Origin of the sequence: Metabacillus litoralis, from assembly GCF_007994985.1 — a bacterium.
Lineage (GTDB): Bacteria > Bacillota > Bacilli > Bacillales > Bacillaceae > Metabacillus > Metabacillus litoralis.
On record NZ_VOQF01000001.1, the window covers coordinates 461,372 to 576,714 of the forward strand.

Annotated in this window: 108 protein-coding genes (1 of these 108 cut by a window edge); 29 read left to right on the top strand and 79 right to left on the bottom strand. The window is 32.6% G+C overall.

Going from position 1 to position 115,343, the window contains the following annotated elements; all coding sequences use genetic code 11:
• Positions 1-149: 149 nt before the first annotated feature.
• The 3 genes from dacB to FS935_RS02450 all read right to left on the bottom strand — a co-directional run bounded on the left by dacB (position 150) and on the right by FS935_RS02450 (position 3,032).
• The gene (gene dacB, locus FS935_RS02440; protein ID WP_146945930.1) at positions 150-1,619 is read right to left on the bottom strand and encodes a D-alanyl-D-alanine carboxypeptidase/D-alanyl-D-alanine endopeptidase; all 1,470 of its coding nucleotides are present in this window, start codon (positions 1,617-1,619) and stop codon (positions 150-152) included.
• Positions 1,620-1,811: 192 nt separating this feature from the next.
• On the bottom strand, positions 1,812-2,648 hold the full coding sequence (locus tag FS935_RS02445) for an aldo/keto reductase (RefSeq protein ID WP_146946321.1): 837 nt from the start codon (positions 2,646-2,648) through the stop codon (positions 1,812-1,814).
• Between the two features lie 276 nt (positions 2,649-2,924).
• Positions 2,925-3,032: a YjcZ family sporulation protein gene (locus FS935_RS02450; protein WP_146945931.1), complete on the bottom strand. Its 108-nt coding sequence runs from the start codon at positions 3,030-3,032 to the stop codon at positions 2,925-2,927.
• Positions 3,033-3,178: 146 nt separating this feature from the next.
• Here FS935_RS02450 and FS935_RS02455 point away from each other — a divergent pair, with 146 nt between their 5' ends.
• On the top strand, positions 3,179-3,847 hold the full coding sequence (locus FS935_RS02455) for an SOS response-associated peptidase (protein WP_146945932.1): 669 nt from the start codon (positions 3,179-3,181) through the stop codon (positions 3,845-3,847).
• An 88-nt stretch (positions 3,848-3,935) separates the two neighbouring features.
• Here FS935_RS02455 and FS935_RS02460 read toward each other — a convergent pair whose 3' ends face one another.
• The 7 genes from FS935_RS02460 to trhO form a co-directional block, all read right to left on the bottom strand.
• Positions 3,936-4,541: an alpha/beta hydrolase gene (locus FS935_RS02460; RefSeq protein WP_146945933.1), complete on the bottom strand. Its 606-nt coding sequence runs from the start codon at positions 4,539-4,541 to the stop codon at positions 3,936-3,938.
• 11 nt (positions 4,542-4,552) lie between these two features.
• Positions 4,553-5,530 carry a ring-cleaving dioxygenase gene (locus FS935_RS02465; RefSeq protein WP_146945934.1) on the bottom strand — a complete coding sequence of 326 codons (978 nt, stop codon included), beginning with the start codon at positions 5,528-5,530 and terminating at the stop codon, positions 4,553-4,555.
• Positions 5,531-5,753: 223 nt separating this feature from the next.
• Positions 5,754-6,149, bottom strand: coding sequence for a hypothetical protein (locus FS935_RS02470; protein ID WP_338036892.1), 396 nt, complete (start codon positions 6,147-6,149; stop codon positions 5,754-5,756).
• 145 nt (positions 6,150-6,294) lie between these two features.
• Entirely contained in the window at positions 6,295-6,846 is a 552-nt protein-coding gene (locus FS935_RS02475) for a spore coat protein (RefSeq protein WP_146945935.1), read from the bottom strand.
• A 621-nt stretch (positions 6,847-7,467) separates the two neighbouring features.
• Positions 7,468-7,755, bottom strand: a complete 288-nt coding sequence (locus tag FS935_RS02480; protein WP_146945936.1) for a hypothetical protein — start codon at positions 7,753-7,755, stop codon at positions 7,468-7,470.
• 205 nt (positions 7,756-7,960) lie between these two features.
• A complete protein-coding gene (locus tag FS935_RS02485) occupies positions 7,961-8,584 on the bottom strand; it encodes a YitT family protein (protein WP_146945937.1) in 624 nt (207 codons plus the stop codon).
• 212 nt (positions 8,585-8,796) lie between these two features.
• Complete coding sequence (gene trhO, locus FS935_RS02490) at positions 8,797-9,741, bottom strand: oxygen-dependent tRNA uridine(34) hydroxylase TrhO (RefSeq protein ID WP_146945938.1); 945 nt, start codon at positions 9,739-9,741, stop codon at positions 8,797-8,799.
• A 264-nt stretch (positions 9,742-10,005) separates the two neighbouring features.
• On the opposite strand from trhO, the gene FS935_RS02495 reads away from it, so the two are divergent.
• The gene (locus tag FS935_RS02495; protein WP_146945939.1) at positions 10,006-11,067 is read left to right on the top strand and encodes a PQQ-dependent sugar dehydrogenase; all 1,062 of its coding nucleotides are present in this window, start codon (positions 10,006-10,008) and stop codon (positions 11,065-11,067) included.
• 153 nt (positions 11,068-11,220) lie between these two features.
• Here the strand turns inward: FS935_RS02495 and FS935_RS02500 are convergent, their stop codons facing one another.
• The 4 genes from FS935_RS02500 to FS935_RS02515 form a co-directional block, all read right to left on the bottom strand.
• Entirely contained in the window at positions 11,221-11,541 is a 321-nt protein-coding gene (locus FS935_RS02500; RefSeq protein ID WP_146945940.1) for an 8-amino-7-oxononanoate synthase, read from the bottom strand.
• Positions 11,542-11,551: 10 nt separating this feature from the next.
• Positions 11,552-12,454, bottom strand: coding sequence for an HD domain-containing phosphohydrolase (locus FS935_RS02505; protein WP_240050793.1), 903 nt, complete (start codon positions 12,452-12,454; stop codon positions 11,552-11,554).
• A gap of 268 nt (positions 12,455-12,722) precedes the next feature.
• Positions 12,723-13,364 (bottom strand): DsbA family oxidoreductase, encoded by a 642-nt coding sequence (locus FS935_RS02510; protein ID WP_146946323.1) that lies wholly within the window; start codon positions 13,362-13,364, stop codon positions 12,723-12,725.
• A gap of 166 nt (positions 13,365-13,530) precedes the next feature.
• Positions 13,531-14,175: a peptidylprolyl isomerase gene (locus FS935_RS02515; RefSeq protein WP_146945941.1), complete on the bottom strand. Its 645-nt coding sequence runs from the start codon at positions 14,173-14,175 to the stop codon at positions 13,531-13,533.
• A gap of 159 nt (positions 14,176-14,334) precedes the next feature.
• Here FS935_RS02515 and FS935_RS02520 point away from each other — a divergent pair, with 159 nt between their 5' ends.
• Together FS935_RS02520 and FS935_RS02525 are read left to right on the top strand one after the other, a co-directional pair.
• The gene (locus FS935_RS02520; protein ID WP_146945942.1) at positions 14,335-16,251 is read left to right on the top strand and encodes a DUF294 nucleotidyltransferase-like domain-containing protein; all 1,917 of its coding nucleotides are present in this window, start codon (positions 14,335-14,337) and stop codon (positions 16,249-16,251) included.
• Between the two features lie 6 nt (positions 16,252-16,257).
• Positions 16,258-16,989 carry a 3'-5' exonuclease gene (locus FS935_RS02525; RefSeq protein WP_146945943.1) on the top strand — a complete coding sequence of 244 codons (732 nt, stop codon included), beginning with the start codon at positions 16,258-16,260 and terminating at the stop codon, positions 16,987-16,989.
• A gap of 146 nt (positions 16,990-17,135) precedes the next feature.
• On the opposite strand, the gene FS935_RS02530 is transcribed toward FS935_RS02525, so the two are convergent.
• Entirely contained in the window at positions 17,136-17,390 is a 255-nt protein-coding gene (locus FS935_RS02530; protein WP_146945944.1) for a hypothetical protein, read from the bottom strand.
• A gap of 250 nt (positions 17,391-17,640) precedes the next feature.
• On the opposite strand from FS935_RS02530, the gene FS935_RS02535 reads away from it, so the two are divergent.
• On the top strand, positions 17,641-18,648 hold the full coding sequence (locus tag FS935_RS02535; RefSeq protein WP_146945945.1) for a hypothetical protein: 1,008 nt from the start codon (positions 17,641-17,643) through the stop codon (positions 18,646-18,648).
• Positions 18,649-19,083: 435 nt separating this feature from the next.
• Here the strand turns inward: FS935_RS02535 and FS935_RS02540 are convergent, their stop codons facing one another.
• The 12 genes from FS935_RS02540 to FS935_RS02595 all read right to left on the bottom strand — a co-directional run bounded on the left by FS935_RS02540 (position 19,084) and on the right by FS935_RS02595 (position 35,766).
• Complete coding sequence (locus FS935_RS02540) at positions 19,084-21,147, bottom strand: heavy metal translocating P-type ATPase (protein ID WP_146945946.1); 2,064 nt, start codon at positions 21,145-21,147, stop codon at positions 19,084-19,086.
• Positions 21,148-21,260: 113 nt separating this feature from the next.
• A complete protein-coding gene (locus FS935_RS02545; RefSeq protein ID WP_146945947.1) occupies positions 21,261-21,584 on the bottom strand; it encodes an ArsR/SmtB family transcription factor in 324 nt (107 codons plus the stop codon).
• A gap of 232 nt (positions 21,585-21,816) precedes the next feature.
• Positions 21,817-22,515, bottom strand: coding sequence for a ZIP family metal transporter (locus FS935_RS02550; RefSeq protein ID WP_146945948.1), 699 nt, complete (start codon positions 22,513-22,515; stop codon positions 21,817-21,819).
• Between the two features lie 99 nt (positions 22,516-22,614).
• Positions 22,615-24,846: an AAA domain-containing protein gene (locus tag FS935_RS02555; protein WP_146945949.1), complete on the bottom strand. Its 2,232-nt coding sequence runs from the start codon at positions 24,844-24,846 to the stop codon at positions 22,615-22,617.
• 260 nt (positions 24,847-25,106) lie between these two features.
• Positions 25,107-25,475 carry a hypothetical protein gene (locus FS935_RS02560; RefSeq protein WP_146945950.1) on the bottom strand — a complete coding sequence of 123 codons (369 nt, stop codon included), beginning with the start codon at positions 25,473-25,475 and terminating at the stop codon, positions 25,107-25,109.
• Positions 25,476-25,904: 429 nt separating this feature from the next.
• The gene (locus FS935_RS02565) at positions 25,905-26,696 is read right to left on the bottom strand and encodes an HAD family hydrolase (protein WP_146945951.1); all 792 of its coding nucleotides are present in this window, start codon (positions 26,694-26,696) and stop codon (positions 25,905-25,907) included.
• A 300-nt stretch (positions 26,697-26,996) separates the two neighbouring features.
• Entirely contained in the window at positions 26,997-28,037 is a 1,041-nt protein-coding gene (locus FS935_RS02570; protein ID WP_146945952.1) for a LacI family DNA-binding transcriptional regulator, read from the bottom strand.
• Positions 28,038-28,113: 76 nt separating this feature from the next.
• On the bottom strand, positions 28,114-28,932 hold the full coding sequence (locus FS935_RS02575) for a Cof-type HAD-IIB family hydrolase (RefSeq protein ID WP_146945953.1): 819 nt from the start codon (positions 28,930-28,932) through the stop codon (positions 28,114-28,116).
• A gap of 348 nt (positions 28,933-29,280) precedes the next feature.
• Positions 29,281-30,222 carry a VanW family protein gene (locus FS935_RS02580; RefSeq protein ID WP_158638511.1) on the bottom strand — a complete coding sequence of 314 codons (942 nt, stop codon included), beginning with the start codon at positions 30,220-30,222 and terminating at the stop codon, positions 29,281-29,283.
• Positions 30,223-30,713: 491 nt separating this feature from the next.
• Positions 30,714-31,784 carry a branched-chain amino acid aminotransferase gene (locus FS935_RS02585; RefSeq protein WP_146945955.1) on the bottom strand — a complete coding sequence of 357 codons (1,071 nt, stop codon included), beginning with the start codon at positions 31,782-31,784 and terminating at the stop codon, positions 30,714-30,716.
• 435 nt (positions 31,785-32,219) lie between these two features.
• Positions 32,220-34,250, bottom strand: coding sequence for a choice-of-anchor I family protein (locus tag FS935_RS02590; protein WP_146945956.1), 2,031 nt, complete (start codon positions 34,248-34,250; stop codon positions 32,220-32,222).
• Between the two features lie 349 nt (positions 34,251-34,599).
• Complete coding sequence (locus FS935_RS02595; RefSeq protein WP_146945957.1) at positions 34,600-35,766, bottom strand: LL-diaminopimelate aminotransferase; 1,167 nt, start codon at positions 35,764-35,766, stop codon at positions 34,600-34,602.
• Between the two features lie 389 nt (positions 35,767-36,155).
• Here FS935_RS02595 and FS935_RS02600 point away from each other — a divergent pair, with 389 nt between their 5' ends.
• Positions 36,156-37,640: an RQC-minor-2 family DNA-binding protein gene (locus tag FS935_RS02600; RefSeq protein WP_158638512.1), complete on the top strand. Its 1,485-nt coding sequence runs from the start codon at positions 36,156-36,158 to the stop codon at positions 37,638-37,640.
• Positions 37,641-38,082: 442 nt separating this feature from the next.
• On the opposite strand, the gene FS935_RS02605 is transcribed toward FS935_RS02600, so the two are convergent.
• The 5 genes from FS935_RS02605 to FS935_RS02625 form a co-directional block, all read right to left on the bottom strand.
• Positions 38,083-38,730: a DsbA family oxidoreductase gene (locus FS935_RS02605; RefSeq protein ID WP_146945959.1), complete on the bottom strand. Its 648-nt coding sequence runs from the start codon at positions 38,728-38,730 to the stop codon at positions 38,083-38,085.
• A 112-nt stretch (positions 38,731-38,842) separates the two neighbouring features.
• Complete coding sequence (locus FS935_RS02610) at positions 38,843-39,979, bottom strand: alcohol dehydrogenase catalytic domain-containing protein (RefSeq protein WP_146945960.1); 1,137 nt, start codon at positions 39,977-39,979, stop codon at positions 38,843-38,845.
• An 18-nt stretch (positions 39,980-39,997) separates the two neighbouring features.
• Positions 39,998-41,869, bottom strand: a complete 1,872-nt coding sequence (locus FS935_RS02615; RefSeq protein ID WP_240050794.1) for an electron transport protein — start codon at positions 41,867-41,869, stop codon at positions 39,998-40,000.
• Positions 41,870-42,290: 421 nt separating this feature from the next.
• Entirely contained in the window at positions 42,291-42,743 is a 453-nt protein-coding gene (locus FS935_RS02620; RefSeq protein ID WP_146945961.1) for an SRPBCC family protein, read from the bottom strand.
• 105 nt (positions 42,744-42,848) lie between these two features.
• Positions 42,849-47,945: an AAA family ATPase gene (locus FS935_RS02625; RefSeq protein ID WP_146945962.1), complete on the bottom strand. Its 5,097-nt coding sequence runs from the start codon at positions 47,943-47,945 to the stop codon at positions 42,849-42,851.
• A 125-nt stretch (positions 47,946-48,070) separates the two neighbouring features.
• Between FS935_RS02625 and FS935_RS02630 the strand changes: the two genes are divergently transcribed.
• A complete protein-coding gene (locus tag FS935_RS02630; protein ID WP_146945963.1) occupies positions 48,071-48,217 on the top strand; it encodes an anti-repressor SinI family protein in 147 nt (48 codons plus the stop codon).
• Here the strand turns inward: FS935_RS02630 and FS935_RS02635 are convergent.
• The 6 genes from FS935_RS02635 to gltB all read right to left on the bottom strand — a co-directional run bounded on the left by FS935_RS02635 (position 48,198) and on the right by gltB (position 57,850).
• The gene (locus FS935_RS02635; protein WP_146945964.1) at positions 48,198-48,917 is read right to left on the bottom strand and encodes a response regulator transcription factor; all 720 of its coding nucleotides are present in this window, start codon (positions 48,915-48,917) and stop codon (positions 48,198-48,200) included. The two genes, FS935_RS02630 and FS935_RS02635, sit on opposite strands and share 20 nt — an antisense overlap.
• A 325-nt stretch (positions 48,918-49,242) precedes the next feature.
• Positions 49,243-49,656, bottom strand: coding sequence for a YuzC family spore coat inner layer protein (locus tag FS935_RS02640; RefSeq protein WP_158638513.1), 414 nt, complete (start codon positions 49,654-49,656; stop codon positions 49,243-49,245).
• 728 nt (positions 49,657-50,384) lie between these two features.
• Positions 50,385-51,002, bottom strand: coding sequence for an ATP-binding protein (locus tag FS935_RS23830; protein ID WP_240050795.1), 618 nt, complete (start codon positions 51,000-51,002; stop codon positions 50,385-50,387).
• Positions 51,003-51,046: 44 nt separating this feature from the next.
• Positions 51,047-51,562 carry a sensor histidine kinase family protein gene (locus tag FS935_RS23835; protein ID WP_240050796.1) on the bottom strand — a complete coding sequence of 172 codons (516 nt, stop codon included), beginning with the start codon at positions 51,560-51,562 and terminating at the stop codon, positions 51,047-51,049.
• A 219-nt stretch (positions 51,563-51,781) separates the two neighbouring features.
• Positions 51,782-53,266 (bottom strand): glutamate synthase small subunit, encoded by a 1,485-nt coding sequence (gene gltD / locus FS935_RS02650; protein WP_146945966.1) that lies wholly within the window; start codon positions 53,264-53,266, stop codon positions 51,782-51,784.
• 15 nt (positions 53,267-53,281) lie between these two features.
• On the bottom strand, positions 53,282-57,850 hold the full coding sequence (gene gltB, locus FS935_RS02655) for a glutamate synthase large subunit (RefSeq protein ID WP_146945967.1): 4,569 nt from the start codon (positions 57,848-57,850) through the stop codon (positions 53,282-53,284).
• 141 nt (positions 57,851-57,991) lie between these two features.
• Between gltB and gltC the strand changes: the two genes are divergently transcribed.
• Positions 57,992-58,894, top strand: a complete 903-nt coding sequence (gltC, locus tag FS935_RS02660; RefSeq protein WP_146945968.1) for a glutamate biosynthesis transcriptional regulator GltC — start codon at positions 57,992-57,994, stop codon at positions 58,892-58,894.
• A gap of 132 nt (positions 58,895-59,026) precedes the next feature.
• On the opposite strand, the gene FS935_RS02665 is transcribed toward gltC, so the two are convergent.
• The gene (locus FS935_RS02665) at positions 59,027-59,908 is read right to left on the bottom strand and encodes a LysR family transcriptional regulator (protein WP_146945969.1); all 882 of its coding nucleotides are present in this window, start codon (positions 59,906-59,908) and stop codon (positions 59,027-59,029) included.
• Positions 59,909-60,139: 231 nt separating this feature from the next.
• Here FS935_RS02665 and FS935_RS02670 point away from each other — a divergent pair, with 231 nt between their 5' ends.
• Both FS935_RS02670 and FS935_RS02675 read left to right on the top strand, forming a co-directional pair.
• Positions 60,140-60,448: a putative sulfate exporter family transporter gene (locus FS935_RS02670; protein WP_146945970.1), complete on the top strand. Its 309-nt coding sequence runs from the start codon at positions 60,140-60,142 to the stop codon at positions 60,446-60,448.
• 326 nt (positions 60,449-60,774) lie between these two features.
• The gene (locus tag FS935_RS02675; RefSeq protein WP_146945971.1) at positions 60,775-60,957 is read left to right on the top strand and encodes a hypothetical protein; all 183 of its coding nucleotides are present in this window, start codon (positions 60,775-60,777) and stop codon (positions 60,955-60,957) included.
• 32 nt (positions 60,958-60,989) lie between these two features.
• Here the strand turns inward: FS935_RS02675 and FS935_RS02680 are convergent, their stop codons facing one another.
• Positions 60,990-61,790 carry a glycerophosphodiester phosphodiesterase gene (locus tag FS935_RS02680; RefSeq protein WP_240050797.1) on the bottom strand — a complete coding sequence of 267 codons (801 nt, stop codon included), beginning with the start codon at positions 61,788-61,790 and terminating at the stop codon, positions 60,990-60,992.
• Between the two features lie 233 nt (positions 61,791-62,023).
• Between FS935_RS02680 and FS935_RS02685 the strand changes: the two genes are divergently transcribed.
• A complete protein-coding gene (locus tag FS935_RS02685) occupies positions 62,024-62,785 on the top strand; it encodes an NADPH-dependent oxidoreductase (RefSeq protein ID WP_146945972.1) in 762 nt (253 codons plus the stop codon).
• 184 nt (positions 62,786-62,969) lie between these two features.
• Positions 62,970-63,113: a hypothetical protein gene (locus FS935_RS23320; RefSeq protein ID WP_158638515.1), complete on the top strand. Its 144-nt coding sequence runs from the start codon at positions 62,970-62,972 to the stop codon at positions 63,111-63,113.
• 258 nt (positions 63,114-63,371) lie between these two features.
• Here FS935_RS23320 and FS935_RS02690 read toward each other — a convergent pair whose 3' ends face one another.
• The 3 genes from FS935_RS02690 to FS935_RS02700 all read right to left on the bottom strand — a co-directional run bounded on the left by FS935_RS02690 (position 63,372) and on the right by FS935_RS02700 (position 67,069).
• Complete coding sequence (locus tag FS935_RS02690; protein WP_146945973.1) at positions 63,372-63,653, bottom strand: hypothetical protein; 282 nt, start codon at positions 63,651-63,653, stop codon at positions 63,372-63,374.
• Between the two features lie 23 nt (positions 63,654-63,676).
• A complete protein-coding gene (gene helD, locus FS935_RS02695; RefSeq protein WP_146945974.1) occupies positions 63,677-66,001 on the bottom strand; it encodes an RNA polymerase recycling motor HelD in 2,325 nt (774 codons plus the stop codon).
• Between the two features lie 411 nt (positions 66,002-66,412).
• Positions 66,413-67,069, bottom strand: coding sequence for a hypothetical protein (locus tag FS935_RS02700; protein ID WP_146945975.1), 657 nt, complete (start codon positions 67,067-67,069; stop codon positions 66,413-66,415).
• Positions 67,070-67,430: 361 nt separating this feature from the next.
• Between FS935_RS02700 and FS935_RS02705 the strand changes: the two genes are divergently transcribed.
• Positions 67,431-68,201, top strand: a complete 771-nt coding sequence (locus FS935_RS02705; protein ID WP_146945976.1) for a hypothetical protein — start codon at positions 67,431-67,433, stop codon at positions 68,199-68,201.
• 145 nt (positions 68,202-68,346) lie between these two features.
• On the opposite strand, the gene FS935_RS02710 is transcribed toward FS935_RS02705, so the two are convergent.
• Positions 68,347-68,631, bottom strand: coding sequence for a hypothetical protein (locus FS935_RS02710; protein WP_146945977.1), 285 nt, complete (start codon positions 68,629-68,631; stop codon positions 68,347-68,349).
• Positions 68,632-68,736: 105 nt separating this feature from the next.
• On the opposite strand from FS935_RS02710, the gene FS935_RS02715 reads away from it, so the two are divergent.
• Positions 68,737-68,928 (top strand): hypothetical protein, encoded by a 192-nt coding sequence (locus FS935_RS02715; protein ID WP_146945978.1) that lies wholly within the window; start codon positions 68,737-68,739, stop codon positions 68,926-68,928.
• 44 nt (positions 68,929-68,972) lie between these two features.
• On the opposite strand, the gene FS935_RS02720 is transcribed toward FS935_RS02715, so the two are convergent.
• Entirely contained in the window at positions 68,973-70,019 is a 1,047-nt protein-coding gene (locus FS935_RS02720) for an aldose epimerase family protein (RefSeq protein WP_146945979.1), read from the bottom strand.
• A 137-nt stretch (positions 70,020-70,156) separates the two neighbouring features.
• On the bottom strand, positions 70,157-70,942 hold the full coding sequence (locus tag FS935_RS02725) for an alpha/beta fold hydrolase (RefSeq protein ID WP_146945980.1): 786 nt from the start codon (positions 70,940-70,942) through the stop codon (positions 70,157-70,159).
• Positions 70,943-71,394: 452 nt separating this feature from the next.
• Between FS935_RS02725 and FS935_RS02730 the strand changes: the two genes are divergently transcribed.
• Positions 71,395-71,601 carry an alpha/beta-type small acid-soluble spore protein gene (locus FS935_RS02730; RefSeq protein ID WP_146945981.1) on the top strand — a complete coding sequence of 69 codons (207 nt, stop codon included), beginning with the start codon at positions 71,395-71,397 and terminating at the stop codon, positions 71,599-71,601.
• 230 nt (positions 71,602-71,831) lie between these two features.
• Positions 71,832-72,008 carry a hypothetical protein gene (locus tag FS935_RS23325; protein WP_158638516.1) on the top strand — a complete coding sequence of 59 codons (177 nt, stop codon included), beginning with the start codon at positions 71,832-71,834 and terminating at the stop codon, positions 72,006-72,008.
• A gap of 124 nt (positions 72,009-72,132) precedes the next feature.
• Here the strand turns inward: FS935_RS23325 and FS935_RS02735 are convergent, their stop codons facing one another.
• The 9 genes from FS935_RS02735 to FS935_RS02770 form a co-directional block, all read right to left on the bottom strand.
• Positions 72,133-72,756: a CAP domain-containing protein gene (locus FS935_RS02735; RefSeq protein WP_146945982.1), complete on the bottom strand. Its 624-nt coding sequence runs from the start codon at positions 72,754-72,756 to the stop codon at positions 72,133-72,135.
• 231 nt (positions 72,757-72,987) lie between these two features.
• Positions 72,988-73,128, bottom strand: coding sequence for a hypothetical protein (locus FS935_RS23330; protein WP_158638517.1), 141 nt, complete (start codon positions 73,126-73,128; stop codon positions 72,988-72,990).
• The gene (locus tag FS935_RS02740; RefSeq protein WP_146945983.1) at positions 73,115-73,309 is read right to left on the bottom strand and encodes a hypothetical protein; all 195 of its coding nucleotides are present in this window, start codon (positions 73,307-73,309) and stop codon (positions 73,115-73,117) included. Before FS935_RS02740 ends, FS935_RS23330 begins: the two co-directional genes overlap by 14 nt.
• A 12-nt stretch (positions 73,310-73,321) precedes the next feature.
• Positions 73,322-74,083: a 2-amino-3,7-dideoxy-D-threo-hept-6-ulosonate synthase gene (locus FS935_RS02745; protein ID WP_146945984.1), complete on the bottom strand. Its 762-nt coding sequence runs from the start codon at positions 74,081-74,083 to the stop codon at positions 73,322-73,324.
• Between the two features lie 20 nt (positions 74,084-74,103).
• Positions 74,104-75,210, bottom strand: a complete 1,107-nt coding sequence (locus tag FS935_RS02750; protein WP_146945985.1) for a 3-dehydroquinate synthase II domain-containing protein — start codon at positions 75,208-75,210, stop codon at positions 74,104-74,106.
• Positions 75,211-75,255: 45 nt separating this feature from the next.
• On the bottom strand, positions 75,256-76,008 hold the full coding sequence (locus FS935_RS02755; RefSeq protein WP_146945986.1) for an amidohydrolase family protein: 753 nt from the start codon (positions 76,006-76,008) through the stop codon (positions 75,256-75,258).
• A 60-nt stretch (positions 76,009-76,068) separates the two neighbouring features.
• A complete protein-coding gene (locus tag FS935_RS02760; protein WP_146945987.1) occupies positions 76,069-78,015 on the bottom strand; it encodes a tetratricopeptide repeat protein in 1,947 nt (648 codons plus the stop codon).
• Positions 78,012-78,581 (bottom strand): tetratricopeptide repeat protein, encoded by a 570-nt coding sequence (locus tag FS935_RS02765; protein WP_146945988.1) that lies wholly within the window; start codon positions 78,579-78,581, stop codon positions 78,012-78,014. The genes FS935_RS02760 and FS935_RS02765 overlap by 4 nt, the downstream gene beginning before the upstream one ends.
• Positions 78,582-78,915: 334 nt before the next feature.
• A complete protein-coding gene (locus FS935_RS02770) occupies positions 78,916-79,536 on the bottom strand; it encodes a DUF421 domain-containing protein (protein WP_146946326.1) in 621 nt (206 codons plus the stop codon).
• 166 nt (positions 79,537-79,702) lie between these two features.
• Here FS935_RS02770 and FS935_RS02775 point away from each other — a divergent pair, with 166 nt between their 5' ends.
• Together FS935_RS02775 and FS935_RS02780 are read left to right on the top strand one after the other, a co-directional pair.
• Positions 79,703-79,882, top strand: coding sequence for an H-type small acid-soluble spore protein (locus tag FS935_RS02775; protein WP_146945989.1), 180 nt, complete (start codon positions 79,703-79,705; stop codon positions 79,880-79,882).
• A 194-nt stretch (positions 79,883-80,076) separates the two neighbouring features.
• Positions 80,077-80,286 (top strand): cold-inducible protein YdjO-related protein, encoded by a 210-nt coding sequence (locus tag FS935_RS02780; protein WP_146945990.1) that lies wholly within the window; start codon positions 80,077-80,079, stop codon positions 80,284-80,286.
• 240 nt (positions 80,287-80,526) lie between these two features.
• On the opposite strand, the gene proC is transcribed toward FS935_RS02780, so the two are convergent.
• The gene (gene proC, locus FS935_RS02785; protein WP_146945991.1) at positions 80,527-81,321 is read right to left on the bottom strand and encodes a pyrroline-5-carboxylate reductase; all 795 of its coding nucleotides are present in this window, start codon (positions 81,319-81,321) and stop codon (positions 80,527-80,529) included.
• Between the two features lie 506 nt (positions 81,322-81,827).
• On the opposite strand from proC, the gene FS935_RS02790 reads away from it, so the two are divergent.
• From FS935_RS02790 to FS935_RS23335, 3 genes are all read left to right on the top strand, one after another.
• Positions 81,828-82,172 carry a YflT domain-containing protein gene (locus FS935_RS02790; protein WP_146945992.1) on the top strand — a complete coding sequence of 115 codons (345 nt, stop codon included), beginning with the start codon at positions 81,828-81,830 and terminating at the stop codon, positions 82,170-82,172.
• 345 nt (positions 82,173-82,517) lie between these two features.
• On the top strand, positions 82,518-82,961 hold the full coding sequence (locus FS935_RS02795; protein ID WP_146945993.1) for a cupredoxin domain-containing protein: 444 nt from the start codon (positions 82,518-82,520) through the stop codon (positions 82,959-82,961).
• A gap of 95 nt (positions 82,962-83,056) precedes the next feature.
• The gene (locus FS935_RS23335; protein ID WP_158638518.1) at positions 83,057-83,209 is read left to right on the top strand and encodes a hypothetical protein; all 153 of its coding nucleotides are present in this window, start codon (positions 83,057-83,059) and stop codon (positions 83,207-83,209) included.
• A 381-nt stretch (positions 83,210-83,590) separates the two neighbouring features.
• Here FS935_RS23335 and FS935_RS02800 read toward each other — a convergent pair whose 3' ends face one another.
• From FS935_RS02800 to FS935_RS02820, 5 genes are all read right to left on the bottom strand, one after another.
• Positions 83,591-84,787 carry a DHH family phosphoesterase gene (locus FS935_RS02800; protein WP_146945994.1) on the bottom strand — a complete coding sequence of 399 codons (1,197 nt, stop codon included), beginning with the start codon at positions 84,785-84,787 and terminating at the stop codon, positions 83,591-83,593.
• Positions 84,788-85,042: 255 nt separating this feature from the next.
• Positions 85,043-85,552 carry a GNAT family N-acetyltransferase gene (locus FS935_RS02805; RefSeq protein ID WP_146945995.1) on the bottom strand — a complete coding sequence of 170 codons (510 nt, stop codon included), beginning with the start codon at positions 85,550-85,552 and terminating at the stop codon, positions 85,043-85,045.
• 98 nt (positions 85,553-85,650) lie between these two features.
• Positions 85,651-86,187, bottom strand: a complete 537-nt coding sequence (locus FS935_RS02810; protein WP_146945996.1) for a helix-turn-helix domain-containing protein — start codon at positions 86,185-86,187, stop codon at positions 85,651-85,653.
• Between the two features lie 221 nt (positions 86,188-86,408).
• On the bottom strand, positions 86,409-86,615 hold the full coding sequence (locus FS935_RS02815) for a DUF6501 family protein (protein WP_146945997.1): 207 nt from the start codon (positions 86,613-86,615) through the stop codon (positions 86,409-86,411).
• Between the two features lie 73 nt (positions 86,616-86,688).
• The gene (locus tag FS935_RS02820; RefSeq protein ID WP_146945998.1) at positions 86,689-87,915 is read right to left on the bottom strand and encodes an MDR family MFS transporter; all 1,227 of its coding nucleotides are present in this window, start codon (positions 87,913-87,915) and stop codon (positions 86,689-86,691) included.
• A gap of 332 nt (positions 87,916-88,247) precedes the next feature.
• On the opposite strand from FS935_RS02820, the gene FS935_RS02825 reads away from it, so the two are divergent.
• Entirely contained in the window at positions 88,248-90,176 is a 1,929-nt protein-coding gene (locus tag FS935_RS02825; RefSeq protein ID WP_146945999.1) for a terpene cyclase/mutase family protein, read from the top strand.
• A gap of 64 nt (positions 90,177-90,240) precedes the next feature.
• Positions 90,241-91,152, top strand: a complete 912-nt coding sequence (locus FS935_RS02830; RefSeq protein ID WP_240050798.1) for a superoxide dismutase — start codon at positions 90,241-90,243, stop codon at positions 91,150-91,152.
• A 102-nt stretch (positions 91,153-91,254) separates the two neighbouring features.
• Here the strand turns inward: FS935_RS02830 and FS935_RS02835 are convergent, their stop codons facing one another.
• From FS935_RS02835 to cdaS, 8 genes are all read right to left on the bottom strand, one after another.
• The gene (locus FS935_RS02835) at positions 91,255-92,601 is read right to left on the bottom strand and encodes a sodium-dependent transporter (protein WP_146946000.1); all 1,347 of its coding nucleotides are present in this window, start codon (positions 92,599-92,601) and stop codon (positions 91,255-91,257) included.
• 222 nt (positions 92,602-92,823) lie between these two features.
• The gene (gene odhB / locus FS935_RS02840; protein WP_146946001.1) at positions 92,824-94,068 is read right to left on the bottom strand and encodes a 2-oxoglutarate dehydrogenase complex dihydrolipoyllysine-residue succinyltransferase; all 1,245 of its coding nucleotides are present in this window, start codon (positions 94,066-94,068) and stop codon (positions 92,824-92,826) included.
• Between the two features lie 127 nt (positions 94,069-94,195).
• Positions 94,196-97,030 carry a 2-oxoglutarate dehydrogenase E1 component gene (sucA, locus tag FS935_RS02845; RefSeq protein WP_146946002.1) on the bottom strand — a complete coding sequence of 945 codons (2,835 nt, stop codon included), beginning with the start codon at positions 97,028-97,030 and terminating at the stop codon, positions 94,196-94,198.
• 508 nt (positions 97,031-97,538) lie between these two features.
• A complete protein-coding gene (locus tag FS935_RS02850; RefSeq protein ID WP_146946003.1) occupies positions 97,539-99,455 on the bottom strand; it encodes a vWA domain-containing protein in 1,917 nt (638 codons plus the stop codon).
• Between the two features lie 10 nt (positions 99,456-99,465).
• Positions 99,466-100,371, bottom strand: coding sequence for an AAA family ATPase (locus FS935_RS02855; RefSeq protein WP_146946004.1), 906 nt, complete (start codon positions 100,369-100,371; stop codon positions 99,466-99,468).
• 361 nt (positions 100,372-100,732) lie between these two features.
• Entirely contained in the window at positions 100,733-101,788 is a 1,056-nt protein-coding gene (locus FS935_RS02860; RefSeq protein ID WP_146946005.1) for a C40 family peptidase, read from the bottom strand.
• 472 nt (positions 101,789-102,260) lie between these two features.
• Positions 102,261-103,469: an MFS transporter gene (locus FS935_RS02865; protein WP_146946006.1), complete on the bottom strand. Its 1,209-nt coding sequence runs from the start codon at positions 103,467-103,469 to the stop codon at positions 102,261-102,263.
• Between the two features lie 87 nt (positions 103,470-103,556).
• Entirely contained in the window at positions 103,557-104,180 is a 624-nt protein-coding gene (gene cdaS / locus FS935_RS02870) for a sporulation-specific diadenylate cyclase CdaS (RefSeq protein WP_240050799.1), read from the bottom strand.
• Positions 104,181-104,454: 274 nt separating this feature from the next.
• Here cdaS and FS935_RS02875 point away from each other — a divergent pair, with 274 nt between their 5' ends.
• Entirely contained in the window at positions 104,455-105,816 is a 1,362-nt protein-coding gene (locus FS935_RS02875; RefSeq protein WP_146946007.1) for an MATE family efflux transporter, read from the top strand.
• A 69-nt stretch (positions 105,817-105,885) separates the two neighbouring features.
• On the opposite strand, the gene bshB2 is transcribed toward FS935_RS02875, so the two are convergent.
• The 4 genes from bshB2 to rarD form a co-directional block, all read right to left on the bottom strand.
• Complete coding sequence (gene bshB2 / locus FS935_RS02880; RefSeq protein ID WP_146946008.1) at positions 105,886-106,557, bottom strand: bacillithiol biosynthesis deacetylase BshB2; 672 nt, start codon at positions 106,555-106,557, stop codon at positions 105,886-105,888.
• Entirely contained in the window at positions 106,554-106,931 is a 378-nt protein-coding gene (locus FS935_RS02885) for a YojF family protein (RefSeq protein ID WP_146946009.1), read from the bottom strand. Before FS935_RS02885 ends, bshB2 begins: the two co-directional genes overlap by 4 nt.
• A gap of 14 nt (positions 106,932-106,945) precedes the next feature.
• Complete coding sequence (yoyC, locus tag FS935_RS02890) at positions 106,946-107,218, bottom strand: protein YoyC (protein WP_146946010.1); 273 nt, start codon at positions 107,216-107,218, stop codon at positions 106,946-106,948.
• A 149-nt stretch (positions 107,219-107,367) separates the two neighbouring features.
• Complete coding sequence (rarD, locus tag FS935_RS02895; protein WP_146946011.1) at positions 107,368-108,309, bottom strand: EamA family transporter RarD; 942 nt, start codon at positions 108,307-108,309, stop codon at positions 107,368-107,370.
• Between the two features lie 206 nt (positions 108,310-108,515).
• Between rarD and FS935_RS02900 the strand changes: the two genes are divergently transcribed.
• Entirely contained in the window at positions 108,516-108,971 is a 456-nt protein-coding gene (locus FS935_RS02900) for an Hsp20/alpha crystallin family protein (protein ID WP_146946012.1), read from the top strand.
• 94 nt (positions 108,972-109,065) lie between these two features.
• Here the strand turns inward: FS935_RS02900 and FS935_RS02905 are convergent, their stop codons facing one another.
• The 3 genes from FS935_RS02905 to FS935_RS02915 form a co-directional block, all read right to left on the bottom strand.
• Positions 109,066-109,290, bottom strand: coding sequence for a hypothetical protein (locus FS935_RS02905; protein WP_146946013.1), 225 nt, complete (start codon positions 109,288-109,290; stop codon positions 109,066-109,068).
• A 121-nt stretch (positions 109,291-109,411) separates the two neighbouring features.
• Positions 109,412-110,152: an SDR family oxidoreductase gene (locus tag FS935_RS02910; RefSeq protein WP_146946014.1), complete on the bottom strand. Its 741-nt coding sequence runs from the start codon at positions 110,150-110,152 to the stop codon at positions 109,412-109,414.
• A gap of 1 nt (position 110,153) precedes the next feature.
• Positions 110,154-110,477, bottom strand: a complete 324-nt coding sequence (locus FS935_RS02915) for a winged helix-turn-helix transcriptional regulator (protein ID WP_146946015.1) — start codon at positions 110,475-110,477, stop codon at positions 110,154-110,156.
• A gap of 147 nt (positions 110,478-110,624) precedes the next feature.
• On the opposite strand from FS935_RS02915, the gene FS935_RS02920 reads away from it, so the two are divergent.
• Positions 110,625-111,248 carry a nitroreductase family protein gene (locus FS935_RS02920; RefSeq protein ID WP_146946016.1) on the top strand — a complete coding sequence of 208 codons (624 nt, stop codon included), beginning with the start codon at positions 110,625-110,627 and terminating at the stop codon, positions 111,246-111,248.
• Positions 111,249-111,367: 119 nt separating this feature from the next.
• Here FS935_RS02920 and FS935_RS02925 read toward each other — a convergent pair whose 3' ends face one another.
• Entirely contained in the window at positions 111,368-112,756 is a 1,389-nt protein-coding gene (locus tag FS935_RS02925; protein WP_146946017.1) for a S41 family peptidase, read from the bottom strand.
• Positions 112,757-113,029: 273 nt separating this feature from the next.
• Between FS935_RS02925 and FS935_RS02930 the strand changes: the two genes are divergently transcribed.
• The 3 genes from FS935_RS02930 (at position 113,030) to FS935_RS02940 (ending at position 114,581) form a co-directional block, all read left to right on the top strand.
• Positions 113,030-113,302, top strand: coding sequence for a hypothetical protein (locus FS935_RS02930; protein ID WP_146946018.1), 273 nt, complete (start codon positions 113,030-113,032; stop codon positions 113,300-113,302).
• Positions 113,303-113,361: 59 nt separating this feature from the next.
• Positions 113,362-114,063 (top strand): class I SAM-dependent methyltransferase, encoded by a 702-nt coding sequence (locus FS935_RS02935; protein WP_146946019.1) that lies wholly within the window; start codon positions 113,362-113,364, stop codon positions 114,061-114,063.
• Positions 114,064-114,326: 263 nt separating this feature from the next.
• The gene (locus FS935_RS02940; RefSeq protein WP_439116615.1) at positions 114,327-114,581 is read left to right on the top strand and encodes a hypothetical protein; all 255 of its coding nucleotides are present in this window, start codon (positions 114,327-114,329) and stop codon (positions 114,579-114,581) included.
• Positions 114,582-114,618: 37 nt separating this feature from the next.
• Here the strand turns inward: FS935_RS02940 and FS935_RS02945 are convergent, their stop codons facing one another.
• Positions 114,619-115,119, bottom strand: a complete 501-nt coding sequence (locus FS935_RS02945) for a mismatch-specific DNA-glycosylase (RefSeq protein WP_146946021.1) — start codon at positions 115,117-115,119, stop codon at positions 114,619-114,621.
• 15 nt (positions 115,120-115,134) lie between these two features.
• Positions 115,135-115,343 carry the end of a M15 family metallopeptidase gene (locus FS935_RS02950; RefSeq protein WP_146946022.1) on the bottom strand. 655 nt of this gene lie beyond the right edge of the window, so the window shows 209 of its 864 coding nt (coding positions 656-864); its start codon lies off the right edge, out of view; the stop codon is at positions 115,135-115,137.

Genomic DNA, 115,343 nt, shown 5'->3' on the forward strand with positions numbered 1-115,343 from the left:
TCTGAAGGATTGTTGTTAATTAACCTTTTTTCCTGTTAATAAAATGTGTGTATCCTAACAAAGGGACTTCCTAAGAAGAAAAGGTTCTACTAAGACTTAATACAGTGTTATTTCCTTAATATCTTAAGCAATAAGTTCGAAAACAGACTTTATAATTCATCGTCAGTTATTAATTTAAGAATATCTACTTCAATTTGTTTTCCATTTTGATTTTCTTTCAAATGATTAAGTAAAATTGAAAAAATAATGTTATCTCCATATTTATCCTTAGTATATCCTGACAAAGAACTCACATTTGTTAACGAACCTGTTTTAGCGTTTATGTTCCCTTTTAAACCCCCGTTTGTAAACCGTTTTGCAAGTGTGCCACCTACCAATTTATCATTTACTCCTGAAACAGGTAAAGAATGATAAAAATCACCAAACCATTTAGCAGCTTGTATATTATATAAAAGTTTAGTGATGATATCTGCTTCAACTAAATTCATATGAGAAACTCCTGAGCCATCTCTTATAACCATTTTCTGAACAGGAACTCCAAGCTTTTCTAGCACTTCAATATCAGCTTGTATTCCTGCACTCCAACTACCCTCATTTCCTTTTACTTTCCCCATTTCCTTTATTAGCACTTCAGCATGTGTGTTGTTACTTAACTTCATAAAAGGAACCATAAGTTCTGAAAGTTTAATTGACGAATGCTTTGTTAACAATTCAGACTTTATTGGAACACTTCCTATCCCAGTTTTTCCGATAAGTTTTATTCCATTATCTTTTAAGGATTTCTCAAACAAGGAAAGAGCATAATTTGAGGTATCCCAAACTGACACCCACTCTTTTAAAGTTTCTGTTTCAATTGGAATTTCTCCCTCTACTATTAACTCATTTGTCCCATGTTCACGAGAAATCTTTAATGAGTTTTTTTCTGAATTTGAAACAGTCGTAGCTAAATTATGTACCTTAAATAAGTCTAATTTAGGAAACACCTTAATGATAGGGTGTTCATTTTCTTTCTTAGCAGGTGTAATGTCAATTCTTATTGTTCCAGCATCATAATCTTCATCTGGCGCTGCTGTTAAAGCTGAAATTTGTGCCCCATAATATTCTGCTTCATCACTCCATGGTAAATCAATTGAGTAACGAACATCATCATACCAAGTATCATCACCAACTAAATCACCGCAAACATAATGAATACCTTTACTTTTTAATCTCTTAGCTAGCTGATCAAAATCCTTAGATAAAAGAGTTGGATCACCCTTTCCCTTTAAGTAAAGATTTCCTACTAATCCATTCCATTTTATAGCTCCATCTGTCCATATTTCCGTATCAAAACGATACTGAGGTCCTAAAAGCTCTAATGCTGCTGCTGCTGTAAATAGCTTCATATTAGATGCTGGCGTTAACCTTGTTTCTCCATTGTAAGAATATAATAATTGACCTGTGGATGCTGATCGAATACTTACTGCAGAAATCGATCCTTTTAATTTAGAATTTGTTCTTAAGTATTCAGTTAATTTATTATTATAATTTTGCTGGGGAACTGCTGCTTCAGTGGTGTTATCGAATTGAGGAGTTAAAAACAAGATGAATAATGTTAAGAAAAAAACATATTTTTGCATTAAAGAAGAGCTCCTTTCATTTATGGATCTCTTATAATCTTTTCGAACAGCTTCTTTACTATACAGCTAAAACTTAATTAGTTATGAACTAAGAAGACGAAAAAAATAGCTGATCTCTAGGATCAGCTGTCTGTTTATTATTAGTTACTTCATACAACTATTATTTTAATGCTAAGTTTTTAAACGCCTAGATTAAACGCGGTTAAATTCATCTGGATCTGGTCCAATACGTTTATCTTGATTAAGGGAACTGATTTTCTCCATATCTTCTTGAGTTAATTCAAAATCAAATATGTTTGCGTTTTCTTTAATACGGTGTGCTTTTACAGATTTCGGAATGGTTACCACTCCGTTTTGTAAATCCCATCTTAGAATAACCTGTGCAGTTGACTTGTTGTATTTATTTGCAAGATCTACTAGTAAAGGTTCATCAAGTAAACCACCTTGCATTAATGGTGACCACGCTTCAAGCTGTATACCATTTTGTTTACAGAACTCATGAAGAGCTGTTTGAGTTAAACGAGGATGATACTCAACTTGATTAACCATTGGTTTAATTTCACATGAATCAAAAAGATCTTGAAGGTGATGTTCCTTGAAATTACTTACACCAATCGCACGAACTCGGCCATCTTTGTAAAGCTTTTCTAATGCTTTCCACGTCTCAATATATTTCCCATGCTCTGGTACTGGCCAATGTACAAGGTAAAGATCAAGATAGTCCAATCCGAGTTTCTCCATACTTTCATCAAATGCTGCAAGGGTCTCTTCAAAGCCTTGGTTACCATTCCAAACCTTAGTTGTTATAAACAGCTCTTCTCTTGGAACACTGCTTTTTGCAATAGCACTTCCAACACCCTCTTCATTTCCGTAAATTGCTGCAGTATCGATACTTCTATATCCTGCTTCAATAGCAGCAGTAATAGAGTTTACAACTACTTCACCATCCTCAACCTGAAAAACTCCTAAACCAAACCATGGCATTTTCACACCGTTATGTAATGTTGTTGTACTTTGTAAACCATTCATCAATTTAGCACTCTCCTTCCATTCTTCTTTATTATCTTGCATCATTTCATTATTTATGAAAAGTATTTTGCTCATAAGAAGATGATGCTAAGAAATGCTAATAACATTCTTATCTCATCAAGCACCTGTTAGAATAGGAGATGCTTTTAGCTGACTAATTGGCTTGACCTAAAGAGATAAGGTCTGGAGCAATCCACTTTAGAGTCATAAAAGCTTACCTACTAAAAAGCCTATTATCAAATTTGATAATAGGCTTAGCGTTATATTGGATGTTAGTTAGTATCCAACATATGAAGCACCAATGATGATTAACAAGATGAATAATACAACGATTAAAGCAAAACCTGCTCCATAACCGTATCCGCCACCTGCAACTGCACCCATGATATCACCTCCATATTTTTATGTATTACTATATGTACGGAGGTCTCAGTTCGTTATGGTTAAATCTAAAATTTATAAAAATTCTATTTATCATTTATTTTTTGTAAAATAATATCTATGTATAGCATAAAATGGAGGTCGTTAAAATGTGTGGCCGATTTTCACTAGCAACAGATCAAGAAATTTTACAAGATCAATTTAATTTTATTTTAAATGATGAAATTCTTAACAGGTATAACATTGCTCCTTCGCAAAATGTGCTTGTTATTGGATCAAATGGCAAGGAGCGGGTCGGAACCAAGATGAAATGGGGACTTGTACCACCTTGGTCTAAAGACACAAAAATCTCCCATAAAATGATAAATGCTAGATCTGAGACGATCGATGAAAAAGTTAGTTTTAAAAACCCATTTCTAAGAAAACGCTGTTTAATATTAAGTGATGGTTTTTACGAATGGAAGAAAAATGGAACAGAAAAGCAACCATACCGCTTTAAAATGAAAAACAATCTTCCGTTTGCTTTTGCTGGATTGTGGGAGAGATGGGATAAGGGTGATACCCCTTTATTCACATGTACAATTATAACAACGAAAGCTAATGCACTAACTGAGGATGTTCATGATCGAATGCCCGTAATTTTACCAGCAGATTCTCACAACAAATGGTTAGATAGAAACTTTCAAGATATGAAACAGTTAAAATCACTTCTTATTCCTTATAATGAGGAAGAAATGGAAAAGTATCCTGTATCAAATTTAGTTAATTCTCCACACAACGATTCTGCAGAGTGTCTAGAAAGGTTAAATAGTTTGTAATATTCTCAGAGAAAATTACCCGCAAGTCTTCCTTATAGAACCTGAACCTAAAAAAGGTCGCTCATAAAAGAGCGACCTTTAATTAGTTTTAAAAGTTACCATCGTACCATTGTTTTGCCTGTTCAATTTCTTCTCGAGTTAATTGATGCCCAGCTTCTCCCCAATATTCTGTAACAGTTCCGTTCGCTGCACGTAATGTTTCTATTAATTCTTTTGTTTCTACTTTTGGAATAATTGGATCATTCAATCCTGCTCCAATAAAAACAGGTGTATTAGCTAAATTAGGAAGCTCAACTTCTCTAATTGGAACCATTGGATGTAATAAAATAGCACCTGCTAAAGCATTTTGATAGTGGTACATCATGCTAGCAGCAATATTAGCTCCATTTGAATATCCAATAGCTAAAACATTATTTCTGTCAAATTGATATTGGTTAGAGCATTCTTCTATAAAATCATGCAATTCCTTCGTTCTAAAAATCAGATCTTCTTCATCAAAAACACCTTCAGCTAGTCGACGAAAAAAACGTGGCATCCCATTTTCTAATATGTTTCCTCTTACACTAAGTACAGATGAATTAGGCGAAATCATTTCTGCGATGGGTAACAAATCACGTTCATTTCCACCTGTGCCATGCAATAATAACAAAGTTGGTGATTGCTTATCATTGCCTTCCTTAAATATATGTTCCATAAAACTACCTCCTAATTTTTCGTTTCTAATGGCTTTAGCTTTGCTTCAATTTCTTCTCTTCTACTCTCAAAATATGGTGGTAAAGCTAACTTTTCACCAAGGTGTTCAAAATCCTCATCACCTTCAAAACCAGGTCCATCTGTAGCTAGCTCAAATAATATACCATTTGGTTCCCTAAAATATAGGGAGCGGAAATAATAACGCTCTACAAAACCTGAGTTTGGTAAATGATGTTCATTTAGTTTCTCTACCCACTTATTTAGTTCATCCACATTTTCAACTCGAAATGCTACATGATGAACACTACCTCTACCAGGTCTTTCACGTTCCAACTCACTTTCTTCAATAAGGTGTATTTCTGCACCCGTTCCACCTTCACCTGTTTCAAAAACTCTTACAATCCTTTGATCTTCTACTCTTTTATAGCTTTCTATTTCCCGAAAACCCATTACATTTGTTAAAACATGAATCGTTCGTTCAGGACGAGAAACTGTTAATTGAACAGGTCCAAGTCCTACAATTCCATATTCTTTGGGAACAGGGCTCTTAACCCATGGTGTTCCTCCTGAGCCCCCAACATTTTTCTCATCTGACACAATAACCATACGTTGTCCTTCATGATCTCTAAAGAAAAGGGTTGCACGACCACTATCACTTTTAATTTCTTCATGTTCGATGTTCAATTCCTCAAATCTTTCTTTCCAATATTGAAGTGCACGATCAGTTTTCACCCTTAGAGAAGTTGATGTAATACTATTTGTACCAACATAGGTTCTGCCAGCACGAGGGATTTCAAAAAATGTCAAATCTGTTCCAGGATTACCCCTTTCATCTGCATAAAACAAATGATAAACTGATGTATCATCTTGATTAACTGTTTTCTTAACTAACCTTAACCCTAACACCTTCGTGTAAAAATCATAATTATCTTTTGCATTTGCTGTAATAGCAGATACATGGTGTATACCTTTTAATGATTTTAAATTCATAAAAAAACACTCCTTTATAAGGACCTAAATATCTCAGTTGTAATAATCTTGAATTCAAGATAAATTATAAAGAATAGGATGATTTCTGTCAACCAATGTTCTTTTTATGGTTTTGTTCTAAAAGAAGATCTAGCTGTTTTATATGATCGGACTTATATATAGCTACCGAAAGAGGAGTCTTGAAAAAGGGTTAACGAATTTTTTCATTCGTTAACCCTTTTTATTATGACTGAGTATATTGAGTGTTTTGTTGATAGTTTCTATAGCTTGGAATTTGATGAGATTGAGCTTGATTATTTATAAAATGTGATTGATCTTGTTGTTGAAAGTTTGAAAAATTAGTAGCTCCTTGTGATAGCTCCTGTTGCATTTGATTACATACATTTATAATATCCTGACATTGTTGAATTGCCTGGTTATGACCTTGTAAGCTTTGTTGAATCATTTGTACAGCTTGTTGTTCTCTTTGTAATAATTGCTGTAGCATTTGAGCATTTTGTTGCTCTTGCTGAAGCATTTCTTTATATTGTTGACTTCCTTGCTGCGTTTGTTGGATAAGTTGTTGAGCTGTTTGGCGACATTCATTAATTTGTTGCATTGCATGTTGTGGTGTATGCATAATATATTCCCTCCATGATTAAAAGTTATTATTATTGGTTATGATATATACTACTTTAATTGAGACTCCTTGTTAGCAAAGTGTTACTTGACCTATCATTAATAATGGAAGCAACAATACTACAAAAGATGTCTTATTGATTATGTTATAAACTACTTTGTTGAAAACCATTAATCATGCTTTTAGATATTGCTTGGTCAAAAACTGGTACTTGATAATAGCCTTTTTTATTCATATAAGTCCATGTTTCATAAGCTTGATCAGCACAATTTTTTGAACTTTGAATCATCATTTCCCGAATTTGAGAATCTGTACACTCAAGTGCAGCTTGCATCTTTAGAACAGATAATGCTTTGTGACTACCATTCATAGTTGATGAGATATCACGATCATTTAACTGGTTTATTGATGCATTTGGTGCCTCTGGTACTCTGTTTTTATTAACTCCGTAAATCGGTGTAACATCCATTCTCTGCTCTACATTAGGTAACTGATTTTTCGATGTTTTCTGTTGTAACGTAATGATAATTGAATTATACTCATTCGTCATAAATGACAATTGATTTTCCAAAATGTTTTTTAGCTCTTGATCTTGACAGTAAGGCTTATAAATTTGAAATTGATTAATCGAATTGATCATACAACTTAAGACTTCATTGATTTCAATTAATTCATGAGCACCCAGTTGAACCTGCATTGACTTCCCTCCTTTTTTGCACTTTTTGTAAAGCCAAATTTAAATTCCCACCAACTTATCAGAAATATTCATTTTATATAAACAATAAAAAACGAATATATTTACTCATTGTAAATAAACACTTTCACGTTTTGAGAAAAGATAACTATTCAAAGAGTAACCTTTAAATTCATTATGTAAAATGGAGGTGCTTAAACACGGTTCTTAAAGAAGTTAAAAAAGTGACTTGGGTATATTGCAAGAATTATTTTATAAACTTGTTAAGACAATCAGAGGTTCATTTATGTTGAATTGAGAATTATTGAAGTGTTTAAGAAATGATTGACATTGATAAAGAATTAGGAGTGATGACTACTTGATCTATTGTTGCTTCAATGTGGATTTCTTAACGAGGTAGAAATAGTAATAGGATCATTAATGTAGAGAAAATGAGAAGGAAAAAAATTCACATTCACAATTCTATAAATTATATTCAAACTTCATTATGAGAAACATGTACTGTTAAAGTTGATTTTCGCTACAGGATGCTCTTTCCGAAGGGCAAATTAGTGAATTGACCAACTGCAGAAGTCCGCACCTTTCGCTCCAATCAACCTTATATGACTTAAGTAGAGCCTTGACTCAACTAAATAGATATTCAACATGACCATTCGATTTAATAGAAACATGCAATACACTGTGATTTTCGATAATAGTAGATAAATAGAATTGGCTTCCATTCCAATTTAAATTCCAATTAACAGGTGCACTTGCACGTAAATGCATTAACTGTTGTTTATATACTTTATAATTTGTAGATAAAGAAAAATATTCCTCTTCAATTGCATACCATAATTCCTTTAAGAAGCTTTTTGCTAATAAAACATCTTTACTAGCTAAAATTTCATGAACAGGTCTGTATTTCTTCATTTTATTCCTCTCCCTTACTTTATACTTTAGAGAAGAAACGAAAAAAAAACTACCCTAAAATTGTTTCCAATCTTGAGTAGTAAACCATTAAGTGGTCTGTTTTTCGAAACATTATTGCTTGAAAACTTGGACGAAACAAGTGAGTATACAGCGTATCGTTACGTCTTGAATAGTAGTTCAAAAAACAACAATCTTAACAAAGGACTTAATGTACATTTTGTCTAAGATAGTGTTCCTCTTGGTCTCGTTCCATTTCTTTAATAGGTGATTTCTTATATCGACCTATAATAGTACTTGCAATAAAGATACAAAAAATCGATAATAATCCTTTATACCAACCGACTATTGCAACTGCAAACAGTATAATAAGAGAATCACAAACAAAAAGAACAATACCTCTATTTAGTCCAAATTTCTTATCTATATATAAACCTAAAATATGAATACCGCCTAATGATGAACCATTGTTTAGCACAAATGTAACACCAAATCCAATGAGTAGTCCAGCAATTACTGTTGCCAATATAATATTAATATCAAATGCAGGAATCCACAAATCAAGTCCTTCTCGAATAAATGAGATACCTGTAATAGATAACAGACTCGAAATTGTAAACCATTTACCAAGCTCTTGAATGGAAATAAAGAAAAAAGGCAGGTTTACAATAAAGAATAAAACACCCCAAGAAATGTTCGTGACATATGTTAGGATGGTTGCAATTCCAGCTGTTCCTCCAAAAGTTAATAAACTGTTTGAGAGAATTTTGATGCCTAAAGATGTAATAACCAATCCGAGTAATACAAAAAGTAATTTTTTTATGGTAGACATATCTTCCCCCCAGTTTACAATGTCTCCTATTAACTTATAACACCTAGCTTATAAAGGTCAATAAGCTGAGAATTATTCGGAATCTTACGTTTATTTGAAATAGAATGATAGTTTAGGGAATTTATGGATCTTCGAGAATGAGGGCTTAAAACTACAAAAAATAAACAAACCATCTAACTCAATTTGTTAGATGGTTTGTTTTTTCGGTCTTCTTATACTAAAGCTGCTAATTTCTCTTTTACTTGCTCTTCTGATAGTTCATGTTCTGTAACATAACGATTTCTTTCATGAACTCGACATTCATGACTGCAAGCTCTTAAGAATTTATGCTCATTTTCTTCTGAACAAAGAATTTTTTTATTACATGCAGGATTACCACAATTTACAAAACGTTCGCAAGGTTCTCCAGTATAATAATCTTTTCCTACTACGGTTGGTTCTACTCGGTTGACAGGTACAGTTAGCCGCTCATCAAATACATAGCATTGACCTTCCCAATCTTTTCCTTGAACTTCAGGATCCTTACCATAAGTAACAATTCCACCGTGTAACTGAGCAACATCATCAAACCCTTCTTTACGTAACCAACCAGAAAACTTTTCGCATCGGATTCCACCAGTACAATACGTTAAGATCTTTTTGCCTTCAAACTGCTCTTTATTTTCACGTATCCAATTTGGTAAATCTTTAAATGTATTAATATCAGGTAGGATCGCATTGCGGAAATGACCAACTGAATACTCATAGTCATTTCTTGCATCAATCACAACTGTATCTTCATCCTTCATTGCTTCAAGAAATTGCTTTGGGCTATAATATTTGCCTGTCAACTCCAAAGGATTAACATCTTCTTCTAAACGAAGAGTAACAAGCTCGGGACGATAACGAACCTTCATTTTTTTGAAGGCATGTCCTTCTTCTTCATCAATTTTGTAGATCATGTCTGCAAAGCGATCATCTTGTTTCATAGCAGCTATATACTGATCAGTTTGTTCAACAGTTCCAGAGATTGTCCCATTTATCCCTTCATCGGCAATCAAAATTCTCCCCTTTAACCCTAGGCTTTTACAAAATTCTAGATGCTCTTGGGTGAACTCTTCAGGTTGATCAATCGTAACATAATGATAATATAATAAAACTCGATATTCTTTTGACATATATTTCACCTTCTATATTATATTTGCAAGATATACATACAGAGATGGTTCCTTGCGTTTTTATCTTACATACTTATTAAAATGCAACATCTAATTAAAGCAGATTTTCTGAAAAATTTCAAATGAAACATACAATTGTAACAAAATCATCATATTTCTACCTTTCTCTTATAGTGATTATCTTTGTGATTAGTACTTTTGATTACTTCCTTAAATCTTGTTATGATGAATTAGACAAACATTTTGGTAGATGGAGTGATTTAATTGAAAATCATTAAATATATCGTCTTATTAGGTCTTTTATCGGGCTGTTCTTTAGGAGATTCTACTGAAAGCCAAAAAAATGTCACAGCTTCTGGCTCAGAAATAGAAATCTTAGCAAAGAACCTGGATATTCCATGGACAATTGCTAAACAAGATGAAAGCTTCTATCTAACACAACGCAGTGGGAAAATAATAGAAATCGATTCAGATAATAAGATTACACAAGAAGTAGCTGTTACGAAAAAGGTTCAACACGAGGGTGAAGGAGGTTTACTTGGATTTATCCTAGCCCCTGACTTCAAGACAACAAAGCAAGCATATGCATACCATACCTATAAGGAAAATAATCTACTTAAAAATCGAGTTGTCCTTTTAGAGAAACAAAATCAGACATGGGTTGAAAAGAAAGTCATATTAGAAGATATACCAGGTGGAGTCATTCATAATGGTGGAAGACTCAAAATAGGTCCTGATAACATGTTATATGCTACTACAGGTGACTCAGGTAATACTAGTTTATCTCAAGACAAAAACAGTTTAGCTGGGAAAATATTACGCATGACATTAGATGGTGGTATCCCAGAGGATAATCCATTTTCTAGCTCTTACGTTTATTCTTATGGACATCGCAATCCCCAAGGCTTAGTATGGGATGAAAAAGGTACTTTATATAGCACAGAACATGGACAGAGCGCTCATGACGAAATTAACTTAATAAAACCTGGATCAAACTATGGTTGGCCTGTCATTCAAGGTGATGAAAAAGCTCAAAATATGGAGTCACCTCTTTATCACACGGGTGAAGACACATGGGCACCTTCAGGTATTGATTTTTCTAACGGTAAACTGTACATAGCAACATTAAGAGGTGAAAAAATACAAAGCTTTGATTTAACAACAAAAGATGTTGATGTTTTGCATTCAAACAGTGGCAGAATGCGTGATATATTAATTAAAGATGATATTTTATATTCGATAACAAGTAACCGAGACGGTCGTGGAAGTCCTTCAAGTGATGATGATCTATTAATTAAATTAACAGAATTGAATCAAGAAATGTAGTTATAATGAATCCTCATCAATAATTTATTTCCATTCAAACTAGTTGAATGTGACAACTAAAACTACAGATGTAAAAAGAAAATTATTATGTACAGTCTAAATAGAAAAAAATCTCTCTTTATCAACAATAAATCTTGATAAAGAGAAATTTTTTTAAAACATTGGTACTGGAGGGTCTATACCTAATACAGGTTGACCGTCTATTGTTAACCAAATATAGTAGTGGTCAATTTCCGTGTTTAATCTTTTTTCAATTTTCCCAATAAGTGTTTCTTGAAATTCAAAACTCAATCTTGCTGTTTCTTCACCTAGAGGAATACCTTTTAAGCCTACTAAGTCTGCTATATATCTAGCATCTTCATAACTTACCTCAACATACTTATCATATTCTGGTAGATAAGCAGCTTTTGCTGGTGTTACAGTTATTAAAATAACAAAAAATAAAGCAGCAACTAATAATCCTAATTTTTTCATAAAATCACTCCTAATTCATCTGGGTTTGTATAGAAATAAACGCATCAACTACCTCTGGTGCATACATAGTACCTCGACAACGAATAATTTCTGATATAGCCTCTTCTCTTGATTTTGCTTTATGATATGGCCTGTCTGTTGTCATCGCATCGAATGAATCAACTACAGAAATAATCGAAGCTTCAATTTTAATATCATCACTTGTTAAACCATAAGGATAACCTTTTCCATCGTAACGTTCATGATGCTGCTCAACAATTTCACCAACATTTTTCAGCAAAGGAAGTTTCGTTTCTTCTAGTAACTGTCTACCATAGATTGAGTGACTTTTCATGATCATCCACTCTTCTTCTGTTAGTTCCCCAGGCTTTAGTAAAATATTTAATGGAATTTTCACTTTGCCAATATCATGAAAAAAGGAAGCCATATTTAATCGAAGTAATTGTTGTGAGTCTAACGCTAACTGCTCCCCTACTAGCATTGATAGTTTACTAATTCTACCACAATGATCACTTGTATAGCCATCCTTTTGTTCAATAGAGATAGCTAGTTTTACCAGATCCTTTGAAACTTGACTATAGCGATGAAACACTGGTTGTGATGTAACATACAAAAACTCTGCTGTACCAATTGATTGAAACAGATAATGTTCTGTCACAGGACCTCTATAAAAAGAATCTCCTGCTTTATATATCGTAAAGCCATCATTTGTTAATAGCTTTAGTTCACCAGATAAAATAAATATATATTCAAGTGCAATCCAACCTTCTTCAGGTTCTAGTCCCCATCTAGTATTTGGTTCAAGCTTATGATGGATAATTTCCGTAGAATCAGCTGAAGCAAGGAGAGATATGGTTAAACCTTTCATTTGGACGGTTTCGATAAAATCCTTTTTATTAGCTAATTCTTTCATATTACCTCACTTACTTTCTATTTTTCTTTTCACCATATTATATAAAATCAGTGATCTTTCGTATAGAGAAATTATGAAAAATGAATATTATACCATATCTATGATAAGAAAAATAGAAAATAATGCTAGTTTTTAACATTTTAATAGTCTAAAGTACCCTTTAGTCATTCACTCAATAAGACTCATATTATTTAAAAACACAAAACGCCAAAAAACCCCTTTAGAATTTCAAGGGAGCTATTTGGCGATTTTACTTAACTAATTCTTTTTATTCACTATCTTCTTGTTTAACCTTTTCTAATACTTCTAAAAACACTTCAGTAGGTTGAGCACCGGAAATAGCATACTTGCGGTTTATCACAAAGAATGGTACACCATTAACACCGATCTGCTTTGCATCTTGTTCTTCTTTGCGAACATCATCACCATAATTAGTACTATCTAACATCTCATTTACTTCTTGTTTATTTAAACCAACCTCAACGGCAAGCTCAATAAGAGTAGAGTGATCAGCCACTTGCTTAACCTCTGTAAAATAAGCGTCAAATAGACGAACAACCATATCATTTTCTTTTCCATGATTTTTTGCGAAATGAATCAATCGGTGTGCATCGAATGTATTTGTAGGCTTCACCTGATCAAGATGATAAATTAAACCGACTTCTTTAGCTTGTTCTGTTAATTGATTATTCATAGTCATGATTTGCTCTTTTGTTGTATTGTACTTTTTCGCTAGTAGCTCTACATAATCTCCTTCTGCATGAATTGGTGCTTGAGGATTAAGCTCAAAGCTACGAAATTCAACTTTCACATCTTCTTTATAAGAAAACTGTTCTAGTGCTTCTTCCAATCGCTTTTTCCCTATATAACAAAACGGACACACAATATCCGACCATACTTCTATATGCATACTAATCATTATCCCCTTTCACTATTCAGTTTAATCTTGTCCATCTTATCAACACTATTAATTTTCAGTAAAGAAATATGCCTTAAAAAGTTGCATTATTACGCTGAGAGATTATTTAAAATAAAAAAAACAGTAATTTTTCTAAAAACTACTGTTTTTTACTCTATCACTCAGCTTTTTTAGGTTCTGGATAATCTATACCAAAAGTTTCTACTGTTACTTTTTTTATTTTTTGATCTTCTTTAGGCTTGTCCTGTTCATCTGTTTTCACATTAACGATATAATCAACAGCATCCATTCCTTCAATTACTTTACCAAAGGCAGCATAGCTTCCATCTAAGTTATTACTTTCAGCAACCATAATAAAAAACTGTGAGCCTGCAGAATCTGGTGCTTGTGATCTTGCCATTGAAACAATACCTCTTTCGTGCTTTATACTATTTTCAAAGCCATTATCTTCGAATTCACCTTTTATAGTGTATCCTGGACCACCAGTTCCAACGCCTTCAGGGTCACCGCCTTGAATCATAAAGTCAGGAATAACTCTATGAAAAATAAGTCCATCATAAAATCCGGATTCTACTAAAGAAATAAAATTGTTTACTGTATTCGGTGCAACATTTGGATATAATTCCATTTTGATTAAATCATTATTTTCCATCTCAATCGTTACAATAGGATTATCTTCAATTTTTTGTGCAGGTTTTGTAGATCCATTATTGCTTTGGTTATTATCTGTCGTCCCACATCCAGTTAATATGAACAGGAATGTTAAAAGTAAAATGCTGTAATACTTACTAAATTTTTTCATATGTACTCCTTTTCCGCTTTAGCTTATATTTCTCTCCAAATTTTATATCCTAAAAACAATATACAGCCATTTTATTATATATGAATCATCAGGCTTTAATTTTCATATTAATCTATGTTACCGTTAAAGTAAACATGATTACGTAAGGTGGTGTCTAACATGGCTAATACTGAATTAATTCATCTTTTGAAAGATTACTACCCATTTACTTTGTTAACAGAGTACCAGCTTCAAGATATGACAGATAAAGCGAATCAAACAACATTTTCTAAAAATGAATTTTTATTACATGAAGATGAAACGGCTGAAAATTTAGATTTGTATTTTCTTGTATCTGGTTTAGCTAAAAATATATTGCATCAACGAAATGGTAAACAAATTTCCCTCAGGTACTATTATCCCGGGGACATTATTGGATTAATGGTCATGTTTACTAGTGGTGAATTGAATTTTTCTGTTCAAGCACTTGAGGATTGTACGGTTTTCAAACTTAATAAAAGTCACTTTTTTGAAATTATGACACGAAACAATGAGTTTTCAAAGGTAATCTGGGAAAGCATTGGTGAACGAACAAAATCTTTATATGATGAAATGAAAAATAAAACGCTTGACGAAGATGACGAAAATCTTGAGCTTTTAAGAACACGAGTTAACACAATGATGACACCACCGATCTTTATCTCTTCATTAACAACGATGAGTGAAGCAGCTTCGATTTTACAACAAAATGATGTAAGTGGATTAGTTGTAAGTGATGATTCAGCTAAGGTAAATGGTGTTATTACAAACGATGAAATATTAAACTATGTTAAACAGCCTTCTTCCTATCTAAACAAAGTGAAGGATTGGATGAACTCAACCCCTTTTACAGTACATGCAAATTCTTTTTCATTTGAAGCACTTTCTTTTATTAAAAATAAAGCTTTAGACTTTATCCCTGTCGTTCATAACCAGACTGTAATAGGAGTATTATCAAGTCGATCTTTCTTAAATCTTGAAGACTCAAATTATTTAGATATTACCTTTAATGTACAAAATTCTCACAATATATCTTCACTCATCAAACAAGGACCATTAGAAAACGTGACATTACAATCGTTTGTTCAAGATTTAGTTGATAAAGATAGTTATGCCTATGAGGTTGCAGAAGCCATTACAAACCATAATGATAATTTACACAGACAAATCATTAAGCTTACTGTTAATGAAATGAAGAATGAAGGATATGGTACTCCGCCAATTAATTATTGTTTTATCATAATGGGAAGTCAGGCAAGACATGAGCAAGGATTTCATACAGATCAAGATAACGGTTTAATCTTAAATGATTTTGAACATCTTCCAAATAAATCTGCAATAGAAAACTATTTTCAAATTTTCACTCGGAAAATTAATCACCATTTAAGTTTATCTGGTTTTCCTAAATGTACTGGAGGCATTATGGCACAAGAGGTTAAATGGAGAAAATCTTTGACTCAATGGAAAGAGGAAATCCAAACCTGGAAAACAGAGCTTGATGCCCAAGAAATTCAAAACTTTACTATGTTTTATGATTTTAGACCGATTTATGGAGATTTTTCTTTAGCAGAAGAAATTAGAATGTATTTAACAGATAAAGCAAAACGTTCGAAAACATTGCAGCAACTTTTAATGAAGGATGCACTTCGCTTCAAAATCCCGACTCATCCTTTTGGAATTTTAAGCTTAAAACAAAAAACAAAAAAAATAAATATAAAGAAAACTGGGTTAACCCAAATTATTTATTCTATCAGAATCAATGCCATTAAATACGGAGTACATGAAGTAAGTACAATCAAACGATTAGATGTATTAAAAAAAATTCATGCGATGCATCCTCGAGATGTTGAAAACGCAAAAACAGCTCTTCATTATTTGCATTATTATCGATTACAACAAAACTTAAATCAATTAGAAAATAATCAAGAGGTTTCTAATGAAATAAACATTATGGAGCTATCAAAAGAGGATCGAATAAAGCTAAAGGAAGCATTACAGATTGCACATCGAATGCAGCAAGTGACGAAAATTAGCTTTAACCGAAACCGGGTGGTGTAGAACAGCTTGCCAAATGATATAAAAATTTTAAAGTATTATCTTTGGGACCAGTATTTTTTAAAATATCATATTAATAAACGAATTCATTTGCCTGAGCATTATCAGGCTGAAAAAACGATTGATGAATTTTTAAAAAGCCAAAGCAATCTTAACAAGCAGGATCTTTCATCAACTACTTTTACTATCTTTGATTTAGAAACAACTGGATTTTTCCCTAATATGGGTGATGAAATTATTTCAATTGGAGCTATTAAAGTTAAAAATTTTCAAATTTTATATGATGAAGCCTTTTATACAATTATTAAGCCTGTTAATAAAGTACCTAAGACAATCCAAGAATTAACAGGCTTAGAACCAGAGATCCTAGATAAAGCTCATTCATTTCCTATAGGAATGAAGAAATTCATTGATTATTGCAAAGGAACAATATTAGTTGCCCATCCAGCAACATTTGATATTGATTTTTTAACAACGACAATTAACAAATGGCAGCTCCCCCACTTTAATCCAAATTTTCTTGATTCCCATTTGTTAGCAAACGATATTTATTCAGGGGAACGAAATTACTTAGATGATTTAATAATTAGATTACAGATAACAGAACGCGATCGTCATCATGCCTTAAACGATGCAGTTATGACGGCACATGTTTTCATCCGTTTGTTAAAGCATTATCAAAAAAAGCATGTAACAAATGTAAAGGAGCTACAACAAAAATTTTCGAATTATCATGATTAAGTTTTTTTCGATTTATCGGTTTATTAAATCAAGAGGAAGAAAACCGTAATATATGATGTTTTTGAAAGCACAATTCATGGATGTTAATATGGTTATTCCATTATAAACAAAGAGGCTGATAGTAGATCAGCCTCTTTTCTATGTTTCTATATTTTTTTAAAAACAGCGGCCTTTGAAGACATTTCCCCTGCCTCAGAGTTAATTATATGGGAAAATCCATAAACACAACCTAATCCATCTAGGTCAAATAAAGTCATTTCCATGAAATCCTGTGGAAGCTCGTGTAAATGCTTCAAAATAATTTCATTTTCAGATTTAATCACTAAATCTCCGTCCTGTAGATAATGAACAAAAGGATTAGTTTCGATACGACTTTCTAAAGGAATGTTATAAAATTTCATTTAAAGCACCTCACATTTTTTAATTTCAGTATTTTCTGATTATTTATATAATACACGAAAGTGATTAATTTGAAAACTATTTTTTAAAAATTTTTTATCATTCATGTTAATCACAAAAAGAATAATTTCTCACCATCATTACCTTCTGTTATTTATTAATTAATTCTATACACCTCCCTTTCTATCAGTAATATATTCCAATTACGATTTATGATTTCCATGTTACTATGTAAACAAGGAAGTGACATGATTGAGAAGAATTCATCTGTATTTTATTATATTAGTAATATCTTTTCCCTTTCTTGCTAGCTTTGAAACCAACCCTTATAACCCGAAATTACACGCAATCTATCAATCACCAGAAGGCATTTTATTTAAAAGCTTTTCTACTGAATGGAATCAAGAAAAATTGATAGACTTATATCATGAATTAGTGAAAAATAAACATGGAAACGAGCTAAAGCAATTAAGAGCTGTCGAAGTAATCGGCACAACCTTAGACGATTCTTTTTCAAAGGGAAGCTATGATTACTTAAATAAAACAATAAAACTATATCAAGGCGATCAATATCAAGAGCCATCTCAATATCAAGAAACGCTCTCTCACGAATATGGGCATCATTTTGCTTATCACTATTTCCCATCTCATCATTTACCACTTTCAAAATGGCAAAAAATTCGCAATCTAAATTTACTTGATCTTAGATGGGATGCATTTTGGAATTATCAAGATAAATACCACGCTATATACCCGCAAGAAGTTTTTGCTGATGATTATGTATTGTTATACGGAGCAACAAAAGAAGTTGACCCAAAAGATGTTGAAACAAACGAGGCCTTTTATTTGAGAACAGAGCACGAAAATCAACAGATTTCAAATGTATTAGAAAATAGCTCTCTACACTCTCTATTAGAAGAGGAAACTGGGATTGAAATTGATCAAAGCCGTCTTTTGCACATGCCAACATTCAGCAATTATAAAGATGCAGAATTATCCTTTACCATTAAACCAAAAATAAATATTGCTTATAGACTAAATCTTACGTTAAATGACTCTAAAGGAAACACTTTTAATTATGAATCCTATCAGATTCATAGAGACGAATCAGAAGATGAATTAATATTTCATTTAGAAGATTTATTGAAAGAAAACCTCTCAAATTATGAATGGCTTTCAGCTAGTATAGATGTAATAGATTTAGATACTTCCATAGGGTTTGAAACTGAGGAATGGAAAATGGATATTGAGGATATTTGAACAATTATATACTTTAAAAAATGAGGCTGGGACATAATAAGAGAAGTCCCACAAAAAGACGAATAAATCTAAATTCAGTTAAGCTGAAAAAACAAGTTCGTTCCATTGCGCTGCAGACACTCGCTTTCCACGGGGAGGAAGCTAAGCCTCCTCAGCGCAAGCGCCTGCGGGGTCTCAGCCTTTCCTCTATTCCCGTAGGTGCCCTAGTGTCTTCCGCTCCATTCCACTAGTTCTTAAAAATAGTATATGCAAAATCAAAAAAATCTATTGAAGACAACAAATAAAAACCCGAACTATTAGGCGAATGATTAATTGAAATATCACCTAATAATTCGGGTTTATAATTGGATAAATACTTATGTCCCAGCCTCAGTTTTTATGACATTTAAACTTATCTAGGTACTCTATATTTATTTACTTTAATATTCTTAAATGCTATTCCTTATCATATAGAACCGTTAAGCTGATTAATGTCACAAGAATTGTAGCACCCATATCTGAAAGAATGGCTATCCATAATGTTAATAAACCAGGAATTGTTAATAATAAGGCTATTAGCTTTAAGCTAAGTGCCAATGTGATGTTTAGTTTGATAATGAAGTTGACTTTTTTAGCGGACTTAATCGCTGCTGGGAGCTTTGAAAGGTGATTTTGCATTAACACAATATCAGCTGTTTCAATTGCACTATCTGTTCCCTTGCCCATTGCAATTCCAAGATCAGCCGTCACTAGTGCAGGTGCATCGTTTATGCCATCACCAATCATTGCCACTTTTTGTGTTTGAGCTATTTCTTTTATTTTCTCTACTTTTTCGTCTGGTAGTAAGCCAGCAAAATAAGATGTTACACCAATTTTCTTTGCCACTTTTTGCGCAGTGCTTTCGTGATCTCCTGTTAACATAATCGTATGATTAATGCCTACTGAACTAAGCTTTTGTATAACTTCTTTACTTTCTTCACGAATTTCATCAGATACACCCATGATGCCAAAGATTTTTTCTTTATTTGCTAAAATGACAAGTGTCATCCCTCTATCTTTGTATTTCTTAAGATCTTCTTTTACGGTATCATCAAATGTTGTATTACTTACATGTGCTTCATTACCAAGGTAATAAGTATCTCCATTAATTTTAGCTACAATGCCACTTCCTGAGATGGTGGTCATTTCATCTGGTTCAATTAATGTCAAACCCTCAGCTTTTCTTAACACAGCCTTTGCAATTGGATGTGATGAAGATTTTTCAATTGATGCTGCTAGTTGAAGAAATCTAGAATCATATGCGATATATTCTTCCACATAAGGCTCACCTTTTGTTAATGTACCTGTTTTATCAAAAGCAATCGTTGATATTTTCCCAAGTTGTTCTAGAAAAACACCACCCTTAATTAGAATTCCATTTCGGGCATTTTTAGTGATTCCAGAAACAATAGCAATCGGAGAAGCTAATACTAGTGCACATGGACAGCCCACGATTAAAACTGCTAATCCTTGATAAAACCAATCTCCCCAACTACCGTTGAATAATAGTGGAGGAGCAACCATAACAAATGCAGCTATAATCATAATTAGCGGTGTGTAATATTTTGCAAACTTATTAATAAATAATTCTGTTGGTGTTTTTGTTTCTTGAGCTTCTTCCACAAGATGGAGAATTTTTGCCAATGATGAATCTTCATAGGCTTTCGTAATCGTAACTTTTAAAACACCCTCATTATTTATACTCCCCCCATAAACTGGTTCATTTATGAACTTTTCTACTGGCATCGATTCTCCTGTGATTGCTGCTTCATTTACAGAACTTTTGCCTTCTCGGACTATTCCGTCAGAAGGAATTTTCTCACCGGAACGAACTAAAACAATGTCATTTTCTTTTAATAATGAAATTTTCACAATTCGCTCTTCACCATTTTCAAGAACTGTTGCTTCTTTAGGTGCGATTTCAAGTAGCTTTTCCATCGACTTTCGTGCCTTTTGCATTCCTAATCCTTCTAAATATTCATTTAGACCAAAAAGGATAGCAACAAGAGCACCTTCCTTCCATTCTCCTATACTAAGTGCACCAATTAAAGCAATTGTCATAAGCGTTTCGATATTGAATTTGAACTTGATTAAATTTTTTAAGCCTTTAATAAAAGTCTGGTACCCACTTAATACTGTTGCTGCAAGAAATAAACCTATTGAAATGTATTCATTTATCCATTGCTCCAAAATGAACGCAGCAATGAAGAAAACTGTTGAGATAGATAAGATCAAAATCCAATTGATCGAACCATGATGATGAGTATGATTATCTCCTTCTTCATGATCTTCCTCTATAAAAGCTCCATCTGAAGATAAAATCTTTTTCACTTTATTAATATCAACATTACTCTCGAGTCGAAGTTTTCCTGTATTATAGCTTAAGGAAGCTGAATTTCCTTGAGGCAACTTCTGAATCTCTTCTTGAAGCTCTCTCGTGCAATTTGCACAAGTTAAGCCTTTCACTTTAAATTCATTCATATTGCTCAACTCCATATCTTAATAGCTTATGGCTGTTTTCATAAACTTTGTTGCTAATTAACTATTACAGTGAAATTAACGACAATTTTCAACAGAATACAACCTTACCTAATTTAATGATGCTGTGCATGGTTTATTATTTGTTGTAATACATCCATCACATGATTATCATCTGGAGAATAATATAATGTTGTCCCTTCTCTTCTATATTTAACCAACCGCAAATTCTTCAAAAATCTTAACTGATGTGATACGGTTGATTGTAAAAGAGATAGCTTCTCTGCTATATCATTAACTGAATGCTCATTTTGTGATAATAAATATAAAATTCTAATTCTTGTTGGATCTCCCAATGCTTTAAATGTTTGTGAAACTATAAATAGCGTTTCCTCATCAAGCTGTTCAAACTGAAAACCTTCATTTGTGCCTTTAGTCAATGAGATACACCCCAATCCTTATCCTTAATAGTATATATTCAAATATGTATATATGTTCATATTATACTATTTATTTTATAAAAAAAATTAGCGAATGTCAAAGCTAATTGTTGAATTTTAACGATTATGAGAAATGTAATTTTGTTTATAATAGGGAGGGAATAATCTAGGAAAGCTCTCAAGGACTACTGCTATTGAGCTTTCACGAAAAAATTCTTGTCATAATTTAACCTCAACCTATAAACAGTACTACTTGTATAATAAAAATACCAAATAAAACACTAATAAAATGAAGTGATTTAGAACCTACTTTTAAAGCAGGAAGTAATAATTCAATAAAAATCACGTATCCAAAAGTACTTATTGAGAAGCCTAATAAAACTTCTACTAAATGATTGTTTGTGATCGGAAATTGCAAACCAAAACTAACAACTCCAAATAAACTCACACTTAGAAAAGCAAACGAGGCTATAACCTTTCTTGTTTTTATGAAAGCTGTATAAGCAATCAACATTAATGACATACCTTCAGGAATATGATGGAGAATGATAATATGTGATAAATGACCGCTAATATCAGCATGGTTTCCTAAAGCTACACCAGAAGGAACATTATGAAGTGTAATGGCTAAAAGGAGAAAATAGAAAGCAAGCTTACTATCTTTTATTTTCTTATTTAAAAAACAATGTACTGAAAAATCAAAACTATAAATTAGCGGAAATCCGATTAAAATACCTAAGAGCACTGTTACATAATTATATTCTCCAAAGCTATGTGGTATTAATTCTAAAAAAAGAACTCCAGCCAGAGCTCCTGCACAAAGGGAAGATATGTAATGAACGCTGCTATTAAGCCATTTGGATATAAATACCGCAATCAGTGCACCTAGTAATAATGATATAAATACTGCTAGACAAAAAGAAAAACCCATGCTTCTCCCCCTAAACAAACTTCTAACATAATATCTATAATAGATTTATGAATGATTCTGTTTGTTTAGTACAAGTTGAAAAGATACGTTTTTCTATTGTCACTTCAGTTGAGTTAAGAAATACTCACAAACATTGTTAGACCCTAAACGAACTCCTACATATGGAGGTTTTATATAATCAGCTACTTCAAAGAGTATACCTAACCACAAATACTTTTCATCAATTATCACGAAAGGAAAATCAATTTCTTTATTGATGAACTTACTATCTTTTAACCTTGATTCCTCTTCGCTAGCCATAATCGTTAACAAAGTATAGTTATTTTTACTTGAAACCAGATTAATTATTTCATCAGGTAATTTCTTATTAGCAGGAACACCGATTATAATCGACTTTCTAGCTTTTTGTATATCCTTTTTCAATGTATCCAGCTTTTTTGCATGCATCCATGTCAAATTAGCATGTTGATGCTTAATCCATGTACCTATTTCATTTGGTAATACTTCTTGATTATTCATTAATTGATGATCAACAAGCTGTCGAAGTGTTTTATTTTTAAACACCTTTGCTTTAATGAAATGTTGATCACTAAGATGAATAAACTTTCCTCGTGTTCTTGTGATAGCAACATTTATTAATCGCTCACTATCTTTCCCTATTAAAAGCATTCCTGGTCGGTCTTGCGGAAAACTGTCAACAGTATCAAATATCATCACATCGCGTTCACTTCCTTGAAAACGGTGTACTGTTGCTGAGATGATATCGGCATCAACTAACTCCACTGAATAAATTTCTTGTAAAAGTAATTCCATTAACATAGCTTGAGTTTTATAGGGTGTAATATAACCAATAGATCTTGCGCCAGATAGATATGATTCATGAATTAATTGAAATGATAAGAGAAGTTGCCATAGGTTATATCTAGAATTTGTATCTTTATCACGGAGACAATGTTTACCTGTATAACTGCTATCCAATAGAACTGAGGCTCTATTAGGGAAAGGTGTTTTCTCAACGATTTCATTTCTTGCGGTCTTCACACTAGAATGATCGCCAACAAGGGAATGATAAATATGTTTGTTTGTGAAGGCTGAAATTTCGGGATGCATTCTTCTTTGTTCTTTTAAGAGAAAGAGATTTGGATGCAGTTTTTCACCACTTAACAAGTCAACAACACCTGTTTTATGAAAAATATCCTCCCTCAACCACTCATCAACAAGTGCGTTTCTTGCAGATGCAATAGGGGGAAGTTGTTTAAAATCACCACAAATAATCAATCTTTGTCCAAGTGAGGCAGCAAAAGCAATTTGTGGTATATAAGCCATACTTGCTTCATCTACAATAACAACGTCATAATTTTTCTCATAAATGGTTGGATCATTTGCTGCTTTTGATAAGGTTGTTCCAATAATTTTAGCTTCATGAACAAATTCTATTTCCTTATGACGTATTTTTTCTAATATTGTAGCCAGTTTTCCTTCAATTGAAAGTAATTGTTCTGTATCTCTTTGACTATAGAATTTCCCTAAATCGTTTTTCAGATCATTTTTTTCTTCTTGTAGTTTTTGCTTTTGCTGAGCTAATTCCGGATGCCTTTTTACTAAAAGCTCAGTTGTAGTTAAAGACACCTGTGATACGATACTAGTTTGTGAGCCATACCTTAACAGATCACCTTCATGGAATCTCCCTTTTTTATCAACAAAACGTGATACTTCATTCATTAAAACATCCACAGCTTGATTACTTTGTGAAAGCATTAAAACAGATTGACCTTTAAAATATTTATTAGCAGCTACTCTTCCTAATGTATAAGTTTTTCCTGTCCCAGGTGGTCCCCACACAAATGTAACTGAATTATACTTACTTCGTAACACAAGTTCATGCACATTTGATTTTATATTTTCTGTAGGATGGTTCGTTTCATTAGAAGGATTCATAAGTCTTTTTATTCGAGAGCGTTTTTTCTTACTATCTTTTATTTCCTCCAATCTTTCATGTAATTGATCTAGAAGTTCCCAAGGATCATGAGATAAAAATAATCCTGACTCTATAAACCCAAGGTATTGTTCAACAGCAATAACAACACTACTACCTTCTGAAGATAAGATTCTTCCATTCACACTTAGTTTTTTAGCTTCCACTTTAATACTCGATCCAATCGGAATTCGTATTGGCTGAGTTGTTTCAAAAAAATAAGTATAGGTTACATCTTGGTTCACTAACTGACCATTTTTCAATGAATATTTAACACTTCCATATTTCTTTAAATGTATGATTTCAGCTCTTAAAGCTTTTTGCCATATTTGAATATAAAATTTAGTAGAATGCATAAATTAAGATTCCTTCTTTCACATGACAAAAATAAATTTCTTACATTTTTTGTACAGTCTCATACTATAGCATGTTTAAGAATGATAATCTAGAACGATATTAGTTAAAACCTTCACTAAGATTGTTCCTACCTAAAAAGTAAAACATAACAAAAAAGTCGAAGCAAACAGCCCCAACTTTTTTGTTATGCTTTTTACTAACTAACTTTAACCACAATTTATTTAATGTGATTTAGATTTCTCAACTTCTCTGCTCTTTCTTAGATAACCAAATCAGATGTTTTAGTTGTACATGTGCACTCTGTTAAGCTATAGCTCGTTACATGAAATCCGTTTTTTTGTAAAAAGCGAATACCTATATTTTTTTCTAATTTAGTTGAAGCAACAACATGGACATCCTTACTTGGTATTTCATGATAATACCTTTTTAAATAAGCTATGGGAATAACAATTGTATCTGATGGTAATTGATTCGGGATATTATTGTAATCTCTAAAATCAATTACCTGCGAATGAACCTTGTTCTGATGAACATCTATACAAGGTACACTCTTTAGTGAAGAATTCCGTTTTATCAAAATCACGACAATAGCTAGTAAGAATATACCTACCAATGGATATACCAACATTGCTATCCCCTCCTAACATCTATTCAAATGAGATCCTTACACACTATACCACCACAGGCATGAATAACAATGAAGTTTTCTTTTCTAAATTCACTATATAGTGGAAGCTGGTGTTATTCAAGTAATTGAACCAGACCTTCGTAATCGTCAAAAATTCTATTGTTAATTTCCCATTAAAAGCAAATGCTTTCTAAAGAAACTCCTAGGAACTACTTACACAAGAAAAAACCAGACCATTAATTCTCAAAGAAGAAATAAGTCTGGTTTTTTCTCTTTGGTGCTGTTAAACATTGTTGTTGATTTCCGTTACAGGCAGGTCTCCCCTAGGCACGCTCCTCCCGCAGGAATCTCATACCTTTCACTTCAAAGCAACAAGGTCCTAAAATTCAACATTAAGCTTTAACATAGCCTTTTTTAAACTCCAATTACTTATTGATCATTAAGTTTACTTAATAAAGGAAATAGTTCTTCAAGATGAGTAATTTCAAAATCAGGTTGTACTTCATTTCTTTCCTTGTTATGGCGATTAATCCAAACAGATTTCATCCCTAACCTAGATGCCCCTAGTATATCCGTCATTAAATTGTCACCGACCATAATTACTTCATCTTTCGTGACATTCATTTTATCTAATGCATGCTCAAAAATACTTATGTCAGGCTTACCTCTACCAAAAGCACCAGATATGATAATTTCTTCAAAATACGGAACAAGTTCTGGTGTGATTTCTAATTTAATATTTTGCAATTCAGGTGAACCATTTGTTAATAAAAGAAGTCGGTATGAATTCTTTAAACGGTCTAGAACACTGAATGATTCTTCATAAACAAATGGAGAATTACGTCTTTGTCTTGGGAATTCTTCAGCCAGAAAAGCTCCATATTCTTGGTCGTCAATTCCACAAGCTCTTAGACCTTTCGTCCAAGCTTCTTTACGATAGGTAGGAACGATCTTTTTCATTTTTTGAAAATCCTCAGTGTTATCGTTAAAATTTCCCCAAAGTCCTTCAAAGGGATTAATTCCAATCATTTTTGTAAATTCAAACGTTTCATAGGAAGAATATAATTCTCTTGCTTCATTTCGAACAGCTTCCTCTAGCTTTTCAGCTTCTATCTGATATTTCTGTTCAGCTAACTTACATGTACTAACAAATGCTTCTTTTACACTTTTTTGGTCCCATAATAACGTATCATCTAAATCAAAGAAAATTGCTTTAATCAACAGTAATCCCCCTATAAAAGATATTTATTAAACATACAAAAAGTTACAAGTAGTAAAGTGCTGCCTTATACACCGGTTTATATCATGGTAGATATCATTAAAGCATTATGTATAACCACATTCTTCATCTACATTCTCATTAATATCGTATACCTATTTAAACAATAGCTTACAGAGATTTTATCTATAAGTAAATAGAATTATCATAATTTACTGATTTCCATTTTCACAGAAAAACCTGCTCAATCGTTACCCAAGCTTTATCTATCAACATATATAGGAACTAGACAAAGTATAACTTTATCTAGCTCTACCCGTTGATTCTCGTAAAATTAGTTCACAGGAAAGTAAAATCTTTTCAGCGTTTTCTTTTTCCCTGCCCATTTGGTCAATTAGGGACCGAACAGATCTTTTTCCCATTTGCTCCTTCGGCACATGAATTGTTGTTAATGTTGGAGACTGTAAATAAGAGTTTTCTATATTATCATAACCAGTAACAGATATCTGTTCAGGTATCTTCACTTCAAGCTCCTTTAATACGTCTAGTACAAATAAAGCAATTGAATCATTAGCACATACAAGAGCAGTAGGTAGCTTATCTATCGTTTGTCCTTCTGTTATCAACCACTTTTTTATATTCTCACACATAGTATTCAAATCTTCTCCCTCATTTAGGAGTTTTGAATTTTGATTAACTGATAGTCCATGATATTCCAATGCAGACCGATATCCGAGCCAGCGATCATAAAAACTACGTGAAAAGTAAGAATTCCCTACAAATTCAATATGTTGATGACCTAAACCAATTAGGTAACTTGTTAGTTTGTAACTACTATCATAATTATTTGCAAAGATAGTATCTGCATTAAACAACGGTTCCTCATAATCTATTAAAACAACAGGAACTTTCCAAGCATTAAATTCCAATAATACTGATGTTGATAATTTACCAACACAGATTATCCCTAAAAACACTTCAGAATTAAAAACAGAAGAAAAGCGATCAGATTCAGTTACAATAACCATTCCTAAGCTAAACTCAGAAAGTTCACTAGAAATACCATCAATTATTTTTCCCCAGTACATAGAATCTTGATATTGACTTCTTGGTAAGACAACAAGTACATTTTGTTGAGATGTTTTTAATTGATGTTCTGTGATTGTTTGATTTGAAGAAAATATTTGACCATTGTTATTGTAGCCAAGTTGCTTTGCTGTTTCTAATACCTTTTTTCTTGTTTCTTCTTTAACACCACTTTTACCAGCTAAAGCTCTTGAAACAACATATTTCGAAACTCCAAGATAATCTGCAATATGTTGGATTGTAATTTTCTTCCCCATCTAACCACCTCATGCTAGCGTACACAACAAGAAAATGTATAATATGACAAAGATCTCACTCACTCTCTTGTCCAATCTATACCGTTAATTTTTTTGACAAAATGAAATTTTCTACAACTTTTGCCACACCATCATTCATATTTGTATCCGTAACAAAATTAGCAACCTCTTTTATATCATCTGGTGCATTTCCCATAGCAACGCCTAATCCTGCAAATTCAATCATTGAAAGATCGTTATAACTATCTCCGATAGCAATAACCTCTTCTCTTTTAATCTGACAGATTTTAATTAATTGATCTAAGCTAGTCCCTTTTGTTACACCTTTTTCAGTAAACTCTAAGAAAAATGGTTTTGAACGCATAATGCTAAAATCGTCCAATTCTTTTTGAAGCTTCTCTTCTACTATTTTTAACTTATCTGGATGATCTACCATTAACGCTTTCACAACAGGCTCATTTATTTCTTTTACAAATGAGTTTACAAGCTTGATAGGTAATCCTGTTAATTCTGATTCAATTGTTGTATAAGGGTTTGCATCCTCGGTAATAATCTCTTCACCAACATAGGTATGAATAAATACCCCTTCACGGCGACTAATACTAAACAATTGATGAATGGATTCAGGTGTTAATGTACTACTAAACATTTCTTCATTTGTACGGCAATTGATGATTTTCCCACCATTAAAAGAAAGAATAAAACTCCCGAATTCATCCAATGCAAGCTCTTTAGCAATATGCTTCATTCCAAAAGTTGGGCGACCTGAAGCAAGCACAACCTTTACACCATTCTTTTGAGCATTCATTAATGCTTCTTTTGTTCGAATAGAAATTGTATGATCATCACGAAGCAATGTATCATCTAAATCTAACACAATCATTTTATAATCCATATGAATACGTCCCCTTTAAACAATCAATATCTTTCTATCCTACTATAAATCTTAAGATGATGGGAGAGTAATCAATGATTTTGAAAAAATCTTTTAAAAGTAGGCTCTGTTAAACTTTGTCGTTGATTTCCGTTACAGGCATTCGCTTTCCGCGGGCGGTCCGGAAGCCTCCTCGGCGCAAGCGCCTGTGGGGTCTCCCTTTGACACGCTTCTCCCGCAGGAGTCTCATGCCTTTCACTCCAATCAACCAAGTGCTAAAAATCAACCTTAAGCTTTAACATAGCCTAAAAGTAAAAAAAGTTTATTGTCTCATACCAAGGACAATAAACTTAAGAAAAGGAAATAAGTTCATATTCTTTTTACAGAGTTCTTTGCAGCAGTTACTTGAACTTCAATTGTTCCTGATGCTTTATTAACAAAAGTTTTAATCATAACAGGATAATCTTTACTATTTATAAACTTAAAATCAGGACCATTCCAAGAAACTGTCGCATCTCTACCTGCTGGAACATAACCAATTGATCTTGAATGTGAGTGATGTTCAATGATTTCAAGTCCTGCATGATCTACTGCATTAAATAAAGTAGATGAAGTTTGGCAAATTCCACCACCTATTCCTTCAACAAACTCTTTATCTACTATTTCCATTGCCTTTTGATATCCTCTTGCAGTCGTTCTTTCACCTACAACTAAATTAAAATAAAATCGATCTCCTGGTCCTAGTACTATTTGGTTAATGGCATTTGCAGACAAAGAAATATTTTCTGTTCTGCCTGTCACGCCTGGATTAAAGGATGTTTTATAGCTACCAATAACCACCTCATCAATCAATTTAACAGCTTCATCTGTTACGTTTGGATTTGTAATTTCTAATGGTATATCAAGCTCTTTATCCAGTGCCTTCACATTTGTTAACATTGTCACTAATTTCTCTTCATCAAGAATAATTCGGCTTATACCAGCTGTTAACTTACCGTTACTATCTACTTTACTTGGTACCATTGGTCGATCTAGTTTCAAAGCTAAATCAGATGCAATATTTTTCAGATGTTCATTGTATTCTTCATCATTAACAGGTTTTAAAGTTGGAACAAAAGAATAAAGTGCTTCTTTCGATTCTGGATGAACTAAATTAATAGTAAATTCGAGCTCTTTGTTTGTAACCTGTGATGTGTGCGTAGGTACACTCCTTACTTTTAATGGTTCGCTTTGATTACCACTTACAGCACTAACTCCACTACAACCTGTAGCAAACATTAATAATAAAATTGTAGAAACATATTTTCTCACCATATTCTCTCCCACATTTCTCACTATGATAGTAAACCTTAAGGATTGACTATAAATACTTTTAGCAAGTTTATATATATTCAAAATTAATCAAAATATCCTATAATGTAATTTATTTCCACTAATTTTCATAAAATTTTTTTAGATTCTAGTCAATCGTTAAGTCTTTAACAGTAAGACGAAGAGAATTGGAGAAAGTTTCAAATTTTTTTAAACAATGAAGAAATAAAAAAGAGGCTAGGACATAATTAAAGAAGTCATACAAAAAGACGAATAAATCTAAATTCAGTTAACTAAAAGAAATAAATTCGTTCCATTGCGCTGCAGACACTCGCTTTCCACTAGTCCTTAAAATAGTATGGAAAATCAAAAAATCTATTGAAGACAGCAAATAAAAACCCGAACTATTAGGAGAATGATAATTGAAATATCACCTAATAATTCGGGTTTATGATTAGCTTAATTACTTATGTCCCAGCCTATAAAAAGAGTTATTTTACTTCTGTTACCCAATTAAATATGTCTTCATGTGTACCTTTTTGAATACCTGTTAACGTGTCATATAATTTCTTAGAAATTTCTCCCGTTTCACCATCATTGATAGTAATTTTTTCATCATTATAATAAAATTCACCAATTGGAGAAATAACCGCTGCGGTTCCTGTACCAAATGCTTCCTCCAATAATCCTTGTTTATATGCTTGATATACCTCTTCCATTGATAGCTTTCTTTCAGAAACCACCATTCCCCAATGTGAAAGCATTTTTAAAATAGAGTTCCTTGTCACACCTTCTAGAATACTTCCATTAAGCTCTGGAGTGACTACTTCACCATTAATTTTAAAGAAGATATTCATGCTTCCAACTTCTTCAATATATTTCTTTTCCACTCCATCTAGCCATAATACTTGAGAATAGCCCTTTTTAGAAGCTTCTTCTTGAGCTTTTAAACTTGAGGCATAGTTACCGCCTGTCTTTGCTTTACCTGTTCCACCAGCAACTGCACGAACATATTGATTTTCAACAAAAATCTTAACTGGGTGAATACCTTCTTTATAATAAGAGCCTACCGGTGATAGAATGATCATAAAACGATAAAATTTAGAAGGAGCTACACCTAAATAATATTCAGTTGGGATGATAAATGGTCGAATATATAGTGATGTTCCTTCAGCTGTAGGAATCCAATCTTTATCAATAGCTACAAGTTGCTTTAATGCTTCAATAACAAAATCACCATCAATTTGCGGTATACAAAGACGTTCATTTGATAAATTCAACCTTTGCATATTTTTCTCTGGTCTAAATAATAAAACTTTATCATCTTCTGTTCGATAAGCCTTTAAGCCTTCAAATACAGTTTGCCCATAATGGAAAACCATTGATGATGGATTTAATGATATAGGCTCATATGGGGTAATACGAGCATCATGCCAACCTTTAGTTGGACTGTAATCCATAACGAACATATGGTCAGTAAATACTCGGCCGAATTCCAATTGGCCAGATTCAGGTTTCTCTTTTTTTGTTTCACTCAATGTGATATCAATTTTAGTTGTCATCTCTAACTCTCCCACCTATAAATTTAAAGAAGTTACATCTAGGAGTAACCTCTGAAACATAAAAACAATATAATTTTTGTAATTGAACTATATTTACCTATTTTATAACTATAAGGAAGTAGTTAACAACTGTTTTTCGACAAAAGATTCAAAATAATCTATAAAAATATTATTTTCATATAGAAATCTTATGATTCCAGTTGATTTTACAAGGTTTTTTCAATAAACATGGGTTAAATTAACAAATATATTTTGTTGATTTAATAATAGCTTTACCATTTTCTATCTTGAAGGGAATACATGTTTATCTTAATGATTTTTATTAAAGTTTTTGGAATTAATGACTAAATATATGACTATTCAGATTGAATTTACATTTTTTGTACGTTTAGGTATAAAAAAGCACCGATCATTTGATCGATGCTTTCATTAGTATTATTGTTCTTCTACTTTTCGAAATGCTAAAAATCCAATCAAAGTAAACATTACACCTAGTAAAATTAAGTTATTGTTCACTGAAGCTGTATTAGGTAATTTATGATGACCTTGCGACGCATTTTTTAGAGATTCCTTCTTTTCTTGTTCATTATCATTTTCAACTGTTTTCTTCTCTTGCTCCTTCATTTCTTCTGTTGACTCCTTACCATTGTTTATTTTTTCAGGAATCAAAACCTCAGATTCTTCTTTCGGTTGCTCCACACCCTCATCACCTGGAACAGGATCTTTTACTTCCACAGGATCTTCTTTATCATCAGGTTTACCAGGTGTATCACTATCTCCTGGTTTTTCTACTTCAATTCCAATCTGATATGCTGCAATTGTTCCAGAAATTTCATGTGCTGCAAGTAAAAGATTTTGTCCAGTTGGACTATCTTCGGCAGAAATAAACGTTAAACCCTCAGGGGCAACATCTCCACTAGAAGATGTAACTTCTTCTTCCTCATTAAACACTCGACTAGAGAAATATTTTGTAAATGTAGGGGCACTAGGATTATCAACATTGTAAATCATAATCCCACCAACGCGCTCTAATCCGATAAAAGCATAATTTTGTCCTTGTACCTTTCCGACAATAACTGATTCTGGTTCTGGACCTTTATCATCACTCCGAGAATCAAAGCTATTTTCATCGTTATTAGAGTTAAAGTAGTTTTTCCCATAGACTTTTTGTGTTATATCTTCAAAATCTGATCCACTATCATACGTTTGTTCTAAGCTATCTCCATTCCAAATAGAAAAAGAGCGTGCTCCATATGCATATATTGCTTCATATTTACCATTTTCATTTTTCGGAGCTGAAGTTGTTGAATTTAATCTTCCTAATTGGTTATCTTCAAACAAACCCTCTTCTACTAGTTTATTTAATTCCTCTTGTGTGTAACCTTCATATAAACTAGCATTTAATTCATATGAATCTTTTAGGTCCTTAACTCTTTGTTCTTCAGAAAAACCATCATAATCTTGAGCATCACCTTCATTAGCAGATAAAATATATGTTTGTCCATCTACTTTATAAGAAGAAAGTCCATCTGGTTGATACATGGATAAAATAGGCCAATTTTCAATGGATATACTGTCATCTTTATTTGATGCATCCATTTTGTTTTTTTCTATAGAATAATCTTTAAATCCAAGACTTTTCACAGAAATAATTTGCTGTTTTTGTAAATCTAGTTTAGCAATTGCATTATTTTCTTGCAATGCTACATATGCATACTTATTTTCTTCATCAACTACAATATACTCAGGCTCTAGTTCTTCAGAATATGTATGATCATTATTCACTTTTCTAACATTACTATCTATAACATCATCTGTGAATTTTATTGTTGTTACTTGATCATTTGTTATAGAGTTTATTTCTCCAGTTATATCAATCATACTAATCGTACCATCAGGGTTTATCGAGTAATCATCATTAGGTTCACCTTCATTAGCTACTAATATTTTTGTACCATCAGAAGTAAATGTAAGCATATCCGGGAGAGCCCCAACTTCTACATGGGAAAGATAATCTCCATTCTTTGTTAGGAAAACTACATGACCTTGACCTACTTTATTTTCTGCAGGCGCAGTAACTGCTATATATTGACCCTCAGGATGAATGGCAACACTCGTTACATCAGATGCTGAGACACCAAGATCTGATAAAGTGATTTGTTTGACTAAAGGTATATCCTGTTTTCCGTCCTTTAATCCTTTCAAATCTAGAATATCTACAGCTTTAGCTGCACCATTTACAGAAAATGCATACTTATTAATAGAGTCATAGGCAACAATTTCTGTTCCACCTTCACCGATTTTTGCTCCACTTTTATATTGTCCGACGAATTCTACATGAAGTTGTTCTCCTGTTTTGCTATCATACTTTGTTAATACACCTGTAGCTTGAGTTGAATTAGCTGAAAGCAACACAACACATGAGGCAGCTGTAACAATTACCTTTGAAACAATACTTTTTAACATGATGATTAAATCCTCCTACTAAATTTTTATACACATGATAATTTTAATAGAGTCCTATAAAGATTAAATGTCATTTTTGTAACTTTTTTGTTAATTTCACCAATATTCGTCAAAATGATGGTTAGGTAGAGGAATTTTGTACATTGAGTGATTTATTTTAAGGTTTCATACGGAAAAATATACTTATACTCTATTTTAGGGGTAAACCCTACTAATAAATTATAAGAGAGTCTGGACATAAGTATAAAAGCGAATAAAAACCCGAATTAGCCTAATAATTCGGGTCTTTATTCGCTATTCAATAGATTTTTTGGGTACTATTTTTAAGAACTTAATTTTACAAAATCTATCAAAAAATAGTAGATTTCTGAATATTATCAATCGCCTTAGTTAATATCTCATTATTTTGCACAAGAGCGATTCTTACAAAACCTTCACCATGTGGCCCAAAAGCATGACCTGGTGTGACAACAACACCCGCTTTATCAATAAGAGCATAAGTAAAATCTAATGAGTTCCAGCCTCTTGGAATTTCTGCCCAAAGAAACATACCTGCTTCTGGTTTAACAATAACCCAACCTAGTTCTTTTAATCCATCAACAAGTGTATTTCTTCTAGATTCATAAATATCACGACTTTTTTGACAAAATTCCTCCCCATCTCTTAAGGCATGTATGGCAGCTTTTTGCACAGGTAAGAAAACTCCATAATCTAAATTACTTTTTAGTTGGCTCATCGCTTTTACAATTTCAGCGTTTCCAGCCAAATAACCAATTCTAGTACCAGCTAAATTGTAATTTTTTGAAAACGATGACATTTCTACTCCAATATCCATCGCACCTTCTATTGATAAGAAACTAATTGGCTTTTTACCTTCGAAATAAAGCTCACTGTAAGCAAAATCATGGAGTACAAGAATATTGTATTTTTTAGCAAACTCTACTACTTCTTTAAAATAGTCACTGCTAGCTACTGCTGGAACTGGATTACCAGGAAAATTCAAAATCATCAGCTTTGCTTCTTTTGCAATTTCTACTGGAATACTAGAAAGGTTTGGCAAAAATTGATGTTCTTTTTTTAGCGGCATAAAATAAGGTTTTGCACCTGCCATTGCTATGCCGGCTGCATAAGCGGTATACCCTGGATCAGGTACTAAAATTAAATCACCAGGATTAGCAAACACTAAAGGAAAATGGACAAGACCATCTTGAGATCCCATCATTAATAATACTTCTGATTTTTCTTGAAGTTGAACATTATAGTTTCTTTTATAGAACGCTGCAACTTCTTGATTGAATTCGGCAGTGCCAGTTAAGGAGTATCCATACTGATCCTCTCTTTTTACCTCTTTTGATAATATTGATGTTATAAAATCAGGAGGTGGTAAATCGGGACTACCAATACTTAAATCAATGATATCTACACCTTTTGCAATTTTTTTATTTTTATAGTGAGAGAGCTCTGTAAATATCGATGGTTTAAAGAAATTCATCCGCTCTGATAATGTTATTTTCATCTATATCCCCCATTTATTTCCCAAGTAAAATATATTTATATAATTTAATTTTTTCTGAAAATAAGTGTATCATATTTTATTCTCATTTTTGAAGATACCCTTATATATTATTGTCGAATAAAAGAAGTTTAGGTATTCTTTATAAAGAACGCGTATGAACGGATGTAAATGTAAATTGTCGACAAGTGAAATATGATATGTTTTTTGTTGTTTTTTGTCTCATTAGATTAATTATTTGATAATTATAAAATGAAGTCTATATAAACACTTAACCTTATTTGCTTTTAATTACATTTCCGTAAAAGCCTTAACTAAAAACACCTTTAAATTTTCATTAACGTATAAATCTAACTATAATGAAAAATATCATAAAAAAGGTAGGAATGAATGTGAGTCTTAAAAATCATTATTATTATTTTCAAGAATATCCAAAAATCGTATTAATTCCACTTGGAAAAAAAAATAAAAAAATTAGGTCGATTGGACATAAAACAGATAAATCCATACTCAACAGGTTAAATGATGCTCTTTCGAGGATGACTTTGTCCATTGATGAACGAAAAAATCTACAGTACTTTTTACAAATCAAACATGAAGCCTTTTTACCAGTAATGATGAATAAAGATGAAAAAGTAGAAACAAGAATCATCAAACCAAATTTCCTTCTTTGGAAATCTTTTTCTCCTAATCATGGTATACCCTATCAAAAGGAATCATTCTATGAAGAGGATATCTCCAAACTATCAAATGAAGAATTAATAATTTTTTTAAAAAAGGTAATAGCAGAATTTTTGTTTTGTGCAGAGCTTAGCAAGAAACCAGACAACCAATGGATACAAATAATAAAAAAAGCTTATAATCAGCATCCTTTTGTTCAGCTTTTTCTTGAAAAGCAAGAAATTGTTGATTCTGTAGAAATAGCCAATCGCTCTCCTCTTCTGTCTGTTCTTTCTCCACCAGAAGATGTTTCATATTGGAGACAGCGTGTCGAAATTGTTCTTTGGCCTTATCGTAAACTTCCTTTATGGTGTGAACACGATAAATCATTAATTGTTTTATCCTCAAAAAAGTTACTAATATGCGATTGTTCATTTTGTCAGAAAGAGTATCATTATTGTCTTAAAGAAGATAAGTATTTATTAGAGGAAAACCCCAATATGAACCAAGCAATCAAGCGGATTGCAACAATAGAAAATCAGTTTAATGAAATTATTGAGAAAAACACTAAACTAGTAAATAATTTAGAATTTCTCGTATATATAAAAAAGAATATAGATATATCAAAGATAGTAAAGTTAGTCAATCAAATTGATTCTCTACCATTTAATATAACAATAGAAAATCAGTTTGCTATGAATTTAATAAAAGAGCTTTCTCAAATTAGTGTTCCTTTCAGCCGTTCAAACTCTAGCTTACTTTGGATAAGCCTATTTCATATACCTACTATTACTTTACTAAAAACATTAAACAACTATTCCTTTGATGAGATTAACGAAAGCATCGAATCTTTACAAAAAGAACTTGTGAATGTACTTCGTCACTTTGCGATCAAACCTGATGAAACTCTTATTAAAATAAAGGAAAATCATCTTAGCTATTTTACAGTCGCAAGAATTTTAAAGGGAATTATTTCGTTGGAGGATCTTTCTTTCCATGTAATTGCACAAATCCTGAAAGGGAGAACTTCATATTCTCTTCGTGAACAAAAACTAGATCAACAATTCTTATTTGGTTTTCTAGAAAAGTGGGAAGAAAAAGATATCCATAAATTATTAAAAACACTAGAGAAAGAATTGTGGATTACAAAACATAGTACAGGTTTTATTGTCTCTGATAAAGGAGCTTCTTTAATAAATAATCTTGATGATAGTTAATATTTGAACTTAAGATCATCATGCAAAAAGACAAATAAATCTAAATCAGTTAAGTTGAAAGAAACAAGTTCGTTTCATTGCGCTGCAGACACTCCATTCGCCGGGGAGGGAGCTAAGCCTCCTCGGCTACTACGCCTATGGATCTTACTTTCCTCTATTCCCGTAGGTGCCCTAGTGTCTTCCTCTCCATTTCACTATTTCTTAAAAATATTATCCAATATCATAAAATCTATTGAAAACGGCAAATAAAAACCGAATTATTAGGCGAAATAAATGATTGTAATATCACCTAATAACTGGGTTTTACCATAAGTTTAACTAGTTATGTCTCAACCTTTTTTTTATTTTGTAGAGATTATATTAGTCCTATCCCCTCTTTTTGATTTTTTTGTCAATTTTTGCGCTTTCCCGAGAAATAATAGTTGATTTCAAAAAGTAATTTTTAACAACCGTCAATTCCACACGACATACCTTCTCCAAAAAATTGTAAGCTAGTAGGCTTTAGCTCTTGATTAATAATTTCTTCGAACGCCTCTTTGGACCTTACACCTGCTATCATTTGATTTCCTATTATAAATGTAGGTACAGCTTGAATATTCACTTCATTAATAGCTTTCTTTAATTCTTGTTGGTGCTTTTCTTTATACTTTCTTGCCTTCAATGCTTGATTAAACTCTTCTCCATTTAAGCCTAATTCTATTGCTAATTTTGTTAGTACTTCAATTTCACCGATATTTTGTTCTTCTTGGAAAAATGCACTTAGTATTCGCTCATTATATTCATTTGCTTTTCCATTTTCTTTCGCATATTGATATCCTTCAAAAGCTAAATGAGTATATGGTTGTGGAGATATTTTAGGCAATACCATCGACATTCCCATTTCTTTGGCCATAGGATAAACAGATTGTTTCCAAATTGATTGTAAATAAGTTTCTTCTGGTTTTAACGTTTCATTAGGATAAGGTCTTAGCTCATATGGCATCCACTCAACTTCTACATCTCTACCTTTGATTGCCTCATCAAAAGGCTTTTTAGCTATTAAACAAAAAGGACAAACATAATCACTATATACTTTTATTTTTATCGTCACTTCTATCAACCCCTTGACTTACCTTATAGTTATAGATTATAAATTATATTATATAAGGTACGAGTTGATCATACCTAACGTTTTGCTCTGGTTTTACATTAGGTTTAAACTACTATGGCTTTAAAATAATCTTTAAGCAATTTTCTTTACGACGATTAAAAATCCGATAAGCATGTTCAGCTTCTGTAAGAGGAAATGAATGTGTGATAATATCCTTTGTATTCAATTGCTGTTTTTCCAATAAGTTATATAATAACGGCATATTATGAACAGCAGGTGCAAGTCCCATTTTGATGGTAATATTTCTGGCAAAAAAATCTCCTAATGGGAATTGATTATATCTCAAGCCATAAATACCAACTAGTTGTATAGTTCCTCCTATTTTAACAACTTGACTAGCGAACTCTATTGTCCCAAGAGCACCCCCTTGAAGTTGTAGCGCTGTTTCTACCATTTCTATCGCTGTCATTTTTCCACTCATACCAACACAATCAATTACAATATCCGCTCCGCCATTTGTTATATCTCTTATAACATCAGAAAGTAATTCTTCTTGATCTATGTTATATCCTTCCGTTTTATTCCATCTCATTGAATGTTCAATTCGAAATGGAATACGATCAACCGCAATGACTCTTTTTGCCCCGTATAACCATGCAAGTTTTTGTGTTAGTAAACCAATAGGTCCACAGCCAATTACGATAACTGTATCTCCTTTTTTCATTCCCGATTGTGTAATTCCCCAATAAGCTGTGGGAATAGCGTCAGTTAATAGCAGTAATTCTTCATCAGTTGTTGAATTATTTGCTGGTACAACATAAGGGGTAAAATTAGCAAAGGGCACTCTTACATATTCTGCTTGACTACCACTATAGTCACCATATAATCTTGAACACCCATAGCAAGCACCTATTTCTCCTTCTACATTTGCAACCATACACTGACTTTCTAAATGATTTTTACAATTATCACAAACACCACAAGCTATATTGTAAGGAATTACTACTTTATCACCTTTACTTACTTTTGAAACACCTTCTCCAATTTCTTCGACAATTCCTATTGCTTCATGTCCAATAATCGATCCTTTTTGTAAGCTTGGGATCATTCCATGGTAAAAGTGAAGATCTGACCCACATATTGAAGAATGAGTTATTTTTACAATAATATCATCCGAATTCTTTATTGTAGGTTCTAAAACATCCTTTACTTTGATATCCATAAACCCTTGGTATGTGACAGCCTTCATTCCCTTACCCCTTTTAGCTTAATCAGTGACCTTTAGTAAATAATCTATTAAAGCTTGCTGTTCTTCTTTAGAAAAACCTGTAGAAGTATCAACCCAATATTCATGTCCCTTACCACTGACATGTGCTGTTCTTAATTTTTCATTTTTATTATTTTCAATGATAACTTTTTTTCGTAAATTAGAATCAATCATTGCAAGTAGACTATTTCTTGCTGACGGCTTTATTCCTTTGAAAATAGTTCCTGGGACTCCGATATCTTTTTCAATATTTGGTCCAACAGCCACACCACCATCATGAAGATATGGTGCACTCCAATATAAACCATATAAACTTATTGTTTTATATCCACCTTCTGACCCACCAAAGGCCCAGCCAAGCCTTAGTTGCAGTTCTTGTTCTTTTGTCATTTGAACTTCTTTAACAATAGGGTTTTCTGGCAATGGTACTGGTGTTTCAGGGTCGTATATGGAAGGAGATGCAAAAAAATTCTCTAATTTCTTAAAGCCCATCGCTCTAGAATTATCTGTTCCAATTTCTTCAGAAGGTATAACCTTGTTATTGGTTAAATATGTGCCACCATGACAGGAAATGCACCCTGCATTTTCAAAAACAATTCTCCCCTCTGCTCTACTTGTTTTAGATGTTGCTTTTAGCCCTGTTTTTGGTGGCTCTAATGTATTCATGAATGCCGACATCGCATTTTGTTGCTCCCATGTCCTAAGTCCATCTGAGCTTGAAAATAATCCAACACTTGTCATGTAAGATGCTCTGGGATAAGTCGAGGATGGAATTAGTGTGTTAACTCCGTCAGCACCAGGAGTTGGATCAACTTTTGAAAAGAATTCACTAGGTTTTACACCCGTCTTAGGATCATATCGGTATTTTTCATTTGCTGCATTTTGAAGAAGAATTGCCAGATATAATTCCTTATCAATATTTAATACTTCATTACTTATTGCTGTTTGTGATACTGAGTCCATATTTTGTGAATGCGCATTGTTAATTGCTGCACTTAACCCTTTAAATGGTCCAATTTGACCTTGTCCACTCCACCCATAAGGTTGATCACCTTTCGTAAATACATCAATAGTTTGAACAGGATTATTCTTAAAATCAATTGTTGTATCGTTACTTCCCTTTGGCCACTTCATCACTTCACGATCAACAAATTCTTCAAGTTGTTCTATATTAGGAAGAGCCTCAATATTTCCTTCTGAATTTTCAATCACACGGTTTTCATCTTTAATAAATTGTTTAATACTTTCCATTTCAGTATGTGTAAAATAAGAGGCTGAATTTGTCGCTAACGCTAACATTAAGCCAATATCAAGATCATTATTTGAAATTCCTTGAACAACCTCACCATTTTGATTAACACTAGCATGACATAATGCACAGCTAATACCTGCCTTAAGATTTCCTTCATCATATTTAAACTTTACACCTAAAGGAACATAAGCACCCTTTGGAACATCTAATCCAGTCTCAATTAATTCACCCTTTTCAATTGTCCGATCTCCAATCTTAACTTTCTGTGCAGATTCGACCATTAAATTATCTGTACCTTTTCCATTTAATTTAATAATTGCTTTTGTTATAGTAGGAAAAGAAAAGGCTCCGTCAAACAATCCCATAATGTCTGTAAAGAAAACCTCGTTTCCAAATGTTTCTTTATAAAAGAAATCCTTTCCTTGTTCTATTAACTTTTCTTGATCTTCATTTTGAATAAATGAAACTTGGTGAAACTTATTTAGATCCTTGTCTTCACTATTTACAACCTTCTCATTTGGTGGAACATAGGCATATTCTGGTTCTACAATTGTTAAAAAAGTAATAATTCCTGTTAGCATAACGAATATAATCAGCAAAGTAATTATGCCCTTGCGCAAAGTCAAGTCCCCCTAAATCTTGTGAATTTTCAATTGAATTTTTTGATCAATTGTCAGGCTACTTTGCTTATTATTCTGCTAAAAATGTAATAAATACGTCTTATTCAAAAAAACTAACTATCTTGAAGCAAAGCACAAGTGCCTCGAACAGCATCGAGAAGCATTAAAAATATATAGAAAAGAAGATGTCTATTTCTTCGGATTTCTATTATGACTTAGGAAAAATCTCGCTTTAGGATAACTGGCTCTTGAGCTTTCCTTATTATTCATGGGGAAAATTGTATTCTCTTTTTCATTGTGAATCTAATGAAAAGACTGGCATTGGCTGTCAAAGCACTAATCTACAGTGCGTTAATTGTCATCTCCTAAACAACAAAAAAAAACACCCTCAAAAAAGGATGCTCAAAATGTAGCTTTCATTTTATTTTACTTCCTCGAGTTCTTGAATCCTAGTTGCTATTGCTGTTGTTAAGTCTTGTGTCATTTCTTTTATATTTTTCTTCAATTTAGCATTAATCATTTTAGACATAGCAGCTTCTGATGATAAATCTAAAAATCCATTCATCATTGTTTCCTCTGAATTTATTTCTTCAGCCAGAAAATAACCATGTCCAGAAATTTTTTCGTTAATCCCTAAAAGATTAAATGTCACTTTATTAGGCTCTTCCCAACTAGTTATTTCAACTCGAAGCTCCACCTTCTTTTTAATTAACCCAAAGTCACTTTTAAATTTCCAAATCGAATCTGTTGAATTTAGCGTTTCATGGTCTATATAACCTGGAACAAGAGGTGCCCAATGGTCCATAACACTTACAAAATTCCATATAGAATGAATAGGTAGCTTAACACGTATTTGATGTAATTCACTTGGCATATCATCATCCCTTTCTTCACATCATTTTCATGAGTATTAATTTGACTTTATTCATGAAAACTAAATGTTATGCAAAAAAATAAGGTGATTTATGACTTAACCAATTCAAATTTCTTTCACATCAACAATTGGTAATTTTATAAAAATTGTTGTTCCTGTTCCAATTTTACTTTCAGCCCAAATATGTCCTTTGTGCTTCTTAATGATTTCTTTACTTATTGACAAGCCTAATCCATTACCTTTTAGCGATCGGTGATCTGACACTGTGAAATTCCTGTCAAAAATATACGGTAAATCGTCTTGCTCAATCCCTGAACCAGTATCAGAACATGAAATAAGAACATGCTGCTTCTCAATAATTAAACATAATTCAATTCCGCCCTCTTCTGTATGTTTGACAGCATTTGTTATTAAATTGGTAAACACTTGCTTCATTCGTTCATAATCTACTTCAATAAGTGGATAGTCACCTTCAGTAACTTCCTCTATTTGTAGCTGCAGCTTCAATCCCTTTTTAGACACTTCATATTCATACGATTTTTTGATCTTTTTTAACAATAGGTCTATTCTGACATAATCAAAGCTAAACGATAATTGACCATTTTCTAGTTGTGTTAAATCAAATAAATCATGTATAAGTATATTTAGACTTTTAATTCTGGTTATACTATTTCGTATATATTCATTTCTTTTTTCTTCCGTTTTAGCAAACCCATCTAAAATTGCTTCCATATACCCCTGTACACTTGCAATTGGAGCTTTTAGGTCATGAGAGATATTTGACAACAAGTCTCTCCTTCTTTCTTCTGCAAATGCGACTTGCTCATTAGCTTCTAGTAGTTCATTTTTAGCATGTTCAAGTTCAATGGTTCGTTCTTTCACTTTGTCTTCTAAATCGTGATATAAATTAGCATTTTCAATTGAAATGGCAGCCTGAGTTGATAAAAGCTTAAGAAATTTCACTTGTTCCTCAGTAAATACATGTGAAACCTGTTCATTTTCTAAATAAAGAATACCTTTCATTTCCTGATTGTAAGTTATTGGCAAACAAATAACTGATTTTGCATTTGTTTCTTTTATATATTGATCTTCTTGAAAAATAGAGTGTTGACTAGCATTGTCTAACTGTACTATTTGTCCCGTTCTAAAAACAAATTGAACGATACTTTTTGAAAAATGTTGTTCTTTTAGCTGATTTATCTGTTTTGATTGAACTTCAACAGCTAATTCATCATCTTTTTTTAATAAAATTGTTCCTTTTGTTGCACCAGTATTAGTTATTGTTATTGTCATAAGCTTTTCTAATAACGAATTAATTTGAACTTCACCTGATAAAATTTGAGCAGCATGATAAACAGCATTTATTTCCTGGGTTTTCAACGATTGATTTCCAACTTGATGAGCTAAAGGAGAACTTTTTATATAGTGATTATATTCAGATAACATTTCGTTGGCTTTGTTTAGCGCTCCCCATTTTAAGAAATAATGATAGGCTTCAGTTAAATAAAAGCTAGCTTGCTTTTGTTTAGATTGGTCGATATAAAATCTTCCAGCTAATTCATAACAAATAGCTGTAACGTGAACAAACGAACTAGTTTCGCATGATAAAATTGCTTCATCATAAACCTGCATTGCCGATTTTTTCTTACCTGTAATAACTAACATCTCTGCTTTAATTAATAATTGTTTTCCTTTGTAATTGTCAGGCGATTGTTTAGCGTATTTCACTAGCATTTTGTAGCTTTTTAGGATTTTAATAAAAAGCCCAATTCTAACCTTTAAATGCTCTTCATTTCTATACCTTCTTAATAGAACTAGTGCTTCATAAAAGTAAAATTCAGGGGCAATGACCAATGTTAATCTTTTAGTAACTAAGGATGAAAGCTCCTGTAAAACCAATGATGAAAAGCTTTCATTATCAAAAATAAAGGCCATCTTTAATCGAATTGTATAATGCATTATCTTGGCTGAATCATCATCAATTATCTTTTTAAATTCCCAATTATGTTTTTTTGTTCCTGTTAAGTGATTAATCCATTCTAGAACTTCTGCAAGGTAGCCTTCAGATATTTTATATTTAATATCTGAAATAAAAGATTTTTGTTTATTTGTAATATTTTCTAGCTCATTCAAATGAGTCCCATTTATCAAATGACTAATGACGATAAAAGAGCTATTAGCTCCAGCTAGATGAATATTTCCAGCCTGTAAACAAAATTTTTGAGACTTTTCTAGATACGTAATATTATTCTTTATATGCTTCTTCCAATGATTGACGAAACTCCCAAACACAAAATGCACTCTACCTTGAACATCTATTATTTTGTTCTTTTTTGAATATAAAAGTGCTTGTTCCCCAAATTCAAAGGATTGATTAAAATTACTAAATCCAGCACTTAATATTAAGGCATAATTATTTAAAACTAGTGGACTAAATTCGGTTAAGCCATACTTCATTGTCATTCTCATAGCTCTTAACATAAATATTGATGATAAATTTTGGTCAACATGATAAGTTGGTCCATTCAAGTTTATAAGTGTTTTAAGAATTAAAATTTTCTCCTCTGAAGTAATAAGAGGTAAAGTCAGTATATCTCTTGGCTTTTTTCCTAGTAGTGCAAATTTCACTAGTACTAACTCTGTTAAAACATCGAGTTTATTCGGCTTGCTCGGAAATTTTTCATCAAATAATCTTAATGCAGCTATTCCTGTGGTAACAGCTTCTTTAACGCGATGTACATGAGTGTATAACGTAATCTTAAGGTGATAAATTTTTAGTTTCTCGACCTTAGTTTTTGCATTATTTAAAATAACATCAAATATATACTCAGATTGTTCAAATTGACTATTTAAATAGTAGGCCTCACCTAGCTGAATAAATAGATCAAAGGTCAACTCATAATGTAATTCCCATTGTTCTCCCATCAGTTCGTACGCATTAAGAAAATATGATAAAGCTGACTGAAATGCTGCTGATTTTCTGGAAAACTCCCCTGCCTGAATGTTCATTTTAACAAGGTTACTTTTTTCTTCATCGGAAATATTTTCTTTAGAATAATTAAGGTGGTACAAAATAGATAATAACTTTGAGTTATCATTCTTGTTATGTGCCAACAAATATCTACCGATTTTAAGATGAATAGCTTTTTTCTCTTCTTCATTGATAGAAGAATAGATTGTATCTTGTATCTGATCATGAACAAATTTATATTTTTCTTTCCCATGGTCATGTTGATTTTGATTATTGCTAGAAACTTGTTGTATAACTAATCCTGATTCAATAGCTCTATGAAGAATTGCTTTTGTTAAACCATAATCTCTATCCATTGATAATGTTTGCAAATCAAAGATGTTTCCAATACAAGCAGCGATTTTCAGTATGTTTTGCGTTTTCTTCGGCAATATATTAATTCGATTTTCTATATAAGTGATAATATCTTCTGGCATATTTGTAGAAATCAATCTGTTTTTATCAATTGTCCACATCTTATTACTGTCATCATAATCAATTACTTTTCCAGTTATAAAAACATGAAATAATTGTCTAATATAAAAAGGGTTACCTTGTGTAATTCTCAATGTATAGCTTGATATATATGATAGATCTTCTTCACTACTAAAGTTTATCGTTCTCAACCATTTTACAACATCTTTTTCTGTTAAGGATTTTAATATCAGTTTATTAATAGACCTTATTTCACTTAGATTATTTTGAAGATGATAAATCTGATGTCCTAATTTCACTTCGTTTTGTCTAAATGCACATATAACATAAAAGTATTCAGTCTCTTTATTTGATAACAAATATTCAATTAACTCCAGAGAAGCTGAATCAGCCCATTGTATATCATCTAAAAATAGAATTAATGGATGCTCTTTTTTTGCAAATATTCGTATGAGTTTTTGAAACATATAATAGAAATGTGATTGAGTATCAGAAGAAGCTACATGCCCAGGAACAGGATCATAGTTGATGTCTATTATCCACATTAATTCAGGTAACACATTGATTAACATAGGAAGATAAGAGGATAGCTCCTCCTGAATTAGTTTAGACCATCTCTTCTTCACATTATTTTCGATTAATATCTTTTTCAGTAAAATTTTTATTGCATCTAAAATACCACTGTACGGATAATTTTTAACAAGTAAATCAAATTTACCATCAATAAAATAACTTGGCTTACCTTTAAGCTCATGTTTAAATTCTTCTACCAATGCAGTTTTACCAGTACCTGATTCCCCTGCAATTAATAAAATTTGAGATTTTCCCTTTTCCACAATATTATTTATTGACCTTATTTGCTCTAGCTCCTCTTGTCTTCCAATTAATTGATTTAAAAACATGGGGGAAGTGGTATTGCTGTTGCTAATAAAAAACAAATCTGACATACCTTTTTCCCGTAATTGTTTAAAGCTTAATAAATCTTCCTTTAAGGAGTTAACACTTTGGTATCGTTCATCTGGTGACTTATTAAGAAGCTTTAAAATGATTTCTGCCAAAGAATTAGGGATCTGTTGATTAATTTCACTAAGATGCAGAGGTTGTTTTGTTAAATGACTTTGATACCATTCAATTGAGGTATTTGCATAAAATGGTGTCCGTTTCGTAAGTAATTCATAAAATATGACTCCTAATGAATATAGATCTGATCGATAGTCAAGAGGTCTATTCATTCTTCCTGTTTGTTCAGGGGAGATATATGGAAGCTCTAAATTAACATCATTAATGTAAGGAGGGATTTCTTTTGTCCCTAAGTTTCTACTATACTGAAAGCCGGTAAGTTTTATATGCTTAGATATTGGGTCAAAAAAAATGGTTGAGGGTGAAAGGTTACAATGGATATAATTCTGTTTATGTAATTTCCCAACTGTAGAGGTTAATTTAATTGAGAATTCCAGAAATTCATCAATTGATTGACTTTTTTCAATAATATTCCGTAAAGGTCGTGCAGGTGTATATCTATAGAATGTTATTATCCCTCCTTCCTCAACACTCAATGGTTGCAGTACGTCTGTTATTTTTATCTCTCTTAAAATTTCATTCTCTTTGTTAGCTTGCTCTAAATAGGAATGTGAATGTGAATTAATAAATTTTATAAGCACTTTTTGATTGTAAATAGTCGAATATCCGTAATAAAAAGTTGATAATTGAAGATTTGCTACAATTTCTAATGATTTAACATTCTGTATTGTTACCATCTAAATGTAACCACCTTTACCTACTATATAACCTAAAAACTTTAACTAATCTTTAGCAATCTTTAAGATAGATTTATAGAACTTCAAGTATTCTAATCACATATCTAATTTTTAGGAGGGGTTAAATGAATCCTGTACTTCCACCATATAAGTTTGCGGAACTTGATTGTGAATGGACAGCTCTTATACAAGAAGCTTTAGAAATGGGAATCACTAAAGAGGAGATTATCTTCTTTTTGATATCATATCCTTCTATTGATCAGAAGCTTTAAATTTATAGCCCATACCCCTAAGCGTCAAGATATAAATAGGTTCAGATGGATTTGGTTCAATCTTTTTTCTAAGATTACTGATGTGGACCATAACGGTTCTATAATCACCCAAGCTATCTTCTCCCCAAATCATATCAAAGATTTGCTCTACATTAAAAACACGATTTGGATTCTCAGCTAGTAAGCAAAGCAGTTGAAATTCCTTCGCTGACAGTGTGATATGTCTATTTTTCACCTTAACTGTACAGCTTATTTTATCAATGTATAGATCTTGAAAGATGAGAATTGATTTTTCCACTTTTGAAGTTTGCACATATTCATGCTGAAATCCTGCAGTGCTTCTTCGTAAATGTGCTTGTACCTTTGCAACTAATACTGCAGGGCTAAATGGCTTTGTTATATAATCGTCTCCCCCAATTTTATGTGCTAATATCTTATCAAAATCTTCTTCTTTAGAGCTTACAAATAAGATTGGTGCATTCGTTTTTTGACGAAGTAGTCGACAAACTTCATATCCATCAATATCAGGAAGTAAGATATCTAAGATAATTAATCTAGGTTTATGTAAATCTACTAATTTAACAGCGTCAATCCCAACAGTTGAAGTTATTACCCTATATCCTTCTTTTATAAGATACATTCGTAAAATAGATTTCAAATCTAAATCATCATCTATAATAAATATTGTTTCTCCTGCCATAAGTTAATAATCCTCCGTCTTAAAATAAGCAATATACAACAATACTAGTAAACCCTCTGGCTTTTAAAACTTCAATAAAGTTACAATAAAAATAGATTACTTCTTAAAATATAATTAACATATTCTATTATATCCCGATTTTAACAGACTTCAATCTATAATATGCAAATTAAGGAAATATATTGAATTTAGCCAAACAAGTGAGCAGTAGCTATATAACTTAAAAGTGTCATTCATCTCATTTATTAGATCTTTGTCATTCATCTGAAGGTATAAATTTCACTTCTGCTCATACTTGTTAAGTTATTATTTTTCGATTGATTGTTTACAACCACCTTAGTGATATTGTTAAATGACAGCACTCTACATTTTCAATACTTGACGACAACTTCAACATAATTCCATCTGGATTAAAGGTTGTTTTCACCTTAGATGTAATGCCTGTTGATTGAATAAGGCGTTCTACCTCTGTCATATCTGAATGTTGGGCTGCATACATCACTTTATTTGCAAAAGATTTGGAATCAGCCAATTTGTTTAATACAATACTTGCTTCCTTCATTATATTCCTCATTGATTTAGCAGATTGTTCTAAAAGTGTAGAGTCTACATCAGGATATTGTCGACTTGGATTAGACTTATAATGATTTGTAGCAACATATGCTGGGGAATGGTTGATGAAACTTAGGTTTCCATAGTATACAGGCTGATACATAGGCTGACAGTAATAGTTAATCACATATAGCAGCTCCTTATTATTTTTTCACACACATTAATATACTGTAAAAAGAAATTTTAGTGACTGTTTTAATAAGGCTGTTTTCCGAAAACTTTTTTGCTTATATATACCCGAGCATTGTATTAAGTCTAGTGGCATCTTTTACACTGTTTCTACTGCGTATTTTGGTTATAGTAAAAATCTTTCAGATAAGAGCCTTAAATAATGTGGTTTTCGTATAATTTTTTGCATAATAAATTAAATATTTCACAATAAATAAATTTATTTTACCTGGTCAATTTCTTAATCAAAAACCTTTTTCATGTGTATTGCTGAATTAAGACCAATATTGAGAATGCGATGAATATCGGGATAACAGTTTGAAAGAACCTGATGAGGCGCTTTTTAACAACCCTCTTGTCAAATTTCTTTAATTCACTTGACCTCTCCAATTCAATCCCTCCTTCTCATTTGCATAGACATAAAATCTTTAAGTAAGTTCAAGAATTTTTCCTAAACGCAACTTTCTTATATTTTATCAGATTCTTCAGAAAATGTGCGTGTTTTTCTAAAATGAATGATAATTTAAATAAAATAAAAAAGAACCACACAATCCTTGAATTGAATACTAACTTCATTAGTCAATTCTATAGGAGAGCCTGATTCTTTATATAAGGTACAAAAGCTTTGATTTCGATTTTCCCCAGTTCGAAATTGTTGGTAAGTGCGTGAGTGAGGAAAATCAACTTTTATCTTTTTATCGGAAGTATAACCTTAACAATTGTTCCGTGATTGATTTTACTGGAAAACTTTATTTCTCCGTTATGAAATTCAGCGATTCTATAGCTAACTGTTAACCCCAGACCAGTTCCTTTCTCCTTCATTGAATAAAAAGGTTCACCCAAATGTTTTACTCGCTCTTCCTCAATGCCACAGCCATCATCTGTAAAAATTAAACAAATTGATTGGACATCAAATATGGAAACAGAAATAGTGATATTTTTAGCAGAAGCTTCAATTGAGTTTTTAATTAAGTTGATAAAAAGCTGTTTTAACTGATTAGGTTCACACTCAATTTTAGGTAAATGAACATCTGTTTCCACTTTTAAAGTAACACCATGTAAATTTGCTTCTGATTCTAATAAAGACTTAACATCTGTAAGAATCATATTTATATCTTTTTCTTGAAATTGGATTTGTTGAGGCTTAGCCAATACTAGTAGTTCACTTGCTATGATATTAATTCGTTCAAGCTCATCTAACATTATTTTGTAATATAATTCATTTTCATTTTTCATCTCAGCAGATTGGATCATTTGAATAAAACCTTTTATTGATGTTAACGGATTTCTTATCTCATGTGCCACACTTGCAGCAAGCTCTCCAACTACTGATAATTTCTCTGTTTTTCTTAGTAATTCTTAATCGTATCAAAAGTCTTTACTGTACCGTCTGGCATAGGAATTTCTTCAATACATCGACTTGGTTTTCCATGATTCCATGCTTGTTCATCAGATATTTCACAATACCTTAATGCATCTCCATAAAAATCTGTAAATTGAGCTAGCTCAGAGTCTGTTTTTCCATGAAAATCTATTCCTTCTAATTGAAAGAGCTTTAATGCAAAATCATTTGCTTCGATCCATTTTCCATCTCCATCTTTAAAATTCACAAAATCCACCATCGAATTAATTAAGATAGTTAATTTATTATTTTCTTCTTTTTCACTTTCATATGCTTCTTTTTTTAATACCAAATAATAAATAAAACAACTAGTAATTAGTACAAAAATAAACCCTTTAATATTTTGAAATACTATTAGGATTTCTTTTGGTAAATTTAAATAAACAATTATATTATCAGTAACCACTATCCATATTGAACTGAATACTATATAGATAAAAAGAAGTCTAAATTTATTTGTCATGCTGCTCTCCTTTATTGCAAAACATTAACGTGATTAATTATGTCTCACTTATTCCAAGTAAACTTTTAATGATCTTCATTATTATAGTATTTTTCATTTAAGTTATATAGTCATTTATGCTACTTCTATTATATCTTTACTAGTATTTATTATAATTAAATACAAAAAAGACCCATAGTTCACTATAGGTCTTTTTTGTATTTACATTATTTTATACAATTATACTAAAACTGTACTTCCCATTAAAGCACGATCTACTTCACGTGCAACTTCACGACCTTCGTTAATAGCCCAAACAATTAAGCTTTGACCACGTCGTGCATCACCAGCAGCATATACGCCTTCAATGTTTGTACGGAAGTCACCATATTTTGCAGCTACAACATTACGAGCTGTTGTATCAACATTAAACTGTTTTAATACAGGTTGATCTGCACCTTCAAAACCAATTGCAATGAAAACTAGTTGTGCAGGCCATACTTTTTCAGATCCAGGAATTTCTTTGAAATAGTATAAACCATTTTCATCTTTTAATTTCTCCATATTGATCGTATGAAGCTCTTTTAAGTTTCCATTTTCATCAGAAACTAGTTTTGTTGTTTGAATGCAATATTGACGAGGATCATCACCAAATTTTGCTTCAGCTTCCTCATATGCATATTCCATTGTAAAAACATGTGGAGATTCTGGCCACATATTTTCTTTTTTACGAGACATTGGTAATTTAGGATGTTTACCAAACTGAACGACACTATTACATTCTTGACGAAGTGCTGTTGCCACACAGTCTGCACCAGTGTCTCCTCCACCAATAACAATAACATCCTTACCTTTAGCATTGATGAAATTACCATCTTCAAAATTTGTATTTAAATAGCTCTTTGTCACATCAGTAAGATAGTCCATTGCAAAATGAACACCCTTTGCCTCGCGTCCTTCAATAACTAGATCACGTTGCTTTTGAGCACCTACACAAAGAATAATTGAGTCATACTGATCACGAAGTTGTTCAGATGTAATATCCTTACCTACTTCAGTGTTCGTAACAAAAGTAATACCTTCTTGTGTCATTAAGTTTATACGACGCTCTACAATACCTTTATCAAGCTTCATATTTGGAATACCATATGTTAACAAGCCACCTGGTCGGTCTGCACGTTCGTATACAGTTACAGAATGACCTACTTGATTCAATTGATCCGCAGCTGCTAAACCAGCAGGACCAGAACCAACAATTGCAACCTTCTTTCCTGTACGCTTTTCAGGAATTCTAGGTGTTATCCAACCATTTTCAAAGCCTTTATCAATGATTGCTTTTTCAATATTTTTTATTGTGACAGCAGGGTCATTAATTGCTACGTTACAAGAACCCTCACATGGTGCAGGGCATACTCTACCCGTGAATTCAGGAAAATTATTCGTTTTCATTAAACGATCTAGTGCTTCTCTCCATCTTCCACGATAAACTAAATCATTCCACTCAGGAATTAAGTTATGAATTGGACACCCAGAGGTAAAACCATTAATTTCAGTTCCAATGTGACAGAAAGGAGTGCCGCAATCCATGCAGCGTGCTCCTTGTCTGCTTAACTTTTCCTCAGAGAAAGGAGCTGAATACTCTTTCCAGTCATTTAAACGCTTGAGAGGGTCGCGTTCGGCTGCCTCTTCACGCTTAAACTCTAAAAATCCTGTTGCTTTCCCCATCTTCCTCTCCCCTTTCTACTGTACTACTGCTTTTGAACGAGCTGATTTCGCTGCTGGTTCTTTTTTTTCAGATTTTGCATTTGCTTCAAACGCACTCATAATTGCTTCATCATTTGTTAAGCCCGCTTCCATTTGCTCAGCAATACGATTCATCATACGTTTGTAATCTTTCGGAATTACTTTTACAAATCTAGTAATTGATTCTTCCCAATTTGCAAGTATCGAACTTGCTTTAGTGCTATCTGTATAAGCTAAATGATTTTGAATCATACCTTGTAAAAAGTTAATTTCCTGGTCATCTACTAAACTCTCAAATTCAATCATTTCATCATTACATAATGCTTTAAATTCTTCTTTATTGTCAGCTAGGATATAAGCAATTCCTCCAGACATCCCTGCACCAAAGTTTTTACCAACTTCTCCAAGGATTACAACACGACCACCAGTCATGTATTCACAACCATGATCTCCTACACCTTCAACAACAACATTCACACCACTGTTACGAACGCCAAAGCGTTCACCTGCATGGCCATTGATATAAGCTTCCCCACTTGTTGCACCATAGAATGGTACATTACCAATGATGACATTATCAGAAGGAACAATTGTTGAGTCAGCTGATGGCTTAACAATAATCTTTCCACCAGATAAACCTTTTCCAAGATAATCATTTGAATCTCCAGTTAAGTGCATTGTTATACCTTTTGGTACAAATGCTCCAAAACTTTGACCAGCAGAACCAGTGAATCTTAGTGTGATTGTATCTTCTGGTAGACCTTCTTCACCATAACGTTTCGAAATTTCACTACCAACAATCGTACCTGCAACACGATTTATATTTTTTATATTAAATGACGCATCTATAGGAGTACCTGTTTCGATTGCATCTGCAACCTTAGGTAATATTTCAACCATATCAAGAGATTGATCAATTTTATGATTTTGCTTAATTTTAGCTGTACGTGCTCCTTCAGGTTGGTATAAAAGGGTTGTTAAATCTAAGTGCTTCGCTTTCCAATGTTGCTTTGCTCGTTCACTCACTTCGAGTACATCTGTACTTCCAACCATTTCTTCCATCGTTTTGAAGCCAAGTTCAGCCATTATTTCACGTACTTCTTGTGCTACAAATCTCATATAATTTACGATATGATCTGGATCTCCTGCAAACTTATCGCGTAACTCTGGATTTTGAGTAGCAACACCTACTGGACAAGTATCTAAATGACACACACGCATCATAATACATCCCATAACAACAAGTGGAGCTGTTGCAAAACCATACTCCTCAGCACCTAAAATAGCTGCCATAGCAACGTCACGACCAGTCATTAGCTTTCCATCAGTTTCTAACACAACACGATCACGAAGACCATTTAACATTAGTGTTTGATGAGCTTCTGCTAAGCCAAGCTCCCATGGTAAGCCTGTATGTTTGATACTCGTTTTAGGAGATGCACCAGTACCACCATCATAACCACTAATAACAATTACATCTGCAGCACCTTTTGCAACACCAGCTGCAATTGTACCGACACCAGCTTTTGCTACCAATTTAACACTTATGCGTGCATCACGATTTGAATTTTTCAAATCATGAATAAGCTGTGCTAAATCTTCAATAGAATAAATATCATGATGAGGTGGAGGTGAAATCAATCCCACACCAGGTGTAGAGCCACGTACATCTGCTACCCAAGGATATACTTTATTTCCAGGTAACTGTCCACCTTCTCCAGGTTTTGCACCTTGAGCCATTTTAATTTGAAGTTCATCAGCGTTCACTAAATAATGACTCTTCACTCCAAAACGACCTGATGCAATTTGCTTAACTGCACTTCGACGTAGATCACCATTTGAATCAGCAGTAAAACGATTTGGATCTTCTCCACCCTCACCGCTGTTACTCTTACCACCTAAACGATTCATAGCAATTGCCAATGTTTCATGTGCTTCTTTACTTAATGATCCAAATGACATAGCACCAGTTTTAAAACGTTTTACAATTGAATCAACTGATTCAACTTCATCAATTGAGATTGCTTCTCTATTACTCTTAAGTGTGAATAAGTTACGTAGGAAACCAATTCTTTCTTCGTTTGCTGAATAAGAGTATTTCTTAAATAACTCATAATCATTTTTGCGACAAGCCCATTGAAGAGTATGGATTGTTGTTGGGTTAAACGCATGATGCTCTCCATTTTTTCTCCATTGGAAATCACTACCAGAATCTAATGTCTTATCAATCTTTTCAGAGTATGCATCTTCATGACGTAATTTTGCTTCTTTAGCAATTGTAGCTAAATCGATACCATCAAGCTGTGACGCTGTACCAGTAAAGTATTTATCAATAACCTGTTGACTAATTCCAACAGCTTCAAAAATTTGAGCTCCACGATAACTTTGAACTGTTGAGATTCCCATTTTAGACATTACTTTTACTACACCTTCAGTAACACCTTTAATGTATTTTGCAACAACTTCTTCATAGTTATATTTTAAACTTCCATCAAGTATTGCTTCTTTATATGTTGCAAAAGCAAGATATGGGTTAATTGCATCCACACCATAGCCAATTAACGCAGCAAAGTGATGAACCTCTCTAACCTCACCTGATTCAATAACAATGCTTGCTTTAGAACGAGTTCCTTGACGCACAAGATGTTGATGTAGTGCTCCTACTGCTAAAAGTGCTGGTATAGCAGCTTTCTGTGCATTCATTAAACGATCAGAAAGGATAATAATATTTACATCATTCTCTATTGCTTTATCAGCTTCTGCACATATTTCATTAATAGAAGACTCTAAATCTTCTGTAAATAATGCATGAATTGTTTTGCACTTAAAGCCTGGGTAAATATTTAAGCGTAATTGTGCTAAATGATCATTAGAAAGAACAGGAGAATCTAATTGAATTCTTCTAGCGTTTTCTTTACCAGGGTGAAGAATATTAGCTTCAGAACCTAGTAATGTCATTGTTGATGTAACAATCTGCTCTCTAATAGCATCGATAGGAGGATTGGTTACTTGTGCAAATAACTGTTTAAAATAGTTAAACAATGATTGTGGTCGATCAGATAGAACGGCAAGTGGTGAATCATTACCCATAGAACCAAGAGGATCTTTTCCTTCTGTAATAATCGGTAAAAGATATTTTTGAATATCTTCGTACGTATATCCAAAAGCTGCTTGACGCTCAGGAATATCTGAAACAACCTCTTCCGCTAATACTGCTGATTGATTATCCAACTTAACAAGTTGTTCATCTAACCATTGTTGATAAGGCTCTTCATTTGCCATTTCTTCTTTAATTTCTTTATCAGAAATAATTCTACCTTCTTCTAAATCAATAAGAAGCATTTTACCTGGGCTCAAGCGGTCCTTATATAATACATTGCTTTCTTCGACATCAATAACTCCAACTTCAGAAGAGAAAATGATATAGTCGTCCTTTGTTACATAGTAACGAGCTGGACGAAGACCATTACGATCTAAGATTGCACCGATTTGTTTTCCATTTGTGAAAGAAATAGCAGTTGGTCCATCCCATGGCTCCATTAAGCAGCTGTGATATTCATAGAATGCTTTTTTCTCAGGGCTCATATGTGGGTTTTCAGTCCAAGGTTCTGGAATCATCATCATAGCAGCATGTGCTGGCTTACGACCTGCTAAAACGAAAAATTCAAACGCATTATCTAAAATAGAAGAGTCACTACCATCAGCGTCTAAGATAGGTAGTACTTTATGAATATCTTCTCCAAAAGCTTCTGAAACAAATTGTTGCTCTCTTGCTTTCATCCAATTCATGTTACCTCGTAGTGTATTAATTTCACCATTATGAATAAGGTAGCGATTTGGATGAGCTCTTTCCCAGCTAGGGAATGTGTTTGTACTAAATCTTGAGTGTACTAAAGAGAAAGCAGAAACAAAATCTTCATCTTGTAAATCTAAATAGAAAGCATCGACTTGTTCAGGAGTTAAAAGTCCTTTATATACAATCGTACTGCTTGATAGACTTGTAAAGTAGAAGCGTAGTTCGCGTTCTCTAGCCCAATTTTCTGCTTGTTTACGAATTACATATAATTTACGTTCAAAGGATATATTATCTTGTATGTTATCATTAGCACCAATAAATACTTGGCGAACAACAGGACAGCTCATTCTTGCAACTGGCCCAACTTCTTCAGCATTTACAGGAACATCTCTCCAACCTAATAAGATTTGTCCTTCTGCTTCAATGAATTTGTTTAGTTGTGCCTCAATTTGTTGGCGTTCTTTATCATCATTGGAAAAGAACATCATACCAACACCATATCGTCCACTTTCAGGAAGGGTCATTTCCTGGCAAGTTTTTTTGAAAAAAGCATCAGGGATTTGCACCATTAAACCAGCGCCATCACCTGTAAGTGGATCACTACCTTGTCCTCCCCTGTGGTCAAGTTGACAAAGCATATTTAGTCCCTTTTTCACAATATCATGTGTAGCATGGCCTTTAAGATGAGCGTATAAACCGATACCGCATGCGTCATGTTCAAATTCAGGACGGTAGAGACCTTGTGCTTTAGGTATTTGATTGTAAGTCATGTAATATCTCCCCCCGTTAGATAATCTTACACCCGATAATTTTCAGATAATTACATTATATATTTCCAAATTGATATAAACAATATATAATTTAGATTAAATTGATCTATTTTTGATATGAATGGTGATTGGAGGCCAATTATGGAATTACGTCAACTACGATATTTTATGGAAGTTGCAGAACGTGAACATGTATCAGAAGCTGCACAATACCTACATGTAGCTCAGTCAGCAATTAGCAGACAAATTGCCAATCTTGAATCAGAGTTAGGTGTGACATTATTTGAAAGAGAAGGAAGAAATGTTAAGCTCACACCCATCGGAAAAGTATTTTTAACTCATACTAAAACAGCCATGAAGGCTATTGATTATGCTAAAAAGCAAATCGATGAATTTTTAGATCCTGAAAGAGGTTCAATTAAAATTGGTTTTCCAACAAGTCTTGCTAGTCATTTATTGCCAACAGTTATATCAGCTTTCAAGGATAAACATCCTAATGTTGCTTTTCATTTAAGACAAGGCTCATATAAGTTTTTAATTGATTCAGTAATAAATCGTGAAATTGATCTCGCGTTTATAGGTCCTGTTCCACTAAACAATCCTGATGTTGAAGGAACAATTTTATTTACAGAAAGTATTTCAGCTTTAGTACCAGCATCACATCATTTAGCTTCAAAAAAGAGCATTTTGCTTAATGAACTAAGAAACGACTCTTTTGTCTTATTTCCTAGAGGCTTCGTTCTACAAGAAATCGTAGTAGAAGCCTGTAAACAGGCAGGTTTTGTACCTAATATTTCTTCTGTTGGTGAAGATTTAGATGCTATAAAAGGTCTAGTTTCTGCAGGTATGGGTGTTACTCTCTTACCTGAAAGTACATTTCATGAATCAATCCCACGCTTTACCGTTAGAATTCCTATTGAACTCCCATTAGTTAGAAGAACAGTAGGAATAATTGTATCAAAGAAAAGGGACCTTGCACCGTCAGAGAAGGTGTTTTACCAGTATGTGAAAGACTTTTTCTCCATGCTTGAGCAATACCAATAAGGAAAGCGAATGGCTTTTTGAGCCTAGATCGTAATACTAACTCTAGAATTTTACACTTTCTACTTTAAAATTGAAGGAATGGTTGGCATAATTCATGGCCAACCATTTTTCAAAAGACAAGTTTCTTCTATATTAATTACCTTTTTTTAGAGCTTCTAAGAAAACAGTGTTCAATTTTTTCTCACCACTAATTGGTGACATCACATATGAAAATTTCCGTTTAAATAATTCATCCTTAGGTTTAATTTCAATTAAAGCACCTTGTTCAAGTTCTCTCTTCACAGTAAAAAACGAAAGAATTGATATTCCAAGTCCATTTATAACTGTTTCTTTAACTCCCTGATTACTGCTAATAGTCATAAGGTCATTTATTTTTAAACCATTAGAGCGTATAAAGTGCTCTAAATATTCTCTTGTACCTGAACCACTTTCTCTACTTATCCATGTTTCACTTTGTAGATCCTCTGTTACGATATCATTTTTATTCTTTAAAGGATGATTTGGAGGTGCTATGATAATAAGCTCATCCTCCATAAATGGTTGGACAATGACATCTTTTTCATCTGTATTTCCTTCAATTAACCCAATATCAACTTGAAATTGCTGAGTTAATTTAACCACTTCATTTGTATTCCCAATCGTAACAGAGAAATTAAGATTAGGGTATTCTTTACATAAATCTGCTAATAATGGCGGTAACACATATTCCCCTATCGTAAAACTAGCGGCTATTTTTAATGTTCCTTTTATTGTGTTTTGTTGTTCATATATATCGTTCTTCGTATTTTCATATATTTGCACCATCTGTTTTGCTCGCTCAAGTAGAATTTCTCCCGAAGGTGTTATTTTAAGTACCTTTGGAGAACGAATAAACAACTGTGTTTGAAATTCAGCTTCCAAATTCTTAATGTGAACACTAACACTTGGTTGAGAAATTCGTAATTTTTCTGCAGCTTTCGTAAAATTTTTTTGCTCTACTACAGTTATAAATGTTTTTAATGCATCATAATACAAATTCTACATCCCCTATTATTAAAAATATTAATAACAATGATCACTTATCAACATTTTACTAATAAACAAGAGTTTTATAAAGTGTTTTTAGTAAAATTATATTTTAGCAGTGTTTATTTGTCTGGATTATTTGTTATAAATAGGAAAAACAATAGAATTATTACTAGCATACTACTTACTCTAGATCTCTCCATAATAGCAATCTTTATTGCTCAATGACCTTTTTGCTCAATTTTCACCTTATTGTATACGATATTCTATTTTAAGTTAGGACTAACTCCCGTACAGTTTGGCGTTTTATCAGGAGGAACCCTTCATGAAGTAGCTAATATTATTGCCGCTTCAGCTACAGCTTGCTCTGACGCTATAGATATGGCTGTAATTGTTAAACTAACAATAGTTGTCATGTTAGTTTCAGTAGCTATTCTTTTTGGAATACTAAAGAATCGTCAAAAACAAGAGGCAAAGAAAGGTACATCATTACCAATTCCAGGGTTTATCGTTGGTTTTTTATTAATGAGTACATTCAGGTACTCTTAACTTGATCCCTGATTTCATAACCTCCAGTATTGTTTCAGTTTCCTATATCTTAATAGCATGTCTATGGCAGGATTAGGGTTAAATTTAGAGCTTGCTTCACTAAAAAGGAATGGAAAAAGCGCTTGTTAGCTAGCTTTATAGGAAGCGTTACTTTAGTTATTTTGTGCTATTTGTTTATTCGGTTTATTATTGTTTTTGATTAATCATTTTAGCCTGTTTTCACTACCTTTTTGCAAGGTTTACAAAAACAGTTTTTTTTAGAATCATCATCAAAAAACAACACATACTACAAATTGTTATCACAAAATGACAAGGAGTGTAATATAATGGAAAAAGATAAGTACTTAACAAATGCACCGAAAGAAGAGAAAATAACTATACAAAATGATGGATCCTTTCCAAATCTTAAGAACGTTGCTGGAGACTCAGTTGATGAACATAAAAACCAAGAAGTAGCTAACTCTCTTATTGCAGAAAAAGAAATAGGTCAACAACGAGAAAATTTATAAAAAAAAGTTCATGAATACTAAATTAAGTGTATTTATGAGCTTTTTCTATTGATCATAAAGTCAACAATATAATCAGGATAATCTGTAACTATGCCATCTACTTCGGCATTAACTAATCCGTTGATCGATTTTTTATCTCTAACAGTGTAAGGAATGACTTTAACTTTATAGCTGTGAATTTTTTTTACTAGTTTTTTCGTTATAAGTGCCTTATTAGGATTTATATATTGAACGATTGAAGTCCAGTCTTTCAATTGTGCTTTTGAAATTCCTTGAACACGGTACTTCACAAGTAACCCTAATGGTATGTTAGAGGAAATTTGGTTCAATCTTTGTAATAGTTCAAAATCAAAGGATTGAACGATAATCTGTGATTCACTAAGATTATCTTCTCCAACGATTTCACTGAGCAAAGTCGCTAACTTCTGTTCGATTCCAGGATAAAGAGCTGGATGTTTAATTTCAATCAATATCCCCATTTGCCCATAAAACTCTGAAATAACTTGTTTTAATGTTGGGATTTTTTCACCTCTAAATTTTGTATGAAACCATTCTCCAGCATCTAGCTTAGTTAATTCACGGTAAGTAAATTCCTTCACCTCACCTACACCATTTGTTGTTCGATCTACTTTTTGATCGTGAATAACAACTATTTCTCCATCCTTTGTTATTTGGATATCTAATTCAATATAATCAGCTTTTAGTTCCTTCGCTTTATAAAAAGCTGCCATTGTGTTTTCAGGCGCATAACCCGCAGCTCCACGATGAGCAACAACTATTAACTGATTATTTTTATAGCTCTTATTCAGAAACTTCTTAAAAAAACGAACCATTTATATACTCCCTTTCACTTTTGCTATTACTCATCATTATAAATAGAATCATATCGAAGCATTCACTATCTCTATTCAAAATCTTTGAAATATATAATCTTATAAAGTACAGTATTAGTATTAAGGCTGTTTCCGAAACGCCATTATGTTAGTTATTCAGTTTTTCTTCATGCAATCCTCGTAAAGCCTTTACTAATCAAAAATGCCTGATTACACAAATCGGAGGGATACAAATGAATGATGTTATTACAACATTAACAAGTCACCGCTCGTTTCGTAAATATAAAGATCAACAAATACCTAAAGACCATCTCGAGGCCATTCTTAACTCAGCTCAATCAGCACCATCTTGGATTCATGGACAGCAAGTATCTATAATAGTTGTCCAAGACAAGGAACGAAAAGCAAAACTTGCAGATTATTGTGGAAATCAAAAGCACATTATTGAAGCTCCAACCTTTCTTGTTTTTTGTGCTGATTTCAACAGAGCGAAAATTGCTAGTGAAATTGAAAAAGTACCATTTAATGCAATAGATGATACTGATATGCTTCTTGTTGGTGCAACTGACGTAGGAATTGCACTTAGTAACGCGATTGCAGCGTCAGAATCTTTAGGACTAGGAACAGTGCCTATCGGCGGCATCCGTCGTAAACCTCTAAATGTAATAGAATTATTGAATTTACCTAAATATGTGATTCCAATTGCAGGATTGTGTGTTGGTTATGGCTTAAATGATCCTGGCTTAAATCCACGATTACCTAAAAACGCTTTTGTTCACAATGAAGAATATGACAACAACCAAACATCTTATATCAACACATACAATGAGACATTTAGGCAGCATCAGCTTAAAAAGTCAAACGGTGAAAGAGATGTAACCTGGACTAATAAAATCTCAGGTTTTTATAAAGAAAAGCATTATAACCACAACTATTCAGATGTACCAAAAATGTTAAAACAGCAAGGCTTCACCTGCAAAGATGTAGAAAAGTAAAATTCATATTACAACGGTGGTTAAACTTCGAATAATTTCTGTTTTCTGTCAACCTTTTTATCAAAAGTTGACAGAAAACAGTATTTATCCAAAAAAGTGGATTTAAAACAAAAAAAAGGGTTAAGAAATGTAATAACAGGGTATTAGTTAATGATGAAACTGTATTGGAGGAATTTTTAAGTATATGAATAATAAAAGCATGGATACCACAAACAACCAAGAGCTTATTGAACTTGTTAAAGAAGCATTAAACTCTGATGTTAGTAAAGAAGAATTCAAACAATACATTGAGTTAAAAAAGCTAGAAATGAAAAAACATATGAACTAAAGCAAAGGCAGATAAACTGTTTACAAAATTTAAACAGCTTATCTGCCTTTGCATTTAAATTTATAAATTAGGGCTGTTAAACAAAGTTGATGGTTTCCGATACAGGTATTCGCTTTCCTTGGGCTATCCGGGAGTATCCCTCGAAGAAGCGGTGCCCGTGAGGTCTCCACTAGACATGCACCCCCCTCAGGACACTTCATATATACACTACAATCAACAAAGTTTAAAAATCAACTTATACATAGCTATGAAGCCTACTTATTTCATTTGCTTAAATTGTTCTATAAAATGCTGTGGACTCGTTTTTACTGTATATGAATACATCCCTTTCGTTGTATGTAGGTATAATAAACCCATTTCTTCTGAAGAGAAGAAACGAAAAGAGATATCTAAAACTTCTTCAAGTAAAAATGAATCAAAAGAAGTAACAACTCGTTCACAGGACAATGTGATCTTATGTTCTTCTTCTTTATGAAGCTGTGTATTATCTTCAATTTTCCTATTCACTATTACATATGGTATTTTAGCGATAATTTCCACATTGCCCTCCTATTTCTTAGATTTTATTCTTCAATATAAAGGTCTCGAGAAACATCCTTTACAAAAGATGTGAGCTCCCCTTCATAAAAAATAGATAATTCATGCATAGCTCTTGTACAGGCTGTATAAAACAGATTTCTTAATGATTCAGCTTCATAAGCTGTATTCGAAGCATTAAATATAATAACAGCATCGAATTCAATTCCTTTTGCCAAATATGCTGGTATAATGACAATACCTTTATCAAATTCATTACTTCGTTTATCAACTAAATGAACATCAATAAACCCCTTTAGTAGCTCATAAACTGTATTACTTTCTTCAGCTGTTTTACAAATAATAGCAATACTTTTATATTCAGGTAGAAGATTAATCTTTTCAATGATTCCGTTTATAATGTCGTCTATAGATTGTTTTTTTATAACAACAGGCTTTTGCCCTTGTCTGTTAAAAGGAATAATCTCTGTATCTTTATTTACTAACATCTCACTTGTGAAGTTCACAATTTCAAATGTCGAACGATAACTTCTATTTAATTCGATTTTTTCAGTTTTTTCTTCTTCAAACAACTGTGAAAGTGCACCCAAACCTGTGTAGGATTGGTGAGCATAAATTGCCTGATTACTATCACCCAGTACTGTAAACTTCGCATTAGGAAACAGATGTTTTAAAAAAGAAAATTGAAATGCTGAATAATCTTGAGCTTCATCTATAAAAACATATTTTACAGTTGTATTTACTTTAAATCCTTCTATTTTTTCCTTTAAATACAAAAACGGTGTAGCATCTTCGTATGGAATCTTCCCTTCTTCTATCTCTGCAACGGTATATTCCCCTATACGTTTCCAATCGTTTTTCTCTAAGGTTTTACTTTGACTAAGCTCAAATAATTGCTGATAAATTGCTTTCATATTAATAAATGAATATGATTTAATTCCTTTTTTTACTGCAACTAAGTTTCTTTTAACTACATATTTACTCAATAGCTCCTGCTCACGGTCATAATCATCAAAGGTTTCTTGAGAAAATCTTTTTTGTTTACTTAATTTCTCAAAGTAAAATTGGTATTCATCTTTACTTAAAAATTGAATTTCTTCTTCTACCCACTGTTTTACTCGTTCACGTTTTTCCACCTTCTTTATTTCATCTAACAGCCACTCTTCCAAAAGCTTTATACGATTAGTTATAGTGATTGCAGAATCCAGAGAGTAAAAATAAGAATAAATTTCTTCCGATTTAAAAAGAATTTCACCCCTGAAAAGAATATCATTAAAGATTAACCCTTGTTTGCTTAAATATTTAAGGTAATCTTCAATCATTTCCATATATTCAAAAGAAGATTTATATTTTGTTGCTTTTTTACGTAATAGAAGACTTTCATCATTTTTTGCAGTTAGCATATACTCCATTTGTGTGAATAAATCTTCAACTTCAAATTCGTTTCCAAGTGAGTGTTGCAAATAATTTTGAAATGTTGTTTGCTGCATATTTTCTTCACCAAGCTCTGGTAATACATTGCGTATATAACTATTAAACATTGTATTTGGTGAAAATAATAATATTTCTTCAGCTTCTAGGCTATCTCGATATTTATATAATAGGTAAGCCACTCGTTGAAGTGCAGCAGAGGTTTTTCCACTACCTGCAGTTCCTTGCACAATTAAAAGCTTTCCTTTTTCATTACGAATTACTTTATTTTGCTCCTGCTGAATCGTCGCAACAATACTTTTCATTTGTGAATCAGATTGCTTTCCTAATACCTCTTGTAGTAATTCATCTCCGATTGTTACTCCTGTGTCGAACATGGCTTTTATGAATCCATTTTTTATTATGAATTGGCGCTTTAGCTTCAATTCACCACTAATACATCCACCTGGTGCAGTAAAATGAGCTGAACCTAAACTGTAATCATAGTACAGGCTTGAAATAGGTGCTCGCCAATCATATACTAAAAATTCATCTGTATTCTGATCAATATAAGAAGCAATACCTAAATATATACTTTCTACCTCATCATCTCCATCCTCTTTAAAGTCGATGCGAGCAAAATAAGGGGATTCAACAAGTCTTGTTAAATTTTTAAAATCACGATCAAGATGTTTATGACGATGTTCTTTTTCAGCTAAAAATTCAGCTTGTTGTTTAATACTAGTAGCTGTTTCCCCTGCTTCAACTGCGTCGTCTAAGTTAACTGTTACATCTTCCCAAAAGTTTTTTCTTATTGAAACAATATCAGTTTTCATCGATGAAGCTTGTGCTCTTAGCTCAGAAAGATTTTGTTTCATTTTCTTTATTACAGAGTTAATCCTAGCTTGTTCTTCGGTTAAATCTATCTCAAATTGATCCATAGAAACCCGCCTTATTTATATAATTTATAGATTACTCCTATAAGTTAAAAAATTAAATTTCACCAATGATTAAAACCATTTTTAACATAACTAAAAACTTATATTATAGTAATCAATTCGAGGAATATCATAAAATTCCTACTATAATTTGTCTTTGTATAAATTTAGTTTATATTTATATATTTCATGTTCACGTATTAGAATTTTTTTTTTGAAAATTTCATAAAATTGGTTATATCAAAAATGATTGCAAATCTAATTATGCTAAAGGTAATAATTTAACGGTATCACTTATTCTTACACTACACAAATAATTAATATATTAGTTATATAGCCGTTAAAACCGTTTCTGACAAAAATAATAAAAAGGTTGGTTGCAGTGATAATCACTACCTCCAACCTTCTTATTATTTATTGCAAATCAAATTCTGATAATGAGTCCATATGGCTTGCTATCATTGCTATAATAGTGCTTGCTTCCTCTTTACTAAAAATGAAGTTCGTTTCATCTTTTATTAAGTCATCATCATCTGTTTTAATTCTATTGATGCGTCGTAATACACCATCTCCCGTTTCTTCAACAATACCAAATTGATAAGTAACTTCTACCTCATCCTCATACTTGAAGGCCGTTACTTCCGGTGTTTCCCATTCAACATCAATTTCTTCAAAGATATCACCATCATCATCTTCTAGATATTGTTCACCTTGCTCATCAAGGTCAACTTCATACACTTCTTCGTAATCATCTTCATCATCATTCATGTAATCATGAAAACTTTCATGAACAGCATCAATAATATCCTCAATATCTGAAAGAAGAGTTCTAGAAGTTTGCTCGAATTCTAAGTCGAATGTTTCAAAATAAAATTCTTCATTATGTGGATCGAAAAATAAAGTGCAAAAATATTCACGCTCATCTTCCTCATTTAAAACAAAGAATTCAATCCTAGGATGTTTTGCACCGCGATCGATTGACATATGTCCTACTTGATCATACTTTTCACAAATTGATTCAAGATGCTCCTGCAATTCACTACTCACACGGTCAAACCACTCTAAACTCATCTTCCTACCACCTTTACATTATTGTCCAAACTAGTATGCCCTTTTTTTAAAAAACAAACGATTTTTTTCAAAAAAATATCGCTCTTATTCTTACTCTTGTTTCTTTTATAGACTTTGCTTTTAGATGCACAATAATTAATAGCTCTTTTCCTAGGGTCCGAAGCCTCTTTGTAAGCCGCATTCCTGAAGAGTCTCCCTGGATACTGGACACACTCCTATCGCAGAAGTTTATTCCACTCCAATTATTAAATCAGTTAAATTTTCAGATTAAACAAAGTCTAAAAAAAATAATAATCAATTAATTGGGTTAATACATAAGATAATAGTAGTATTTGAATTTTGCAGAGAGGAGTGAGTCATTTTGGTATATATAAAAAACCATTCAAATCGTTCCCTATATAAGCAACCAAGTGAAATTATGGTTAAATCTAATCAAAAGTTCTTTCGAAAAAATTCATTAGAAGAGCTTCTTAATAATCAAGAAAAGGTGAATAAGTCACTTGATAAGTCTACAAAGGAAGTCAACAGTATATTAAAAGAAACTAAATTCGAACAAATTCAGCAATTCAACCATCTTGTAACACAGTTAGAAGAGCAAGAAAAGCGAACTACTCCTCTAATTGAAAATCTTGATACACAACAAAAAGTCTATGATATGTTTTTACTCCGTTTAAATAAATTAGAAAAACTACATCTTGAACTTGTTCAAAAGCATGATGATAAAGAAGTTATACATCAAGCAATGATGGATCAACTGACAATACAAGATAATGCACTTCAAAAAATGTCCAAAAACATTGAAACCTATGCCGATCTTCATAAAGATCTAAACAATCAGATAAATACTCAACACAAAACTAATGAAGAAATATTAAAGGCACTTGAACTTCAAGAAGCATTTCATCAAACGGTATTAGAAAAGTTAGATCAACAAGATGCTTTGAATCAAAAAACCGCTAATGAATTAGATACTCTAAAGTCAACATTATTTGAAAGAATCAACTATGTTGTTGAGAAAATTGAAGACAACTATAAGTCAATCATCACCTACTTTGGAAAACTATTAAAAATAGAGAAACCAGCTGTTAAAATGGAAGAGGAAAAACAGAAGGAAACAGTAGGAAGCAATTAGAATAAACATACATTACACAACTTGAATCAATAGGTCGTTAAGCTGAAGCAGGACTTTCCTGTTGCTTCAGCTTTTCTAATTAAGTTTTATGTTGTGTTTTATGTATACTAGAAAACCACCATGAAGATAACAAACAAACCAATTTCTAACATTCGAAATGTTCACCATAAACCATAGATAGCATTTGATGTGAATCATTCTCAGAGATGTCTTCATATTGCTTAGCAAAGCTTTTTAAGCTATCACAAAAACCAACGTTATCATCTCCAACACTTTCAGACCAGCTTACAAAATTACGAAAATCTTCCAAAGGATCATAAGATTCAAATCGTGCAACCACATCAGTAGGATTTCCTAATGTAGAAACTTCAATTCCTTTATATGAGTTTATATTGTTAGGTTGTGACTTTACACAAGCATAGAAGATCATAAACAAGCTCCTTTATATTCCTTTTTCTTTAAGGTTTGTTAAAAAACTAAAAATATACAAGAGCATTGAAGGGAAGGATAAAAAAGAAACAAAGGAGGGATATAGATGCCTGAAAAACATCCGAGTTTTATGTATAGTGAATATTTTGTGGATGAGCCTGGGAATTGGCATTTTAAAGAGGGGGCTCCTAAAGAATTAAAAAACGAATTACGCTCCTATCTGCAATCTTTAAATACGATTCAAGATGAACCTGGTACGATAAATAGCATACACGTACCATATCCTTATGGAGATTGAGTAAAGAACAAAACGGCCTTATTATCATTAAGGCCGTTTCATTATCAATTTGTAGTGAATTTATATTTTGTTGTAGTATTGTATTCTTCACCAACATCTAGAATACATGGTTCGAAATTAGGTTGGTTAATGGAATCAGGTAAGCCCTGTGTTTCAAGACAAATTCCTAAATATTTTTTAGCTTGTACACCTCTAATTTGAAAATCTCCTTCTAGCATGTTTGATGTATAGACAACAACACTTTCTTCGTCAGTTTCAATGATTAATTTCCGACCACTTGTCTCATCTTCTAACACAATTTCTTCATTATGGTTTTCATTCAATATAAATGGGTGATCGATTCCTTGACCAACCTTCTTAATTTGATCATCATTTGATAAGATTGCTTCTTTCAATTCTTTTTTATTTACGAAATCAAATGGTTTTTTGTCTACACTTACTTTTTCTCCTGTAGGTATAAACAATTCATTTAACTCTAAATACTCATCACTTTTCAATTTTAATTTGTGTGATAAGATATCTTTTTTGACATTTCCACTTAAATTAAAGTAAGTATGATTAGTTAGATTAATAAGGGTTTTTTTATCTGTTGTTGCAGTATATGTAATTGTTAATTCATTCTGATTATTAACTAAATAAGTAGCATTCACAGTAACATTACCAGGATAACCATTTTCACCATCATTACTTAATAGTGAAAATTTTACACCTATTTCATTTTCTTTCTCTATTATTTCAGCATCCCAAACTCTTTTGTCGAATGCATTTGGTCCGCCATGAAGATGATTTGTCTTTTCATTTTGTGGTAAAGAGTACGGTTCACCATCTAATTCAAATTTACCGTTATTAATTCTTCCTGCTACTCTTCCAACGATAGAACCAAAGTAAGGTGAATGTTCTAGATACTCCTCAACAGAATCAAAGCCTAATACAACGTTTTCTAAGTTTCCATTTTTATCTGGTGTAGAAATACTTGTAATAATACATCCTAATGATATACAGTTTACTTTAAATCCTTGATCATTTTGTAATTCATAAGAATAAACTGTTTCCCCGTTAGTTTCGCCAAATCTCTCTTTTACAACCTTCATAATTTTCTCTCCTCTATTTATTATTTAAGGAAGCGTTAACAATTACAATAATAGATAAACATTAATGTTTTTATTATAGCTTTATGAAGTCAAAACAACAAACTTTTCATCTATTACTTCCAATAAGCAATAATAATTTAACTCTTTTTATGATCAATTGTTCCATTTATATATCTTTCAATCTCAGCATTCGCTAATTTCCACCTTTTTGTTGGAACTTGGTGATTTGTATGTTTGAAATAAACAATTCTATATCTCCTAATCTGTTCTTTAAAATAAGTATTATATTTATTAATTAAATCTGATTTTGTGCCGTACATTAATAAAACTGGAACATTAATCTTATTTAAATCATGTATTAGGTTGGTTTGAAGAACTTCCTGATAATATTTATACCAAACACTTTTTTGTGACTTTAACATATGATGAAAAAGTTTTTTCTGTAATTTCTTATTTTTCGTATGACTTAATGCCAATATTTGTGCTAATAATCTTCTATGATGTTTAACCATAAAAGCGCCTACCTTATGTTCCCATTGTAAAAAAGTATTCAATACAGCAGGATAACCACCAAATAAAATCAGCCCCTTGACTCGCTCTTTATAATAGATACTTAAAAATTGAGTAATTGCTCCTCCTGCAGAATACCCACAAAGTACAGCTTTTTCAATTTCCAATTTATCCATAAAGTGAATGATTTCATCCGCGAAATAATTTACTGAAACATTATTGGAATCAACTCTTGAACTATCTCCATGTCCACTTAAATCAGGAATGATTAACCTCATATGGTCTTTTAGTTTTTGCTGATAATAAAATACATGTCTGCCCATACCTGGTGGATGAACAAAAATAACTGGAGTTCCTTCACCAATATCGTCATACGTAATTTTATTGCCATTTTCAAGAATAACACTTGGCATTTATATTACCTCCTCTAATTTCCAAACTACTTTTGAAGTTTCCCCTACTTCATTTTGTTGATTTCAGTTACAAGCTAAAAACAAAGAACTAAAATCATCAGTCAGCTTTAGCACTTCCTATAAAGAATTCATACCACTTTTGTTAGGAACTACTTCGTTGTAAATCAACAGAAATCTAATAAGAAAATTTATTATTTTTGTAGTATTCCACATTGTTATGTGGTTAACCAATTTTCATTGGAAAAAATTTCTCGAAAAAAATTAGCATATAATTTCTAAAACGTGAAATATTAATTATCAACATCACTTACAGCAATTACTTATTCAGACGCAAAAGCATAATTAAATCAAAAAATAAATCATTTTCATATTGGGTTAACCTAGTGGTTAACGGTTTGGTGCAATTCCAGCCTAGCCCACCAAAAACTATTCATGAAGGAGATGCATTTATTATGGCAAGCAACAGTAATAACAACAATTCTAATCAATTAGTGGTACCTGGTGCTTCTCAAGCAATCGACCAAATGAAGTATGAAATCGCTAATGAATTTGGCGTAAATCTTGGTGGAGAAACAACATCTCGTGCAAATGGATCTGTAGGTGGAGAAATTACTAAACGTTTAGTTTCTTTTGCAGAACAACAATTAGGTAGCAAATAATAACACTTAACTAAATATATGTGGCATATAAGAGGCGACTCAGATGAGTCTGCCTCTTTTTTCATTAGTCATTCAATTTTAATAAATGACTATATTGAAGCTTGCATTTTGTTGATTGTAATTTCTACCTTTTTTAATTGATCTAATAATAAACAAACTATTTATTAAAATTCCCTTTCTCTGGATACGATAGTAATGAGTTAAAAATTTGATTGTGGAGTTGATTTACATTGGTAAATGAAAACTTTGATGAATTTATTAAAACAGAAACAAAACACAAGTCTAAATATGTAAATTCTACACAAGAGCCTTATAAAATTGATGATGAGAAGACTAACACAAGAAGTGACACCGATATGTCTGTAGGCGCAAAAGGTAGAGATATATTTAAGGAAAAAAATGAATAAGTTAATACATGATAAAGATTCTTTACTTAAGACTCTTTTCTGAAAGATTGTTGCTACAGCTAAAAAGTTTTAAAAAATTAATACAGAAGAGGATGGGAATTCCCATCCTCTTCTTTTCCATTATTTATCTACCTTTTATAAACATTTGAACCCATGCACCATGATAAAACCCAACACCAATTGCATCAAATTCAGGTTTTAGTATATTGGCTCTGTGACCTGAAGAATTCATCCAAGCATTCATAACTTCCTGAGGTGTTTTCTGACCTTTTGCTATATTTTCACCTGCATTTGTATAGCTGATACCGAATGTTTTTAACATATCAAACGGTGATCCGTAGTTCGGACTCGTATGTGAAAAATAATTCGAGTTAATCATATCTTCTGCTTTTTTTTGAGCTACATTTTTTACATCTGCACGATGTGTAAGTGCCTTTAATCCTACCTTTGCACGTTCTTGGTTTACAAGTTGAACAACTTGTTCTTCAAAGCTACTAACACTTTTAGCAGATGGTTTCAAGCGAATCACTTCACCCACGTGCATATTCCTTGGCTCTATTGAAGGATTTAATTCCATTAACCTTTTATAATCTAATCCATAACGTTGTGCTATGTACCAGAATGTATCCCCTTTTGATACTTTATAAAATTCAAATGGAGGTTCTTTAAACGTTTTAATTTGACCATGTGATACAGCTGGCATGATTAATAAAAAAACAAAAGTTACAGCTATTAATTTTTTTAACATATTTTCACTCCTATGTATTTTCTTGTTTATTTTTTTCACCTATTTTAGTTTGGCTTACAATTTTGATTTCATACTGTATTTTTAAAATTATTAAATTAAGTTAACTCAATGTTTAACAATTTTTGATAATAGATCACTAAACAAAGCCGGGATATTAATTTCGACGAAAACAAAAAAAAGACGTGAATTCTTGTTGAAATTCACGCCAAAACTTCACTTAATTTTTTCAATTTAAGGAATCTGGATATTTAATGATTTAAGCATAAAATAAACAGCTTTTTTAATTTCTTCTGGTTGATTACTCCCATTTAAAGCACAGTTAACCTGTTCTTTGAACGTCTCAACAATTTCCTTAATCTCATTTTTGTTCATTATCATTTTTCATCCTTAATAGTTTTTCGTTAATTTTATCTAAAGGAATTTGCATACCTAAACCTTCAATCATCTCAAAAACAGCAGCTTGGATTTGTTTACTTGTTGCTCCTTGTTCTTTTAATTCTTTAATTTTAGTTGATAAATTACCGACTGCTTCATTTAATTTTTTATTGTCCATTCGTTCACCTCATTATTGATCTAAAATAGATCGTATACTAGCACAAAGCTTTTCAGGATCTTCGTCTTGAAAAATATTACGGCCAATTGAGATTCCATTTGCACCTGCACTCAAAGCATCATCAATCATAACGAGTAGGTCATCATTAGATGAAAGTCTCTCTCCACCTGCAATCAATACAGGAATTTTCACTCCTGATACTACTTGAGCAAATGATTCTGCTGAGCCACTGTAATTAACTTTTACAATGTCTGCACCTAATTCTTCTGCAACTCTTGCAGCATGCCTTATTCTTTCTGGATCAAATTCATGTTGTTTAGAACCATCACGTACATACATCATTGCAAGTAGTGGAATGCCCCATTTATCACACTCTTCTGCAATTAAACCTACATCTCTTATTTGTTCTGCTTCAAATGGAGAGCCTAAATTTACATGTGTCGAAATTGCTGTCGCACCTAAGCGAATTGAATGCTCTACAGATGATACAACTTCCTTTCTGGTTGATTGTGATTCTGGAGCAAGTGCTGTAGATGCTGATAAATGAACAATTAACTCACCCTTATTAGAGCCAATTGAATCTGTTAGATAACGAACAAGACCTTTATGCACAACAACAGCATCTGCTCCTCCGGCAAAAACAGCATTTACTGTGTGATTAATTTCAGATAATCCTTTAACTGGTCCAATCGTAATTCCATGATCCATTGGAACAATTAATAATTTGTCGGAATGATGATATAATTTTTTTAAACGGATTTCTTTACCTGACATAGTGAAAACTCCCCCACTTTTTATCTCTCAATAATTGTTTCGCTAACTTTAACTCCTACATGTCGACCAGGCTCACAAATATAAGACAATAACTCATCACCAGGTTGAATTGTAGAAGCATTTCTTGGTTTTCCATCTGCACTCATGATTCGGATATGCCAATCATCCTGCACAATCACATTTAACTCACTTTCTCCCACTTTTCCTTTGATCAGTAACATTGGACGTACTTCAGTTTTAATTCTTCCTACTGTCAATACACGAGTTTCACCTTTTGTATTAACACATAGAACTTTATCACCTGCTTTTAAATCACTTAAATACTCAGCAGCATCATCTGGTTGCCACACATAAGAGTGAACTGCACCTGCATTTACTCGGAATGGTCTTAAATTCATATAAGGAAGATAGTGAGTTTCCGAACAAACAAAAACTCCTCCACCTGATGTTGAACCAATAATCATTCCTTCGTCCTGGTTCATAATACCAGTCGTATCAATACAAGCTCGAACACCCATACCAGCATGAACAACCTCTGTTACGACCATTGGATGTAATTCTAAGCTCGGTAATGCTTGCTTTGACATAAATGCAGTTAAACGTTTAACTTCATCAATATCAGTTGTTGCAAATAATACGCCATCACTACCTTTTTCAAGTGTTCCATAAGCAATTTCAGTATCAATTGCTGTATTTACAGCTCGTAATAAAACTGTGTTACTTTCTTCTAATCTAGCAATGATTAGTTCCAGTGGAATATTTGTTGGTAGATCAAAGTCTACTGCAGCAAAGTCATACTCACTAGCTTCTCTTGAGCAGCGTTCTAACATTTCACGGTCATCAACAGAATAAAAAATACAAGTTTTGTAGTTACGTTTTTTCGCTTCCTCTAATAATGATTTATTGTCAGAAAAAACAACATCTTCTGAAGGTACATCTTCTAGTTCACCAACATTTGTTACTTCTGTAATAAAAGACATTTTTTGTGGAAAATACCCCTCTTGACGTTGCTGAACTGTTACTAACGCTTTATCAATAGGAGAGTGATTAATTAACTCCCAAACATCCATATTTTCAACTGAAACTCCTCTACCGTCATACCAAACTTGTCGTTGTTTTTGTTGCATATTAATTTCTCCCTTCAATTTCACCTAGATAATAGTTATCACTCTTTAAATTTTTAATAATTGCTTTATATTTCCACTTACGATATCTTCACGTTCACGATCAGTAATATTTAGCTTCATAATTTTTTCCAGTTCTATTCCTGGATGTGATAATGGATATTCTGATCCAAAAATCACTTTTGAGGAGCCTACTTTTTTAACTGACTCCTGTATATGAAGGAAATTACCTGTTGATGTTTCTAAAAAAAAGTTATCTAACGATTTTGCAGCTTCTAATGCCTCTTGGTCTGCTGGACCAAATCCCATATGACCAATAATAAATTTAGTTTTTGGAAATTTCTTTGCAAGCTGAATAAACTTTGCAGTTGATGCACCTGGGCTATATACAACATGTGTGTAAAATGGAAAATCATAATCGCCACAAAGAGACGCTAAGCTTGTAATTCCTTTTGATGAAAACGAAAACTGATGTGATAACGGAGAAAGCTTTAGTCCTTTAAATCCTTGTTTTTTCCCCTTTTCAAGCTGTTGCTCTACATCTTTGTCATGCGGATTAATACAGATAAAACCATGGATGTTCTTATTTTCATTGCATGCTTTTTCAATATATTGATTATCTGGAACAGGATTATCCGGTTTTGCTCTACCTGTGATATACTCAGTCATTTTACGTACATCTAGCATTGCCCCAGGAACTGCCACTACCTGATCAATACCAATCTCGCTCATTAAATTCTGATATAATTCGATGTTCCCATACTCTGTATTAGATAAATGAGCATGTGCGTCAATAATCATACGTTTCACCTCTTTTTCCTTGCTCTTTATAATTTCTTATAGTTTGGTTTGAAAGCTCGATTATTCAAATGTCATACCCCGAGCTTTTAATCTCGCTACGTACACTGATTCAGAATCTTCTTTATACAATGTACTCCATGTTTTTTTAGCAAGATCTACCAGACTAGTTTTTTTATATAAATGACCTAAATCATATAATAATTTCAAGTATTGCTCTCTTGTTATTGGAGGGTTTTCAAGATTTTGTTCATATGCTGATTTTACAGACTTAAAGTCTTTAATTGCTTTATCACTTGTATGAAAAAAACCTTCAGGAAGAGATTGATAGATAACTCCTCTTAGATATTTCAACTCTGGATTATCTGATTGAATCGATTCATTCAACAACTTTATACCCTGTATGGTATCCTTGAACATTTCCTGTGGTTCATTAGCGAACTTACCCATTAAGGCTACAGATGCTGCATAATAGGTTTGGGCTGTTTCGCATTCAGGAAATGCGTTTCTTGCTTTTTCCCATGCTTCTAAACTTTGAATAGCTGCATCTTTGCATCCCTTAGCACCCATAAGATGCATTTCCTTGGCTTTCTCATATAATTTATCTTTTGTTGCCACAGTAAGTGTTCTTAAATCAATTTTTTTATACGCATAAATTTCCTTTTTCTCTTGCAATTTTTCTTGTATGTCGTTAGAAGGATTAAGGTTATTTAATTTCGCCCAAGCTTCTTTTGCTTTTTCTATCATACCTAGCTTTTCATAGGCAATACCGAGGTCAAACAATAATTGATGGTGAGTCTCTGAACCCTTTTCTTGAAGAAATTCCTGATTTTTCATTAAGCATTCGATATCTGCACTAGCTATTGCAGCTCTTCTAAAAAATAATTCAGGCAATCTTAAACTCTGTCTTGAACGAATAAGTTTCAATTCATTAAGATCTGGATGTTCAGTGATCAAACTATCCATCGCTTTCATTGACTTTATAGCTGCTCCAAACATTTCATAGGTGTTAACAGAATCTCTACCAAGCATAGATTGTAAATCGATATAATACATTTCTACTTCTGGGGATGCATTTGTTAAAACAAACACCTCAAAAAAGTCTAACGCTTCTTTTACTTCATCTGATGTTCCATTTAGAGCTTTGCTATAAATAGAGATAGCTTCATCTGTCATCCCTTCTGTCTCTAATTGACCATCAATATCTTGTTCACTATCTAATTCTGTATCTTTTATTGATGGATTGCTTAACATTTTGAATGCTTTAAGTTTCTCTTGATAATTCTTTGCAATATCTGTCTGATTTGAACGTTTATAAACTTCTACTAAGTTTTTTAAAATTTCAGCATACTCATCTCCATTTAATATTGTTGAGTTCTTTTCATAAACTTCTACTAAATAAGAAAAATCTTCAATTGCTGTTTTAGAACGTTGAAAATAAAGGTCAGGAAGTCGATAAGCAACATGCCCTCTTAAAAATCTAGCAACAGTACAATCAGAATCTGATTCAATTACCTCATCTAATAGGTTTAAGCCTTCTAAAGCAAATTTCATCTTATCTGTTACACTATGTGCATCTCTGGCTATTAAACTTGTTGCACTTCCAAAATAAGCTTTAATCTCTTTATGATTAGGGTGCTGTTCATATAACTTTTTTAATTGATCATATGCATTTTTAACTGATTGTTTATTTCCTTTTACCCCAGCATCATGTTCTTTTATAGCCTCGGCTAATACTCCTGAGTTACTATCAGTTGGATTGTCGTTTATTGTTTTTTTCTGCTTGCTTAATCTAGATGTTAATTTATTTGCATTTTTTAAAACTCTATTATTATGGTTCTTTGTACTTATTGGTCTTTTTTCTTCTCCTAAAGAAGTAGTTGAATTAACATCCTGTTTGTAGTGAAATTTTTCCTGCTCTTTATTTAGGTTATTTGCCAATCCTGCTTCTAATAAATAAGGATTAGCTTTTGCTAATTTTTCTATTAGCTTTCTTTTTTGTAAATTCATGATGATTCACCTCCATTTCGTTTAGCATTTTCAACAAGAGTCTTATATTTTCTATTATTTTCTTTCAACAATTGATTCCAGGCCTGATCTGCTTTCTCAAATTCACCTAGTGTTTGATAGCATTTACCTAGGTTTAATAGAATTTCACAAAATAGATTTTTCGTTATATTTTTATTCCTACTTTTATACTCACTGATAAGGAATTGAAAATCTTCAATTGCAGTTTTTGTTCTTTTGAAATACATCTCAGGCAATCGAAAAGCTACATTACCTCTTAGTAATCTAAATTCATAATTTTTCGGCTCTGCCTTAACAGCTTTATCTAATTCTTTAAGACCCCTTTTTGCTAGATTCATTTTTTCAATTAAATCTATATGATCTTTCGCTACTAAAGCAGAGGCACTTCCAAAATATGCTTCAATTGTTGGATTATTGATTACATCTGTTTTAAGTTTTTTTAGTATCGCATGTGCCTTTTTTGCTGCTTCTTTATCACCATCTATGGCTTTTTGATGAAGTGCAACTGCTTCTTTAAAATCTTCTTTCCAATCTTCTTTAATGCTCAAAATTTTTTGAACCTCCTTCATAAAGCAACTATGAACTCTTTAACGTTTCATAGTTTTAGAATACATTTACACATTATGTAAAAGATAGAAGATGGTGATAGACGATAATGGAAAAGAATTTAATTGATAATAGAGTCTACATTAAAGGTGCTTTATTCAATGTTTTCTCCTATGAAAAAATAGATGTGTGGATGAAAATACTAGTAATATAAAATGTGCTATATACAAAATAAACTCAGCAGTCTTATATTAAGTTTTTCTTTAGTAAAGAATGTCGAAGTATTTCTGCACAAAAAAGACCCTACATGTAGGGCCGTAATTTGAACTTTACTACTTACTGTAAATGTTCTGGAGGTTTTATATCATGCCTATTCTTGACAACTTCAGTAAACAAGTCAGGTTGATTTGAAGGTATGTTTTGCTTATTTATAGAAGGTAGAATATTTAATGACTGTTTAAGAACCTGAAGCTCTTGAAATATATTATCAATATCTTCTTTGGTAGCAGGTTTTTTGTTATCTTTTAATTCAAAGCCAATTTGACCATTAGGTTCTATTGTTGCAAATTTCACATCTTCTATTTTACTTACACTTGCTTGTCTTAGTTTCATTTCTAATAAATCCACTGAAACGCGTACTTTCTTTAATTGATTTTCCTGCAACTGTCCGTCTTTTATGATCACTTTTGCTCTACCGCTAATAAACTTTTCAATACCATCCATTTTTATTTGACTAAATTCTAAGAAAACAAGAGTAAGTACTAGCATAAGCCCTACTACTAAAGTGCTCCATACATTTTTTCCAACAAGTGGTTGAACAAGTAATGATCCTAGTCCAATCATGATGACCACTTGAGCAAGTGTCATCTGCGAAATTGATTTTCTCCCAGCTATCCTTAATAGAATTGTGCCTCCAACAACAATAACAATCGCTTTCCATATTAAACTGTAATCCATATCCAACTTAACCACCTTTTCATCTTCTACTACTAATTTTTGTTTACTTGACCTTTTTATACATAATAGCTATAAAAAAACCTTTTTCATAAAGTCGAAATCTAAAATGTATAAAACAGAAAATATTTGTACAAAATAAAGTGATCAATTTATTGGAGGTATTGTAATGGATATTAATCGTGTTAAACAAATTCTATCTTCATCAGCTGATATTAAAGTAATGTATAATGGTACTTCTGTTTGGATTGATGAATTACATGAAGAGCAAGAAATGGTTACTTGTCATTTACGAGGTCCACTTGAAGAAAGATCACAGGTAGCAGTTTCAGAATTAATCGAGGCTTAAGCAAAATTTTCATGTCAGAATTTCTGTGAATTGAAGTTCTGACATAAAATTTCTAGTTTTTATACATAAAACAACTTGAGTTATACGGTTTTTCTTATGGATTGTCAGGAATTTGTTAACAATTATACATATTGCCAGGTAAAATGTGTATAATGTATGTAGTACTAAATCTCCTTACTAAAGGATGTGTTCAAATGAGATTTCAACAGCAAGTAGAAAAACCACCAGAGGTAAACCTAAAAATATGGTCATGTAATTCAGATGACTGTAACGGTTGGATGAGAGATAATTTCAAGTCAGATGAAGAACCAGAATGTCCTCTATGTGGACACGCAATGGTAGAAGATGAAAAAACACTGCCTGTGTTAGAGAATTTTTCTGCTGTTAGTATTAAAAAAGAATAATTTCATAAATTAGAAACACTTCTTTTATAATGGCTTTTTTAAAGATGGTTTAAATTAATCTCTTTATCAGTTAGACACATATTTTTAAAGATGCCACTAGACTTTATACAGTGCCATTTCCTTTTAAATTAGTCACTGCACAACAAAGTTATAAACAAAAACCCATGGCTATAAAAAATTAGCCATGGGTTTTTTATTTGAAATTCTAGAGATACCTCTACAAAATTTGTCAACCTACCTTTAGCCTTTAGCTTTTTTATTTGTAGCGATCACAGCTTCTTTTAATAGTTGATCAAAATTGCCCTTCTTTAACACCTCAAGTCCTGCAGCTGTTGCACCGCCTGGTGTTGTTACTTGATCTCTAAGTTCCATAGGTAACTTACCCGTTTTAAGCATTTCTGCAGAACCTATAACCATTTCAGTTACAAGCTTTTGAGCTATTTTTCTTTCTACACCCAAATCCTCTGTCATAGATATTAAGATTTCTGCAAACTGATAAAGAAATGCCGGTGCACTTCCTGTAATGGCTGTCAGTTTATGTATTTCTTCTTCAGTACAATGCTGTGAATCCCCGATTACATTTACAAGTATTTCCATTTGTTGCTTATGTTCATTTTTTATAAATTGACCATATGTATATAAAGAAATAGAACGACCAACCTCTGCAGCAGTATTTGGCATTATCCACCCTACAGCAGTTCCATAAGGTAATCTTTTCTCTAATGATTCTGGTCCCATTCCTGCTGCGATCGTAACGACAAACTGATTAGAAATGAAAGGATGTATATTCTCAAGAACCACCTCATGCTCACTTGGAGGCATCGCAAGGACGATTATATCCACTTGATCTATACAATCTTGCAACTGATTTACAGGAATAATCCCATATTTATCTTCTAGTTCCTTTAACTTATCTGAATTCGATCTATTTCCTACAAAAATCTGATTGATTTGTTTCTGCCCTTTATTGTGGAGACCTGAAATGATTGCTTCTGCCATTCTTCCAGCCCCAATAAATAATATAGAAGGTTTCATCCTATTTCTCCTTTACATTTTGTGTAGTAATAAAATTACTATATCATGTCATAGACCTTTCTAAAACTTACGGTTTTATCTTTTTGTTTTTGGCATATAAAAAAGGACGTCTAATTAGACGTCCTTTGCGTATTGAGGCGAACAACTGCACGCCACATCGTGCATTTAGCCAGTTGGCATGTCATTCGACTTACACAATTCAGCTCATCGCTTTATTACTATAACATTATTAACATAAAAAAGATAGAAAAATTACTAGAAAATTTCATTTAATAAGTGGTAATGATTTCTATTCTATTTCTTTTACTAGTAAAGCTTGATCTAAATTGACTCTATTTAGCTTAATGTTGCTCATAAATCTTACAGTAAAGGTGTATAAAAAAGCTTAAACATACAATTAATCATTAGTAGAATATGACTATTTTTAATAATATCTATTATTTTATGTTTGAAGCTACCTCTTTCGTGTAATAGAATAATATACTTTTAAAGGAGGAATATATTATATGAAACCTTATATCGAAGAGTATCAGAATGAAGATCGAATTGAAGAAGCTGTAAATGATTTAAAGAACAAAGGTGTTAAATCAGATGATGTTTATGTTCTTTCACATGATGATGAACGAACAGAAAGAATTTCGGAAAAAGCAGAAACAAACACAATCAGTCCTGAAGAAACGGGAATCACTAATGCAGTCGGTAACTTTTTCAATAAAAAAGGTGATGAACTAAGAAACAAATTAAGCGAAATTGGCTTTTCAAAAACCGAAGCTGAGACATATGAAGAGAAACTAGATAAAGGGAAGGTTTTACTAATTGTAACGAATCCTGAAAAATATCAATTAGTATAAATACAAAGAAGCTGGAATTTTTCCAGCTTCTTTTTTTGACTAGCAAAAGGCTAAAATGCCTTACGATATGTCAACTTCTCACTTCTTATTGCCTTTATCTCAGGTGTTACTCTTTATAGTTTTTCGGGATGAACAAAGCAAAAACGCTTTTCTTCGTTGGCTTTCTTATTACCAAATGTTGCGATGATATAGGTCGCTATCATATAAAGAAATAAAACGGACTATCAAACTTTCAAGCTAGTCATCCTCGAAAATCCTCTATCTTTTAAATATTTATTAATTTATAGACAAGTTCGTCCTTACAAATACATATAGATATATAAGCCAAGCTAAGGGGGGATTTATATGCGCTTTATTATTATTAAAAGAAAATGGCTATTTGTTGTATTAGCAGGCTTACTAGTAGGTAGTTTATATTACTTTAATCAAGAAGCTTTACCAACATTTCAAAATAGTCAGGAATCACAAAATGATATTGTCATTAATATGGTAACAGGTGAATTTACCTCAACAACCTCAGATGGAAAGAAAATTGAAGCATATCGATGGGATCCCGGAACAATTGTTATACCAAAAGGAGAAGATGTATCTTTGAGTATTTATGGAGTAAATGGAAAAGAACATCCTTTTTATATTGAAGGAACAGATATAAAAGGAGTTGTAAAAAAAGGTGAAGAAACAGTTATCCCTTTGCATTTTAATGAAGAGGGAACTTATCGCCTAATTTGCGATACACATACAGATAATGGTCATGGAGTTCCAATGATAGCATATATTGTTGTTGATTAATTTTTCACTAAAATAGGAATAAATACCTAGTTTAAATAAACGGAATAAGGGGTATGGAACTATACAAAAATTTGGAAAGGTCCAGGTGATTAGTTTTGGAAGTTGTCATCTATAATAAAGAGTTATATCAAGTGTTTTATGCATACAGCAGTGGATATATTGAACTTAAAAAGATTGATTCAGTAATTGATGATATTATACTAGTTCACCGCTCTGAAATATCTCAATTAGAACATAATGCCTCATAATTCATATATACCGTGCATTCATATCTTTTATTTATAATTATTTACTATTAAGAAAGTGGCTGGTACATAACTTAAGTGATTAGCAAAAATTCCGAACATAATTATAGCTTAGTGATTGAAATATACGTATACCCTGGGGGCAAAAACATCAGCTAGACCCTACAGCGTAAGCACCAGAAGGCTTGCAAGCTTCCTGCAGAAATATAACGTATATTTCAATTTCGTCCTAACTACACCACAACCATTGTTTTGTTTCTCTTTTGTTAAAAATACTTTTGTCCCAGCCATTTCTATTATTGACCCTCATTAAATACAGTGATTCTAAGTAAGATCATCCACATGAGCTTACTTAAGCCTATTTTTAAAACTGTTAAGAAGATTTTATTTCTTTATCTTATATTGATAATTTTTCATTAAATAGCCTATTAATTGATCATCTTTTGATAAACTTGCTGAGTAAGACCTTTTTATAAACCGTTCAGCTAATTCAAACGATTGGTAACCCTCTTTTAGCAATTCATGGTTTTTCTCTACTGCCCAATTTCCTTTATCTTTTTCGAAAAGTAAAAATTCTTCCTTCTCATGGTTTTCATAATGAGAGCAATTCTCTTTCATGTTCATTTTATTGTAAGAGGAATCCTGTCTTATAGGTTTTAAAGAGAAAGGCTTTTCTACGAATTCTTTATAAGCATCCTTTGTTAATGAGCAACCTGCAGCTTTCGCATGGCCACCACCACCATATTTAGCAGCTAGTTCTGATACGTCAAAGGTATCATGAATTGTACGAAAACTAATTTTTCTGTTTCCCATATTTAAAATCGCTATACAATCAAGGTAAGGGTATTCTTTTCCTAATGCATTACCAAGTTCAGAGTGATAAAGTTCAGCATAAACAACACCTATACATGCTTTACCAACCCTTGCTTGAATAATCTCCCTTTTCTTTCTTCTTATATAACGTTCAGTTTTATCTTCTTCAACATCTAACAATTTTTCTTCAAATTCACTAAAAGAAAACTCTTTATCGTTATTTATTCTTGCTAACATACTTTCATCAAATTCTTCAATTGATTGTAAATATAATAAATCATTTAATCGTTTTGACCGAATATTTTCATTTTTTTCCCATTCCCATGTATCATATTGACGAACTAACTCTACATAATCCTCGAGAATTTTATTTGATTTAATCATACCTTTTTCGACTAAATATGTATAAAATAATGAAGTAGCAGAAGCAAGTTTCCCTTTTGCTTCTTCAACCGTAACAGCTCCCCAATTGTATTCATTAAAGTGCAAAGCTGTCTTATGATGATCAATTAGTTGAACTTTTCCACCTTTATTTGCAAATTCATTTAATCTAATCTCATTTTCTTTGTTAACCGACAAATCTGTGATAAATAATTGTAAATCTTCAGGGATACTCCCACTGTGATCAGTGAGAAATTGTTCTACTTGATAATCTAAACTATTTACCGAGTTATATCGTACTTCAGCATTCTCTTTGAATGCATATTTTGCAAGAATACCACAACTTACACCATCTAAATCATTATGAGTAAAAATTAAAAATTGCATGAATACACCTCTAACTAGTAAAAATAAAATCAGTATTAAGTATGTGTTAAAACTCATTCTTTCTATGCAAATAATTTTCCACGTTTACTTTTGCTCTTCGTTACATTATGTATTTAGTTTAAAAAAGTCTCCTAAAGCCATGGATAGTAATACTTCACTTAAAAACAAGCAGAACTATTTAGGACTAACAAACCATATATAAATAGGGTACATAAGGTTAAACATTCTCCTACCTTACCTACCCTTTCCATCTTCTTAATCTACAATACGTTTTCCAAGTATCACCAAGTCCCGCTCAACACCATCCATGTCTGCTATTCTTGGTAAATTGGCCCATTCTTCAAATTGATAACTTTTAAATAAATTAATACTAGGTTTATTATGACCAAACACAAATGCTAATAATGTCTTAATTTCAAGAGTAGGACATTCTTTCATTGCACGTTCAATTAGAATTTTAGCATAGCCCTTTCCATGAACAAGTGGGTGAAGATAAATACTAACCTCCGCAGTTGCATTATACGCTGGTCTTCCATAAAATGATTGAAAGCTCAACCATCCTACAATTTGATCTTCTTCAATTAGTACCCATAATGGTCTTCTGTGAGCATTATGATCATGAAACCACTGTACTCGGCTTTCCACTGATATCTCCTCAAGATCTGCAGTAGCTAATTGACCAGGAATTGAAGTATTATAAATTTCAACAACTTTCTCCAGATCCTCTATATTTGCATCTCTTATTAATAATTTATTTTCACTCATATTTCTCTTTCCTTTCTACTCTAACCAGAATGATACTGGATCTTCCTTTAAACTTTTCGTGTTATATTAATAGTAATACCATGAATAAATGAGATTGACTAGTTATTTTTTGATGTCTCTGGGATAAAGACATTTGCTATATGTCTTGCAGTTCTTTCACTTGAAGGTTCGTTTTTTATTACCTTTTTCATCAATTCTGATAATTGTTCTGTAAATTCGAGGAATTCCTTATCTGATAAATAAACAATAGCTTCCCGATATCCTACACCATCTTTAAGTAAATCAACTTCATCCTGCTGTAAATAATTTTCATATTGTCCTAGTAAATGTGTCATGAAAGTTAAAAACAGATTGAGATGTTCATCTCTACTTAACTTCCTAAAGTCATCAGTTAGGGATACTGCACTTTCATTTAAAGAATAAAATTTCTCTATCGTTCCTCTAATTTGATTTTCACGAACAACCTTCAATACACCTGCCTCTAACAACTTGTTAAGATGGCGATATAAAGTTGCTTGTGGTACATCTGTCAACTTCGAAGCTATTTGTTGCACATTGTATTCTTTTTTTCCAATTAAAGTTTGTACAATTTTCATTCTAACAGGATGAAGGATTAACTTAGCTTTTGAATTCATGCTGAACATTCCTCCTTTACCTCTCAACTACTCAATTAAGAAAGGTTTTTTGTTATTATTATCAATTATAATAATATTTTAATCATAAATGCAAGTGATAATAGATTCTCTTTCACCTAAATTCATATTTCCATAGTTAATGAAAAGAAGGTTGTCCATAAGGTAGCATCTAAACCTAAAAAAATAAAAAAAAGAATGACCTAGGCTATCCTCACAAAAACTTACTTAATAACTTCAAAATAATCCTTGTAATACCCGCCTACTTTACCAGTGTTATCAATAACAAAATAAAACTCTTCTGTTTCATTTTGAACATCATACTCTTTTTCAGCTGTTAATGCACGGTCAACCATATACTTTGCAGCATTCGTGTGCACACATTTAACTTTCTTTACTGGTGCTGTTGTTTGCCATGTTTTATGTATCATCATTATCCACCTTTCTTCTAGCTTTGATCATATTCTATCTAATAATCAACAAAAAGCCAATGATTAATGAGAATTAAATGATTTGTTGTTGTATTACTTTTTTTGCCTTTGCCTTCATCAGATATTTAACATACAAAAGTATTGGCACTCCTAACCCTGTTACTACTACTAATGTTCCGAAAAGATATATTGGCTGATTTGCACCAAAATACTGTAGTAACACTCCACCAATCCATGGTCCAATGACATTGCCTAATTGTGTAAAGCCCATCGCTCCAAAATAAGTTCCTTTTAAGTTAGGAACAGCCATTTGATCGATTAATAAGTCTGTCATAGAAAACATAAGTATTTCTCCAACAGTAAAAATAACAATCATAACAATTAATAAAGAAAGATCTGTTATAAAAGCAAATCCGATCAACCCTATACAAATGATGATATTACCGAACATAATTGAAACTAATGGAGAATATTTCTTTCCGATTTTGATTAATGGAAATTGTAACAATATTACAGTAATTGCATTTAACGTTAATAAGTATGAGAATAGCTTTACACCATTATCAAAGGAAGCTGAGCTTGAAAAATATTGTGGCAATGTTGAAGAGAATTGTGAATAGCCTGTTATTGATAAAACAAGACCTATAATTGTTAGAAGAAAAATGGTATCTTTTCTTACAATTATGATCGCGTCCTTAAAATGGACCCTTTTACTTACAACACTATCCTCTGGTATCTCACTTTTAGTTAAAGTATAAACAAGTGATAATCCATATAGAAAATACAAGAACGCTGCAAATAAAAACGGTGTAGTTGATGCTGCCGATCCTAGTTGAAGGCCAATAAGTGGTCCGAATGTAACTCCCACATTTATTGCTGTATATCTAAGATTAAAAATGATTAGTCGATTTTTTTCATCAGTTAAATCTGAAAGCATGGCTCTAGAGGTTGGTTCAAAAACTGCCCGACACAAACCATTTAACGCATTCATTATGAAGAATCCGGCAATAGATTGAGTGAATGCAAAGCCAACAAAAACCAATCCCCAAGCGAAGATTGATAGAAGTAAAATGCTTTTCCTGCCCCATCGATCTGATAAATAACCACCAAAAAAACTAGCTGCAATTCCAAATAAGGAGCTAACTGCAATGATCGCACCGGTCATTGCTGGTGAAACCTGTTTCTCCTGAGTTAAATAGATTGCTAAAAATGGAATACACATTGATGTTGCTAATCTGCCAAATAAAGTTCCTACTATAATATTAATGGTTATAGGGCTCATACCTTTTAAAGAGTTCATTCTTTCGCCTTCATTCTTTTATTATGGCTGTTTTCGTAAACTTTGTTGCTTTTAATAACCTAAAGGAAACCTCACTGTATACAGTCTAGTGCATCTTTTCTTCTTTAAATACCTTTTAGCGTTAAACACACAGTTTTTAACAGATTATTAGGGCTATTAGCAACAATCTTTGAGAAAAGAGCCTTTATTATTGGATAATATTAAATTATACCTAAAAATAGGAAAAAGAACAGAAAAAATTCTTTGAGTTTCTTTTCAATGAAAACTTAAGATCTAACAATTTCATATAACTGTTTCTATATGCATAGTCATAACTTGAGGTGAATGTTTCTATGTTTACGAAGGAAGCTATTGATAATAAAATTAATACAATAATAGCGGATTTAAAAAACTCACAAAATCAAGATGGCTCATGGAGCTTCTGCTTTGAAGGTGGTTTAATGACTGATGCATTTATGATCATCACTCTTCGCAGTCTTAATATAGAAAGTGATCATGAGGAAAAACTAATTAAGAAACTAGCTGACCGAATATTCGAATTACAAACATCTGATGGAACGTGGAAAGCATACCCAGACGAAAAGAGTGGTAATTTATCAGCAACTGTTCAGGCTTATTGTGCACTTTTATACTCTGGTTTTTATTCACAGGAGCATCCATTACTGAGGAAAGCTGAAGATTTCATCAAAAAAAATGGTGGACCAAATCAAACTCATTTTATGACAAAATGGATGCTTGCTGTTAATGGACTGTATCAATGGCCTTCTATTTTTTATATTCCAATGACATTTCTACTTATACCTTATGCCTTTCCTCTAAATTTTTATCAATTAAGTACATATGCGCGAATTCATTTTATTCCAATGATGATAGTTGCAAATAAGAAGTTTACAATAAAATCAAAACATACACCAAATATTGAACATTTATTTGTTTCTTCACAAAATAGAGCTGCTGAATCTTGGGATTTAACGACCTACACACGCTCACAAAGTAACCCATTAGTAAATGAATTAAATAGACTTCTCAAGCTTCCATCATATCTGCATCATCTAGGTTATCAACGAGCTCAAACATATATGCTAAAAAGGATTGAAGATGATGGAACTCTTTACAGCTATGCTAGTTCAACCTTTTTTATGATTTATTCTCTCCTTTCTCTCGGCTATACAAAACAATCACCACTTATAAAAAACGCAATTGATGGGCTTAAAGGTTTAGTTAATACTGATTGTAACGGCTTGCACTTAGAAAATTCTACATCAACAGTATGGGATACAGCTTTAATTAGTTCTGCTCTTCAAGAGGTAAGTAGAAATGAGACACAAGTGATTAATAAATCTATTACCTACCTACTATCAAAACAGCATATTAAAAAAGGTGATTGGAAGATTCATAATCCTACTATTCCTCCTGGTGGTTGGGGATTTTCTGATAATAATACGATAAATCCTGATAATGATGATACATCTGCCGCTTTAAGAGCGTTAACTCATCAGGCCCAGTTAAAAGAGAAAAGTCAAAAAGCATGGTATAAAGGAGTAACTTATTTACTGTCAATGCAAAACAATGACGGAGGTTGGGCTGCTTTTGAGAAAAACACAGATTTTAAGCTTCTCACCTATATACCTTTAGATAATGCAAAAGATGCTGCAATCGATCCTTCCACTCCAGATTTGACAGGAAGAACACTTGAATTTTTAGGAAATTATGCTGGAATGACATTGAAAAACCCCAACATAAAAGCTGCTGTAAATTGGTTACTAACAAATCAAGAAGAAAATGGTTCATGGTATGGGCGTTGGGGTGTTTGCTATATATATGGAACATGGGCAGCGATAACAGGCTTATTAGCTGTCGGACTGCCGTCTAGTACACCTGCCATAAAAAAAGCTATCAGTTTTTTAGAAAGTGTTCAATTGCAAAACGGTGGATGGGGAGAATCTTGTAAAAGCAGTGAAATAAAAAGCTATGTTTCTTTAGAATTCAGTACACCTTCTCAAACATCTTGGGCTTTAGATGCTCTAATTATGGCTAAAAGAGCACATTCAGACTCTGTTATAAGAGGAATAACTCATTTGCTTGATCAAGGTTCATTCAGTAAGGATTCCAAAACATACCCAACTGGTATTGGTTTACCTGGACAATTCTATATTACTTATCATAGCTATAATTATATATTTCCGTTGTTAACACTTTCACATTTCAAAAGAGCTATCGAAAAACACCCTAGAAGCAGAGCATATCAAAAAGATAAATAAATATGATCAAACATTCTATGTTTTTGCATATATTGGGTACGAATGAAAATCAGGAGGGATTAGTTTGTCAGAAGAATATATCTTATCAATGAAAACCTGGTGTGAAGAAATCACAAAAAGTTACGAAGAAGCTGCCGAAGATTTGGCAAGAATTGTTGAAGCAAATGAGCTTGAACATTGGCAAAATGAATTTAATCATTTTAAAGAACAACTTTCAGAAGAGGTTTCATTTGAAAAAAAAGAGCTTTATGAGAGAGCCAATGGACTCTACTTACAATTAGAAGATTTTTTCAACCAAAGTATCGAAATAAATGACGATAAAGCCTTAAGAGATTATCAACAATCAGTTTCTGTTCCCATAGGAGCACACACACTCCCCCCCTTACCATACAGCTATGATGCTTTAGAGCCGTATATTGATAGTGAAATTATGAGATTACATCATGATAAGCATCATAAAAGCTATGTTGATGGGCTCAATAAAGCTGAAAAAGAAATGCAAAAAGCTCGGAAAACAAATGATTTTTCTCTTATTAAACATTGGGAAAGAGAAGCTGCTTTTAACGGCGCAGGTCATTATCTTCATACAATATTTTGGAATATTATGAGTCCTAAAGGCGGAGGTAAGCCTTCTGGGATGTTATTACATGAAATTACTCAAACGTTTGGAAGTTTTGAAAGCTTTAAGAAGCATTTCTCAGAAGCAGCTAAAAGTGTTGAAGCTGTCGGCTGGACGATTTTAGTTTGGGCACCTAGATCACGAAGGCTTGAAATCCTTCAAGCGGAAAAGCATCAAAATTTGAGTCAATGGGATGTTGTTCCTTTATTAGTATTAGATGTATGGGAACATGCCTATTATCTTCAGTATAAAAATGAACGGGGCAAATATGTAGATAACTGGTGGAATGTTGTAAACTGGACTGAAGTTGAAAATAGACTTCAACAAGCAAAACAAATCACTTGGCAACCATATTGATTTTTTATAAAATATCAAAAAAACGGCTGATGATGGTCTAACTATCATCAGCCGTTTAACTATCTATAATACACGTTTAAAAATGAAGTGAAAATCTCGTCTTTAGATTAGACCTAAAACATCTAAAAATACTAAGAGTATGGCTATCGGTGCGATGTATTTAATCAAAAGATACCAAATAACAAATAGCTTTTTACTGAATGATGATCCTGTAGTAAGTTCATTATAAAGGCTTTCTTTTGATATTTTTAATGGCACAAATATTGATATTAGTAACGCACCTAATGGCATTAAAATATTACTAACTAAAAAATCAGCTGCATCAAATATTGATTTATCAAATAATGTAACTGTATCTAACACACCAAAAGAAAGTGCAGAAGGAATACCCACAACAAAAATACAAAATCCAAGTAACCAGGAAAACTTTTTACGCTGAGATTGATTACCTTTAGCTAATGGAGCAACAATAATTTCAAGCATAGAAAATGCAGATGTTAACGTTGCAAATAAGAATAAAAGTAAGAACCCAATTAAAAAGAACATACCAAGAGGCATTTGATTAAAGACAGTTGGTAAAACATTAAATAGCAGAACTGGCCCAGCATCAGGTGACAATCCAAATGAAAACACCGCAGGGAAAATGGCTAATCCTGCTAAAAATGCCACTAATAAATTCAATATAACAATTGATACTGCAGATTGTGGTAGATTTTCATTTTTAGATAAATATGAACTATATGTGACCATCACAGAAACACCCACACTTAATGCAAAAAAGGATTGACCCATCGCATATAATATTGTCTCAGATGTCACTTTTGCAAAATCAGGTTTTAAAAAGAAAATAATACCTTCCATTGCTCCATCCAAAGTAACAGATCGGATGATAATAATAAGAAAAAGGATAAATAATGCTGGCATCATTATTCTACTAGCTTTTTCTATACCGTTGGATATCCCTTTTGATACGACAAATATTGTTATAAGTAAAAATAATAGCTGAGCAAATACAACTAAAAATGGATTCGTTATGCTTGAACCAAACAATTCACCATATTGTTGATCAGTTAACCCACTTAATTCTCCAGTGAATGCTTTAAAAATATAAATTAATATCCAACCACCAACAACACTATAAAATGAAAGTAAGATAAAACATGTAAAAACACCTAGTCTCCCTATTAAATGCCAGGATGATCTTGGTGCAATTTGTTTGTAAGATTGTATTGCATCCTTTTGTGTACTTCTTCCAATAATAAATTCTCCTAACAGTAGTGGTAAACCTACTAAAACGGTAAACAAGATGAAGATCAGGAAAAATACTCCCCCTCCGCTTGTACCTGCCACATATGGAAACTTCCATATTGCACCTAAACCAATTGCAGAACCTGCTGCAGCAAGAATAAATGCTAGTTTTGAAGACCATTGTTCAACATTATTACTCACATAATCACCTCTAAAATTTTTGCTTGGTAGGTAGATTGGTTATGATTATTTAATATAATTAAACACCCAATACTAATCAAACATTATATAAGCTTCCATTTTATCATTTTACTAACATAATATGAAATGAAATTTAAGAAAAACTGGTTTACATAAAATTATTAAAAAGCAAAAAACAACAAAGCAGAAAGGCTTACATCACCTTTCTGCTTTGTTGTTTACTTAACCTTCTAATAATAATGATTCTGGATCTTCTAATAATTCTTTAACAGCCGCTAAGAAACTAACTGCTTCTTTACCATCAACAATTCTATGGTCATAAGACAAGGCAATGTACATCATTGGACGGTTTTCCATTCTTTCTGCATCTATTGCTATTGGTCTTAACTGTATCTTATGCATTCCTAGAATACCAACTTGTGGGCCATTTAAGATTGGTGTTGATAATAACGAACCAAACACCCCACCATTTGTAATCGTAAATGTACCACCTTGTAGATCTCCTAAACTTAATTTATTGTCTCTAGCTTTGGTTGCAAGATTCATGATCTCGCCTTCAATACCAGCAAAGTTCAAACGATCTGCATCCCTCACAACTGGAACAACTAATCCTTCTGGAGCAGATACTGCAATTCCAATATCATAAAATTTCTTCATTAGTATTTCATTACCTTGAATTTCAGCATTCAATAATGGGAATTGTTTCAACGCAGCAACAACTGCTTTTGTAAAGAATGACATAAAGCCAAGACGAACATCATGTTGTTCAAAGAATTTATCTTTTCGACGTTTACGAACTTCCATAACAGCTGTCATATCAACTTCATTAAATGTTGTTAACATTGCAGCAGTTTGTTGAACTTCAACTAGACGATTTGCAATTGTTTGTCGACGTCGTGACATTTTAACTCGTTCTACTGGCTTTGATCCATCTTCCTGTTGAGCTTGGGCTGATGGTTTTTGAGCTGATTTAGGTTGTTCAACCTGTTTTGAGCTTGGTCGTTCTGTATGAGACTCAACATCTTGTTTACGAACACGCCCAAGCGGGTCTGAAGTCTGAACTTGCTGTAAATCAATTCCTCTTTCACGTGCTAGCTTTCTAGCCGAAGGTGAAGCGATTGTGCGTTGTTTTTTATCTTCTTCAACTGAAGAACTAGTTTCTTTAGTCGAAGATACAGGTTCTTCCTGTTTGTTTTCTTCAGTTTTAGCAGGCTCAGAACTTGAAGCCTCTCCACTCTCATCAATTACCCCTATTGATTCTCCAACTTGAACTGTATCACCGGACTCTTTATACAGCTCTTTTAAAACTCCAGAAAATTCAGCAGTTAATTCTACATTTACTTTGTCTGTTTCAACTTCTAAAAGGTATTCACCTTTTTCAACTACATCACCTGGTTGCTTAAGCCATTGAGCAATCGTTCCTTCAGTAATAGATTCTGCTAGTTCTGGTACTTTAATTTCAGCCATGTTGGTTTCCCCCTTGAGCACTTGCTTTTTTGAAGAGATGTGCTGTTAGTACATCTATATTGACTAACTGCCACATTATGAATATAGCAAGCCCCGTCTTTTTTCAATTTATTAAATAAGTGGTCAATTAATTATTCCAAGTCAATGTTTCTGTAACAATACGCTCTTGATCTTTTTTATGAATGTTAGGATCTCCTTCGGCCGGGCTTTGTCTTCTTCTTCTCCCAATATACTTTACTGGTATTCCATTTGGAGCAACTTCTCGTAATTTTGCATCATAGAATGTCCATGCACCCATATTTTGAGGCTCTTCTTGTACCCACACTATTTCCTCAAGTGACGTTAAACGTTCCATAATAGAAGTAATTATCTCTTTAGGGAATGGATACAATTCTTCAACTCTTAACATATGGACCCAATCAAGATTCTCATCCATTGAGTTAAGCTTATCAGTAAGATCAATTGCTATTTTTCCACTACATAATACAAGTCTTTTTACTTTTTCAGGAGAAGTGCCTAGTCCTGGTTGTTCAATAATCGGCTTAAATTCACCTTCGCATAGTTCATTAATATCAGATACTGTTAATGGATTTCTTAACAAACTTTTAGGTGTCATTATAACTAGCGGTCTAACTTCTTCACGCTTTAATAAGTCTGCTTGTCGACGTAAAATATGGAAATATTGAGAAGCACTAGTTAAGTTTGCAACTTGCCAACTATCCTCAGCTGCAAGTTGTAAGAAACGCTCTAACCTTCCACTTGAATGTTCTGGACCTTGCCCTTCAAATCCATGAGGCAACAGCATAACTAGTCCAGATTTTTGTCCCCACTTCGCACGTCCAGCTGCAATAAACTGATCAAAAAACACTTGCGCAGCATTTGCAAAATCTCCATATTGAGCTTCCCATAATACTAGGGTTTCAGGTGCAAAAACATTGTAACCATATTCGAAACCTATAACAGATCCTTCTGATAATGGACTGTTGTGTACAGCAAAAGATGCATTTGCATTTGATAATTGATGTAATGGTGAATAAAACTCTCCATTATCCACATCATGTAGAACAATATGTCTTTGCGCAAATGTACCACGCTGTGAATCCTGTCCAGATAGTCTTATAGGTGTGCCGTCTTTTAGTATAGAAGCAAATGCTAATGCTTCTCCTAAAGCCCATTCCACCTTACCTTCTTCGGAAAATGATTTAGCTCTCTTTTCAAGAATTCTCTTTAATTTAGAAAACACATTGAAATTTTCTGGCCATGTTACTAACTCTTGGTTTAATTTTAATAAATCATCTTTACTTACAGCAGTCTTTAATTCAGGAAGACCACTATTGATAAATTCTGGTAACTTGATTTCACGTGATATTTCAACACTTTTTTTATCAGGTACTTTCTTATATGCCTCGGTTAGTGCTGTTTGTACTTCATTGTTTATTTTTTCGATATCTTCAGTCTTAAGAACGCCTTCATTTTCGAGAGCTTTACCATATATCTCACGAACTGTTGGATGCTTACGAACCTTTTCATATAGTTTTGGCTGAGTCATTGATGGCTCATCCATTTCATTATGACCAAAACGTCTATACCCAATTAAGTCAATGAGAAAATCGCTTTTGAATTTCTCGCGATACTCCATTGCGATATACACTGCAGCTATGCAAGCTTCAGGATCATCAGCATTTACGTGAATAATTGGAATCTCATATCCTTTTGCTAAGTCACTAGCATATTTTGTTGAACGTGAGTCTCTGCTCTCAGTTGTAAAGCCAATCATGTTGTTAGCAATGATATGTATTGTACCACCTGTCTGATAGCCTGTTAATTTGTTTAGGTTTAACGTCTCAGCAACAATACCTTCACCTGGAAATGCAGCGTCACCATGGATTAAAATTGCCATTGCTTCATTAACATTTTGCTTTGGATAACCCTTCTCAGTGCGGTTTTCTTGAGCCGCGCGAGTATAACCTTCAACAATTGGATCAATAAACTCAAGATGACTTGGGTTATTGGCCAATGTAACCTTCGCACGAACTTCACTTTGTTCTTTGATTTGCTTATTAGCACCTAAATGATATTTTACATCTCCACTCCAACCATAATTAATGCCAATAGAACCTTCTGAAGGAACTAATTCCTTATTTGGCGCATGCTGAAATTCGGAAAAGATGATTTCATATGGTTTTCCAAGTACGTGTGCTAATACATTTAAACGGCCACGATGAGCCATCCCAATATTGATCGTTTCTGATCCTGCTTTTACTGAACGTGAGATTAATTCGTCTAGAATTGGTACAAGCATATCCAAGCCTTCGATTGAGAAACGCTTTTGACCAACAAATGTTCTGTGAAGAAATTGTTCGAACCCTTCAACTTCTGTTAATCTTTTTAAAATGCTTCTTCGTTTTTCAGTTGATAAACGTTTGAATATATTACCTGATTCTACCATCTTAACTAACCATGTTTTTTCTTCGTAATTATGTACATGGCTAAATTCAAAAGCAATAGAACTTTTATATACTTCTTTTAAATATTGATATGCTTCAAGTCCATTTGTTACATGTGCTGGTGCATCTTCACACAAAAGATGGACAGGAATATCTTTTAAATCTTCTTCTGTTAAATCATATTCTTCTAAACGAAGAAACTCATTTTTCTCTGTTGTGTCCTCAAAAGGATAAATCGATGCATTTAAGTGCCCATATCTACGGATATTTGTTACTAGCTTAACTGCTTCTGCGATCTGTTTCATTTTATCAGCACTAATTGAGTCATTGCCTGCTGAACTGGATTGTTTAGTTTGTATAGATGGAGAACCCCAATTATCAAAAATCTCTTTCAATTCTATGTCAACAGAATCTGGATCAGATTTATATAAATCATATTGTTCCATGACATAGCCGAGGTTAGGGCCGTGAAAATTTTCCCAAGGATAATTTCGTATATTTGAACCATCTGACATGTAACATTACCCCCAACTATTCTTAAATGATCAGAATTTACATTCTGATACGTTCGTAGAATTCAAGTTATTATCCTACAATATTAAATTACAGTAAAAATATAGTAATATGATTTTAAAACGCTTCCAATGCTATTTTAACATTGCTAACTTCACATTCCAATACAGTTAATTGAAAAATTCAAAAAAAATTTTAATTTCTTAAAATCTTCCTGTAAGTTATTAAGTATTCTTCAATTTAGAGAATTATCATACAATTAACTTATTTACTTAATTCTTATTTTACAACAAAGTATCCTAAAAAAAGTACAATATTTATTATTTTAAACTAAATTTTTATTAAAATTTTTTAGTGTATGTAAAAAAAGCTCTAAATCTAACTACATCCCTTCATAATATATACTTTGCAATTAGTTCAAGGCGATTAATTAAGTAGGATAAAGTTTGCTTCAATAGTATTCTTACATACAAGAAAAGACTAACTTAAAATCAAGCCAGCCTTTTCCCGTTAAATTGTGTTTAGAAGTAATCTCTTTAACAGTGGGAAAAGCTGTTCTGGTAATTCTTCAATTTTTTCCACAAAAATACTATATCTTCCATATATATTCTGGATGGTACTTTTAGTAGCCTCATCAATTTCCCTTGTAGATAGAAACACGTTCAGTACTTCTATTCCCATTTTTCTTGCTTCTAAAACCGATTCATGTGTATCAATTATTCCATTTCTTTCATATCCCATGGCAGCAGGTTCACCATCTGAAAAGACTAAAAGGAATTTTTGTTTTTCTTGACGTCTTGATAATTGCTTTGTCATATGCCTAATTGCATAACCATCTCGATTATCTTCTTCTGGTTTCAGTTGCATAATCTCTGGTCCTGATTGTTGATTTAATGATTTCTCGAATGTTATAACCTTATGAAAATGGTTAGGTTGATATGTTTTTGTCGCTTCATTAGTATCTTCCCAGAAACCTACAATTTGATGTGGTACACGTACTGATTTTAATGTTTCATGAAATAAAGTTATACCTAACTTTGTCTGATCCATCTTATCGTACATTGATGCTGAACAATCGACTAATAACGTAAAAGCTGCATCAATTTCTGGTGATTTTTCTTGCTTCTTGTAAAATAGCTTTGGGTTATCATCTGTTAGTAAACGTAAAAATTTTTTGTTTAATCTACCGATGTGAAGATCTGTTCTAGGCATTGTCCTTTTATGCTCTAATGTCTTAAGAATCATTAATTTAAGCTTGTTTTGATATAACATTATGTTAGACCGATTTTCTGTGTATTCATCTATTTCATTAGCTTTAGGAGAAATTGCATCGATGAAAATAGGGATAGCATATTTATTTTCTTTTCCATATGCTAAATCCCCTCCAGCTGATCGTTCTTCACTTGTATTTTCAAGTGCTTCTAACTTTGAATAATCATTCTTTTTCGCTTTTTTCGATGTTCCTTGTACCATTGCAAGTGCCTGGTCTGTGTCCTCACCTTCACGGACAGTTCCATCACCATTTATAGTCGTATTCGTCCCTTGTTCCAACTCAAATTGAAGAAAACTTTTCGTTGGTTTACTAGTCTCGCTATGCCAAGTTGGTAGTTTGTCTTCATGAACATCCTCATCACCTGATTTTGCATCTTTTAAAGAGTCTTTGTTTTTTAACTTTGATTTTCTCTTAAGCTCTTCAAATAGAGTATTTGCCTGAAATGTATCGTAAGCTAATTCTGCTAAATAGAAATATGTATTTAACATATCTTTATCCAGAATCTCTTCTAATACATCCATTATATCTAGAACAATTTTAATACTCTCTGTTGTTGTTTTTGCTTCATATATTGAAAATATCTTTGTTTCTATATATGGAATTGTTCGATCTAAACTTTCAGATAATAACGGAATTTCTTCTAATGACTCTGATGTAAGCTTTAAATAGATATAGTTAAAAAGTGCATCTGTCATAATATTTCGTTCTTGGTGTATCGTTAATTGACCTTGAAAGTGTTTTCTATATAACTTCTTTCTAATATTAAAGGCTTTTTTTGTTCCAGGGCGATCTTTTATACAAATTTCTTCAAGGCGAATATCTTCTAATAGCATGCAAAGTTGTTTTGCAAAACTTTTCAATTTATAAGCTTCTATTTTTTGTATAAACAGTCCAATTTCTTTAAAGTTTGTATAATAGAAGTTGCCTATACTTCTTAAAAAGATATCACTTTTAAAACCTTCAACTGTTTCATTTTTTTCCCTATGATCCCAAAAATGACTAATAAATATTTTTCTATCAACTGGATCTAAATATGATTGAACACTAAAATCAACTTCGATATCAGCTTGTTTCGTTAAAGCTTTAGCAAGATCTGATAGCTCCATAAATAAAAAAGAATCTACTTGTTGATCGTTAAATTTAATAAATCTCAATTTAAGAACCTCACTCAAAAAGAGTATCTGCTAGATTTCGAATTGCAGCTTTCTCTCTTTCATCTTCTAGCTTATCAACAATTGCTCTCTCTATGGATCTTTTAGGAGGCATATAGCTCGCTAAGTCACATGTGTCAATAAGTGCCCTTATAGAAGCCGCCTCTTCTGAAACTTGACCATTTTGGACAAGTGTTAACAGATCAGCTGATAATCTTGTAAATGTCTCTAGTAATTTTTCATCCTTAAGAGATGATTGATTTTCTAATACCTTTTTTAACTCTTTTCCTTGGATATAAGGAACTTCAATAACTACGAAACGATTTTTTAGTGCTTCATTTAAAGGAACGGTTCCTACATACCCTTCGTTTATAGCAGCTATAACCGTAAAATCATGATCAGATTTAATAACTTCACCAGTAAAAGGATTTGTGATCATCCTTCTATAATCTAAAACCCCATTTAATATAGGAAGTGTTTCTGGCTTTGCCATGTTAATTTCATCTATATAAAGCAGATGACCATTTTTCATAGCTTTTACAACAGGACCAGAAACAAAATCAATTGATGTCTTTCCGTTATCATTAGTAATTGTCTTAAAACCTAATAGTGCTTCTGCATCTAAGTCAACAGAGCAGTTGATGCTATGCATAGGTTGACCGAATAAATGAGATAATGTTTCAGCGAGCTTTGTTTTACCAGAACCTGTCGGCCCCTTCAAAAGAACATTTTTACCCAGTGCAAGTACAATCATTGCATCTTCTAAGATGGCTTCATCTGAAGGAGTAAAACCACTTTCACCAATTATTCCTTGGGCATTTTCAAACCTTTTTACTTTCCCTTCGATTATTTCTTTTATTTTATCTGGTAATGCACTTAATTGTTTTGAGTTCATAATAGTCCTTCTTTCATTTTTCATCTAACACTTACACATGATTGTAAGGCTTATTTTGTATTGTTTTTGTAACATCACTAATATTTAGGCTCTTTAAACTTTGCTGTTGATGTCGATTACAGGCATTCTCTTCCCGGGAAAAAATAAAACCTTTTTGAAACGCTTCTAACACAGAAGTCTTATACTTGCATTACAATTACCAATGTTGTACTAAAATCAACATAAATCTTTAACAAAACCTATATTTAAATAAATTTTATAATCCACACTCGAGTATACTAGAAAAACATCTAGTATTCAAAAATCTCAATTATAATGAAGAAAGTTAAAGTTCTTCAAAAAAAAAAGACCTAAAAGGTCTTTTTAAAAAACTAATTAATTTAAATTAAGAAAAACGTTTTGCTCCTAAATAACGCTTTTGCCAATATGTATTAGTTAATGATGAAATTGTTACACCAGAGCTACTAGAATGGATAAATTCATTATTTCCTAAATAAATCCCCATATGTGAAGGACCTTCCTTATATGTTGTAAAGAACACAAAATCGCCTATTGATGGTGCAGCCACTGGTTTCATTATACCCCAATAACCAGCTGTACTTAAGCGAGAAACAGATGTTACTTTATTTAGCACATAATAAATGTATCCACTACAATCAAACCCAAGTGGTGTGTTACCTGCCCACACATAGGGTGTACCAATAAGTGCTTTCGCTTCATTAATCATTGTATCGACTTTACTTGTTGGTTTAGTTTCAACAGTATTTTTTGGCGCTTCTGGGATAGAAGTCTCACCTGAAATCTTTAAAACTTGTCCAACTCTTATCACGTCTGATGTAAGTTTGTTCGATACCTTGAGTTCAGCAACTGTAATGTTAAATTGGTTAGCAATCTTCCATAATGAATCACCAGCTTTTACCGAATAAGATGATTCTGCTTGTGATGGTTTTGAACTAACTGGTGTAGTTACAGGAATGGTTTCAGTTTCTTTTGTTGTAGTCGTAGTTGCTTGTTTCACTATTAATTTTTGACCAACTCTAATGAGGTCATTTTTTAGTCCATTTAGTTTTTTCAACTCACTGACTGTTGTGTTGGTAGCTCTTGCAATTACCCATAATGAGTCACCTGATTTCACTACATACGTAACAGCTTTTGTTGTTGTAGTTGAAACTTTAGGAGTTACAGTCGATGCTGTTTGCTGATTAGATTTTGGTATTTGACTATTTGTATTAGGTAGTTCTAATACTTGTCCAATTTTCAAAAAATCGTTAGATAAACCATTTGCATTCTTAATTAATCCAACACTTGTGTCATATTGTCGAGATAAGCTCCATAGAGTATCCCCACTTTTAACCACTACACTTTCGGCAGCTGCCGCTGAGGCAAACAGGGACGATCCGACTACAGCTGTAGCTGTAAGTCCTAAAATTTTCTGCTTCATCTAAATATGTACCTCCTAGGTTTTTCTAAAACTCTTTGTGGAAAAGATTTAATTTTACCTTAGTTGGGTAATACAATCTCTTTTCACAAGAGTTCAAATTTACTATTGTGAGAGAGTTCACTCTTTCTTTAAAAGCAACAAAATTCACGAAAACACCTTTATTAAAGAAAAACACTCATTTCAGCAAGTTAATACTCGCAGAATGAACTGTAATAAAAATTAGTACTATATCCCCACTCTTCTCCTTAAAACCTTGTTGCATTCCATTTACCTGGATAAAAATAGTTTAATTGATTCGTGTACATAAAACTACATAATTCTCTAAAAAAAAGTATAATAAGCCAAAAATAGGTAAAAAGATACATGTTCATCTATAATCATACAAAGAAAATAATCTAGTTGTTAAATATAGAGTCCGTTTAAAATATAAAAAAACAGAAGGTGAATTCTGTCTTTAATTTGTATTATATATTTAGACAACGTTTTTTCCCTTTATGAGTTGAGGTTCATTAATTTTTTTCCGACTATTAAATAAAGCAAAATAAATGACTGCGGATAGAGACAAAACACCAAAAATCAAGACCATATATTGAAGCCCAATTGTATCAAGCAGTAAACCAGTACTCAATAAGACTACTTGAAACATAATACGATCTAACATATTACGGAAGGAGAAAAACCTGCCGTGATATTCTTTAGCAATTTTCGTCTGAAATATTGTCGCAGCGATAGGAAAAAAGCACCCAACCCCTAACCCAAAGAGACCGAAAGAAATAAGTGACATAAATTTAATATCACTAAAGAATAATGAAAGATGGGCTATCGATATTAAAAAGGCAAAAATGAACATTAGCTTAATAGGGGGTAATAAATGTGTTATTTTCTTTACAAAGAAAGCACCAATCATAAATGATAATCCTTCTACTGTATATAAAAGACCTTTTATTGATATATCGTTTTGTAACTCACTAATATTAATAACCATTAAATTAAACCCACCAATAAACAGCATTGGAATAACGGTAAGAACAAGTGCTGATATCACAATAGGAACTTCCTTTAAAACTGGCAATACATCTTTGAAACTACTAGTCTTATTACTTCTTACCTTATCAAAATCAGCCTCTTCAAAATCCAAAGCAAATGTCGTGATCAAGATAAATAAATAGGCAACCATAGATCCAATATACAAAGATTCAATTTCCAACACAACAAGCATCATCCCTGCTAAAGCAGTACCTGCGACACGTGCTAATGTAGAAACATTCATATGAACACCATTCATTTGAATTAAGTCTTTTTCTTTAACAATTAAAGGAATGACTGCTTGAATAGCCGGAAAATAAAAAGCAGCACTAATTTGAATGCTAACCATGAAAAATACCATAAAAATGATTGCTTCAAAATGGATTGCCATGAACATGAATACAACGCTTAGCATTCGTCCAATTCCTGCATAAATCATCACTTTTTTCTTTGAATAAGTATCTATCACTTTACCTGCCAATGGACCAAAAAACACTCCAGCTAACAATCCAAGAAACAAGACAACTGATTTCATAAAATCTGAGGGGATGTATTTTTGCATAAACTCTAAATTACCGATTATCCCCATCCACAATCCCAAACCAGCTATTAGCTCACCTATTAATAAAATCCAAACATTTTTATTTCTCCACATAGTTTCAGCTTCTTCCAATAATTTGTATGTAAACCTACTATAACACCCTATAAATTATTTCGCTACTCGAAATAGAGCAATGTAATATTAGTGTAAATTAGTATCTGAGGAACTAATTGGATAAAGTGAACCTTCTAATGCAAAAGACATCTTTCCTGTTTCTTCTGACACAACTAAAATTAATGCATCTGTTTGTTCCGAAAGTCCAATTGCTGCCCGATGTCTTGTACCAACCTTTTCAGCACCAAAATTTTGTGTTGTTAACGGAAGTACATTTGCTGCTGAATAAATTAAATCTCCTTTTATAAGAAGTGCTCCATCATGTAAAGGATTGCCAGGATAGAAGATACTTTCAATTAGTCTATTTGATAAATCCGCATTAATTTGAATACCACCTTGAATGTGGGGATCTGTTGTTTCAGTCCGTTCTACAATGATGAGTGCACCATGTCTTTTCTTTGATAAATTTTGTAAAGATTTTGCAATTTCAATATAATTCTTTGTGAATTCTCCAATATATGCCTTTAAGTAAAAAAATGAGGCCGAGGACTGAATTTCATCAAATCGTTCTCTTATATGTGAAAGTTCACATAATAAGCAATAATCCTTCTCTCCTATAGAGTTCTTCATCGAAAGAGCTTCTTCTATAATTTGATCAAGGTGATAAGAGATATGATTTTTTATATGAACAAATGTTGAAGGGTTTTCCAAATGATAAATCTCCTTTCAGCTATAAATCTTTATAAATTATTACGAGTATTATCTCCTAAAATACACCATACTATAAAGGGAGGTTTTTACAATGATTACTCAAAAGATTTTTCAATATATCTTTAGCATTTTAGGTGTGATTTCATTAGGCTTTTTTTATTTTCAAATGTTTAAAGGAGAATCACGCAAATCAAACAATGAACAAAAATAACATCTCATTGATATCATTCATGTTATAATTCTCTAGTCAACAACTAGAAAAGAGGATGTTAATATGAAAGAAGCAGTTTCAAAGCGGGATAAGTTGTTCCAATTTTCAAGTATACTTTTTCCGATATTAGTGACCCAGCTGGGCTTATTCTCGATGAGCTTTTTCGATACTACCATGTCCGGAAAAGTCCATCGAGACGATTTAGCCGGAGTAGCAATTGGTTCAAGCCTATGGATACCAGTTTATACTGGATTAAGTGGCATTTTATTATCCGTTACACCAATCGTAGCTCATCTAATTGGAGCAAAGAAGAAGAAAGAAGTTCCTTTTATGGTTGTGCAGGGGTTATATGTTAGCTTGTTCATTTCAATACTTATTTTTCTTCTAGGTTTTTTTACATTAGATCTCATATTAAATAATATGGGCTTAGAGGAAGATGTAATACATATAGCAAAAGGTTATCTTGTAGCTTTATCATTTGGGATTTTCCCACTATTTCTTTATGCGGTACTTCGTTGTTTTATTGACGCGTTAGGACTTACTAGAGTAACCATGTTTATCACTCTTACATCTCTTCCTATTAACTTTATCTTAAATTATATGTTTATCTTTGGTAAATTCGGAGCTCCAAAGCTTGGTGGTATTGGAGCTGGAATCGCATCTTCCATTACCTATTGGTGTATTGCAGGAATAACGATCTTTATTATTTTTAAGCAAGCACCTTTTAAGGAATTTGGAATCTTTAAAACATTTTATAAGATATCATTTAAAGCATGGGCTGAAATATTACTCATTGGAGTTCCAATTGGGCTTTCTATATTTTTTGAAACAAGTATTTTTGCTGCTGTCACCTTATTGATGGGGCAATATAATACCGTTACAATTGCATCACACCAGGCAGCTATCAACTTTGCCTCATTCCTTTATATGCTTCCACTAAGTATTTCAATGGCATTAACGATTGTTGTCGGTCATGAAATAGGGGCAAAAAGAATGAAGGATGCAAAGCAATATAGTTATTTAGGAATTGGCTTTGCCCTGTTTTTATCTATTTTATCGGCGGCACTCATTTATTTCTTCCGTCCAGAAGTAGCTTCCATCTATACTTCGGATCCTGATGTACTAAAACTTACTCAAGACTTTTTGATTTACGCTATATTCTTCCAATTATCAGACGCCATAGCTGCTCCTATACAAGGTGCTTTAAGAGGATATAAAGATGTTAATGTAACTTTTATTATGGCTCTTGTATCGTATTGGGTAATTGGACTTCCAGTAGGCTTTTTGTTAGCCACATACACACCACTAGATGCTTTTGGGTATTGGATTGGTTTAATATCTGGCCTTGCAGCAGGAGCAATTGGTCTTTCTGCTAGACTTGCTTTTATCCAAAAAAGAAAACAACAAGAATTATCAACAAACTAAAACAAACAAGGCTGACTCAATGAACTGAGTCAGCCTTGTTTGTCATAATAAACACCTAATTAACAAGAACTAAAAAGAACTGTTCCACTTATATGTCCAAAATACTTCACTTTCAAACCAATGCATAAATTCCGGATCTTTATTTAGAAGCTTTTCTTCAATTTGTTTTAACATACCTTCAGTTTGTGATCGATGTGCTTTTAATGCATTTAATTTAATATCTGCTACATCAGTAATATTAATATGAATATCTGGCTCTCCAATCACTTCAAAACGGTTTTTAGTAATTGCCATACAATAAGTTATAGGTCTTTCTTCAATCGGTTTACGTTCTAAAGCACGTATAACTGCAGCACCACATGCATCATGATCAGGGTGAACACCATGTCCAGGATAGAAAGTCACGATTAAAGAAGGTTTTACATCATCGATGATGCCTTCCATAATAGTAGCTAGGTGCTCATCATCTTCGAACTCGAGTGTTTTATCTCTAAGACCAAGCATCCTTAAATCTTGAATATCCATCGCTTTACAGGCGTCACTTAATTCCTTTTTGCGAATTTGGGGTAAAATTTCACGATTAGCAAATAAAGGATTACCCATATTTCTGCCCATTTCTCCTAATGTACCACATGCATATGTAACAGGAATTCCTGCTTTTCTATTTTTAGCAATTAAACCTGCAACACCAAATGCTTCATCATCCGGGTGTGGTAAAATGACTAGTACATGTTCTCTCATTTTTCAGTCTCCTCTACTCCCTTAATTTCACCAAAAGGAATTTCACTTATTTGAAGCGCAATTGCTAGCTGTCCTTCTCCATTATGACCAGCAAGTAATAATTGTTGATCAGCTGCTTGTGTCCAATCAGTTAGTCCTTCAGCATATATCCAGCCATCCTCAAGCTTTAAACCTACACGGTATGGACCATTTCCAGTGATTTTTGCTTGATGATACGTAACTTTCGCATTGCGGATAAAAGCTACTACGGTCATATTTTTTTCGTCTTTATGTGCTGAATACGATCCTGTTGTTGTTTCTAAATGTATATAAACAGATTTATTTAAGAACTTATCAAGATAAGCTTGTACAGCAACTTTTGAAATTTCCTTCATTTCTACTTGTCTCCTTAATGTTTATTATTTTCGATATTCTTCATAGCAAGGATATGTAAGTCAATCAATTGTGTCTTTTGCTCGTTGTTTAAAGAAGAAGATATAATTCTACTCACTGAGTAATAGAATTTCTCCATATGACTTTTTCTAATTCTCGGATGTGTCATTTCATCTTTTAGTTCTTTTATGATTGAGTCTATTAAAGTTTGATAATCATCTTTTTCAACTGGTAATGAACGATTTGTCCAAAGATCACGATAAGCACTAAGTAAATCACTATAATTCATTGTCCTGAAGCCTCACAATTTCCATAAATAATAATTTCCGATACAAGCGTTCACTATCAAAGAAAGTAGGTTAACTTTGTCCTTTTTGTCAAGGAGCTTCCTCAACCTCAAGCTAAGAGCTTGTTTAAGCATTAACAACAATTCAAGACTTATACCTCTAGTGAATTTTTTCTTCTGATTTTCACTTCTATTTTTTTGACATATTTCGAATGTGATAATGTAAAAATCAATAAAGCAGTCCATATACATGTGAAAGTTACAACCTCAATATAAGTGAAATTTTCATTATAAATAACAATACCAATTATTAATGTGATTGTTGGTGCAATATACTGTAGAATGCCCACCATAAACAATGGAATCCGCTTTGCTCCTGTTGCAAATAAAAGTAAAGGTACAGCTGTTGCTGCACCAGCACCAATCAACAGTAATTTTGTTGATAATCCTACATCAAAAAATAACAGATCACCTTTTTGTGCTAAAAAGGTTAAGTAGAAAAAGGCAATTGGTGTAACAACCATTGTTTCAAATGTTAAGCCAATTGCAGAGCTTAACTTCGTCATTTTTTTGGTTAAGCCATATAGTCCAAAGCTTAAAGCTAGTGTTAAAGCAACAAATGGCACTTTTCCGTAATTTAATGTCATGTAGAGCACACCAATGGCCGCAACAACAAAAGAAATTCTTTGCAGAAGATTTAACTTCTCCTTAAAAAAGATCATTCCTAATAAAACACTAATTAAAGGATTTATGTAGTAACCTAAACTTGCTTCAATCATCTGATTATTATTTACTGACCAAATATAAACAAACCAATTAATACTAATTAATATTGATGAAATGATCAATGTTACTAGTATAACAGGCTTTTGGATAATTTTCTTTGAGGTACTAATCAACTGCTTCCATTCACTATTAATACCTAGTACCACTAACATAAACAAAAATGACCAAAAAATCCGGTGTGCTAAAATCTCTTCAGAAGCTACATTCCCCACCAATTTCCAATACAAAGGCAAAATCCCCCAAAGAAGATAGGACCCTGCTGTGTATAGTAACCCCTGTTTATACGAATTAGCTTCAGTTGAATTCATAATCTTTTTCCTCACTTCTTCAATAACCTAAGGCAGTTATAAATAGCTTCTATATACATTATCCTTAATTCCAAGTAATAAAGAGCCTTTCATAAAAACCATTATAAACTTAAGGGAAGTTGTACCACAACATATATGCATTGCTAACCGTTTACCCATCTACTGCATATCATAGTTATAAATCTTACATTTAAGGATGTGAAAAGATGTTTCCGTGGAATAAACAATTTCCATTTGATCAAAGTAGTTTCACTAAAAATTTGAATAAAATGAACCCCAAAGAAGTTGAAAACTATATCCAAAACGTAATGAAAAATGTATTCGGTGGCGATTTATCACAAAGCTTCCCATTCCAAGGAGATTTAACACAAAATGAAAGGGTTGAAAAGGTTGAAAAACCCACTCCCGAAATTTTCGAAACAAATGAATTTGTATATGTTAAGCTAAATATCCCCAAAAATCATGATAAAGATATTAAGCTACAGCATACAAATCATCAACTTTTAGTTAAAAACTACCCAAAACAGGGTGATGTCTCAAAATACATGCTTCCAGCACCCGTAAAACGCAAGGGTACAAAAGCTAGATATATTGATCATTATCTTGAGATACAATTAGTAAAGTTAGATGAAAATTCAATTTCGGAAGTAGATATTACCTAATAGTACAAAAATGGGGGCTGACTCTAATTGAGTCAGCCCCTTGTTTTTCATTTGTTTCTATCAATCATTTAATAATTTAACAATCAACCTCTGATTAATAACGGAACGGTCCATGAGGATATCCATATCCATATCCGTATCCGTAACCATAAGGAGCACCATATCCACCATACGGCGGGAATCCTCCATATGGAATTGGACGTGGTCTAAACACAGCACTACCAACTAAACCACCAAGAAGTCCTCCAACAAAAGGTCCACCAAAAAAGAATCTTTCTTGATGTGGATTACCATAACCACTTCTTACAAAATGTGACATATTTCTTTACCTCCTCGAATAATTACCTACACTAATAAGTATTCATGTAAATAACAATTGGATTGGGTAAACACCTATAATTTAGGTAATTCGTTTGAATTTCTAGTCTATTGGAAGATCTTTAATGTTCATAAATCATTTTCTTCGTCATTCCACCATCAATAGTGAGATTTATTCCTGTAACAAAATCATTATCCGAAGAGGTTAAATAATAACACGCTTTAGCTATATCTTCTGGTTTCCCAACTCTATTCGATAAATGCTGTGAATGATCAATCCCTCTTAATTTGCTGTAATCTCCTGTTTCAATCCAACCAGGTGATATTGAATTTACTTGAATACCATCATCGCTTAATGATGTTGCAAGAGCATGGGTGAGTGAAATGATTCCTCCTTTAGTTGCTGCATATGCTTCAGAGTTTGGTTCTGACATGAATGCTCTTGTTGAAGCTAAATTAACAATTTTGCCTCCAGTAGCATTTCCCTTCATGACCTTTGCAGCTTCCCTTGAGGTAAACATCACACTTCTTAAATTTGTGTTAATCATTGTATCCCATTCTTCGACCGTAATTTCGTAAGGAGATTTCCATTTCGACAGCCCAGCATTGTTAACCAAAATGTCTAATGAACCATAGTGATCAAGCGTTTTCTGGATTAAAATTTTTATGTCTTCAATTTTTGAGACATCTGTCTTAATAAAATAAACAGTTAAATCATTCACTTTACATTGATTTACTATTTCTTCCCCACTTTTTTCATCTATATCTGCAATTACAACTTTATAACCCTTATTAGCATAATGATATACGAGCTCTTTACCAATGCCATTCGAGCCCCCAGTAATAATAACCGTTCTACTCATGTCACTTCTCTCCTTCTGTTTCACAAAAGGTATCAGCCCATTTCCCTACCTCACACATAACACCTTCTAAGTGTTTCCCTTTGTCTGTTAACTGATATATAACTTTCACTGGTGTATCATCTATGACAATCCGTTCTAAAAGCCCTTCATTTTCCAGTTCCTTTAGCCGCTCAGATAACATCTTTTGACTAATACTAGGGATAATCTCAGTTAGATCTTTAAATCTTTTTGGTCCGTCCAATAAAACATGAATAATAATACCAATCCAACGTTTACCTAAAAGTCTAAAAGCAGACTCCATTTTTGGACAAAGATTTAGTTTCATTTTATCTCCCCTTGCTTCGTTTCTCTTGACTCAATTTATTATATCAATTATGATGTTCCTTATGTGAAGGAACTTACTAAAAGTAAGTCTATTACTTTTAGTATATAGTATCAACCATTACATTTCAAATATTAGGAGGATGTATTAATGAGTTCAACATACACAGAGGATTTAATGACCGTTATAAAGTCTCGTACTTCAGTACGTAACTATGATTCAAATAAAAAAATTACTAAAGAAGAATTAGAGGATATTCTGACATTTACAACACTTGCACCATCTGCTTGGAATTTACAACATTGGCACTTTACCGTTTTTCATAGTGATCAATCAAAACAACAGCTTCTCCCTATAGCTTATAATCAAAATCAAATTGTTGAATCATCAGCAGTTATTGCTATACTTGGTGATTTAGAAGCTAATAAAAACACTGAAACAGTATATGAGCCATTAGTTCATGCTGGTTACATGAGCGCAGAAATCAAAGAAACACTAGCCAAGCAAATAAATGGTGCGTATACAAATGAGACTTTTGCTAGAGATGCTGCTTTTTCAAATGCTTCTTTGGCTGCAATGCAGCTTATGTTGACTGCAAAAGCAAAAGGCTTCGATACTTGTGCGATTGGCGGTTTCAATAAAGAGGGTTTTGTCAAAGAGTTCAATGTCTCTGATAGATATGTACCAGTGATGTTAATTACAATTGGTAAAGCTGTCAAACCCGCTCACAAAAGCAACCGTTTAGATGTTAAACAAGTCTCTACATGGCTTTAATTGTATATCTAGATTTTCATCTGCTTAAAATTTACAAGGTGACGGTATTTGTGTGAAGTTTGAATTAAACTAAAAAAAGCTCTTCGTTGTCACATTTTGTGACAAACGAAGAGCTTTTTTTATAAGTCTTTCTTTAATGTTTCTATTGCTTTATCAAGTTGTGTATCATTTTCTTTTATTTTACTTTGTAACAACTCAATTAACTTAATTGTTGTTCCTTCAGAAATTTTCCCATCAACTTCAAGAGCTTGATCTTGCTGGAATTGTTTAACAATCTTCGTTGTATTTTCATCAAAATATCCATTTAAGCTTACCCCATCATAACCTAATGCTTTTAACATTTGCTGTGCAGCATTCACTTCAGGAGTTGAATCACCTTGTTTAAGTACATTATCAGGATTAATATAAGGTAAATTCGCATAATCTGGTAATGCGGCTTTTACTGTTGGTTCAATTCCTTTATCATGAATCCATGTCCCATCAGGTGTTAACCATTTAGCTGTTGTATACTTAACTGAAGAATTATCCTCAAACCCTTTAGCAGATTGCACAGTTCCTTTGCCAAAGGTTTTTTCACCCACAAGTGGTATTCCCGCTGATTGATTTAAAGCAGCAGCCATTATCTCTCCGGCACTAGCTGTTCCACCATCTATTAACACTGTTGTAGGTAGATCAATCATTGCATCATTCTCAGCTTTATAAACATCTTTGGTCTTATTATTATATTCTACCTGAAGAATATTCTCACCTTTTGGAACAAAGATGTCAGACATAGCAATTGCTTTATCCATTAAACCACCAGGATTTTGTCTAAGATCAATAATTAGACCTTTTACATTTTGCTCCTGTAGGTCACTTAAAGCTTTAGCAAATTCTTCACTTGTACTTTCAGAAAACTTGGTAATTTGAATTTTACCAATTTGATCTTCAATCACTTCAGAATAAACTGTTTCAATAGGAATTGTATCTCGTGTAATTGTAAAGTTTAAATTCCCAACACCTGGTCTTTCAACAACAAGGTTAACTGTTGATCCTTTTTCTCCTCTAATTAACATGACTGCCTCTGTAACAGAAAATCCTTCAACTGACTTATCATCAACTTTTTGAATAACATCCTTTGGTTTAAGGCCAGCTTCTTCTGCAGGTGAACCCTTTATAGGAGATACAATGATTATACTTCCATCATTCTCTTGTATTTCTGCTCCAATTCCTTCGAAAGAAGAAGATATGTTTTCACTAAAACTTTTTGCTTCTTCAATATCCATGTAGACAGAATATGGGTCTTCTAAAGACTCTACCATTCCTTTAATTGCACCTTCAACTAACTTTTCTGTCTCAACATCCTGATAATAATTTTTCTGTAATAAATTATATGTTGATTTTAATTTAGAGAAAGGATCTTCTTCATTCAACAGGGTAACTTCTTTAGGTGAAACAAGATTGTATGTAATACCTGCTGTGATAATTGCTGTGACTAAAATTGAAATAAGTAATTTACTATTCTTCATTCTCGATTACTGCACCACCTTTATGTATGTATTTATTATGTCTAACCACATTTAAAACGTCAATGAATATGTATAGATATTATGATATCAATTAGCCAGATTATGGAGGGTCACATAAATAATGTAACCAAAATCCTTAAAACAATGAATGGTAAAAAGCATGATCCTACACAATGAAATAAATAGTCTTTTACAATCGACAAAAAGTACGATACTTCTCTGTTGATTTAATGTAAAGTTTATTACACGAATGTAAATATGGGAGGTTTTGATATGCAACTAATCGATTACATCGGTAAAAATGACTTTAATATGATTTATTTTTCTATGTCATTACTTAAAGACATAGATTACAAAATAAATAGCAATATTCTTTATTATAAAAATCAAGTGATTCATTATATTGATAGTTGTATTGAAAGTTTTGTTGAAACTTTACACGTAAAATGTTCATTACAAACAATATACAAAGCTGAAATTTATCAACTACTCACTCCAAAATTAAATAAATTATATGAAAAGCATCGTTTATTCAGTTGCTTATAAGCACCTTTTTGGTTATTCCTCCATATAAATACTCTTAGATTATAAATGGGGGAATACTGATGAATTATTTACAAATGTTATCTTTCTTAGGAATAGGTGGTGCACATCCAGGTGGTCTTCCACTTACTAAAACCATTTTTGAACTTGAACAAATCCCTCTTGATGCAACGATACTTGATGCTGGGTGTGGCACTGGTCAAACTACTAACTATCTTCATCAACTAGGCTATAAGGTTACTGGTTTAGATCATAATTTTAGAATGATCTCTATCGCAAGAAGTAAAAATACAGATCCAAAAAATCAAATACTGTATTTACATGAAAGCCTTGTGAAAACTTCTATTGCTGATCATTCTTATGATTTAATACTATGTGAATCAGTATTATCTTTTACCCAACTGAAAAATTCCCTCCCTGAAATGAAGAGAATTATGACTAAAAATGGTAAAATGATTGCAATTGAAATAATAAAAGCTGCACATTTAACTAAAGATGAAGAAACAGAATTGCTTGATTTTTATGGTTTTTCTTCTATTCTTTCTAAAGAAGAATGGGAAAATCAGTTTAAAGAATATAATTTGGATGTTTATAAGACCTTAGGTCCCACTGATATTGTCGTAAACGATGATGACGAGCCTAGTACCGAGTTCGACCTTAGCGATGACCTTCCCGACACAACCTTTACTCTTCTTGATAAACATGAGCAATTAACAAATAAATATCAAACTAAACTCTCCTACTGTGTTTTCTTCCTTAAATAGTAAAGGCTCTTTTCTGAAAGATTGTTGCTTTTAGACTTTATTATCTGTTGCAACCAGTTTGTTATCGCATAAAAGGTTAGATTTGCAGTAGAAAAGATGCCACTAGACTTTATACAGAGTTGTTTCCATCATGATTCTAAAAACAACAAAGTTTACGAAAACAGCCATAGGAAAATAAAATTCTTAACTCATGATAGGCGTACAATCCCTCTTCATGCATTCATCATAAACTATGGTGAATGATCATAAAGGAGGGATTTCTCTTGTCTCAACACTACTATCAATTATGTTGTCGCTACAATGGTAAAGTTGTTAGAATTAATGATCGACATGGTCGAGTTCACGTAGGAAGAATATGTCAAGTAACACAAAGTAAAGTATTTATTGAGCCTGTCATTCAAAGAGGCGGATATGGATTTGGTTTTGGATACAGATACGGATATGGATTTGGCGCTCCTTATGGACTTGGTCTAGGGCTTATTACTGGAATAGCATTAGGTGGTTTACTTTTCTGGTAAAAGGTAAATAAAAGGTAAGGGTTCATTCCCTTACCTTTTATTTATAATCCTTTACACTTCTATAGATTGAAGTAATTTCATCTACACTCATCCTTACTAGTCCACTTGAAGAAGGTGCTACAAAATCAATAACATCAGGTACAATACTTTTCTCTTGCTTACCCCATGACGTTTTTTTCATTTGACTATATTGAAGATAAACACCCTTTCCAACGAAAAAGGCAATTTTAGGTTTATATAAGTTTATTTTCTTATAGAGTATTTTTCTACCTTCTTGATATTCATCTTTTGTGATTTCATCAGCACTTCTAGTAGGTCTTGAAACAATATTTGTAAAACCAAACCCTTTATCTAATAAGTTGCCATCTTCTTCAGGAAGATACAACCTTTCCGTTATACCTGATTTATAAAGAAGCTTCCAAAACCTATTATTTTTATTAGCATAATTATGTCCTATCTCACCTGAAATAAGGCTAGGGTTATACCCTATAAATAAGATTGTTAAGCCATCTTTAAGATGATCTAAATCTTTTGTCATATTTTAAAACTCCGACTATATTTTTTTGGCTTTTTGAAAGTATTCCTCAAGAGTTAGCTTATTTTCATATATCACTTTTGCCTGCTCTAAACCAACATAACGTAAATGCCATGGTTCGTATTGGTATCCTGTTATGGATTCTTTTCCAAGCGGATATCTGATTATAAAGCCGGCTTTATGTGCATTTTCACTAACCCATTTTCCTTCTTTTGTTTCACCAAACT

Excerpts from the sequence above, each read along its gene's own strand:
- dacB (WP_146945930.1), bottom strand. The coding sequence starts at position 1,619 with ATGCAAAAATATGTTTTTTTCTTAACATTATTCATCTTGTTTTTAACT.
- FS935_RS02445 (WP_146946321.1), bottom strand. The coding sequence starts at position 2,648 with ATGAATGGTTTACAAAGTACAACAACATTACATAACGGTGTGAAAATG.
- FS935_RS02450 (WP_146945931.1), bottom strand. The coding sequence starts at position 3,032 with ATGGGTGCAGTTGCAGGTGGCGGATACGGTTATGGAGCAGGTTTTGCT.
- FS935_RS02455 (WP_146945932.1), top strand. The coding sequence starts at position 3,179 with ATGTGTGGCCGATTTTCACTAGCAACAGATCAAGAAATTTTACAAGAT.
- FS935_RS02460 (WP_146945933.1), bottom strand. The coding sequence starts at position 4,541 with ATGGAACATATATTTAAGGAAGGCAATGATAAGCAATCACCAACTTTG.
- FS935_RS02465 (WP_146945934.1), bottom strand. The coding sequence starts at position 5,530 with ATGAATTTAAAATCATTAAAAGGTATACACCATGTATCTGCTATTACA.
- FS935_RS02470 (WP_338036892.1), bottom strand. The coding sequence starts at position 6,149 with ATGCATACACCACAACATGCAATGCAACAAATTAATGAATGTCGCCAA.
- FS935_RS02475 (WP_146945935.1), bottom strand. The coding sequence starts at position 6,846 with ATGCAGGTTCAACTGGGTGCTCATGAATTAATTGAAATCAATGAAGTC.
- FS935_RS02480 (WP_146945936.1), bottom strand. The coding sequence starts at position 7,755 with ATGAAGAAATACAGACCTGTTCATGAAATTTTAGCTAGTAAAGATGTT.
- FS935_RS02485 (WP_146945937.1), bottom strand. The coding sequence starts at position 8,584 with ATGTCTACCATAAAAAAATTACTTTTTGTATTACTCGGATTGGTTATT.
- trhO (WP_146945938.1), bottom strand. The coding sequence starts at position 9,741 with ATGTCAAAAGAATATCGAGTTTTATTATATTATCATTATGTTACGATT.
- FS935_RS02500 (WP_146945940.1), bottom strand. The coding sequence starts at position 11,541 with ATGAAAAAATTAGGATTATTAGTTGCTGCTTTATTTTTTGTTATTTTA.
- FS935_RS02505 (WP_240050793.1), bottom strand. The coding sequence starts at position 12,454 with ATGAAAGAATTAGCTAATAAAAAGGATTTTATCGAAACCGTCCAAATG.
- FS935_RS02510 (WP_146946323.1), bottom strand. The coding sequence starts at position 13,364 with ATGCATATAGAAGTATGGTCGGATATTGTGTGTCCGTTTTGTTATATA.
- FS935_RS02515 (WP_146945941.1), bottom strand. The coding sequence starts at position 14,175 with ATGAAAAAATTTAGTAAGTATTACAGCATTTTACTTTTAACATTCCTG.
- FS935_RS02520 (WP_146945942.1), top strand. The coding sequence starts at position 14,335 with ATGGCTAATACTGAATTAATTCATCTTTTGAAAGATTACTACCCATTT.
- FS935_RS02530 (WP_146945944.1), bottom strand. The coding sequence starts at position 17,390 with ATGAAATTTTATAACATTCCTTTAGAAAGTCGTATCGAAACTAATCCT.
- FS935_RS02540 (WP_146945946.1), bottom strand. The coding sequence starts at position 21,147 with ATGAATGAATTTAAAGTGAAAGGCTTAACTTGTGCAAATTGCACGAGA.
- FS935_RS02550 (WP_146945948.1), bottom strand. The coding sequence starts at position 22,515 with ATGGGTTTTTCTTTTTGTCTAGCAGTATTTATATCATTATTACTAGGT.
- FS935_RS02555 (WP_146945949.1), bottom strand. The coding sequence starts at position 24,846 with ATGCATTCTACTAAATTTTATATTCAAATATGGCAAAAAGCTTTAAGA.
- FS935_RS02560 (WP_146945950.1), bottom strand. The coding sequence starts at position 25,475 with ATGTTGGTATATCCATTGGTAGGTATATTCTTACTAGCTATTGTCGTG.
- FS935_RS02570 (WP_146945952.1), bottom strand. The coding sequence starts at position 28,037 with ATGGGGAAGAAAATTACAATCCAACATATTGCAGATTATCTTGGAGTT.
- FS935_RS02575 (WP_146945953.1), bottom strand. The coding sequence starts at position 28,932 with ATGGATTATAAAATGATTGTGTTAGATTTAGATGATACATTGCTTCGT.
- FS935_RS02585 (WP_146945955.1), bottom strand. The coding sequence starts at position 31,784 with ATGACAACTAAAATTGATATCACATTGAGTGAAACAAAAAAAGAGAAA.
- FS935_RS02590 (WP_146945956.1), bottom strand. The coding sequence starts at position 34,250 with ATGTTAAAAAGTATTGTTTCAAAGGTAATTGTTACAGCTGCCTCATGT.
- FS935_RS02595 (WP_146945957.1), bottom strand. The coding sequence starts at position 35,766 with ATGAAAATAACATTATCAGAGCGGATGAATTTCTTTAAACCATCGATA.
- FS935_RS02610 (WP_146945960.1), bottom strand. The coding sequence starts at position 39,979 with ATGAAGGCTGTCACATACCAAGGGTTTATGGATATCAAAGTAAAGGAT.
- FS935_RS02620 (WP_146945961.1), bottom strand. The coding sequence starts at position 42,743 with ATGCCAAGTGAATTACATCAAATACGTGTTAAGCTACCTATTCATTCT.
- FS935_RS02625 (WP_146945962.1), bottom strand. The coding sequence starts at position 47,945 with ATGGTAACAATACAGAATGTTAAATCATTAGAAATTGTAGCAAATCTT.
- FS935_RS02630 (WP_146945963.1), top strand. The coding sequence starts at position 48,071 with ATGAATCCTGTACTTCCACCATATAAGTTTGCGGAACTTGATTGTGAA.
- FS935_RS02635 (WP_146945964.1), bottom strand. The coding sequence starts at position 48,917 with ATGGCAGGAGAAACAATATTTATTATAGATGATGATTTAGATTTGAAA.
- FS935_RS23835 (WP_240050796.1), bottom strand. The coding sequence starts at position 51,562 with ATGACAAATAAATTTAGACTTCTTTTTATCTATATAGTATTCAGTTCA.
- gltD (WP_146945966.1), bottom strand. The coding sequence starts at position 53,266 with ATGGGGAAAGCAACAGGATTTTTAGAGTTTAAGCGTGAAGAGGCAGCC.
- gltB (WP_146945967.1), bottom strand. The coding sequence starts at position 57,850 with ATGACTTACAATCAAATACCTAAAGCACAAGGTCTCTACCGTCCTGAA.
- gltC (WP_146945968.1), top strand. The coding sequence starts at position 57,992 with ATGGAATTACGTCAACTACGATATTTTATGGAAGTTGCAGAACGTGAA.
- FS935_RS02675 (WP_146945971.1), top strand. The coding sequence starts at position 60,775 with ATGGAAAAAGATAAGTACTTAACAAATGCACCGAAAGAAGAGAAAATA.
- FS935_RS02680 (WP_240050797.1), bottom strand. The coding sequence starts at position 61,790 with ATGGTTCGTTTTTTTAAGAAGTTTCTGAATAAGAGCTATAAAAATAAT.
- FS935_RS02685 (WP_146945972.1), top strand. The coding sequence starts at position 62,024 with ATGAATGATGTTATTACAACATTAACAAGTCACCGCTCGTTTCGTAAA.
- FS935_RS23320 (WP_158638515.1), top strand. The coding sequence starts at position 62,970 with ATGAATAATAAAAGCATGGATACCACAAACAACCAAGAGCTTATTGAA.
- helD (WP_146945974.1), bottom strand. The coding sequence starts at position 66,001 with ATGGATCAATTTGAGATAGATTTAACCGAAGAACAAGCTAGGATTAAC.
- FS935_RS02700 (WP_146945975.1), bottom strand. The coding sequence starts at position 67,069 with ATGAGTTTAGAGTGGTTTGACCGTGTGAGTAGTGAATTGCAGGAGCAT.
- FS935_RS02710 (WP_146945977.1), bottom strand. The coding sequence starts at position 68,631 with ATGATCTTCTATGCTTGTGTAAAGTCACAACCTAACAATATAAACTCA.
- FS935_RS02715 (WP_146945978.1), top strand. The coding sequence starts at position 68,737 with ATGCCTGAAAAACATCCGAGTTTTATGTATAGTGAATATTTTGTGGAT.
- FS935_RS02720 (WP_146945979.1), bottom strand. The coding sequence starts at position 70,019 with ATGAAGGTTGTAAAAGAGAGATTTGGCGAAACTAACGGGGAAACAGTT.
- FS935_RS02725 (WP_146945980.1), bottom strand. The coding sequence starts at position 70,942 with ATGCCAAGTGTTATTCTTGAAAATGGCAATAAAATTACGTATGACGAT.
- FS935_RS02730 (WP_146945981.1), top strand. The coding sequence starts at position 71,395 with ATGGCAAGCAACAGTAATAACAACAATTCTAATCAATTAGTGGTACCT.
- FS935_RS02735 (WP_146945982.1), bottom strand. The coding sequence starts at position 72,756 with ATGTTAAAAAAATTAATAGCTGTAACTTTTGTTTTTTTATTAATCATG.
- FS935_RS23330 (WP_158638517.1), bottom strand. The coding sequence starts at position 73,128 with ATGAACAAAAATGAGATTAAGGAAATTGTTGAGACGTTCAAAGAACAG.
- FS935_RS02740 (WP_146945983.1), bottom strand. The coding sequence starts at position 73,309 with ATGGACAATAAAAAATTAAATGAAGCAGTCGGTAATTTATCAACTAAA.
- FS935_RS02745 (WP_146945984.1), bottom strand. The coding sequence starts at position 74,083 with ATGTCAGGTAAAGAAATCCGTTTAAAAAAATTATATCATCATTCCGAC.
- FS935_RS02750 (WP_146945985.1), bottom strand. The coding sequence starts at position 75,210 with ATGCAACAAAAACAACGACAAGTTTGGTATGACGGTAGAGGAGTTTCA.
- FS935_RS02755 (WP_146945986.1), bottom strand. The coding sequence starts at position 76,008 with ATGATTATTGACGCACATGCTCATTTATCTAATACAGAGTATGGGAAC.
- FS935_RS02760 (WP_146945987.1), bottom strand. The coding sequence starts at position 78,015 with ATGAATTTACAAAAAAGAAAGCTAATAGAAAAATTAGCAAAAGCTAAT.
- FS935_RS02770 (WP_146946326.1), bottom strand. The coding sequence starts at position 79,536 with ATGGATTACAGTTTAATATGGAAAGCGATTGTTATTGTTGTTGGAGGC.
- FS935_RS02775 (WP_146945989.1), top strand. The coding sequence starts at position 79,703 with ATGGATATTAATCGTGTTAAACAAATTCTATCTTCATCAGCTGATATT.
- FS935_RS02780 (WP_146945990.1), top strand. The coding sequence starts at position 80,077 with ATGAGATTTCAACAGCAAGTAGAAAAACCACCAGAGGTAAACCTAAAA.
- proC (WP_146945991.1), bottom strand. The coding sequence starts at position 81,321 with ATGAAACCTTCTATATTATTTATTGGGGCTGGAAGAATGGCAGAAGCA.
- FS935_RS02790 (WP_146945992.1), top strand. The coding sequence starts at position 81,828 with ATGAAACCTTATATCGAAGAGTATCAGAATGAAGATCGAATTGAAGAA.
- FS935_RS02795 (WP_146945993.1), top strand. The coding sequence starts at position 82,518 with ATGCGCTTTATTATTATTAAAAGAAAATGGCTATTTGTTGTATTAGCA.
- FS935_RS02800 (WP_146945994.1), bottom strand. The coding sequence starts at position 84,787 with ATGCAATTTTTAATTTTTACTCATAATGATTTAGATGGTGTAAGTTGT.
- FS935_RS02805 (WP_146945995.1), bottom strand. The coding sequence starts at position 85,552 with ATGAGTGAAAATAAATTATTAATAAGAGATGCAAATATAGAGGATCTG.
- FS935_RS02810 (WP_146945996.1), bottom strand. The coding sequence starts at position 86,187 with ATGAATTCAAAAGCTAAGTTAATCCTTCATCCTGTTAGAATGAAAATT.
- FS935_RS02815 (WP_146945997.1), bottom strand. The coding sequence starts at position 86,615 with ATGATACATAAAACATGGCAAACAACAGCACCAGTAAAGAAAGTTAAA.
- FS935_RS02820 (WP_146945998.1), bottom strand. The coding sequence starts at position 87,915 with ATGAACTCTTTAAAAGGTATGAGCCCTATAACCATTAATATTATAGTA.
- FS935_RS02825 (WP_146945999.1), top strand. The coding sequence starts at position 88,248 with ATGTTTACGAAGGAAGCTATTGATAATAAAATTAATACAATAATAGCG.
- odhB (WP_146946001.1), bottom strand. The coding sequence starts at position 94,068 with ATGGCTGAAATTAAAGTACCAGAACTAGCAGAATCTATTACTGAAGGA.
- sucA (WP_146946002.1), bottom strand. The coding sequence starts at position 97,030 with ATGTCAGATGGTTCAAATATACGAAATTATCCTTGGGAAAATTTTCAC.
- FS935_RS02855 (WP_146946004.1), bottom strand. The coding sequence starts at position 100,371 with ATGAAAAATGAAAGAAGGACTATTATGAACTCAAAACAATTAAGTGCA.
- FS935_RS02860 (WP_146946005.1), bottom strand. The coding sequence starts at position 101,788 with ATGAAGCAGAAAATTTTAGGACTTACAGCTACAGCTGTAGTCGGATCG.
- FS935_RS02865 (WP_146946006.1), bottom strand. The coding sequence starts at position 103,469 with ATGTGGAGAAATAAAAATGTTTGGATTTTATTAATAGGTGAGCTAATA.
- FS935_RS02875 (WP_146946007.1), top strand. The coding sequence starts at position 104,455 with ATGAAAGAAGCAGTTTCAAAGCGGGATAAGTTGTTCCAATTTTCAAGT.
- bshB2 (WP_146946008.1), bottom strand. The coding sequence starts at position 106,557 with ATGAGAGAACATGTACTAGTCATTTTACCACACCCGGATGATGAAGCA.
- FS935_RS02885 (WP_146946009.1), bottom strand. The coding sequence starts at position 106,931 with ATGAAGGAAATTTCAAAAGTTGCTGTACAAGCTTATCTTGATAAGTTC.
- yoyC (WP_146946010.1), bottom strand. The coding sequence starts at position 107,218 with ATGAATTATAGTGATTTACTTAGTGCTTATCGTGATCTTTGGACAAAT.
- rarD (WP_146946011.1), bottom strand. The coding sequence starts at position 108,309 with ATGAATTCAACTGAAGCTAATTCGTATAAACAGGGGTTACTATACACA.
- FS935_RS02900 (WP_146946012.1), top strand. The coding sequence starts at position 108,516 with ATGTTTCCGTGGAATAAACAATTTCCATTTGATCAAAGTAGTTTCACT.
- FS935_RS02905 (WP_146946013.1), bottom strand. The coding sequence starts at position 109,290 with ATGTCACATTTTGTAAGAAGTGGTTATGGTAATCCACATCAAGAAAGA.
- FS935_RS02910 (WP_146946014.1), bottom strand. The coding sequence starts at position 110,152 with ATGAGTAGAACGGTTATTATTACTGGGGGCTCGAATGGCATTGGTAAA.
- FS935_RS02915 (WP_146946015.1), bottom strand. The coding sequence starts at position 110,477 with ATGAAACTAAATCTTTGTCCAAAAATGGAGTCTGCTTTTAGACTTTTA.
- FS935_RS02920 (WP_146946016.1), top strand. The coding sequence starts at position 110,625 with ATGAGTTCAACATACACAGAGGATTTAATGACCGTTATAAAGTCTCGT.
- FS935_RS02925 (WP_146946017.1), bottom strand. The coding sequence starts at position 112,756 with ATGAAGAATAGTAAATTACTTATTTCAATTTTAGTCACAGCAATTATC.
- FS935_RS02930 (WP_146946018.1), top strand. The coding sequence starts at position 113,030 with ATGCAACTAATCGATTACATCGGTAAAAATGACTTTAATATGATTTAT.
- FS935_RS02935 (WP_146946019.1), top strand. The coding sequence starts at position 113,362 with ATGAATTATTTACAAATGTTATCTTTCTTAGGAATAGGTGGTGCACAT.
- FS935_RS02945 (WP_146946021.1), bottom strand. The coding sequence starts at position 115,119 with ATGACAAAAGATTTAGATCATCTTAAAGATGGCTTAACAATCTTATTT.